This window comes from Streptomyces sp. ISL-98 (assembly GCF_018614055.1).
GTDB lineage: Bacteria > Actinomycetota > Actinomycetes > Streptomycetales > Streptomycetaceae > Streptomyces > Streptomyces spiramyceticus.
In genome coordinates this window covers 1-99056 of the sequence record NZ_JAGGPB010000046.1, presented here as the reverse complement: position 1 = coordinate 99056, position 99056 = coordinate 1, and the positions used below count along the sequence as shown (strand labels likewise).

Genomic DNA, 99056 nt, shown 5'->3' with positions numbered 1-99056 from the left:
ACGGTCAGGAAGTGTGGCTGGCCCACCCGGGACGAGTGATCGAGCCCAGAAGAGTGATCGCCTCCCTGTAACAGAGCCGTCCGTAGCCCCGACTTTTGCCCCGGCCACAGGGACGCCACGACGGAACCCGGCGTAAACGACCGAGGCCGGCTGCCCCGCTCCTGGAAGGTTGGGGCAGCCGGCCTCGGTCGGTCGGGGACGGTGCGGGTCAGCGCCAGACCTGGCTGTTGCCGTAGTGGCAGTCCCACTGGCGGACGGCGGCGCCGTTGGCGGTGCTCCAGTCCGCTATCTCCAGGCACTTACCGCTGTGACGGTTGTAGATGAGGTTGCCCTGCCCGTAGGGCCGGGCGGCCCAGATCTGGTTGGCGTTGGCGGTGCAGTCCCACTGGCCGACGGAGGCGCCGTTGGCGGTGCTCCAGCCCTTGACCTCCAGGCACTTGTTGCTGTTGAGGTTGAGGACCGTGTCCCACCTTTCGTTGATGGTCACGGCGGCGGAGGGCGAGGCCGGGAGGGTCAGGGACAGGAGCAGGCCGGCGGCACCGGCGCCCAGGGCGCGTCCGGACTTGGCGACGTTGAAGCGCATGGAAAAATCCCCCTCATACAGCCGATCACGGCCAGCTTTCGGTGATATCGAAGCGGATCCACTCGTACGCCGGTCTGCTCCATCCAGTCCTGTACGCCGTGGCCGACGCCCAGGACGCCCCGCCCCGGGACAGCCGGTGCAGGGTGGCGCTCCATCGCAGTCAGCGCAACGTTCCACAGCGGGCACCGGCAGCAGGCCGACCCCCGCGCGCGGCTGCCGGGTCCAGGCAGGGGCGGCGGCACTGGCGATGCCGCTCTCAGGAAACAGCCCTCCAGAGCCACAGCTCTTCCAGCCCCGCCTCGCCCGCTGCCCGGGCTAGCCTGTTGATCATGTGGATCGACACGGTGAGCGACATCCTGCACGAAGCGGCGGCGACGGCCATCCTCCCCCGCTACCGCTCGCTGGCGGACGGCGAGGTTATGGAGAAGACCTCCGGCGAGGTGGTCACCGTGGCCGACCGCGAGGCCGAGGAACTGATCACCCGCCGCCTGCGCTCCGTGCTCGACGCCCCGGTCGTGGGCGAGGAGACGACCGCCGCAGACCCCGGCCTGATCACGGCACTTCGTGACGCCCCGGCGGCCTGGCTGGTCGACCCTCTGGACGGCACGGCGAATTTCATCGCCGGTCGGCCCGAATACGCTGTGATGGCTGCGCTGATACGAAACGGACAAGCTGTCGCTTCGTGGATCGTGCAGCCCGCCGAGGGGCGCACGTACGTAGCGGAGAAAGGCTCAGGGGCGTGGCGGGATGGCATACGGATCCACCGGCCGCCGGCACCCGCCGACCCCGCCGACATGCGCGGCGCGGCGCTGACCAGATTCCTCGACCCGGCGGCGAAAGCCCGTGTCCAGGCCGCGACTTCACGGTTCGCGGCCCTAGGCCCGGGCGCCAAGTGCGCCGGCGTGGACTATCCGCGGCTGGCGGACGGCGTACAGGACTTCCTCCTGTACCAGCGGACGCTCCCGTGGGACCACGCGCCGGGCGCGCTGCTCCTCACCGAGGCGGGCGGCGTCGCGCATCGCCCCGACGAAACCGCCTACCGTCCGACCGACGCCGAGCGCGGACTCCTGGCCGCCGCGGACGCGCACAGCTGGCGCACAGTGCACGCGATCCTGATGCAGCGCTAGCCGCCCACCACCACCGTCCGCTGCGCCGAGAAGTCGCCCCACTTCCCGTCCGGCAGCTTCGCGCGGAGCTTGATGCTGAAGCGGGTCCCGGCAGGCTCGCTCACCGTGAAGCGGTACGTCGCCGTGCCCGTCGGCGGAGCTGCGCCCCACACGATGGTCGTGGCCAGTTTCCCGTTGAGGAACAGCTGATACTCACGCACCGCCTCCTCGCCCGTGCGTGGCGGCGTCCACGCAAGGTCGATGCCGCGTACGCCGCCTTCCGTGCGCGGCGTCGCCTTCAGAGCCGTAGGGGCGGTGGACGGGCCGTCCCCGGGGGCCGAAGCCGTCGTCAGGTCAAGGGCGTTGCTGTCCTTCGAGGAATTCTCGGCCGCGTCCCGCGCCCGTACCGTAAAGGTGTAGACGGTCCCGGGCCGCAACCCACTGACCCGCGCCGTCGTGGCGGTGCCGGGCACGGTGTGGATCCGGGAGTCCTCCTGGTAGATGTCGTACGACGTCACACCGACGTCGTCCGCGGCCCGCCCCCAGGTCAGGCTCACCGCGCGTCCCCCGTCGGCCCGCCCCCGTAGTTCCACCGGCGCGGAGGGCGCCTTCCGGTCGTCCGGCGTAGGGGCGGGTGTGGTGACGGGGACAGGACTGCTGGGGGCGGAGAGATTGCCCGCGGCGTCCCGGGCGCGGACGGTGAACCTGTAGGCGGTCGAGGGCGTCAGGCTGTCGATGTTGGTCATGTGCCGCGCGCCCGGCACGGTCTTCACCTTGGCGCCCTTCTGGTAGACCTCGTACCGGGTGACCGCCTTGTTGTCGGAGGCCCGGTCCCACATGACGTGCACGGAAGTGGCGCTGCCCGCCTGCGCCGTCACCCCATCGGGCGTGGAGGGACTCTCGCTGTCCCGGTCGGGTTCGTCCGAGCAGGCGGTCGTCGTTGTGAGCAGAAGAAGCAGGGAGACAGAGCAGGTCAACACGGCGCATACGGTGGGGCGTTGCACGGTTGGACCCTTCATCCGGGGATATTGGTCCAGACCTGTATGTCACGCATGGCCGCGCCCGGCAAGAACTACTGCGATATGAACCGAACGGCCCAGGAGATCGTCTGAGAGTTCAGCTGGAGATCCGCCGGAGATCCGCCGACGATCAGCTGCTGAAGAATTCACTGACCTCTTGGGCGAACGGGCGGGGGCGCTCCTCATGTACGAAATGGCCGGCCGGAATGGTGATCAGGCGGCAGTCCGGGATCAGTGCGGCCATGTCCTGCATCCGGTCCTGCGGCATCGAACTGTCCGGGCCGCCCGTGATGATCAACGTCGGTGCGACGATCTCGCCGAGGCCGTCGTGCCACTCCGGGTCGGGGTCGGAGATCTCGCTGGTGATGGCCGGTACGACGGGCCAGTCGTAGTCCAGCGGTTCCTCGGGGCGCACCACCGGAGGCGGCTCCGTGTCGCCAGGGAACGGCGGCGGGGTCTCCTCCAGTACGAGCCGCTCCACGCGGTCCGCGTTCTCCTGGGCCAGCAGACGGGCGACGACACCGCCGATGCCGTGGCCTACGAGGCCGACCCGGTCGAGCTCCAGCTCGTCGAGGAAGCCGAGGACGTCGTCCCGCATGAGCTCGACGGAGTACTCGTCGGGCCAGTCGCTCTCGCCGTGCCCGCGCAGGTCGATCGCGTAGACCCGCCATTCCTCGCCGAGCGCCTGCCCGGCCTCCTCCCAGCTCGCCGCCGACGAGCCGAGCCCGTGCAGGAGCACGACCGGCGCTCCGTACGAATCGCCCCAGGCCCGATAGGCCAGCCGTACGTCGCCGACATCCACTACGGAGTGATCACTCATGCCCCTGACGCTACAGCCCTGACCGGGGCGCCCCTACCGCACGGGGGCCAGGTCAGTGAAAGGGTCACGGCGTGAAGCCGACCACCCGCCTCCTGCTCGCACTGCTCGCCCTCCTCCTCTGTGCCTGTACGGTCCCCACCGGCGACGGAAAGCCTCGCGCCACGGCCGGCGGGCTGGACGATCCGGCGATGAAGGACATCGCCATGCAGCTGGTCTCCAGCGCCGAGAACTCCTCGCTGGACTGGAAGGCGCAGTACAAGTACATCGAGGACATCGGCGACGGCCGTGGCTACACCGGCGGAATCATGGGCTTCTGCTCGGGCTGCGGCGACATGCTGAAAGTCGTCCAGCGCTATGCGGAGGCCGAGCCCGGCAATCCACTGGAGGCTTTCATTCCGGCCCTGCGCGCGGTGAAGGGCAGCGATTCGCACGAGGGGCTGGGGCGGCCGTTCACCGAGGCGTGGGCGCGAGCCGCCGGGGATCCGGCGTTCCGCACGGCGCAGGACGCGGAGCGGGACCGGGTCTACTTCGATCCGGCGGTCGCCCAGGCCAAGGAGGACGGGCTCGGCGCCTTGGGCCAGTTCATCTACTTCGACGCCTATGTGATGCACGGCCTCGGCGACGCCGAAGGAAACGTCGGCTTCCGTACGATGCGCCGCAAAGCGATGGAGAACGCCGAGCCGCCGTCTCGCGGCGGCGACGAGAAGGTGTATCTGGGGGCGTTCCTCGACGCCCGGGTGGCGGCCATCCGCTGGGAGCCGTCCCACTCGGACACCAGCCGCATCGAAACGGCCCAGCGGGTCTTCCTCCGCGAGGGCAGGCTCGACCTCCGTACGCCGCTGCGCTGGAAGGTGTACGGCGACGAGTACCTCATCGACTGACCGGGATCGGCCGAGCAGAGCCGCCGGGGCCGGCGCACCAGCGGACAATGGGGCCATGAACGAGATCGACCCCCCGGCGGGTTCCCTGGCACTCGACGACCAGCTCTGCTTCGCGCTGTACTCCGCCTCGCGCGCCGTGACCGCCGCCTACCGGCCGGTGCTGGCCGAACTGGGGCTGACCTACCCGCAGTACCTGACGATGCTGGCCGTCTGGCAGCGCGGCGAGCTCCCCATGAAGGAGCTGGGCGCCGCACTGGGGATGGACTACGGAACGCTGTCGCCGCTCGTGAAGCGGCTGGAGACGGCGGGCCTCGTACGGAGGGAACGCCAGGCCGGTGACGAGCGGACGATCACCGTGGCCGCGACGGAGCAGGGCGAGGCACTGCGCACGAGCGCCGCGCAGGTGCCGGGCGCCATGGGCCGGGCGTACGGCATGACCGCCGAAGAGGCGGACGAACTCCGCGACCGACTGCGGGAGTTGACCGACCGGCTGAGCTGAGCCGGGCCACCGGGTTCACTCGAGTGGCAACCATCACGCCCATTTAAATCGTGCGCAATTGAATTGCAGGCTATCTTTCTTTCAGGACAGCGTCCCGCAAGGCAAGGAGAGCCCGGCATGGAATTCGTCAGGTACGAGGCGTACGCCCCGGTGGAACGACCCACCTACCAGGAAGAGCTGGACGAGGTCGTACGCAATGTGGGGCGCCGCACCCGCGAGTCGGTCGAGCGGCAGGGCGTGGGCCGCTCGGTCAGGACCGCGCACGGCAAGACGTACGGGCTCATGAAGGCATCAGTCACCGTCGGTGAAATCCCGAAGCCCTACGCCCAGGGCATCTTCGCCGAGCCCGGCGCGTACGACGCCGTGGTGCGCTACTCCAACGGGCTCGGACATCTGCGCGCGGACTCGCTGCTCGGCGCGGCCTGCGGCATGGGGATCAAGATGTTCGGCGTGCCCGGCGCCTCCCTGCTGACGGACGAGGCCGAGGCGACAACCTTCGATCTGAACCTGATCAACAACAAGGTCTTCTTCGCCAACACCGCATACGACTACATGATCATCGAGGAGCTCTTCGCCGAGCTGCCGGACGCCCTGGTGAACCCCGCGCGGCGAAAGTCGTGGATGGGCGAATTCCTCACCCGGCGCGGGACGTTGGAGACCGCGGACGAGTGGTTGTGGGACGAGCTGCTGGCCATGCTGTCGTTCACGCAGGTCCCGCGGCAGAACCTGCTCTCGTACACGTACAACAGCATGGGAGCCTTCCGCTACGGCGAGCACATCGCCAAGGTGCGAACCGTGCCCACGTCCCCCGTCACGCACCTGACGGTCGACGTGAGCACCGACGGCGAGGCCTTCAGGAACACGCTCGTGGCGGAGGCGGCCGAGCGCGACCATGCCTTCGAGCTGCAGGTGCAGCTCAACACCGACCTGGCGCGGATGCCGGTGGACAACACCTCGGTGGAGTGGCCGGAGCAGCTGTCGCCGTGGGTGACGGTCGCCCGGATCGATATCCCCCGGCAGAACGTCGGCGGCGAGGAGAACCTGACCGCCGCCGACGGTACGTCGATCACTCCCTGGCGCACGCGTGAGGACCACCGGCCCATCGGCGAGATCCAGCGCGTACGCGAGGAGGTCTACCGGCGCTCCTCCATCGAGCGGCACCGGATCAACGGGCAGCCGCGGCGCGAGCCGGCGGGCAGTGCGGAACTGCTCGGCTGAAACGGGCTGTGGCGCGTACGGCACCTTTCAGTGCCGTACGCGCCACATGTCGTCGTATCAGTGAGCGCTTGCCGGGACCTGGTCCGGGATCTCGGGATGAGCCGCGTCCGCGGCCGCGGCCGCGTCATCGTCCCGACTGCCCTTCTTGCCCAGGTGGTTGAAGGCCAGGTTGAGGACGATGGCCACCACGCACCCGGTGCTGATGCCCGAGTCGAGCACCACGAGCAGGTCCTCGGGGAACGCGTGGTAGAACTGCGGCGCGGCGATCGGGATGAGGCCGATGCCCACCGAGGCCGCCACGATCAGCGCGTTCTCGCCCTTCTCCAGCGCGGCCGTGGCCAGCGTCTGGATGCCGCTCGCGGCGACCGATCCGAAGAGCACGATGCCCGCGCCGCCGAGTACCGGCAGCGGGACGAGGGCAATGACGGAGGCGAGCACCGGGCACAGGCCCAGCAGGATCAGGATGCCGCCGCCCGCGGCGACGACGAACCGGCTGCGGACCTTCGTCATCGCGACCAGGCCGATGTTCTGTGCGAAGGCGCTGCACATGAAGCCGTTGAAGAGCGGGCTGATGGCGCTGCCGAGGGTGTCGGCGCGCAGTCCGCCCTCGATGGTCTTCTCGTCCGCCGGGCGGCCGACGATCTTGCCGAGGGCGAGCATGTCGGCCGTCGACTCGGTCATGCAGACCAGCATCACGATGCACATGGAGATGATCGCGGCGATCTCGAACTGCGGGGCGCCGAAGTGGAACGGCGTCGGGAAGCCCACCAGGTCGGCGTTCTTGATGGCGTCGAAGTTCGTGATGCCCACCGGGATGGCGACGAGTGTGCCCGCCACCAGCCCGAGGAGGATCGCGATCTGCTGGAGGAAGCCGCGCAGCAGCTTGCGCAGCGCGAGGACGATCACCAAGGTCAGGGCGGCCATGCCGATATTGGTCATCGAGCCGTAGTCGTCGGCCTGGGGATTGCCGCCCTGGGACCAGTTGAAGGCGACGGGGAGCAGGGAGACACCGATCAGGGTGATGACGGTGCCGGTGACGACGGGCGGGAAGAAGCGGACCAGTTTGCCGAAGTAGGGGGCCGCGATGAAACCGAGCAGGCCGGCGACGATGATCGCTCCGAAGATGATCGGTATCGCGTTGTCGCCCTCGCCCTTGCCGATGGCGATCATCGGGGTCACTCCGGCGAACGAGACGCCGTTGACGAAGGGGAGCTTGGCACCGATCTTCCAGAACCCGAGGGTCTGGAGGAGGGTGGCGATGCCTGCGGTGAAGAGGCTGGCCCCCATGAGGAAGGCCGTTTCCTTGACGTCCAGGCCCACGGCGGGCCCCACGATCATGGGCGGAGCCACCACGCCCGCGTACATCGCGGCCACATGCTGGAGGCCGCTGGTGAACATCTTGCCGGGCGGAAGTTTCTCGTCGACCGGATGGGGATCGGCCCGGTCATCGGTCCGGGGGGCGGATTCGGCGGCTGCATCTTTGCGAAACCTGGGCTTGGCGGCCACAGCGGTTCCTCCGGTCGGTTACACGCCTTGGGGACGTGGGTGTCTTGGAGGTGGTGCGGAGTGGTGCGTGGAGCAGGTGGTGCAGACATACGTGACGCGTGGGGGGTGCGGCGCGTACCAACAGACGTACCAATTTGACGTACCGAGGGACGGTGACCGGGGGGTGATCACCGTCCCCGGGAGCGCGGGCACTTGGGGCGCGCGCTCCCGGGCACAGCTGCCGTGGACCCCGCTCGGGTTCACGGCCGCCGGCTGAGGGCCGTCCCCCTCAGCCGGACTCTTCGGGGGACATCAGCCCTGCGCGACGATCCGCGCGAGTCGCTGCGCCTCGGCCCGCGCGCTGCGGGCGATGGCGTCCTCGTCCACCGTGATCAGGTGGTTGTCCTCGACGACGGGCTTGCCGTTGACGAGCGACAGGGTGACCGGGGCCGCGGCGCCGAAGACGATCGCGGTGACCGGGTCGGCGATGGTGGAGTGGCCGAGTCCGTCGATCTTCCACATCACCAGGTCGGCGAGCTTGCCGGCCTCCAGCGAGCCGATCTGGTCCGCGCGGCCGAGCACCTGGGCGCCACCGTACGTTCCCAGGCGCAGCGCCTGGCGGGCGTTGAGCGCCGCCTCGCGGTGCGCGCCGAGCCGGTTGATCAGCAGCGCGTTGCGCAGCTCGGTGTGCAGCTCGCCCGACTCGTTGGACGCCGTACCGTCGACGCCCAGGCCGACCGGGACGCCGGCGGCGAGCATGTCCGGGACGCGGGCGATGCCTGCGGCGAGGCGGGCGTTGGAGGACGGACAGTGGGCCACGCCCGTGCCCGTACGGGCGAAGGCGGCGATGTCGGAGTCGTTCATGTGGACGCAGTGGGCCATCCACACGTCGCTGCCGAGCCAGCCGGTCGACTCGAAGTAGTCGGTCGGGCCCATGCCGAACAGTTCCTTGCAGAACTGCTCCTCCTCGACCGTCTCGCTGCCGTGCGTGTGCAGGCGTACGCCCTTGCGGCGGGCCAGCTCGGCGCCCTGCTTGAGCAGCTCGGTGGAGACGGAGAAGGGCGAGCAGGGCGCGACCGCGACCTGCGTCATCGCGTCGAACGACGCATCGTGGTGCTGGTCGACGGTCGCCTCGGTGCCGGCGAGCGCGCCTTCGAGGGTCTCGACGGCGAAGTCCGGCGGCAGGCCGCCGTCCTTGACGCTGCGGTCCATGGAGCCGCGGGCGAGCGTGAAGCGTACGCCCATGTCCGAGGCGGCGCCGATGATGGCGCTGGACAGGTCGCCCGAGCCCTGCGGGAAGACGTAGTGGTGGTCCATCGCGGTGGTGACACCGCCGCGGGCCATCATCGCCAGCGAACCCTGCGCGGCTGCCGTGACCATGGGCTCGTCGATGCGCGCCCAGGTCGGGTACAGCGCGACCAGCCAGTTGAAGAGGTTGTGGTCGGTGGCGAGACCGCGGGTGATCCACTGGTAGAAGTGGTGGTGGGTGTTGACCAGGCCGGGCGTGACCAGATGACCCGTGCCGTCGATGCGGCGTACGACGTTGGCCAGGCCCTCCGGGGCCTTGCCCGCGCCGATCGACTCGATGCGGTTTCCGGCGACCACGACGTAGCCCGAGGCGTACTCGGTGTCGTTGGCGTCGACGGTGGCGATGGCACAGTTCTCGATGATGGTGCGCGCGGCTGCCGTTGCTGCCATGGTGCGTCCTACTTCTCTCGGTGGTGTGGGCACGGCAGGACCCTAGGGGGATTTGAGTGCCGCAGCCGCGTGGCTCCGGGTGCCGAGATGGGTGAAGCAAAGGCTGAGCGGGACCGCGACCGGGGCGCCGGCGCCGATGCCGGGGGCGGGCATGGGGGAGCTGCCATGGGATTCCTCCGGTCTGGTGCGCCGCCACCGGGTCAGGGCGGTGGCGGCGCAGCTCAGGCCCGTGTCAGAGGTTGGTCATGTCGACCGGGATCTGCGGCTCGACGCCGTCCCGCAGGATGGTGGCCTCGATCAGGCCGTACGGGCGGTCGGCGGCGAAGTAGACCTCGTTGTCGTTCTTCAGCCCGAAGGGCTCGAGGTCGACCAGGAAGTGGTGGTTGTTCGGCAGCGAGAAGCGGATCTCGTCGATCTCGCTCCGGCTGTTGATGACCCGCGAACCCATCTGGTAGAGGGTCTGCTGCAGCGAGAGGGAGTACGTCTCGGCGAAGGCCTGCAGGATGTGCTTCTTGGCCTGCGCGTACGACTTCTCCCAGTTGGGCATCCGGTCGGCGTCGCTGGTCCAGTTGTAGCGCCAGGCGGCGGAGACATCGGTGCACAGGATGCGGTCGTACGCCTCCTTGAGCGTCGTGTACTTGTCCTTCACGTAGCCCCAGAACTCCGAGTTGGTGGAGTTCATGACCGTGAGGTCCTTGAGGCCGGAGATGATCTGCCACTTCTCACCGTCGAAGGTGATCTGCGTGGTGCGAAGCTCCTGGCCCTTGCGGGCGAAGGAGTGGTTCACCTCGTCGGAGCCGATGAACTTCGAGTTGTTGTCCGAGGTCGCGATGCGCTCCCAGGAGTACTCCTCGATACGGATCCGGGCGCGCTTGATCGGCTCCTGCGACGTCACGAAGTGACGGGCGAGGTGGATGCCGAACTGCTCGGCGGACTCGATGCCGTACTCCTTGGCGAACGCGTACACCGTGTTCTTGGTGGTGTCCGTGGGAAGGACGTTCGCGTTGGAGCCGGAGTAGTGCACGTCGTCCATGTCGCCGGAGAGGGCGACGGAGACGTTCAGGTCCTTGATGTGGTGGGTGTCGCCGTCCCGCGTGATCTTGACGACGCGGTTCTCTGCTTTGCCGTACTGGTTCTGGCCGAGAATCGTGGGCATGTCGGTGCTAGCTCCCTCGGTATACGGAGTAGCCGAACGGGTTGAGCAGCAGCGGTACGTGGAAGTGTTCGCCCGGTACGACGGCGAATGTGATCGCCACCTCCGGGAAGAACGCGCCGCTGTCCCTTACGCGGGGGGCGTCCTGCTGTGCCTCGGCTTGCTTGTTGTCGTTGTGCTTACTCAGGAAGTACGCCTCGGTCTCGAAGTCGAGACGTACGTGGGTGGTGCCCTCCGGCAGAGCCGGCAGGTCTTTGCAGCGCCCGTCCGCGTCGGTCTTCGACCCGCCGAGCGCCACCCACTCGGCCGCACTGCCGCTGCGGGCAGTCAGCGAGATGGCGACACCCTCGGCGGGGCGGCCGATGCTGGTGTCCAGGATGTGCGTGGACACCGAAGCGGTGGTTTCCGTGCTCATGGCGCGGGTCACTCTCCTTCTTCTACGAGGCGTGCGAGCCGGATGCGGTTGATCTTGCCCAGCTCGGTGCGGACGATGGCCCGCTCCTGCTCGGGCGAGTTCCCGATCCGCTCTCGCATCGCGTCGCGCATCTGCTCACCGGTCGCGCCGGTGGCACAGATCAGAAAGATATGTCCGAATTTATCCTGGTACGCCAGGTTCAGTTCGAGCATCTCGACCTTGAGTTCCTCGGACGCTCCGGCCATCCCCTGCTGCTCGCGGGAGGAGGTCGGGTCGCCGGGCTTCGGCCGGCCGATCGGCGGGTGCCCCGCCATCGCGTCGGAGAGATCCTTCGTAGTCAGCTCGGCCGTGGCGGCGTCACTGGCGAGGAAGAGGGCTTCTGCGGTGGCGTACGGGCGCTGGGCGAGCAGCTTGCTTCCCCACGCCGGACTGGCACACACCTCGTGGAGCGTGGCGGAGGCCTCGCTGTCTGCCGAGGCGTTGAACCGGGCTAGGCCCGGCGTCGAACCTGAAGTCACGGGAGCCTCCGTGGCCTTGTGCTGGACGGGCTGCGCATAGCTAACGCCCTGAACAACATCACGTCAACACTTTGTTGAAACTTCGCGAAACAAAAGCCGCCGTCCGGACAGTCCGGACGGCGGCTCCATCGAAATGATCGATCAAAATCCTTGATCAACTACTCGTTCTTGGCGGCGTTTTCCCTGTTCAGGTAGTTGTAGACAGTGAAACGGCTGACCCCGAGGGCCCCGGCCACGGTCTCCACGCCATGCCGCACAGAGAAGGCGCCGCGCGCCTCAAGTATCCGTACGACCGACTGCTTCTCCTTGCGGTCGAGCTCGGCCAGAGGCATGCCGTAACGGCGCCCCATGGCCACCAGGATGTGGTCGAGCGAGTCCGAAAGCTGCGGAAGCCGTACGGCGACGACGTCCCGGCCCTCCCAGGCCAGCACCACGTCGTCGCCGCGCGCCTGCTCCGGCACCATCAGCTCGCCGCCCATGGCGTCGACCAGCGGCTTGACCGCGGTGATGAGGGGGTGGTCGGTGAGGGAGTGGTCGCCCGGCCCGCTGAGATCCGTCACTTCTCGCCCTCCCCGATCACGTTGACCTGCAATGAGACCCGGGTGGCTCCCGCATCGAGCGACTTGCGCAGCAGCGCGTCGACGGCGGTCAGGACCGCGTCCGCGCCGCCTTCCGCGGTGTTCCCGAACGGGCCGACATCCACGGCGTCCAGCTCGGCGGCCTGGATGACCTCGCGGGCGGCCAGGGCATGCGGAGGCGCCTCGTCCAGGTCGAAGGGCTCGGTCGTGAACTCCACTCTCAAACGCACCATGCCGCCAACGTTACTGGCGAGCCCGCGGCTCCTGCCCGGCTCCCTCTTGACAGACCTCGACGCGAGCAGGCAACCTTCCATCAGGCAGAAAATAACTTCCGCGATACGGAAGGAGCGCCGAAACCCTCATGGGCTACACGGACCAGCGCTTCGATGTGAACCTCTCGATCCTCTTCACGGAACTCCCGCTCCTGGAGCGCCCCGCGGCCGCCGCCGCGGCGGGCTTCAACGCGGTCGAGCTGTGGTGGCCCTGGATCGAGACCCCCACCCCCGACCAGGCCGAGCTCGACGCCCTCAAGCGGGCGCTCGACGACGCCGGCACTCAGCTGGTGGGCCTGAACTTCTACGCCGGGCAGCTGCCGGGCCCGGACCGCGGCGCACTCTCCGTCCCCGGCGAGGAGTCCGACCGCTTCCGCGCCAACATCGACGTGGCGGCAGACTTCGCCGCCTCGGTCGGCTGCAAGGCGCTCAACGCGCTCTACGGCAACCGCGTCGACGGCGTGGACCCGGCCGTCCAGGACGAGCTCGCCCTGGAGAACCTGGTCCTGGCCGCCCGCGCGGCCGACCGGGTCGGAGCGATCCTCCTGGTCGAGACCCTGAACAAGCCCGAGTCGCCGCTCTACCCGCTGGTGAGCGCCCCGGCCGCGATCGAGGTCGTCGACAAGGTCAACGCGCTCAGCGGACTCGGCAACGCCAAGTTCCTGCTCGACCTCTACCACCTGTCGATGAACGGCGAGGACCTCCCCGAGGTCATCACGTCGTACGCCGACAAGACCGGCCACGTGCAGATCGCCGACAACCCGGGCCGCGGCGCCCCCGGCACGGGAAACCTGCCGCTCGAGGAGCTGCTCGACCAGCTCAAGAAGGCCGGTTACGACGGCTGGGTGGGCCTGGAGTACAAGCCCGGCGACCGCCCGAGCGCCGAAGCCTTCGGCTGGCTCCCCAACTGACCATCTTTACCTGTGTGTTGAAAGAGGCATACCCATCATGAGCAACCTCCCCAAGATCGGCTTCATCGGCCTCGGCATCATGGGCTCCCCCATGTCCGAGAACCTGCTGAAGGCGGGTTACGACGTCACCGGCTACACCCTGGAGCAGCCCAAGATCGACCGCCTCGTCGCCGCCGGCGGCAAGGGCGCGTCCTCGATCGCCGAGGCCGTCAAGGACGCCGACGTCATCATCACGATGGTGCCCGCCTCCCCGCAGGTCGAGGCGATCGCGTACGGCCCGGACGGCATCCTGGAGAACGCCAGGAAGGGCGCCCTCCTGATCGACATGTCCTCGATCACCCCGCAGACCTCCGTCGACCTGGGCAAGGCCGGTGCCGAGAAGGGCCTGCGCGTCCTGGACGCCCCGGTCTCCGGCGGCGAGGCCGGTGCCATCGAGGCCGTACTGTCGATCATGGTCGGTGGCTCGCAGGCCGACTTCGACGCCGCCAAGCCCGTCCTTGACGCGCTCGGCAAGACCATCGTGCTGTGCGGCCCGCACGGCTCCGGCCAGACGGTGAAGGCCGCGAACCAGCTGATCGTCGCGGTCAACATCCAGGCATGCGCCGAGGCCGTGGTCTTCCTGGAGAAGTCCGGCGTCGACCTCACCGCCGCCCTCGACGTCCTCAACGGCGGACTGGCCGGCTCGACCGTGCTGACCCGCAAGAAGGCCAACTTCCTCAACAGGGACTTCGCCCCCGGCTTCCGGATCGACCTGCACCACAAGGACATGGGCATCGTCACCGACGCCGCCCGCAATGTCGGTGCGGCGCTCCCCGTCGGCGCGGTCGTCGCCCAGCTGGTCGCCTCGCTGCGCGCCCAGGGTGACGGTGGCCTGGACCACTCCGCCCTGCTGCGCGCCGTCGAGCGCCTCTCCGGTCAGCCCGTCCAGAGCTGACCACCCCCTGAACCCCGGGCTGCGGCAGCGCTGACACCTGTCCTGTCGCGCCCAGGCGCTGCCGCCGCCCGGATCTCTCACTTCAATTTCAACAAACTGTTGACGTTACGTTGTGTGCGTACTTACGCTCCTCACGCCGCCAGCAGATCCCGCAGGAAGGTCACCATGTCGAAGCGTGTGCTCACGACCGAGTCAGGCGCCCCGGTCGCCGACAACCAGAATTCCGCCTCCGCCGGTGTCGGCGGCCCGCTCCTCCTCCAGGACCAGCACCTGCTGGAGAAGCTGGCCCGGTTCAACCGTGAGCGCATCCCGGAGCGCGTCGTCCACGCCCGGGGCTCGGGCGCGTACGGCTACTTCGAGGTGACTGACGACGTCACCGGCTACACCCGCGCCGACTTCCTCGGCGAAGTGGGCAAGCGGACCGAAACCTTCATCCGCTTCTCCACCGTCGCGGACAGCCTCGGCGGCGCGGACGCGGTCCGTGACCCGCGCGGTTTCGCGCTGAAGTTCTACACCGAAGAGGGCAACTACGACCTCGTCGGCAACAACACCCCGGTGTTCTTCATCAAGGACCCGATCAAGTTCCCCGACTTCATCCACTCCCAGAAGCGCGACCCCTTCACGGGCAAGCAGGAGCCGGACAACGTCTGGGACTTCTGGGCGCACGCCCCCGAGGCGACGCACCAGATCACGTGGCTGATGGGCGACCGCGGCATCCCCGCGTCGTACCGCCACATGAACGGCTACGGCTCGCACACCTACCAGTGGACGAACGCCCAGGGCGAGGCCTTCTTCGTCAAGTACCACTTCAAGACGAACCAGGGTGTCCGGTCGCTGTCGTCCGAGCAGGCCGCCGAGCTCGTCGGCAAGGACGCCAACTCGCACCAGACGGACCTGGTCCAGGCCATCGAGCGCGGCGTCAACCCGTCCTGGACGCTGTACGTCCAGGTCATGCCGGCCGCCGAGGCCGCGGACTACCGCTTCAACCCGTTCGACCTCACCAAGGTGTGGCCGCACGCCGACTACCCGCTCCAGCGGGTCGGCCGTCTGGTCCTCGACCGGAACCCGGACAACGTCTTCGCCGAGGTCGAGCAGGCCGCGTTCTCCCCGAACAACTTCGTTCCGGGTATCGGCCCCTCGCCCGACAAGATGCTCCAGGGCCGTCTCTTCGCCTACGCGGACGCGCACCGCTACCGCCTCGGTGTGAACCACACCCTGCTGCCGGTGAACGCCCCCAAGGCGACGGAGGCCGTCAACTACGGCCGCGACGGTGCCATGGCGCTGCGCAACGGCTCGCGCCACGACAAGAACTACGAGCCCAACTCGTACGAAGGCCCGGCCCAGACGGACTCGGCGCTCTCCGCGCCGCTGGCACTGACCGGCTGGACCGGCACGCACGCCGCGCCCTCGCACGTCAAGGACGACGACTTCTTCCAGGCTGGTGAGCTCTACCGCCTGATGTCGGACGAGGAGAAGTCCCGCCTGATCGCCAACATCGCCGGCGGCCTCTCGCAGGTCACCCGCGACGACGTGATCGAGAAGAACCTGGCGCACTTCCACGCCGCCGACACGGAGTACGGCAAGCGCGTCGAGGAAGCGGTCCGCGCACTGCGCGAGGACTGAGCGCACAGACCGCGCGGGTGAGCTGACGGGAGGTCAACTCCCCCGCGCAGTCCGTGCCCCGGCTCCGATGAGGGGTGGTCGGGGTCCACGGACAGGAATGGGTACCGCGGCGGCGTGCGAGCCAGTGCGGTGGTCAAGGCTTACGGAACGTTCTCCTCGACCTGAGAGGAGAACGCCCGCAAGCTCATCGCCCCCGCCGCGGAACCCCTTCCCCCATGTCTCTGCTCTGCGTGCGCCCCTCGCGCACCGCTCCGCGGGCTTCGGCCCGCTGCGCCGGACTCCGTCCGGCGGGGCGCTCCTCCCCACAACTCCGCCCGGCGGCACGGACGTCATGTCGCGCCAGTCTCGTGCCGCCGGGCGGCTTCTCCCCCTCTCGGGCTCGTGCCCGGGGGTTCTTTGCACGCCCGACCAGGGCGCGGAGTACGGACGGTCCCGTACTCCGCGCCCTTCGGCGTTCTCAGGCGCCCAGCAGCACCGCCGCCTCCTTCTCCTGGGACAGGCCCACCACAGGGCGGTCCGGGCGCTGGGGGGCCGTCCCGCCCAGCTTCTGGAGCCACGCCCACGTGTCCGCCACCGTCTCCGCGACCGGACGGCAGCGCAGCCCCGCCTCCACCGCCTTGCGCACACCCGTGTCGTGCAGCGCGTCGTACAGCTCGCCCGGCGGCACCCAGACCGGCAGCTCCGACCACGGTTCGATGCCGGCCGCCAGGATCACCCCGGGCTCGGTCCAGCGCAGCTCCGCGTCGGCTCCCGTGACCCGTACGCACGCCTCCAGCAGCTCACCCATCGTCGCGTGGCCCTGCGGGCTGACGAGGTTGTACGGGCCGCCCAGGCCCCGCTCAGCGGCGTCCAGCATTCACCCCGCGAGGTCGCGCGCGTCGATGTACTGCAAGGGCAAGTCCCGCGGCCCGGGCGCCAGCACAGCCCCTCCCCGGGCGATCCGCGTGAGCCACCACGGCAGCCGCCCGATGTTCTCCCCGGGCCCCACGATCAGCCCGGCCCGCGCCAGCAGCGCCCGCTCCCCGAACGCCTCGACCGCGGCCAGCTCACCGCCCCGCTTCGCCTGCGGATAGGCGACGTCCCCGCCCGCATCGGCCGAGCCGTCGACAACGGCACCGTTCTCGTCCTGCCCGGCCGGGGACGGGTAGCGGTACACGGACGCGCTGGACACGTACACATACGACGCGGCCCGGCCCGCCAGCAGCCGCGCGGAGTCCCGTACGACGGACGGCGCACCCGACCACGTATCGACGACGATGTCCCACTCCCCCTGCGCGAGCGCGGCAAGGCCGTCCGGGGCCGTACGGTCACCGTGCAGCGCGACGACACCCGCCGGGGCCGCATGGTGCCCGCGGTGGAACACGGTCACGTCCCAGCCCCGCGCCAGGGCGTCTTCGGTGACAGCCCGGCCGACGAATTCCGTTCCACCCAGTATCAATAGCTTCATGCCCGCAACTCTGCCGAGTGATCACCCCGTTGGGAACGCGCGCACGCTCTCAGCGCAATCGGCCGCGACCGCCCGTACACGGGTACGCCGAAGGCCCGGCCTGCCGAAGCAGACCGGGCCCTGGGGCAGGTACGTCAGACGAGCGGGCGGATCGCCGTCGGGGCGTGGCCCGGCTCGGTCGCGATCTCCTCGAACTCGGTGACGTCGCTCATGTCGACCGTCTTGCTCATCGAGATGTTGGTGACGCGCTCCAGGATGGCCTCGACCACGACCGGGACCTGGAACTCCTGGGCCAGCTTCTTGGCCTGCTCGAAGGCGGCACCCAGCTCGTTCGGGTCGGTGACGCGGATCGCCTTGACCCCCAGGCCCTCGGCGACCTTGATGTGGTCGACGCCGTAGACGCCGATCTCCGGGGTGTTGATGTTCTCGAATTCGAGGTTGACCTCGAAGTTGATGCCCAGGCCGCCCTGCGCCTGACGGATCAGGCCCAGATAGGCGTTGTTCACCAGGACGTGGACGTAGGGGACCTTGTGCTGCGCGGCGACCGCGAGCTCCTCGATCATGAACTGGAAGTCGTAGTCGCCGGAGAGGGCGACGATCGGGGTCTCCGGGTCCGCGGTGGCGGCACCGATCGCGGCCGGGATGGTCCAGCCGAGCGGGCCGGCCTGGCCGCAGTTGATCCAGTTGCGCGGCTTGTAGACGTGCAGCATCTGCGCACCGGCGATCTGGGACAGACCGATGGTGGTGACGTAGCGGGTCTCCGGGCCGAAGGCCTTGTTCATCTCCTCGTAGACGCGCTGCGGCTTCATGGGGATGTTGTCGAAGTGCGTACGGCGCTGCAGGGTGGCCTTGCGCTCCTGGGCGGACTCGGCCCAGGCGGAGAAGTCCGGCAGCTTGCCCTCGGCCTTGAGGTCCTTGGCGACCTCGATGAAGAGCTCCAGTGCGGCCTTGGCGTCGGAGGCGATGCCGAAGTCCGGGGCGAAGATCTTGCCGATCTGGGTGGGCTCGATGTCGACGTGGACGAACTTGCGGCCCTTGGTGTAGGCGTCGAGGTTGTAGCCGGTGTGACGGTTGGCCCAGCGGTTGCCGATGCCGAGGACGAAGTCCGACTCCAGGAAGGTCGCGTTGCCGTAGCGGTGCGAGGTCTGGACACCGACCATGCCGGCGCTCAGCTCGTGGTCGTCCGGGATGGTGCCCCAGCCCATGAGGGTGGAGATGACCGGGATGTTGGTCAGCTCGGCGAACTCGACCAGCAGGTCGGAGGCGTCGGCGTTGATGATGCCGCCACCGGCGACGATCAGCGGGCGCTCGGACTCCAGCAGAAACCGCAGGGCCTTCTCGGCCTGGGCGCGGTTGGCGCGCGGCTTGTAGACCGGCAGCGGCTGGTAGGTCTCCGGGTCGAACTCGATCTCGGTCAGCTGGACGTCGATCGGGAGGTCGATCAGGACCGGGCCCGGCCGGCCGGAGCGCATCAGGTGGAAGGCCTCCTGGAACACGCCCGGGACCTGCGCGGCCTCCAGGACGGTGGTGGCCTTCTTGGTGACCGGCTTGGCGATCGAGGCGATGTCGACGGCCTGGAAGTCCTCCTTGTGGAGCTTCGAGACCGGAGCCTGGCCGGTGATGCACAGGATCGGGATGGAGTCCGCGATCGCGGAGTACAGGCCGGTGATCATGTCGGTGCCGGCCGGGCCCGAGGTACCGATGCAGACACCGATGTTGCCCGCCTTGGCCCGCGTGTAGCCCTCGGCCATGTGCGAAGCACCCTCGACGTGGCGGGCCAGCGTGTGCTTGATGCCGCCCACGTTCTTGAGCTCGCGGTAGAAGGGGTTGATCGCAGCACCGGGAACGCCGAACGCTTGTTCGACACCCTCGAGCTTGAGGATCTCAACTGCGGCAGCGGCAGCGGTCATACGAGCCATGGGGTAACTCCTGCGTCGGCTGGCGGAGTGACCTCACCTGTGTCGACCGGTGAGCGTCATTCCATAATGCGGAAGTGCACTTCTGCTATACGGAAGCAATCTAGGGTGAGCTCTTGCGTGCGTCAAGAGCGGCAATGACGGAAGTCCCTCCCCAAGGCATCGCTGTTGGTGGACCATGGACCACGTACCGCAGTCACAGCACCCGACGGTCCGAGGGGGACGGTCATGGGAGAGAACGTGCCGGTGCGCTGCCCGGCATGCCGTCGCGAGCACGCATTCACGCCACCGGTCTTCCCCTGCGCATGCGGGGAGCCGCTGGCGCCGCCCCTCTTACGGGGCGCGGCCCCGGAGCGGATCACACACCGCACCTGGACCGACGCATGGGTCACCGTCCGCTGCGGCTCCTGCGGCCGCCAGGACCAGTGGCCGCAGCCCGAGCTGGGGTGCGCCTGCGGTGCGGTGCTGCGCATTCCGGTACGGCCCGTGCCGCGCAACCCCCCGCCCCCGTCGGCCGCCGCCCCGGGCAGTCGAAGAGCCGACGGATCCGGCCCCACGGCCGGACATCCCCCACACATCCCACTGCCGCCGACCTCGGCTCCCCCGCGTCCGAAGTTCCGCCCGATGACGATCAGGACCGCACGGGACGCGGTGACCGCGGCCGCGCTCTACCTCAAGTGGCTCGGATTCCGCGACATCATGCAGTCCCCCGAGCGGCCCGCGTCCGGCATAGACCTGCGCGCCCCCGGCCTGGTCGCCCAGGTCGACCCGACGACCCGCCCCGCCAATCTGCGCGACGTCGAGTGCCTGTGGCTCAACGGGCTCAGCGCGTCGGCGGTGAGCGTGTTCTTCTCCCTCGCCGGGTACGCCGACGACGCCCGGGCCCGCGCCGACGACCTCGGCATCCCGCTCTTCGTCATGGACCTCACCGGTACGCCGCAACCGGTCAACCGCCCGGCCGACGAGCTGATCAGCACAGGCGCCTGAGCGATACTCCCCCCATGCATATACGTCCCGCCAGGACCGCAGAGCTCCCCACGCTCCAGGACATCGAGCGTGCCGCAGGCGAGCCCTTCCGAACGCTGGGCATGGCAGAGATCGCCGACGACGCCCCGCCCGCGATCGAAGTGCTGGAGCGCTATCTCGACGCGGGCCGCGCCTGGGTGGCGGCGGACACCGGCGACAAGGCCATTGCCTACCTGATCGCCGATGTCGTCGACGCCGCCGCACACATCGAGCAGGTCTCGGTCCACCCCTGCGCCGCCCGGCGCGGCGTGGGACGCGCCCTGATCAGCCATGTCGCAACCCACGCGGTCGACCAGAACCTGACGGCGCTCACCCTCACCACTTTCGCCGACGTTCCCTGGAACGCCCCGTACTACGCCCGGATAGGCTTCCGCACACTCGCCGATGCCGAACTGACGGACGGACTACGGCAGATCAGGCGCGACGAAGCCGCGCACGGCCTCGACCGCTGGCCGCGGGTGTGCATGCGGCGCGAGCTGTAACGGGTGACAGGTCAGACAGGTCAAGGGGGAAGCAAGTCCTTTGGTGATCGTGTCGGCCCTTGTCGCTGTTGCCTGATCTTCGCTGTCTGTCCAGGTCAGAGGGTATGCCTGTGATTGGCCTTTGTAGATCCTTCGCGGTTGCCGAGTTCCTCGCCGCCGTCGACGGCTGACCACCGCGGGCGGTACGGGCAGGCCCGCCCGTACCGCCCGCGCCGTCCGGACCGTCCCGCGGCGTCCGGCCGGTCGTGGGCCCGGCGCCCGGCCCCGCCGACCCGGGGATCGGGGTGACGCGGCCCGGGGGTGGGCGCCGGGCCCGGTCTCAGAGGCGCCCGGACGAGGGCGCCTTGCCCAGCGCCGTCACCGCGAGGGCCGCGACGGCGAGCCCGCCGCCCAGCCACATCACCGCGGTGACCCCGGCGCCGTCCGCGGCCAGCCCGCCGACCAGCGCGCCCAGGGCGATCGCCCCGTTGAACACGCCCACGAACAGCGAGGAAGCGGCCTCGCGCGCCTCGGGAGCCGAAGCCAGCAGCCAGGTCTGGGTACTGACCGACACACCGCCGTACGACAGTCCCCAGACGGCGAGCAGCACACCGGCGGTCAGGACGGAGCCGCCGAGCACCGGTACCAGCGCGACCGTGGCCGCCAGTACCGCGCTGATCACCAGCAGGGTGGAGCGCGGGGACCGGCCGGCGCCCGCGCCCGCCGCGAAGTTGCCCGCCACGCCGGCGACTCCGTACACCAGCAGCAGCGTGCCGATCATCCCGGCGCTCGCCCCCGAGACCTCCTCGAGTACGGGACGCACGTACGTGTAGGCGGCGAAGTGACCGGTGACCAGCAGTGCCACCACGGCCAGTCCGGTCCGCACCCGCTCCTCGCCGAACAGCCGCATCACACCGCTGAGCCGCACCTCCTGCTCGGCGGGCAGCCGCGGCAGCAGGACCGCCAGGGCGACCAGTACCACCAGCGCGAGCGCGCCCACGGTCCCGAACGCCGTTCTCCAGTCGGCCAGTTCGCCGATGTACGTACCCGCCGGGACGCCGAGCACCGACGCCACCGCGATACCGCTGAAGATCAGCGAGGTCGCGGAGCCGATCGACTTCGGCGGCACCAGACGTACCGCCAGGCCCGCCGCGATCGCCCACACCCCGCCCATGCCGATGCCGACCAGAACGCGGGCGGCCACCATCACCGCGAAGTTCGGCGTCCACGCCGCGAGCAGGTTGCCCACCGTCAGGACCGCCATCAGCGCACAGAGCACCGTCCGCCGGTCGAACCGCCCCAACAGCGGTATCAGCAGCGGCGCGGACACCGCGCCGACCAGGCCGGTGATGGTCAGGGTCAGTCCGGCGGTGCCCTCGGTCACCTTCAGCACGTCCCCGATGGGCGTCAGCAGGCCCACGGGCAGCATCTCGGACGTCACCACCGTGAACGTCGCGCTCGCGACCGCCGCGACGCCCAGCCAGCCGCGGATCGCGGATCGCTCCGGCACTCCGGTGGTGTCTGCAATTTCCTCAGTCTGTGCCATGCGACCAGCCAACCCGCCCCGACCTGCGGGAACAACGGCGGATCCCTCATCCTTCGATAAGCGGGGCTACTGGATCGACCGCGCGGAGCGGCGGTGTGGAAAGGGAACCTTGACATCCTCCCCCAGCTAAAGCAGCGGGATTCCCGCCTGGCTGCCGGTTGTGACCGGCTGGGCCTTCGGGTGGGTTCCCCGTTCGACGGGCCGGGCCTGGCGTGGGATTTCCACGCCAGGGCTTACCGGTCCTCCAGGGGCGTTTAGCCTCTCCGCCTGTCCGGCGGCGAGGATCACACGCGACGCATTGAGGTCACGATCATGCAGGGCTCCGCATCCGCCGCACGTCCACTCACGGACGTGCAGGGGTTTCTTCCCGTCCACGACCCAGCACAGGTGGCAGGTCTGGGACGACGGCAGCCACCGCGACACCACGCCGACGTGGCGGCCGTACCGGGCGGCTTTCTCCTCCAGTACACGGCGGAAGGTGCCCCACGCGGCATCGTGGACGGACTTGGCCATGCGGGTACGTGCGAGACCGGAGACCGCCAGGTCTTCGAGGTAGACCGCTTGGTTATCGCGGATCAGCCTCGAAGCCGTCTGGTGGCACCAGTCCCGCCGCGCGTCAGCCACCCGCGTATGGGCGCGGGCGACCTTGATGCGGGCCTTGGCCCGGTTCTTGCTGCCTTTCGCCTTCCGGCTGAGCGTCTGCTGAGCCTTCCTCAGCTGGCGCTCCGCGCGGCGCAGGAAGCGGGGATTGTCGATCGTCTTCCCGTCGGAGAGCACCGCGTATGTGGTCAGACCCAGGTCGATACCGACCTCGGATTCCACCGGGGCGAGATCCGACGGCTCGACCTCCACAACGAAGCTCGCGAAGTACCGGCCGGCCGCATCCTTGATCACGGTCACCGACGACGGGGCGGACGGCAGGGGCCTAGACCAGCGGACCCGGACATCCCCGATCTTCGCCAGGTTCAGCAGGCCGTTGTCACGGAGCCGGAATCCATTCTTCGAGAACCGGACCGACTGCCGGTTCTCCCGCTTCGACTTGAACACCGGCAGACCCACCCGACGGCCACGCCGTTTCCCGGTCACCGACGCGAAGAAGTTCGCGTACGCGGTATCGAGATCCCGAAGAGAAGACTGCAACGCGTCCACGGACACCTCAGCGAGCCACGACCGCTCCGGTGTCTTCTTCGCCTGGGTGATCACCCGCCGGGCCAGCTCGCCCGTGGGGATACGCGACTTGTCCGCCGCGTACGCGGCCTTCCTAGCTGCAAGCGCATCGTTGTAGACCACCCGGGCACAGCCGAACGTCCGGGCCAGCGTGAGGTGCTGACCCGGACTCGGATCGATCCGGAAGGAGTACCGCAGATGCATGTGATCAACCTACCGGCCGCCACTGACAACGCCGTTCCGCCCTGGAGGCGAAACTGCTTTCCCTGCCCTGCTCCGCAGGAGCTTCGCTTCCTCCCCCGGCTAAAGCCGGGGGTATCCACGAAGGAGAGCCGATGAGCGGTGTCGAGATACGCGAGTTGGAGACGTTCCTCGTACTCGCCCAGGAGTTGCACTTCGGACGGGCGGGCGAGCGGCTGTATGTGTCCCAGAGTCGGGTCAGCCAGCTGCTGCGCTCCCTGGAGAGCCGCATCGGCGCCCCGCTCGTCGAACGCACCAGCCGCCGGGTGCGCCTGACCCCGCTCGGCGAGAGCTTCCTCGCGGGCCTACGCCCAGCGTATGACGCCCTGCGCGCCACGGTCGACGAAGCGCGGGCCGCCGCACAGGGCATGGGCGGGGAGTTGCGCATCGGCTTCCAGGGCACCGTCGACGACTACCTCAGCCGGGCAATCGCCCTGTTCGGGGACCGGCATCCCGACTGCGCGATCAAGATCGTCGAGATCCCGCTCTCCGACCCCTTCGGGCCGCTGCGCCGCCAAGAGGTGGACTGCGCGGTGGTCCTGCTGCCGGTCGCCGAGGACGACCTCGTCCTCGGCCCGGTCTTCTCCCGGCAGCCGCAGACCCTCGCCGTGTCCGTCCGGCACCCCTTCGCCGCCCGGGAATCGCTCTCCGCCGAGGAACTCGCCGACTGCCGACTCATCGGCATCGACGGCGGCGCCCCCGAGTACTGGCGACGGGCCCAGGCCCCCGGCCTGACCCCGGGCGGCCTCCCCGTGCCGACCGGACCCACCGTCAACACGCTCCAGGAAGGGCTGAGTCTGACGGCGGCCAACCGGGGCGCCATGCTGCTGTGCCGGTCCACGGCCGACTACCACGGGCGCCGCGACTCCCTCACCTTCGTCGCGGTGCAGGGCCTGCCGGAATCCGAACTGGGCCTCATCCGTCACCGCACCCGGCCCTCCACGCAGGCGGAGGCCTTCGCGCTGGCGGTCACCGAGACCGCCGGGCCGGCGGCCTGACCGCGAAACCCTCTGCCGTCCTTCCCGAAGCCCGATCTTCACCCCGCGCCCCTCAGGCCCTTCCGGTACCTGCTCCCGTTCCATCTCGATTAACTCGCAGCCTGGGCAGCGGCTCGTCTACGGGATGTACGCGAAGTGGTCGCCCCCAACCTGCGCGTCCCGCTCCGGCACCCGCGTACCGCAGCCCTGGCGTACCGTGCGCGTGTACGCCAGATACGACAGGGCCGTTTCCCGGTCCAAGGCCGTCCAACGGCCGTCGCCCGCCGCGGTGAACTGCGAGTGAGGAATGCCGTACTGGTGGCACAGCTCCATGTCCCCGGAGGTCGCTGCAGGGCGGGGTGCCCCAAAGGGGCCGTGGGACCGTCAACCACGGATCCCACCAAGGTGAGGCCCTAAAGCCCCAGTTCGCGAGGGGATCGGGGCCCGGTGAGGCGCACAGAGACGTCTCCGCCTCACCGATGTGAGGTAAACGCCTCACGCAAAACACCCCTCCAACCCGCGTTTCCACAGGCCAGATCGTTCTGCGCGGGAGGCGAAGTGGGGCGGGTGGGACTCGAACCCACAGCCGACGGATTATGAGTCCGATGGTCGCGAGACGCGTATGCGCGGGACAGTCCTGACCGGGCCGGGGCCGGTCGAGAACCTCCACCTCCGTGAACTGCCGATGCCACAGCCCCCGCCAGGCTGGATCCGTATCGCGGTGCGCGCCTTCTGCCTGAACCGCTCCGAGCTGCACACCCGCCTCGGCCTCGCGGAAGGAGTGACCTTCCCGCGCGTACCGGGCATCGAATGCGTGGGCACGGTCGACGCGGATCCGGACGGCGAGTTCAGGACCGGACAACAGGTCGCGACGATGATCGGCGGCATGGGCCGCACATTCGACGGCGGCTACGCCGAATACACGGTCGTGCCGCGCGGCCAGGTCATCCCGTTCCGGTCGGACCTCCCATGGGAGGTCATCGGCGCGGTGCCCGAAACCTTGCAGACGGCGTACGGCTCGCTCACCACCGGCCTGGATCTGCGCCCCGGCCAGACCCTCCTCGTGCGCGGCGGCAAGTCGTCCGTCGGGCTCGCCGCCACGGCGCTCGCCAAGGACATGGGTGCCATTGTCCTGTCCACGACCCGGCAGGCCGACCGGGCCAAGGCGCTGACCGAGCACGGCGCCGATCATGTCCTGGTCGACACGGGACGCATCTCCGACGATGTACGGGACATCGTGCCAGGCGGGGTCGACGCGGCCGTCGAACTCGTCGGCACCCCCACCCTCCCCGACACTCTCGCCGCCACCCGCGTCCACGGCACGGTCTGCTTCACCGGAATGCTGTCCAACGAATGGACCGTGCCGGACTTCTACCCCATCGGCTACCTGCCCAACGGGGTCCGCCTGACCGGCTACGGCGGCAAGTCCACCGACCTCCCCGCCGCCGTACTGCAGGACTGCCTCGACAAAATCGCCGACGGACGCATCGCACTCGGTCCGCCGCAGGTCTACCGCCTCGAAGACATCCGCGAAGCGCACTCCGACATGGAACACAACCGCTCGGTCGGCAAACTGGTCGTCCGTATCGACAACCCCTGACCGCTGATCGATCGCTAGTCGCTGTAACGCTCCCGCAGCTCCACCTTCCTGACCTTGCCGCTGACCGTCATCGGGAACGAATCCATGATCGCCAGGCGCCGCGGGACCTTGTAATGGGCGAGCTGTTCGCGGCAGTACGCCGTCACCTCGTCCAGCGTCGGCGGGTCGTCCTGCTTGTGGGGGATGACGCAGGCCAGGATCTCCTCGCCGTAACGCTCGTCGGGGAGTCCGACCACCTGGACGTCGGAGATCTTCGGGTGGCCGTACAGGAACTCCTCGATCTCGCGTGGATAGACGTTCTCGCCGCCCCTGATGATCATGTCTTTGATCCGGCCGACGATCTGGACGTAGCCGTCCTCGCGGATCACCGCCAGGTCGCCGGTATGCATCCAGCGGCCCGCGTCGATGACCTCCGCGGTCTTCTCCGGCTCCTCCCAGTACCCGAGCATCACGCTGTAACCGCGCGTGCACAGCTCGCCCGCCTCACCACGCGGCAGCGTCACACCCGTCACCGGGTCGACGACCTTGATCTCCACGTGCGGCATGACCCGCCCGACCGTGCCCGTACGGCGCTCCAGATCGTCGTCGCGGCGGGTCTGGGTGGAGACCGGGGACGTCTCCGTCATGCCGTAACAGATGGACACCTCGGCCATGTGCATCTCGGCGACGACCCGCTTCATCACCTCCACGGGGCAGGGCGAGCCCGCCATGATGCCGGTGCGCAGGGAGGACAGGTCGTACGAGGAGAAGTCCGGGAGGCCGAGCTCCGCGATGAACATCGTGGGGACCCCGTAGAGGGAGGTGCAGCGCTCCTCCTGAACGGCCCGGAGCGTCGCAGCCGGGTCGAAGGACGGCGCCGGGATGACGATGCACGCGCCGCGGGACGTGGCCGCGAGATTTCCCATCACCATGCCGAAGCAGTGGTAGAACGGCACGGGCAGGCAGATACGGTCCTGCTCGGTGTAGCCGACCATCTCGCCCACGAAATAGCCGTTGTTGAGGATGTTGTGGTGGGAGAGCGTCGCTCCCTTGGGGAATCCGGTTGTCCCCGACGTGTACTGGATGTTGATGGGGTCGTCGCACGACAACTCGGCCTCGCGGGCGGTCAGTTGGGACGGGGTGACCCGCTTGGCCGCATCAAGGAGCACGTCCCAGGAACCGTCCTCGATGTAGTGGACGGCCCGCAGCCCGGGACAGTCCGGCCGCACTTGATCCACCAGCGCGCGGTAGTCGCTCGTCTTGTGGGACTGCGAGGCGATCAGGACCGAGATGCCCGCCTGGTTGAGTACGTACGCCAGCTCGTGCGCCCGGTAGGCCGGATTGATGTTCACCATGATCGCGCCGATCCGGGCCGTGGCGTACTGCACCAGCACCCACTCCGAGCAGTTCACCGCCCAGATCCCGACCCGGTCGCCCTTCGCAACCCCCGTGCCGAGCAGTCCGCGCGCCAACTGGTCGACGGCCGCACCGAATTCCGCGTACGTCCAACGGCCGCCCCTCCCCAGATCGACCAGCGCCTCCCGGTCCGGGTACGCCGCGATCGCCCGGTCGAGGTTCCGGCCGATCGTGTCGCCGAGGAGCGGTGCGGAGCCGGTGCCGTGCGTGTACGAGCTCATCGCAGGTCTCCCTCGGCGTACTCGGCGGACGAGCCCTTCGCCGTGCGCTCGCGCAGCTCGATCCGGCGGATCTTGCCCGACACCGTCTTGGGCAGCTCTGCGAACTCGATGCGGCGGATGCGCTGGTACGCCGCGAGCACCGACCGCGAGTGCTCGAAGAGCAGCTTGGCGGTGTCGGTCCCCGGCTCCCACCCCTCTGCCAGTACGACGTACGCCTTCGGCACGGACAGCCGCAGCGCATCGGGCGCGGGTACGACCGCCGCCTCCGCCACCGCCTCGTGCTCCAGCAGCGCGCTCTCCAGCTCGAACGGCGAGATCTTGTAGTCGGAGGCCTTGAACACGTCGCCGCTGTCAGGGGACGGATCTTGGCTTAGGAACAACCGGGGATCAACCCGTCCGTGCACCTCAAGGGGCGGGAGCGTCACCCCGCCTTCTGGGAGCAACTCCCCCGGCACGTCGATCAGCGCGTCCATGAGCTGCTCCCAGAAGCCCGTCTTCAGCCACCGCTGCCAAACACTGGCAAGGTTGCCGCCCGGAAGCGGCAGCTCGCTCCAGGCACAACCGTCAAGCGCCTTGTGCAGCATGGCGTCCAGCATGCCCCGGGGGTCCTTGGGGCGCCTACCCTTGCGCCCCGTGAAGATGGGCTCAACCTTCGCCCAGGCGTCTTCCGTCAGAACGGGAACACGGCGCTCACGCTTACGGAACCACGCGCTGATCCCGTCATCGCACCGGGCCTTCCGCGGAATCTCCCCCAGGATGGTGACCTGAACCTCCAAGAGGTCCAGAGCATCCGCCTGTTGGCGCGAATCCATCCCGCGCAGCCGGTGACGAGCCAGTTGAACCAAGCCCTGAAGATGGCGGCTTCGCTGCACGGCATGTTCGGATTCCTGCTGCCACAGCTTGGCGTCTTCCAGGAGCTCAACGGTTTTCTCCCGCTCCTTGGCCAGTGTGAGGACTGCCTGCTCGATGGCCACCTTGGCGTCACATTGCTTGGCAGCCACGACAACAGCCGCCGAAATGGCGGCGTCATGGGCAGCCACTTGCTTTTCCAGGCCGGCGATCCGAGTGGCATAATCCACGCGGCCCGACTGACCGAAATCGATCCAGTCCTCTGCCATGACCATCAGACGATCGGGGTCCTCCAGTAGCGCACAGACCTCGTCCCAGACCCTCTTCTCCAGCGCATCAGCGTTGATCTGAGCACAGTCGCACCGTGGCGCCCCTGCATATCCCTGCCCCTTGCCCGAGCAGCGGTATGCCCGTCCCCCGTCCCTGCCGATGCGACTGGTACCGGTGTAGTACTTGCCGCACGCCCCCACGATGCGTTGGCTGAGTGGGTGAACGGCAGCCTCCGGGATGGACTCGCGCGCACTGGTGGGCTTACGAGCAGTGCGGGCCAACGCGGCGTTGAGGCGCCTCAGTTCCTCCTTCGTGAACAGCGGCGGCAGCTCGATGATGACTGTTTCGCCATATAGCGGCTTTCCTGCGGAATCCAATCGTGTGCCACGTCGGCCACTGTTGCTGGCGGGATCCCTGTGGACCCGGATTGCTTCTTGAACCGCGCGGCCGGTCAAAATGTGCCGCAGCGATCCACGGGGCCAGTACTCCTTCGTCGGACCAGGGATTCCCTGCCGATTGAATTCGTCTTCTACCGCGTGAGGAGCCATTTCGTCTTCGACAATGTGCTTCCATGCCTGACGAAGCAGGGCCGCCGCATGCTCATTGTCGAGGGCAATCCGGCTCTTGCCGCGCTGCCCCTTGTCCTCGATACGCCAGCCGTACGGGGCAACACCGCCGGGATGGCCCCCCTCTTCGGCCTTCTCTTGAACGCCTCCCTGAGTGCGCTCACGGATGAGTTCGCGCTCTTCTTCGGCATAGTCCGCATCCTTGCGCATCTGGGAACGGCCGACGGCCGTGGTGTTGTCGTAGTCCTTCTTGACGACGGCGACGTAGACGCCGAGATCTTCGAGTTCCCAAACCCACTTCCAGAAGGCGCGACCGGTGCGGCCAATACCACGCCCCTCGTTGACCACCACCATGTCGAAGGGGCGGGGCGTTCTCCTGGCATCCTCCATCAGGCGCCTCAGATCAGGACGCTCGTGGGCCTCCAGACTGCCGCTGACCTCGTCAGAGTATGTATCGACGTGGGTCCAGCCCTTCTTCTCGATATACTTGGCGGTCCTCTTGCCGGTGTAAGCGATGCCGTACCCCTTGGCCTGCTCCTCGGTGGACACCCGGAGGTAGTCGACAGCACGCAATGCGGGCGTGAGAGTGTGGGTCATGTCAGTCCCCTTCGCGACTGGCCAGGCAGCCCATGGCTGCCCGGACCCCGGCGTGTTTGCTGCACCCCGGGGTCATCCATGCAGCGGGCAGCTTAGGGGGACGGACGCCCAGAGCGGGAGCTGAACAGTAGGTTCAGCAAACGGCGGTAGGTATCTCGGTCATGCTCTTCGTTGATCGCCCAGACCACGTGCACAGTGGGTTTTGATAGCCTCCCGAAGTGCATTTCGATCCAAGCAGAGGCTTCTTCCTCCGCTAGTGCATCTCCGCTCTGCGCGGCTCCGTCCTCGACTGCCTTGCCCTGACGCTCGCCCAGCGGTCGGGCATGCCGGGTCCTGCGTGCTGGTGTCCTCGGGAGGCGGGGTCGGCAGCGGTGGTGAGCCTCAAGTTGACGGCCAGGTGTCGCCGGGCTGTCACCCGGCCGTTCCGGCAGTCGCGCAAGGCCGCAGCGTTCATTGTCAGGGGACTGACTACCTTGTCGTCCGTCAAACCCCGAGTCTGCCGGACCCTGCCCAGTGCTCTCCTCCACTCGGCATAGCCCGGCCGAGCGTCTCGACACCCGACCCGCAGCCGACAGTGTGTCAACACGAGTCGGCTCAGGGGAACCTGCCGGGCCGCAAACCTCAGCGGCGGTGTCCTTGCGTGGAGGCGGGCTCATCGTGCGCCCTCCATTGACCTACCGCCCAGCTGTAGCCAGCAGCGCGGCGGACAGCTGTCGGTCAGCAGGAGGTCCAGGGCCAGTGCAGCTTGCTGGGGGACGACGCTATTGCCGAGGAGATGAAGCTGGGCAGCGCGGGTGAGGCCCTCGGTGGCGGTGACCCACCCGGACGGAAGACCCATCATCCACTCAACGAATTCGGCGGACAGCCTGCGCGTGCCGGACTGAGTGGGTATGGGCGCGGCGCGTTCACTCACACGCTCCCATCGGTGGATTGCGGGCAGGTAGTCGCCCCACCAGTGGGCAGGTGAGTGACGGCTGTTCTCAGGTTCATGCCGCCTTGGCGTTTCGGGGTCGTGCCCGCTCCGCCCTTCCCGTCCGATGAGGTCGGGGTGGGCAGCAGCAGGTACTCGATCTCCTCGGTCGGGGTGGGGCCGTGGCCTGCGGCCTTGCGTGTGTCGGAAGGCTGTAGCGGGGCAGGCTGCTGCTTCGCGGCAGCCCCCGTCGGCGTGCTCAGAGCAGCGAGCGTTGCCGCTGTGGAGGCCAAGGTGAGACTCCGGGTGCTGGGAGCCGCCGTTGCTGCCGAGGTTCGCCGTCGGCGTCTTCAGCAGCGGCACCGGGGAGACGGGCTGAGGGCCAGGCCGTGAGGAAGATCCGCGCGCGGCGGTGCGGGGCTCCGACGTTGCTGGCACGTACGCACATCCAGCCCGCGTCATACCCTCGGTCGGCCAGGTCCGCGAGAAGCACTCCGAGTGCCCGCATCCGAGGCGTACCGTCTGCGTCTCCCAGACACCGCGGGCAGGGTTCCAGGTCGCGAAGGGGAGAGGTTCCGGAGCGGGTTGAGAGGAGCCCTCTGACTTTCTCGATCACCACCAGATGCGGGCTGAGGGTTTCGACGGCGGTCACGATGTGGTGCCACAACCCGGAGCGGGTGCCGGGGACGAGGCCGGTACGGGAGCCGGCCACGGACAGATCCTGGCAGGGGAAGCCCGCCGTGAGGACACAGACCGGCTCGACGCGCCCCCAGCCGATCTGCCGGATGTCGCCGTGGTTGGGGACGTCAGGCCAGTGCCGGGAGAGCACCTTGACGGCGCCGGGGTCGGTCTCGGCGTGCCAGACGACGCGCCCGCCCAGGGCGGCCTGGACGCCGAGATCGAGTCCGCCGACGCCGGAGCACAGACTCCCGATACGGAGATCAGCGGCGTTCATGGGCAGCCTTGTTCGAGCAAACTCGGGCGCGGAATGCGGCCTGCGCGCGGGGGTTGCGGGACGAGTAGGGCTGGGTCTTCGTTTCGGTCCGCCCGTACTCGGGTTCGTGGCAACTCACCGGGAACGGGCCCCTGCGAACCACGAGCGTGTCCTCGTGCGCGATCAAGGCGAGGGTCGCCGCCGGTGAGTTCATCGACGATGCGCAGGCCGCGACCGCGCTCCGCCAGCAGCTTCAGCAACGCGTCGATCCCGCCTCCGCGTCCCTCGGGATCAGCCTCGAAGGGGGCGGCCGAGGGGAACGCCGGGATCGCGGGAATGCGCGGATCACCGTCTTCGATCTCGCAGATGTACTCGGCCGCGGTACGCCGGAGCCGCATCTCGTACGGCCCCGGGGCGTGCTCGGTGGCGTTGGCCACGAGCTCGGATACCGCGAGGACAGCATCGCTGATGTCCTCTCCGCTCAAGCCGAGTTGAGCGAGAACGCGGCGCAGCTCGGCTCGGGCGCGCGCGGGGGCATCAGGGGTGCAGCTGGTCCAGCGGCAGACGACCATCGTTCGTGCGGTCGAGCGGCGCGGCAGTTTCGGCGTGCTCATCGTCGGCCTCCCCGTGCGGCGTGGCGTCCCGTGCGGACCCGGCGGTGACGCCCGGTCCCGGGGCGGACGCAGCGCTGCACATCTGCGAGCGCGTACGGACCGGCCTTCGCCAGCGCGGTGAGCATCAGAACGGTGGTGAACACAATGGGTGCCATCAGCGGGCCTCCCTGGTGATCGCGGCTGGGACACGACCACGACACCGCCGCCCTGCGAAGAGCGGACCACCCCATGCACAAGGACTTTGAGGACTTCCCGTGCGCGGACGTGCATCGGCCGCTTCGCCGGGGAGGCCGGGTGCGGCATCCGGGGAGCTGGCGAAGCGGCCGATGCGGATCGGGACCGGTTTGCGGCTATCCGATGTCGCCGGCGAAGGTCGCGTTCTCAGCTACAGCACGGCGGCCGTTGCTCTGGGCGGGGAGGTGAGCGTCCGGACCACGGGAACCACAGCGTCCAGCACTCGTGGCCAGCACCAACAACGAGGTGACGACCCATCAGAACGAGCATCAAATGCGCGTCACGAGCGTCATTTCAGCATCAACATATCGCCTGTAACGCCCACAACGCACATAATGCACACCCGAGAAACCGCAGGTCAGACGCCCTTTGTCGCGGGGCTCAAGGATCGCGACGCACTCCACGTGGTGCGTCATCGAGAACAGATGCAACTGAAACACGTCAAGGGAAGCTGCAGGTCAGATCCCTGAAAACTCGATCCGCCGCATCGAAGCATGTGCAGAGTACGTGCGTAATGTGCGGGCTCAGGCGCTAGCCGTCGGCATCGCACGGCACCTGCCAGGGCAACTTCGCCGGAGCGCTCATCAGCTTGACCAGACCCAGGGGCACCCCACGGCGAAGCCCGCCCGGGAACGCTTCGCCGTCGTGCCGACTGTCGGGTGCTCGTTACGGGGTGCGGAGGTGTCGCGTGAGCTCCTGGAGCACTGTCCATGACTCGGCGTCGGTGCCGTTGCCGAGGGGGTAGTGCAGTCCGGGGCGGCTGTCGGGACCGAGCTGAACGGGGCGGAGGTTCAGGGGAGGGCGCCGGGCGTGGCCGAGGCCGATGTCGCTGACGCTGTCGGGCCCGAGGGTGAAGGCGATGGGAATGGGTGGTGTCTCCAGGCGCGGAGGGACGGTCAGATCGCGGCGCGCAGCGCGCAAGGACGCGATCATGGACGACAGGCCGTGCCGGGTGGCGAGTGTCTCGGCGAGGGGCTGGACCACGTGCAGCGGCGGCTCTTCGTCGGGGCCGTAGCCGGTGACGAGAGTGACCTCTTCCTCGACGCCGTCCTTGGTCCGCGTGACTCGCATGGTGGCGATGGCCGGACGGTCCGGGGAGCCAATGGCGAGGAGCCAGGTGGGCTTAGGGGCACGGTGACGTGCGAAGTCCGTCAACTGGCGAGTGGACCACGGAAGGTTGATCGGCTCGGCTGTGCTCCAGCCGACCGGTGAACATCCGGTGAGCGTCTGCCACGCCGCTTCCAGCGCCCGTCCGAGGACGAGCTGCTCGTCAGGGGCGTGCCGGGTACTGAAGGAGAGGATGAGCTGCCGCTCATCTGTCTCGGCGTCGCGTGCGAAGGACGAAGCTACGGCCGTGGCACCCGCATCGGTGCAGACAGGGGCGAACGTGCCGTCCTGCCACCGCAGTACGGCACCGGAAAGGCCGTCGTAGTAGCCGCACTCCTTGTCCTGGACGACCCAGCGGTTCGGTGCGCCGGTCAGTGCGGTGCGCGTGGCCAGGGTGAGGCGGGCATGTGGCGGCGTGACGATGTGCAGCGCCCTGTCGGTCTCGGTGCACACACTCAGAATGTCGGAGAGCCACGCTGTCATGGCGACGAGCGGCCGCTCGGACAGGACGACAGCCGTGGAACCGGTGAGTACGTCCACGGCAGGAAGGGCGTCGGCGTCCGCAGGCAGGGCCGTGACGTCGGGGCTGAGCGGTACGACGGCGGTGTGTGCGGCCTCCGGCGGCCAGGTGACGCCGCCGAGCACGGTCGTCAGCCGGCCGGCGAACGATCCAGCCAGGCGCTCCGCCTCGGGGACGGCGGTCGAGGCACGAGCCTCGGTCCACCACAGTGGTGCCGTTGGTGCTCCCGCAGCGACGGTGCCCAGCAGCCGTTCGGCCTCTCCTGGGGTGTGAACGAGGATCGGTGCCTCGATGGAGACCAGCGGGCGTCCGCCCGGTCCGCAGAGCTGGATCACGGCTCCGTCCGCGGTGGTGGCCACCCCGAGGTCCGGCCCTCCGGCATGGAGTCCCGCGACGACGGTCCACAGGTCCGGCATCTTCGGGGTGAGCGCGATGACGTCGTTTGTCACAAGGCGGGTCCTGGGTCTTCTGGAGCGAGAGCTGTCTGAATCAGCTGGTGGGGGTGGCCGCGGCGGACCACTGTGCCGCGGCCGGGCGGCTGTGCGGACGCGTACAGGCCGGGAAAGAGTTGCCCCTCGGAGCGGTCGCCGCTCATGACGACGGCAGCGGTGCCGGTCTCGCGCAGCGTGGTCAGGAACGGTTCATAGAGGGCGCGAGAGGAGCCGGCGATGCGTCGGGCGACGACGAAGTGCAGGCCGATGTCCTGTGCGGAGGAGATGTACGGCAGGAACGGGGCCAACGGCTGCTGTCCGCCGGTGGCGAGGATGTCGTAGTCGTCGACGAGGACGACAATGCGAGGGCCTGTGAAGCTGGGAATGTCAGCGAGGGAGTCGTGGTCCGCGGTGTTGTCCGGCAGCCGCTTCTCGAGTTCGGTCGCGATACCCGCCGAGAGGGCGGAGGCCAGCTTCGCGTTATGGGCGTAGCCGCCACGGTACGGCTCGGGGACGACTCCGCGCAGTCCGCGGCGCGGGTCGAAGACCGCGAAGACGAGTTCGTCCTCCGAGTAGCGGTCGATGAGCTGTTGTGAGATGAGCTTGAGGAGGTTGGTCCTGCCGCACTCGGTGTCTCCGAGGATCAGCAGATGCTGATCGTGCCCGAACAAGTCAAGGAGCACGGGCTCCAGTGCCTCCTGACCCAGACCGATGGGAACCAGCTTCGGCTCGGCTACCAGGGGCGGCAGCCCGTCGGCGGCCAGCTTGGTGGGCAGGACTCGTACTGGTGCGGCGAGTTCACCGTGCCAGGTCATGCGAATCGTACGGGCGGCCTCCTCCAGCGCCGGTCCGATTCCGGCAGCGGAAGCGACGGCGTCGATCCGGGGCAGGGCGACGTGCGCGAAGAGTTTGGCGTCGGTGAGTACACGCCCCGGCTCGTCGGGAGCAAGTGTCTCGGAGAGCTTGCGGTCGATACCTGAGTCCGCAGGGTCGTTGAGCCGTAGTTCAGCTCGTGTGCCGAACAGCGATTGGGTGGCGATACGAACGTCATTCCAGCGGAGCATGCCGGCGACGACGTGGATGCCGTAGCCGCTGCCACGGCGCAGCAGTTCGGTCACTGAGTCGTCCAGGTCGTCGAAGTCGTCGCGCAATGCGCCGAAGCCGTCGATGATCAGGACGATGTCGGTGGAGGCCAGTTGGGGCACCTGCCCCGAGGCACGCAAGGCGCGGAGCTGGTCGATGGAGTCGATGCCGAGCTCGCGGAAGAGTTCTTCGCGCGCGCCGAGCATGGCACGGACCTCGGCGACGGTGCGTGCGGCCCGCTCACGGTCCATACGGCCGGCCACCCCGCCGACGTGCGGCAGCCCGGCCAGGGCGGCGAGGCCGCCGCCGACCAGGTCTAGGCCGTAGATCGCGACCTCTTGCGGGGTATGCGTCATGGCCAGCGACAGGGCGAGCGTGCGCAGCAGGGTCGTCTTTCCGGACTGCGGACCACCGATGACAGCGACGTGGCCGCCGGCCACGGTGAGGTCCAGGTTCCAAGGTTCCTGCCACTGCCTGGCGGGGTCGTCCAGCAGCCCCAGCGGCACGCGCATCGGACCTGGGCGCTTGGCGAGGTGCAGGCCGCGCTCGGAGACTTCGACAGGGCCGGCAGTCGTATCGAGGGTGAGTGCGGCGGGGAGCGGGGGCAGCCAGATCCGCCGTACGGGAGCGGCGGCTGCCCGCAACTGGTCGCCCATCACCGACATCACGGTCGGTCCGGTCTCCCGTTCCCGCATCTCGGGTGCCGTCGTGGCCGTTGTATCCGGATCCGTGGATGTGTTGAAGACGCCGTAGGAAAGCACGGTCGGCTTGTCGGTCGCCGCCGGGCGTCGCAGCGCCGGGCCACGGTAAGCCCCGGAGACGTACCCGGCCTTGAAGCGTTCGTACGTCGAGGTGTCGACCTTGAGGTAGCCGAATCCGGGCAGCGGCGGAAGGTGGAAGGCATCGGTGGTGTCGAGCACGGTGCGCGACTCGTCGGCCGAGAATGTTCGCAGGCCCAGTCGGTACGACAGATACGTGTCCAGCCCCCTGAGCTTGCCACCTTCGATGCGCTGGCTGGACAGCAGCAGATGCACTCCGATGGAGCGGCCGATCCGTCCGATCGAGAGGAACAGATCGATGAAGTCCGGTTTGGCGGTCAGCAGTTCACCGAACTCGTCGATCACAACAAAGAGATGCGGCAACGGCTCCAGGTCCGGCTTCTGAGCACGCAGCGCAGCGTAGTGCCCGATGTCCGCGATGTTCCCGGCGTCCTTCAGCACCTGCTGGCGGCGCTTGACCTCACCGGCGAGGCTGGTGTGGACCCGCTCGACGAGCCCGGCCTGGTTCTCCAGGTTGGTGATGACACCGGCCACATGCGGCAGGTCCGCGAAAGGTGCGAAGGTCGCGCCGCCCTTGTAGTCGACCAGAACCAGGGCCAGGTCCTCGGGCGGATGCGTGGCGACCAGGGCGAGGACGAGCGTACGCAGCAGCTCGCTCTTGCCGGAACCGGTGGCGCCCACGCACAGTCCGTGCGGGCCCATTCCGAGTTCCGAGGACTCCTTGAGATCCAACAGCACCGGCTCATGCCGGTCGTTGAGACCGATGGGCACCCGCAGGAAAGCCCGGTCACCGCGCGGCGCCCACAATGCGTCCAGGTCCAGATTCGCCGGATCGTCCACGCCGAGCAGCTGTGCGAAGTCCACGGGGCCGGATACCGGGGTGCCCTCGGAAAGGGATTCGGCCGACAGCCGCAGGGGCGCCAGCATCCGGGCAAGTCCCTCGGCACCGGGCACCGGCAGTGCGTCGAGGGTGCCGTGTATGGGGCGGGTGCCGGGGGTGCGCAGATCCTCGATCGTCACTCGGTCGCCGTCCACCCGGATCCGTACCGTCACCTGGTCCGGCTCGTGCACCTGCTTCTCCAGCAGATGCAGCACGGTGACACCCATGTTGGTGAGAGTGACGGCCTCGTCCGGCCTGGGGAGCTCGGCCGCGACGTTCCCGTACTCGTCGCTGATCACCAGGAGCCGGTCGGTCATGCGCAAGGCATCATGGCTGGACAGGCCTCGCCGTACTTCCGCCGCATAAGCGGCGCGCGCCCTCAGCTCGCCACCGATCAGCTTCGCCAACTGCGTGAGGCTGGGCGCGATCCGCCGGGCGGCCACCGGGGCTTCGCCGTTCTCGGGCGCAAGCACGTGCGGCAGCCACTTCGCCCACGCCCACTCGTCCTCCCGCTCACCGGGGAATCCGAGGGCCAGGGCAACATCGTCCGGTGAGTGCGCCACAGCGGTCTGGAGAAGCAGGTTACGGGCCACCTGCACCACGCTGTCGCGCTCACCGATGATGCTGATGTTGCCGGCGCGGTCCAGCGGGACAGTCAGCGGGAAATCGGTGGCGACCGAGAAGCGAGCTATCAGGGCATTCGCTTCGTTGAGCATGAAGGGGTCGGGAGGTGTCAGCACATTGCTGACACCCTGCTGTGCGACCGTCAGCTCCTGCTGGGGCACCTCACCTGTGCCGAGCCGCGCCCGCAGGAAGTCGGTGTCCGCACGGCGTCGTTCCCACAACCGCGATGGATCACGTACGACGTCGTACAGCGCCTCGGGCGGTGGGTTGAGCAGCCGTGCAGCCTCCCGGCGCTCACGCTCCAGTCGGCCGAACTCCTCGCGAAGCTCCTCCAGATATTCCAGATACCGCTCGCGCTGGGAGCGCCGGGTGCGCTGCGCCTTGCCCCGCTGGGACACGAACAGCGCGACGGCACCCAGCAGCGCGAAGACCAGCACGATCGCGCCGATGGCGGCGAACTGGCTGTTACGGATCACCGTCATCATCACCACGGAGCCCATGACACCTGCCATGGGCAGCAGCGCGGCCGCCGGACTGCCGATCTTGCCCTCGGGCAGGTTCGGGGGAGCTTCAACGGTGACGGGGCCGGGCGGCGCGAGCGGACGCGTGGAGCGGGCCGGCCGGTGGATCAACCGATACGTCACCGCACACCGACCGCTCGCCGCAGAACCTCGGCGGCCAGCCCGGTGACGCTCTCCCGCGCCGCCTGCCCCAGCAGTTCGGTACGTACCGGTCCGCCCGCGGCCAGATGCCGGTCGTACGGGATACCGATCACGGGAACACCGGCCTCCTGCAAATGCCGGGTGGCAGCCTTCAGATCGGTGGTCATGTCAGGAGAGACCGAATTCAGCGCCACCACAGTGCCCGGCAGTGCCGGACGCGGGAGTCCTGCCATCCAGTCCAGCACCGTACGCGCGCCGGCCACGCCCTCCAACGTTGCCGGAGCCACCAGCACCCGGCCATGGGCGGTGTCCAACGCCGTACGGGCTATGTCTCCCGGAAGCGATTCGCAGTCCACCACGGTCACCCCGAAATACCGGCTCAACGCCACTGTCACCAATCGATAAGTACGAACGTCGAGTTGCGCACCGACACGCCCCTGCCCCGCGGGCAGCAGCCAGCCGCCGTTCTCCAGAGGCACCAGATAACCCGTGATATCGGTCAGCAACATCGACGGACGCAGGATCCGCGCCATGTCGGAACACGACCAGCGGACCGACTCGGCACCGAGCCGCACAGGCAAGGTTCCGAGCGCCGTGTCCGCCTCCAGCGTCAGCACCGGATCGTGCCGGTAATGATTGAAGATCCGGCTCAACAGCGCCGACACCGTGCTCTTTCCCGCGCCGCCACGGATGCTGGTAACCGCGATGTGCCGTCCCGTGGTGACCGGCTGCTGCAGCTGCTCTGCGATGCGTGTCGTCTCGGCGACCTCACGGGCAACGGAGTTAACGGCCAGGCGACGGAGGGAGCGTCCGGTGCGGCGCACCGCGGAATCGCCGTGCTGCGAGCGGCCCCTGAGGAGGGCGAGACGCGGATCGAGGACGGGGACGGACTCCGGAGTGGGGCGAGAGTTGACGGCTGGTTTTCCGGCCGACGGGGCGGCCGAGGGCCTACCCGTGGAGGGGTTGGATCCGGGAGCCGCGGGTCCGTCCGTCGAAACGGTTGCTGGTACGGCGGGGGCCTGACGCTGCGGCTCCGAGGGAACCGCGGAAGCGGCCGGCCGCGGTGCCCCGCCCTGCCCCTCCAACGCGCTGGGCTGCCGCAACTCCCGCAGAATGTCCTGCTGCCAGCTGTCCCCAGCCATCACGTACCCCTTACCGGAACGTGTCGAGCAGACGCCCGTACACGCCGTACACACCGATCGCCAGAGGGAACAGAACGACAACGCCGACCGACTCGGCCAAGTCCCCGATCCGCCGCAACCGCACCCGCACATGCTCGGCAGGCTCCACCGCGAGCACCACGAGCCCGGCCACAGCCAGCCCCACCACCAGGACGATCGGTCCGTACGCCGCAGAATGCTCCAGCCACAGCATGGCCAGGCGCACCACGAGGGCCAGTCCCACGGCGAGCAGCACCACAACCTCGGCCACCAGTGGAAACGCCCGTGCACGTAGCAACAGCACCATGGCCACCACGGACGCCAGAGTCACGGTCCACGCCCTCGGCTCGCGAACCACCAGCAGCCCGGCAGCCCCTGCGGAAACCGCCATAACGACGGTCGTCAGCGCCAGCCCTCGGTGGGCGGCCGCCAGCGCCGTAGCCACCTGATGCCGACTCACCGAAGCCCCGCCGGACCGTGTGTCGTCCAGCCTCGTCAGGCCGGCAGCCATCAGAGCAAGGCGCGGCAGTACGCCCAGTACGACTACGGACGCCACTGCCAGCACCGTCCCGAGCCGGGCCTGCTGAACCGCTGTGCCCGCCCCGCTCTGCACGGCCGCCACGACTTCCCAGCCGACGGCCGACACCGCAACCGCGCCGGCACCGATCAGACCGCCGCGGCCCAGAGGCGAGAACCAGCCCAGCAACAGCAGCATCAGCGCGCCTGCCCCGGCGACGCCTGCCAGCCGTCCCGAACCGGACCACCCGTGGGCATCGGCCAGCCACCAGGCACCCAGCACAGCCAGGGCCCCACTGCTCGCGATCAGCGTGGTGGCAAGCCCGCGATTACCCAGGCGGCCGGCCAGAGCGCCACCGACTGCCAACACCAGCGCGGCAAAGGGCAGTACAGCCCCGACAACCGCAGCTGAGAACCCGGCCCGCGCCAGCATCGCCGCCGTGACAACCAGGCCCACTGTGACGATGCCCGCCGTCACTCGCCGCGTTGCGGGACGCCACCGCCAGGCCCGTACGCCAAGATCCTCCGCCACCTCATCGGTGACGTCGTGCACAACCGAGGCCGACGGAATATCCTCCACACGCACCAGCCGCAGCACCGCGCCGTCCGGCACCTCCGCTGCCGCCAGCGTGCTCTCCTGCGCAATCACCGAACCGTCGGTGGTGACCAATTGCCGCAGCATCGGCTGCGCGGCGACCCGGTCACCCAGCAGCCGGATCACCTCTGGCAACAGCCGCCCCACCGGCTCATCCGACGGCAGTACGAGATCGATACGCCGGCGGTCACCCACCAAAGTGACACGGCTCAACTCCGTACGCTGCACCGCCGCCCCCAAAGTCCCCATCCGACCGAACGTATCACCGAGCAGAACTGCTCACAGGACCCGGCACCGCTCCCTGCCCCTGCCCGACCAGCCGGTTCGAGACGAACGACCACCCCACGCACCCGGCACACAACACCGCCGCGATCACAATCCCGGCGAAAACCTTCCCCAACCGCTCATTGGCCGATCGCCGCCCCCGCTGAGCACCGAACAGCAGGGCGTCACACATCCGCCGACGCCGAACCGACACCGACTCCAGCAACTGACTGTCGTAATCCTGTGACATCGAACCGCCCTACCGCTCCACGGCCCTGGTGCCCGCGACCTTGTCATGCAGACACTGCTGGAACGGCTTGTCCCAGCAGCACCACAAAGGGTTCAGGATGCAGAGCACCGGGATCACGATCGAAACGAGCCAGAACAACTCCCGCATGAACGCCCGCCAGAACCCGACGCGTCCCCCTGTCTCACACCGGGCGATGCGTACGCCGCAGATCCGCTTGCCGAGTGTCATCCCGAACTTGCAGACGCTGAACGGGAAGTACAGCGTGAACGAAACGAGGAGCCAGACGATCAACAGCGCCTGAGGCAACCCGGATTCCTCCGGACCTCGCAGGTCAATCCACAGCGACAGCGGCAGGGCAAGCACCCAGTACCCCGCAAACCAGAAGACCACGTCGAGCACCCGCGCCCCCAGCCGCGATCCCACGTTTGCCGTAACGGTCACGCCCGGCGCGGGGCCGTTGACCGGGTAGACCGGCAGCCCAGCCGTGGGGTAAGCGGGGAACTCAGCCGGAGCCGATCCGAACTGGGACGCCGACTGTCCGGGCCCGATAGAGCCCGGCGACGGATAGGGCGCCAATGACACCATGCTCCTTGTATATCGAAATGATGCTCAAGCGAAAGCGCAGCCGCGAACGTCTCATTGGGCCCAGCGTCCGCGGGGTGTCAGAGCAGGTCCGTGAGGTCGGGGCCGCGACCGTCCAGTACTTCCGGTACCTGAATTCCATAGCCCTCGGCACGTCCGAAATATGTGGCCTCCCCGGGCTCCGCGGCCACACCCAGCAATGAATCGAGGGCCTGGAGGGCTGCGGCGAGGCGCGGAGCATTGCGCTTACAGACATCCGGGTGCGGCTGACCACGAAAGTCGAACTCACCCCAGATATCATGGAAGACGGCCACCTCTGCTGACAGGCCGATGGAATCAGGCGAAACAGTCAGCTCAACCAGGCGGTGCTCCCGACGATGCTTCCCTTCCGCGTCGAGCCATGTGCCGACCCCCGACACCAGGATGTCGGAAACCTGGGCATCCGGAAAGCCCGCAGGTCGGCACTGAACGACCCGCTGAGCCTGGCGCGCGTCGTCGATCGCCCCTCCTGCGAGGGAAAGCCGCGTATGCAAGCCAAGTCCGCCGACACCGAAGATGAACCAGTCCCATTCAAGGCCGCTTGGCTCCAGGAGGCCATGGTCACGCAGGACGGCGGACATCCGCGCCGCCGTCATCAGCGCGGATTCCAGACCAGGAGTAGCGAATTCGTCGAGTTCCCAAACCCAAGAAGCACATTCTTGCGGGGCACGCATCAGCGCCCTTGTAGCTGTCGAGGCGACAGTACGTGAACCTGTGCGCCTCGGCTATTCAGCCATGCTTCAAGGTCCACTCCTGAGAGCTCTCGCAGGTCGTCGCCTTCGGCCACTGAAGCTGGGCCGAACACGGTACCGGTAAGGCCCAGCACGGTCGTGTGTTCATCCATGACCACTTGGAACGATGTCCGCTGAACGCTTGCGCCCGACAGGTCCGCACCTTGAAGTCTTACATCGAGCAGCCCGGCCCCATCAAACTTCGCGTTTCGAAAGCTTGCTCCTCGAGCGTCAACTGCCCACATCTCCGAACTTCCGAGATCAGCTAGATCCAAATTCGCGGAGCCCAAGGAGGATTCATCCAATACGGCCTTCACGAGCGAGGCCCCGGAGAGATCTGCCTCATTGAGATCCGCCCCCTCAAGATGAGATCTGTACAGATCGGCCCCAGACAGGTTCACGTTGCGGAGGATGGCCTCAGTGAGCAACCCGTTAGCGAGATCTGCACCCGAGATGTCGGCCCCCCTGAGGTCAAGCCCAGCCACGTCCAACAGAGACTCGCTGTTGGCTGACCACTCCTCCAAGACAGCGGCAGCCTGCACATCAGTTGGGAGCGCCTTGACGCGGCGCCCATCGTCACGGATACCAGACAATGCGATCACTCCAACCGTTCCGCTTCGCAATTTCTCTAAGGTCATCGATCGCGGCCTGGTTTGCGTTGCGCGTGTCGAGGATGACGATGCGTTCCTTGGCTACGATTTGATCCCTCAGCTTCCGGATCCACCCTTGGTTATCTGCCGGATTGTACGCTCCCTTGAACGGCAGCGACTTGTCCCGGACGTTGTTGAGCGGTGGCCAGTCGGAGTGCACGCCCTTAATATCGTAGAACTCGCCCGTGCTGGGTGAATAAAGGTCGCCATGGTTCGCCTCGGGCGGCCGTTGAATGTCGTCCGGTACTTTCCCTTGCTCACGCAGGTCGAGGGCGAGGCGAGCCTCATCCATCTCGGAAGGCTTGACCTTCCCCTTGTGGTCCGGGTCCTGCTTCAGCTGGTCGAAGTCGTCCGCGTGCCGCTGCTCGATCTCTTCCAGGTGCTGGGCATGCGCAGCCTGCTCTTCTGGTGTCAGCGCGCGAGCGGGGCCGCCCGGGGACTCGGAGGCACCTGCGCGGTGGCTTTCCGGATGGCCTCCGTCGTGTCCACCGGCTCCCGTCGGTGCCTCACGCACCGAATCCAGATGGTCTCCGCCCGAGACCGCGCCATGAGCGGCATCTCCGGATCCAGAGGAGGGAAGGCCTCCGTTCCCCGAACCACCCTGGTTTATGTGATGGTTGTCTGGGGGTCCGTGGTTGGCCCGGGGTTCGAGGTTCTCGCCTGCATTGGCCATGGCAGCGGGAACACGGGTCTCTGAGACGGCCGCCGGAACCCGTTCGGGAATGCGAGAAGCATCGTCCAAGGCGGCGCGGTCAGCGGCGGACATCTCACCGGCGCCTTTCCGCGCGACGCTTCCGTCCGGCCGTACGAGTTCCCCGTCCGCGCGAAGGATGTATCCCTCAGGGAGCCGGACGGACCCGTCTGCCGCCTCGGGGAGGTCCGGTACGGCCTTGCGGAGGCCAGCCGTGATCTCCGCGATCTTCGGTGCGGCCGCTCCTGCGGCCTTGATCGTTGCGGAGACGGGGTCGAGCAGCCCGCCGATCTTGGCCGCGGTGCCCGCGGTCTTGGCGCCGAGGCCGGCCTTGGCCGCCGTTCCAGCCTTGAGCGGGCCCACGCCGAGGGTGAGGATGTTGAAAACGACCGTGGCGGAGGCGCGGGCCGGATTCTCGCTCCACATGTCCCACGCGACCAGGCCCTTGGCGAACTCCTTGGCGTCCTTCCTGCTCTCCTGGACGATCGGCAGGTCCCCCAAGCCCCCCGGGCGCTCGTTGCGAGGGTCTTGCACGTAGTCGCCGGCTCCGAGGAAGACGCGGCCCAGCGCGTCCCAGGTGTCGGAGGCGTCCGCGCCGATGCCCACCAGCGCGCCCAGGCCCTGGATGGTCCCCCAGATGTTGTCGACGATCAGGCCGTCCCAGACAAAGCTTTTGATGTGCCGGTCGATATTGCCCGGCAGGAACGTGCGTTCCTCGACGGTGCCCCAGGGAAGCTCCGCATCCTTCAAGGCATCGGCCGAATACCCGTACATGTCCGGCTTGTTGGAACCGTCGTTGGCCTGGTACTTGACGCAACTGAACAAGGCCATGATCTTGTTCGCGGCCGTGCGCTCGGCCTCCCAGAACGCGACAGTCGTGGCAGTGACGTCGTTGACAAGATCCTCGTTCTTGTCGACCTTTTTCTGGTCGCGCTGCCAGCTGTTCAGCAGCCCCTCGTCGCCCTTTGCCTCAGCGACGAACGCGATCGCCTGTTTCCGCAGATCGTCGAGCCGGGCAACCAGCGGCCGTATCTCGTTCGCGTACTCACCGAGCGCGCGGGCCACACTCTCCACATCAGCGCCGAGGTTCTCCCCGGCCGTCTGCACCGCGGCCGTGGTGGCGAACAGCTTCTCTGCCTCAGGAGCCTCGTAGTACGAGGACAGTGACTGGAACCGGCTGTGGATGTCCGTGCCCGTGGAGGTGAACCCGGAGCCGTCGGCGGACAGCGCCCCGACTGCCTTCTCCAGCTCCTCCTGACGTCCGGTGAACCTGGGTATGTCCTCCGGTTTGATCACTTGGCGCTCTCCCCGTCGACCCCAGGCAGATTGAGATCGGGGATGGTGGGCGCCTTGAGGGCCTCCTGCTGCACCGTGTGAGCCATCTCCAGGTTGCCGGCTTCGTACGCCGCCAACGCAGCCCTGGCGCCATTCACTGATTTGACCGCACGCCGCTGCATGAACACCAACTGCTCTCGGCGAGCCAGCGCAAACTGCATGAGCGCAGCCCCGACAAGGCCGGCCGTGCCGTCCCCGTCCGAACCCTCCTGGCTCAGCGTGCCTGCCCACTTGGCGGCGCTTTCCAGGTCTGTGGCGAAAGCTTTCACCTGCCCCGGCAGCGAGTCCACCGAGACGGAGGTCACCGCAAGTGCACCCTTCACCCCGGCAGGCTCCAAATCCCAACCCGTCACGTCATCCCCCTAGTTGTGAGCGGCCGAGTCAGCCGATGGCGTCCACCGCGGCCTTGGCCCGGGCCAAGGTTGCCTGCGCGGTGGCATCGTTCTTCTCCAGCGTCGTGCGCACCAGCTTGATGATGTTGCGCACCTCGTTGGCCGCCACGTTCCAGCGGAGCTCCTTGCCGTGGTACTCGTCCGAGACCCCATCGGCGGTGAATTCCGTCATCGCGGCCTTCACCGCCCGGTCTCGATCTGCGAGGACTCGCTCCAACTGCCCCACGATGCCCTGCAGCCCGCTCTGCACCTCTACCGAGGCGCCTGTGTCGTAGCTGCGCCGGTCCTGACTTGCCATGGAAGTTCCCCCTATCGCCCGGAGAACCGGGCGGCGTCGAAGTTCGCAGAAGCCATGTGCTGAGTGGCGTTGTCCTCGGTCTCCTGGTCACCGGTACCGAAGGCGTTGTCCATCCCGGACTGGCCGCCCAGGATCGCGTTCAGGGATCCGTTGAGCGCCGCGGTGATCTCGTCCGAACGGTTCTTGAACGAGTCGAACGCGACCTTCCCCGATCCGTTGAACTTGCCCTCCAGCGGCTCCGCAGCCGCGATCAGCATCTGAATCAGCGTGCCGAGATCGGTACTCGACCCCACCGTGCTGCTGGTCAGTCCGGACAGCGTCGTACTGCCCATATCGAACTTCACAGATCCCCCATACAGTCCTGAGCGGCAGTCACGTAGTTCACAACCGTTGCAATCTGACACTCTAGTTGTTTGCTCAGGCTAGCCAACTTGGGGTTGCTACCGCGACGTTATTGATCGGTGGTGGCTCGAATCGATCCTTGGCACGCGCGAGCGGCCGCGCCCGCGGATACGGGGAACCGACCCTCTCGGCAAGAGCTGCGTCGGGTGCGCAAGTGGGAACCTCGGGGGGGGGCTTGAGTCCGCGGCTAACGCCAGCCCCGCAGCGGGCTTCATGGCCGACACGGCCTGCGCTGGGGACGCTGTCGTTGAACTACCTAACTACGTGGCGGCGTGACGCGGGCCATGTGAAGACACACCCGTTCCGGGGATTGCGTTGCTACTTGGAACGCGACGAAGCTCCTCGTGCCACATCCGCGCCGTGCGGCACGTCGCCCGCGAGGGACGCGGTCCACAGATCTCTTGGGGTTCTCCAGCCACACCAGGTTCGGCGTGGGATCGGGGAAGGTCAGGATCACGAACGGACCGTAGAGTCCGGGGTGCGCGCCGAGCTCGAACAGCAGCAGCTGCACCGTGATGTTCGGCTGCTCGCTCGCCTCCACCAGCTTGCGCAGCTGGTCGCGCATGATGTCCGCCGAGCCGACGGTGCGTCGCAGCACCGCCTCGTCGAGGATCGCCCAGAGCTTGGCCGGCCGATCACCGTCGAGGCGGCTGTTCTGCCGCTCCATACGCACCTTGACCAGGGCCTCCACCTGCGGCGACGTGAGCTCCATCCGCATCTGGGAGATCACGGTGCGCGCGTAGTCCTCGGTCTGCAGCAGGCCGGGGACGAGCATCGGTTGGTAGTTGGCCAGGGACACCGCTCCGGCCTCCAGCGCGAGATAGCCGTCGTACCGCGTCGCGGTCAGGACCGTGGAGTACTTCCGCCACCGCGGCTTCTGCTGCTCCTTGTCCGCCCGTACGAGATCGAGTACGTCGGCCCGCTGGGCCGGTTCTTCGACGCCGTAGCAGTCGAGCAGCGCACGCACGAGGACCGGTGACGTGCCGCGGTCACCGGTCTCGATACGGCTCAGCGATCCCTGGTTCACCTCGATCCGTGCGGCGACCTCGGCAAGGGTGAGACCCGCCGTGTCCGGCAACTCCTTGAGGCGTGCGGCTAGTTGGCGACGGTAGACGGATTTGGGACCAGGCTCCTCTTCAAGGCCATGCCAGAAGCCTGTCCGGCCGATGGGGGGTGCTACAACCCGTACGAGTCAACTTCACCAGACATATTGCCTAGTTCGCTGTGACACCGGCATTCTGCCTAGGGTCACGACGCGTGTTCTCCGGACGCGCGCCCAAGCCGACCGACGGGTGCACCACCGTCGGCGTGGACGCGCCTCCGAGTCGGCTTGGTTCGCCACACCAGGAGGGTGTGCCATGCCCCGGACGACCTTGTTCCGGCAGTTACTTCAGCAGCGTCATCTGACGACGTACGAGGCGTTCTCGGCCCAGTTCGAGCGCTCGGCCGCCAAGCTCGCGGATCTCGACGGCGACCAGCGTCTCGTCTCGCTTCAGGTCTCCTCCCGGCAGTTCGACCGCTGGCTCGGCGGTGAGCTGCGCGGACTGCCGCGCCCGGATGCCTGCCGAGTGCTGGAGTACATGCTGGGCAGGCCGGTCTCCGAGTTGTTCTCCGTGCCGGGCGGCCGCGATGACGCCCGTACGACACAAACACCGCCCAGCTCCCCTCCCCCAAGGGATCCCGGCGACAGCCCGCTGGAGATCGTCGCCCGCGCCCATCACCTCACCGCCAGCAACGCGGACGACGCCACCCTCGCCCTCCTCGGCTCCTCCCTGGAGACCGTCACCGCCCGGTACGAGCTGGACGGCCCGCACGCGCTGCGCCCCGAGACCCGGAACCTCCGGCAGCTCGCGCACACTCTCCTCGATGGCCGCCAGCCCCCGCGCGTACGCCAGGAGCTGTTCCGCCTCGCCGCCCGCGCCTCCGGGCTGCTGGGCTACATGGCCGTGAACACCGGCGACTTCGAGCTCGCAGAGGCGTACTGCACCGAGGCCCTGGACCTCAGCAGGGCGATCGACGACCGGGACACCGAGTTGTGGGCGAGCGGCACCCTGTCCTTCGGCCTCTATTACGCCGGCCGGTATGGCGAGGCCGACGCGTGCGCCGCCGCGGCCGTGGAGCAGGCGCCGAGCAGCGCCCAGTCCATCCGGCTGCTCGTCAACGGCCGGGCGCGCGCCCTCGCCAAGACCGGCGACCGCCGCGCCTCCGAGCACGCCATCGGCAAGGCCCTCGATCTCTCCGACGGACACGACGTCACGGTCGGGCTCACCTCCTGCATCTCCTTCGAGCCGTACGGGCGGGCCCGGACCCTGGCGAACGCAGTGACCGCGCACCTGGCGCTCCACGACACCGCCTAGGTACTGAGCGACGCCGAGCGCATCGACGATCTCGTCGAGCACTCCGACTCCTCGTGGAGCCGCGCGCTCGTACGCCTCGACGTGTCCACCGCCCTGCTGCGCCAGCGCACACCCGATCTCGACCACGCCATGACGCTCGGCCAGGAAGCCCTTCGGCTGTGCGGGGACTCCCCCATCAGGTCCGTATGGCAACGCGCCAATGAGCTGTACGAGCAGGCCAGGCCGTGGCGGAAGTATCCGGCGGTAGGCCAGTATGGCGACGAGCTCCGCGCCTGGAGCTCACAGCCAGCCGCCCTGGCCATGTCGTCTCGCACCAGAGCGGTGTAATGCCGAAGGAGTACGCCGGGTGCCCCTGCTCAGCGCCGATCCCGCCGCGTTTCCCGCCGAGCCCCCGGCGAATCCGCAGGATCCGGAAGCCGTCGCGGCGCACGACTGGGCGGCCTTCAGCGCACTGGACGAGATGACCGACCACTGGGCCCGCCCCGGATGGGCCGACGGCAGCAGGGCGTACTACTGGATGCTGACCTTCCCCAACGCGCCGGAACTCGCCGCTCTCGCGCTGAAGTGTCAGAAGGCACTCGCCCCGCTCGGCGGCCTCGACCCCGTACCGACGGATGGCCTGCACATCACCCTCACCCGCGTCGGCACCCCGGACACCGTCACCCTGGCGCAGCTGGAGGGCGTCGCTCGATCCGCCGGGCCGGTGCTGCCCGCCGCGTTCTCCCTGCGAGCCATGCCGCTGGCCGGCTCCCGCGGGGCCGTACGCCTCTCCCTCGGCCCGTGGAAGCCGCTACTCCAGCTGCACGCCACCCTGATTGACGTCAGCCGGACCGCGGGCTTGGCACCGAAGAAGCCGACTTCGGTCTTCCGGCCGCACCTCAGCCTGGCGTACAACAACCGTCAGCGCGTCGCCGCCCCGGTCATCGAAGCCGTGGCCGGTCTCCGCACCCTTTCCGCCGTCGAACTCCCGGTCGCGGAAGTTCAGTTGGTGGAGCTGCGTCGCGAAGAGCGGGAGTACCGGTGGGACGTGCAGAAGAGTCTGTCGCTCACGTAGTCCCGCGGTCGTCCAACTCTACGACCGCGACGACCATCTTGCCGATCGCGGTCGGCTGGACGAACCACCTGGCGGTCAGCTCGTCGATGAGCTGCAGCCCACGTCCGCTCTCCAGCAGCTCGTCGTTCGACGTATTCGCTCGCGGCTTGACGCTGTCGGTGTCCGTGCCCGAGTCGTGCACCCACAGAACCGCGGCGTCCCGGTAGACCTCCACGTTCATGCAGTCCGGACCGGGGGTCGTGTGTCGCAGCGCGTTGCCGACCAGCTCGGAGGCGACCAGCACCGCGTCGTTGACGACCGATGCCGACGCGCGGCCGTCGAGCGTCTGGCGAACCTGAGCGCGGGCGAAGGCGAGAGGCTCGGCCTCCTCCGCCAGGTTCACCCACTGGTGACGCACCAGCTCCCGCCGGCCGACGGCGCAGTCCGTATCTGATCCGTACACCGTTCCGTACACGTCGCGTCACGCTCCCGGTCGATGCCTCTGGGATCGACCAGCGTCTCGGCGGACGCGACGCGGCGGTACGCCGTGCCTCCGCCCTTCTACCCACCGCGAGACGGCGGACGAACGGCGGATCGACGGCGTACCGCCGCCATGCCTCCCCCGCGAGGGTCTTCTCAGGGCGGCCCCAACCGCCCGTCCCTCGCGCCAGCCGGGTGCACACCGCAGCAAGGCTCCCCCGCCGGGCCGGCGCGAGGCCCACTTCCGCCGCTTCACAGGAGGCTCTGGTGCTCGCACCGTCCGTCTACCCCGGCTTCGAGCAGGCGTACGTCGACGTGCTCGGCCACATCGTGCGCGATCACGAGTACCGCAATGCCCCGCGCGGCAACGCCAGCCGCGAGTGCCTCGGGCTGAGTTTCAAGCTGACCGGTCCACGCGAGCGCCTGCCCTTTCTGGCCGCGCGCAAGGTCAATCCGGCGTTCCACTTCGCCGAGGCGCTCTGGTACATCGCGGGCCGCAACGACCTCGACATGATCGCGTACTACGCGCCCCGGATGCGGTCGGACTCACGCGACGGGGCGACCGTCAGCGGCTCCGCTTACGGATCCCGGATCTTCAACCCCGTCGGCGACGACACCCTCTCGCCCTTCGACCGCGTCCTGTCGCTCCTGCACGGGGAGCCGGACAGCAAGCGGGGTCTGTTGCCGATCTTCGAGGCGCGTGAGCTGGCCGTCGCCGACAACCCCGACATGTCGTGTGCGGTCGCGCTCCATCTCCTCGTACGCGAAGGCAAGTTGCACATGGTCTGCTCGATGCGGGCCAACGACTGCGACCGCGGACTGCTCGCGGATGTCTTCTCCTTCACGATGATCCAGGAGTACGCCGCAGTCCAACTCGGCCTGGGGCTTGGCACGTACACGCATCACATCGGCTCGGCGCATCTCGGAGACCGGGACTTCGACCGCGTTCAGCGCGTCCTCGCCGAGGCGGCCGACCGCCCGGCCCCGCCCACCTCTCGCTTCCCGTTCCCTCCGATGCCCGCCGACACGACGCCGCAGACCATCGCCACCGTGCTGGGGCACGAGGAGGCGCTGCGTACGAACCAGGTCCAGTACCGGCCCACGGATATCGCCGGACTCGGCCTCCAGCCGTACTGGCAGCAGGTGCTGCTCCTCTTCGAGGCGAAGCGGCAGCTCGTCCACTGCCCCGCCGACCCCGTCGAGAAGGACGTCCTCGCGTCGCTCGACGCGGGCCCGCGCTGGCTGCTCGCCCACCGCTGGCCGTCCCGCATGCCTCGCGGCTTCGGTCCGGTCCGGTGAGCCGCCGCCCCGCCGCGGTCGGCGAGGTTCTGACCAGCGTCGACTGGGGCCGCTGGAGCGTGATCCTCCTCAAGCCCGACTGCGTACGCCGTGGGCTCGTCGACACAGTCCTTGAGCGCATCACCGCCGCCGTGTCCGTGTCCGTACGCGGCCAAATGGACGTGACCGTGACCGACTGGCAGATCCATGTCCACTACTGGGATCTGCTCGTCGGCGCCGACTGGTTCGACTGCTCCGTCCCCGCCTGCCTGCGCAAGATGTACGTCGGCCGGCAAGTGGCCGTCGCCCTCGCCCATGGACCGGCCGGCACACCTCGTCTCGTACGCGACCTGCTTGGCCACTTCGACCCCGCCCGGGCCACGAAGGGCACCCTCCGCGGCGACCTCGGCACCGACAGCCTCGCCGCCGCTCAGGCCGAGGGTCGCCTCGTCGAAAACCTCGTCCACACCTCCGACGACGCGGCCGCCACCTGCCGCGACTTCGGCACCTGGTACGGCGCGAAACGCCACCACCTGCTCACTCCCTGACCCGCACCCGCACCCAGAAGGACCCCGCCATGACGACACCTACTCGCCGCCCGCTTCCCCTGCTCACCACCGAACAGGTCTCCGCCCTCAAGCCCGAGCTGGCCTCGGTCATCGAGTACCGCAAGTCCGGACTCTCCGTGAACCACATCGTGGGCTGCCCACTCGACTGCGGCTACTGCGTACGACACCTCTACGGCAACTTCGAGATGAAAGTGCCGCGCGCCCTGATGACCGATGAGGAAGCCGTCGCCGCGCTCACCGGGCACCGGTACTTCCGCCCGCACCGCACCCCGCTGCAGATCTTCAACCGCGCCACCGACCCAATGCTCCCCGTCGTAAAGCCGCACACCTTCAACGTGCTGCGCCTCCTGGACGAGCAGGACCTGACCAACCATGTACTCGTGATCACAAGTTGGCGAGTCGAACCCGAGGACTGCGCGATCCTCAACAGCTTCAGGAACATCAAGTTAACCGTCCTGGTCACCCATTCCGGCATTGACGACCAGCGGGCGTGTTCCCCCCCGTCGCCCTCACCGGAAAGCTGCTGCCCACGCGGCCCCACAGGCCGGGTGACGGATTCGGGATCCACCCCCACTCCGGGGCCTTCACGTACTCCTCCGACACGTGGTCGCACGCGCCCGGGATGTGCGCGTACTTCGTCTGGGAGACCAGGATCGTGTCCGGCGCGAAGGCGCGCCATTCCTGTCTCTCCGAGGTGGCCCGCCGACGCGCTTGCTCGGCTGTCCTGTCGGGCGGGCAGTCACACACCAGCCCGGGGACGACCTTGCTGCCGCACTCCTCGCAACGCTCTTCCTGCATGCCTCAGTGACCCTAACTCACGTACATCAAGCGGCTTACGTACATCTCGGAGGCCCCTGCTCAGGCCGTACTGGCGATAGCCCTGTAGACGACCTTCCCTTCGTGCTCCTCGAATCCGAGAGCCTGGTAGAAGGCACGCGCGTCCGGATTGACGCGGTCCGTCATCCACTCGACCCGACTGCACCCCGGGCGCGCGTCGGCGATGGCACGCAGCTCGTTCATGAGGCGTACGCCGATGCCCTGACGGCGGAGCGTGTCACGGACGTACAGCTCCTTGAGGAAGAGGGAGTGGGTCGACCCTGCCGAGGGCCACAGGTACGAGTACGCGGCGAGCCCGACGATGTCTCCCGCCTCGTCCTCGACCAGTAGCGCGGAGGCCAGCGGCGGCGACCCGAAGAGCGCTTCCTCCACCTGCGACTGGCGCTCGTCGAAGGGCTGGATGTCGGCATCGGTGGTGCCGTAGAACCGCTCGATCTCCTCGATCAGTTCGGCCACGCCCCGGACGTCGCTCTTCTCGGCGGGGCGGATCGTCACGCTCATCGGCGTACAACTCCTGTCGTTCGTGGTGTGTACGGGGCGGGTTACGGGGACGATGAAGTAGCTGGCCCCAGTGTCCAGCCATGTCGCTGCAAAGAACCCTGGACGTGCCGGATGAGGTACTCCAGGTCTGCGCAGTAGACGGAAGGATTCCGGTACCCGCGGGCCACACTGAAGCGGTGCGGGAGATAGCCACCGCCGCACACCTCCACCACTGGGCAGCTCTGGCACTGCTCGGCGAGGACAGCGTGGCCGCCCTGCCGGTGCAGGAGCTTGGGATGGTGGATGGCGGCGTCGAAGGACTCATTGAAGACGTCGAGCCCGAGCCAGGAGGCGCCCTCCTCGACGGAGCGCAGGGTGTCCACACCCTCGATAGTGCCGTCGGACTCGATCACGACGCTGGAGGGCGGGGCCAGCCCGAGGGTCTCCACCGCACCGCGCGCGCCGGAGCTGAGCGCCACGATGTCCTCCAGCATCCGGACGCTGTGCTGGTACTGGGGCTGGGCGAGCCAGGCGTCGTAGACGCGGCTCATCCACAGCCCGTACTCGGGGACGGTGGGGTCGTGACGTTCCGGCGGGGCCTCGTGGGTCCCGTGCGGCAGCCCGAAGTCGATCACCGGGGGCTCGAACGACGCCAGGTAGTCGTGAACTTCCACCGGATCATTTGCCAGGTCCACCACGGCGAGCAGCCCCGCGAACAGCCGCGGCCTGGACCGCAGCAGCTCGATGCCCCGCACCGCCGAGGCCGCGCTCGACCGGGATGCGTGTGTGAGCCGGTGCCGGTCGTTCGCGGCGGGCGGCCCGTCGAGGCTGACGCCCACGGTGACTGCGTACCGCTCGAAGAGGTCGAGCCACGCCTCCGAGATCAGCGTCCCGTTGGTCTGGAGCTCGAAGAGGACCTCGGTTTCCGCCGGGACGCCGTCCTTCAGCACCCGGAGAAGATGCTCCAGGTGCTGTGGCCCCGCGAGCAGCGGCTCGCCACCATGCAGCACGACGTGGACAGTCCTCAGTCCGTACGTCAATACATGCTCGGCAATCCTCAGGACCGCTGCCCGAGCCACGTCCACACTCATACGCGCCGGCAGACCCTGCCACGCCTGGTCCTGAGAATTGAAGACATAGCAGTAGTCGCAGTTGATATTGCAGCGGTTCGCGACCTTGAGGATGAAGGTATGGAAGGGCGACTGAGGTGACGACGTCATCAAGTGATGGCGGCTACAGCGGCCACGGCCAGATCAGGGAGGCTGCGTGAGCGCCGTCGCCGATCTGGTTCGACGCGGCCTGTTCGGCCGCGAGGCGACGCTGCACACGGGCTGCGACACGGTCCAGGACCTCGGCGCGGGGTCCTGGCTCCGCCGCGTCCGTACGGGAAAACGAAGGAGAGGGAACAGTCGTGCTTGGCGGCATTCAACGCTCCTCGTAATAGGCGCACCGGGCACCAAATATTTATGAACTCGATATGGCACAGAGACAGTTACTGCGGATGACCAGCTGGCAACGTAGCAGTCCCACCGTGCACCACGGCATACCGAAACTGGCCACATGGCCTGGCCCGATGACACGGTCGGAGCACATGTCCACCACATGACCCCACTGGCGGGACCCTGCTCACCCTGCCTGCGCCGCCAGCAACCGTTCGACCTCGCCCACGGCCTCCGCCACCCCCAACTGCCCGTATACGGCGAGGGCTTCCCGCAGTAACTCGTCGGCTCGACCGCGCTCCCCAGCCGCCAGCTCGCAGCGGCCGATCCCCTCCAAGGCACGCGCCTCCTCCAGAGGACACCGAATCTCCCGCGCGAGGCGCAGTGCCTCGCTGAAGTGCACGCGCGCCTCGCCCGACTCCCCCGTGGACCCCAGCAACGTCCCCCAGTGGTTCAACACCTCCGCCTCGCCACACCGATCGCCAAGCTCCCGCAGAATCTCCAAGCTCCGCCCGAGCGCGGCCACGGCGCCCTCTCCGTCCCCGGCGGCTCCACGTGCGGCACCCAGCTCACCCAGCGAGGCTGCCTCTCCGCCTCGGCTACTGAGGTCGCAATAGATGGCCAGCGCCTCCTCCTGCGCGCCCACCGCTTCTGTCGGACGTCCAACCCGCCGCTCCAGTACGCCCAGGTGTCGGATGCTGTTGGCGCGACCGTACTGGTCCCCGAGTTCGGTGTAGTACTCCAGCGCCTGATCGTGAGCCGCGCGTGCGCCCTCGAGGTCACCGGTCAGCCGGTGCACCACGCCCATCTCGTTGAGTGCATAGGCTTGGTGGACCCGATCGTCGAGCTCCCGGTAGATGTCGTACGCCTCACGGTGCCGCCGGGCAGCCAGGCCGTAGTCCCCCATGAGGCAGTGGACGACGCCGAGGTCCCGCAGGGAATTCGCCTCGCCGTAGCGGTCGCTAAGCTCGCGGTAAAGCGTCAGCGCCTCCGTCTGCGTCCCCACCGCCTCGTCGAAGCGGCTGGTTTGCCGGCGCGTCATCGCGAGGTCCGCGAGCGCGTTGGCCTGCCCGAGCCGGTCGCCCAGGTCACGGTGGATGGCCAGGGCTTCTGTCTGCGCAAGGGCGGCTGCTTCGTTGTCGGCCGTCATGTACCAGACGATGCCTACCTGGTTCAGGGCCCTGGCCCTGCCGCGCTGATCACCGACGGCCTCGTACTCCGCCACCGCTTCGTTCAGGTTCTGAGCCGCCTCGGAGTACCTGGCCATGAAGCGGCGTACGACGCCGAGCTCGGCCAGCGCGTCGGCGAGCGCCTGCCGGTCCCCGGTGTGGCGGGCGGCCTCTACGGCGGCACGGTGAAGGCCGGCGGCCTGGTCCCAGGGGCCCGCCTGCCGCAGAAAGGGCGCCATGGCCGCGGCAAGCCGGATGACCATGGAGTGCAGCGCCAGACTGTCTGCCTGCTCAATGCAGGCGAGCACGTTGGCCCGCTCGCTCTCCAGCCACCCCAGAGCATCAGCCCGTGTCCGCAGGGCGGGCACCTCCACGCTCGCCTGGCCGGAGGAGTCGGGCGGAGGCAGAGCGGCCGCGACCGCACCGCCCCGGGCGAGGTGCCTGTTCGCATCGGCGAGAGCGGTCAGGTAGTAAGCGCCCACGCGCTGGACTGCCTGAGCGTGATCCATACCGTCCCCCTCGTCGGCAAGACCGCGGGCGTAGTCACGTAAGAGGTCGTGCAGCCGGTAGCGACTCCCGGGGTTCTCGTCGATCAGATGGTCGTCGTAGAGCGCGTCGAGGTGCTGGCGGGCGTGGGCCACCGAGACCGAGTCAAGCGCGGCACCGACGTACGCATCAATGTCCGCTCCCGGACAGAATCCGAGCCGCCGGAAGAACCGCTGCCGTTCTGGTGGAAGATCCTGATACGAGAGGCCGAACGTCGCGGCCACCGCGCGGTCCCCGGCGCGCATCTCCCCCAGCCGGTCCTGTGCCATCAGCAGCCGCGCCCGCAGATCTTCGGCGCTCCATGCCGGATGATGCCTCAGCCGTGCGGCGAGCAGGGAGACACCCAACGGCAAGTACCCGCAGAGCCGCATCAGTTCTTCCAGTACATCCCCATCGAAACTCTCCGCCGGCCGTCTGCTGAGCTGCGTGAACAGCGAGATCGCGTGATCCGGTGGCAGGGCCTCGACCGCCAGGACCACCTCTTCGTGCACCGCCAACCGCTTGCGACTGGTCACCAGGACGAGACAGCCGATCCCGCCAGGAAGCAGCGGCTCCAGCTGCCGGTAGCTGGCCGCGTTGTCGAGGATGAGCAGCGCCTTCTTGTCGGCCAGCCGGCTCCGCCACATGGCGGCCCGAGCCTGTGTGACCACCCCTGTGTCGTCCCCGACCGGTATTCGCTGCGTGGGCACCCCCGTGGCGGCCAGGAGCGAGGCAAGCGCATCAGTAGCCTGCACCGGGCTCCGCCCTGGGGTGTGCCCGTTCAGGTTCACGAAGAGCTGCCCGTCCGGAAACCGATGCGCCAGCACATGCCCGGCATGCACCGCAAACGTCGTCTTCCCGACTCCCGGCATCCCGTCGATCACGTGCACCGGCAGCGACTCGCCACTCCCCTGGGAGGCTTCCACCGAACTCACCAACCGCGAGAGCTCCTCCGACCGGTTAGTGAACGCCGCGGCGTCCCGCGGCAGCGACCGCAGTACCAGGGCCGCCCCCGGTGGCCCCGTCCCATCGTCCGGCCGGACGAGCGGCTCCGGACCATTCTCCGGCGTGCCGACGTCCGCCAGGGCCGCGAGCAATGCGGACAGACCAACCAGCACCGCTCCCAGCATGGCGAAGGACAGCCAAGGGTGCCGCTGCATCCACCCGAGCCAAGAAGGCCAATGCGACTCCTCCGACACGGCGTTCGTGACGAGCCCCACCAACATCGTCGTCGCCGCACCACCGCCGGCGACAACGGCGATCGCTATGCCCCGCCGCATCCTCATGAGCGCACCGTCTCCGCGCAGATGGAAACGTATGCCGACACCACCCCGGCAAGGTGATCGGCGACCATCACCTCACGGTGGTTGGGCTGGAACCGCACACACAGAACTGCCCTGGACACGTAGACAACCCCCAAGATCGATGCCGCAACCGGTCAAGCGCATCAGCCAGCCCGGCGGCTGGTCAAGGACGCCTCAGGCCAAGCAGCAATACGATCAGCCGACTCCCCGGGTAGCAGATCACTCTGGGCACGCCCATGAGGCATGCCATGTCATCCAGGCCGCGTCCGCCATCCTCCCCCGCCCCAGGCCCGGACGCTCCTCATCGCGCCCCGCGTCTGGGGAGTGCCACAGTCTCGCGCGGCTTGCTTCGCCCTCTCAACGGGCGACGCCGACCTCGGCGACCGCGCCACCGGCCTCGTCGCCAACGACTCCACTGCCCTCTGGGAAACCCTGTCTGCCAACCCGCCCGGCAAGGTCTGCCTGGTGGCCGACAAGCCGGCCCCGAGCTCCTCCCTGACCTTGTCCTCGCCAGCCGACCACCTGCTCCACACATATCGTGCCGCGTCCGTCGTCCTGCACCTCAAGCTGTACCCGTACTACGCCTCCGACGCCACCACCACCACCGACACCCTGGCCTGCCTCCACCGCCTGACCACCGCACCCCCGGCTACGCAGCGGAAATCGGCAAGCGCCTGCGCCAGGCCATCACCACCGGCCGCCTCACTCTGCGCGCCCACCCCTTCTCCTGCGCCCCGCTCCCTACGCGGACATGCCCGCCGACCTCCACGAGGACTTCGCCACCGCCACCCTGACGGTCATGAAGGGCGACCTGAACTACCGCCGCCTCGTCGGCGACCAGGACTGGCCGGCCACAACCCCGTTCGCCGACGTCACGTCGTACTTCCCCGGTCCGGTCGCGGCTCTGCGCACGCTCAAGTCGGACGTCATCACCGGCCTGGCGCCGCAAGCCGTGCAGGAGCTGGAAGTTACCGGGCCCCAGTGGCGTACCAGCGGCACGCACGCCCTGGTCGAGGTCAACTCATAACGCCCGGGGTCGTCCTCAACCGGGCCACGGCCGGAGCCTGTCAGCCCTCAGCCAGCTTGATGCGGGCGAGGATCTCAGCGATCTCCTGAGTGTCCTCGTGGTTCGGCCCGTACACGAGGTTCAGGTCCTCGTGCAGCGGCTGGAGGACGTCGAGAGCATTGGGGACCCGGTTCTCCGCGAGGAGGAGCATGCCGATGCTGCGCCGCAGATCCAGGGCCTCCGGGGAGGCATCGCCGTCGGCTTGGCGGATCTGGTCGAGGACGTCCTGGAACTGACTCAGAGCGGCTGTGGACTGGCCGAGTTCGGCGCGGCAGTAGGCCGCCTGGCGGCGGCATTCCAGGGTGTCCGTGCTGTTCGGACCGGCGGTGCGCGCATACGCCGCGGCCAGGGAATCGAACTCCGACAGGGCTCGGCGGAAGTCGCCGCCGACGATCAGGACTGCAGCGCGGCGCTTGCGGATCCACAGGACGCGCGGATTCTCCGCGCCGAGGCCCGCGGCGGCAGCTCCAGTCACGTCCTGGAGTACTTCCGCCGCCTGTGCGAAGCGGCCCTCGTCCAGGAGCGCGTCGCACTGGGCGATCGCCGCTTTCATCGATTCGAGTACCTGCGCGGCGGCGGGGGCGGGGTGTGCGGACAGGTCGAGGACGGTCGGCGCGGGCGCAGGCGTCTGGGGTTGAGGCTGGGGCCGCGGGGCATAGGGCCGACGGTAGAGCATTGTGGGGTCCGGAGTGTGGGCCGGACCGCCTTCCTCCGCCGGATGCTGCTGCCCGGGAAGCGGGAGGAAGGGAAGCAGCGCTTCGTAGACCTCCTGGGCGTGCGCGGGGCGGTCCTCGGGCTTCTTCTCCAGGAGGGCGAGGGTCAGCCGCTCCAACGGTTCGGGCGCGTCGGGGCGCATCTGCCGCAGGGGCGCGGGGGTGCCGTAGACCTGCTGGTGCATCAGGTCGAATTCGCTGCCGCCCTCGAAGACCGGCAGGCCGCAGAGAAGTTCGTGGAATACGGAGCCGAGTGCGTACAGGTCGCTCTGCGGCGTCGCCTGGGCTGCCTGGACCTGCTCGGGTGCCATGTACTGGCTTGTGCCGACCGGGTTGCCTGTGGAAGTGATGCGCGTGACACCGGTGCGCAGGATGGCGGCGATACCGAAGTCGAGGACTTTCACGGTGCCGTCCTCGGCGACCATGACATTGCCCGGCTTGAGATCGCGGTGGACGACCGGGAGTGCGTGCGCGTGCGACAGCACAGTGCAGATCTGGGCCGCGATCGCGCAGGCCCAGGTGACCGGCAGGGGCTTCTCCGGCTGGATGTACGCCCCCAGGGAGATGCCCTGCACCCACTCCATCACGAGGTACAGCTCCTCGGTGGACTGGTCGAGCACGGCGTCGTAGACCTGGGGGACACCTGGGTGCTTGATCCGGGCGGTGACTCGTGCCTCTCGGCGGAAGCGCCGGGCCAGTTCATCGGATCGCTCGACGGAGGTGATCACATCGGGACGGATGCGCTTCACCGCGACCTCACGGTCCAGGACGATGTCGTAGCCCCGCCAGATCCGGCCCATGCCGCCGCCGGGCACCTCGTGGGTGAGCTCGTACCGACCGGAGATTGGTTGAGGTTGCACACGTCCCCCGTGCTGGTCACCTGCGTCTTGACACGTCTGAAGCTAACCGCTCTGACGCGTTCAGTGTGTCGGGTGTGACAAGTGATCGTCCAGACATGCAGCCAGGCCTGGCCGAAACCGTACGTTTCACGGTCAGCGGGCAGGCCCGGCGGCTGTCCGGAGCCTCGGGTCAGGCCACGTCGTCGAGGCCGACGGACTCCCGGATCATGCGCCACGCGGCGCTGCGCGCACTGCGGTTGAGCGAGCTGCGGAAGTCCGGCTGCGGACTGAAGTACTGGCGGCCCACCTCCGCGGTGAGAGTGATGTGGTCCATCATCTTCTCCTCGAAGACCGGCTCGAAGACGTGCCCGAACTTCTCCTCCGACTCGTTGCCCAGCGCGGCCTGCCGTACGTCCTTGTCGGCTATGGCCTCCTCAAAGGCGGGAAGGACGTCCTTCGTGGTGAGCCCGGTGCCGAACTTGTCGTTGAACCGCTCGATCAGCTCCGAGAGCAGCGACTGCTCCGGCTCCTTGGCACCGCCGGAGCCGTCTCCCATGCCCTTCATCAGGGCGGGCCCTTCAGCGGTCAGGCTCTTGTCGTGCTCACCGGTCTTCTGCACCTTCAGATGGGTGAGGTCGACCTGGCCTATGTCCACCCCGGCGTCCTCGCGGCGCGGCAGCCGGTTGAGCAGGTGGCGGCCGAAGAGGTGGAGGCGCTCCAGTTCCGGGTCGTTGTACGGCACGATCTGCGCGAGGAAGCCGTACATGCGCACGTAGCCGTTGAGGTCGGCCCGGAAGTCCTCGGCTTGCTTCAGTTTGTCCTTGTCGCCCTCGTCTTCCAGTAGTTCGGCGAACCGGTCCCGGGCAGGGTCGGTGAGCCGGTACAGCTCGGCGTGCAGCCTCTCCCACTTGGCGGTGTTGCCGGCCGCCTGATCCTGGGCGGCCAAGTACGCCTCGACGAATGCCTCCATCTCCGCGTCCACGACGATCTCCGCCTTCATAACCTTGCCCTGCGCGGTGTACAGCAGGTTGGGGTCGCTGGGCAGCGTCATGGCCTGTGCGAAGTACGGGATGAAGGCACCCTGTACGTCGTCGGCGTCGTTGACGAAGTCCAGAACGGCGAGGTCACCCTGGGACTTACGCTCGGCCGTCCGGTTGAGCCGGGAGAGCGTCTGCACGGCGGAGACACCGCCCAGCTTCTTGTTGACGTACATCGTCGTCAGCAGCGGCTGGTCGAAGCCGGTCTGGTACTTTTCCGCGACCACAAGGATCCGGTACTCCGGCTTTCCGGGACCGCCACTCTTGATGCTCTTGTCGTCGGCCCGAGTGTAGGCGAACGCCTTCGGCAGCGCGCTCTCGGCCAACCCGCCGTTCTCCTTCGACTCGGTCCGCTCGTCCCCGTCGTAAGTCAGCGTCCCAGAGAACGCCACCAATACACCGATGCCCTGGTAGTCACGGTCCCCGATGTACTTCTTGATCGAGCGCGCCATTTGCACCGCGCTCTGCCGGGAAGCCGTGACGACCATCGCCTTGGCCCGGCCGCCGAGACGGCCGACGGTGTGCTCCTTGAAGTGCTCGACGATCACCTGCGCGTGCTGGGCGACGGTCGAGGCATGGGTCAGCGCGTACCGGGCGAGGAGCGGGTTCGCCTTCGCCCGGTCGACCTCCCGGTCGTCCGGGTTCTTGTTGACCAGTTTCCAGTACGTGTCGTACGTGACGTAGTTCTTCAGCGGGTCGAGGATGAAGCCCTCCTCGATCGCCTGCTTCATCGAGTACGTGTGGAAGGGCCGGTAGGTTTCCTTCCCCTCAACCATGTCGAGCGTCCCGAACAGCTCCAGGGTCTTCGCCTTCGGCGTCGCGGTGAACGCGAAATAGGACAGGTTCGGGCTCTGCCCGCGGTCCGCGGCGTTCTTCTTCAGCCGGGCCTCGGTGCTGCTCGCTTCCTTCCCGTCATCCTCCGCCTCGACCTCTACGGCTCCGGCGTCCTCGGAGTCCGCATCCAGACCGAGGTCGCGCAGAGTCTTGCGGACGGCGGTGGCCGCGTCACCGGACTGCGAGGAGTGCGCCTCGTCGATGACGATCGCGAACCGCCGGCCCTTGATCTCTGTCGGCGTGCGCTGCAGGTAGTCGATGAGTGCCGGGAAGGTCTGCAGCGTCACGATGACGATCTTCCCGGTCTCCTGGGAGAGCGCCGCGGCGAGCTGCTCGGACTTCGACCCGCCCTCCTTCTTCACCTTCACCACCAGGCCGGCGGTCTGCTCAAAGCTACCCACCGTGTCCTGGAGCTGGCGGTCCAGGACGGTGCGGTCGGTGATGATGACGACCTTGTCGAAGACCGGCTTGCCCGGGAACAAACCTGCCGCCACCGCGTCCGGGGCGAGCGTGGAGGCGTCGGTGAGGGTGTGCAGGGACGACAGCCGGTGGGCCAGCCAGGCGATGGTGTTCGACTTGCCCGACCCGGCCGATGCCATCACCAGGTAGTTGTGCCCGGACCCGTGCCGGGCGGCGTGCGCGGTGAGCTCGCGCACCGCGTGCCACTGATGGAAGCGCGGGAAGATCAGCGACCTCTTCGCCTTGCCCTCGCCGTCCTTCTCCTTGTGGAGGTGGACGAACCGCTCCAGCAGCTCCAGCCAGTTGTCCCGCTGCCAGATCTGCTCCCACAGGTACGAGGTCGCGTATGTACCCGGCTCGGTCGCGGATGGGTTCCCTGCACCACCTGGGTGGCCGGGCCCCTCCGAGCCGGTGTTGAACGGGAGGAACCACGTCTTCTCGCCCCGCAGCTGGGTCGCCACGAAGACCAGGTCCGGGTCAACCGCGAAGTTCGCGACCACCCGGCGCGTGAAGATCAGCTCACTGGGGTCGCGCTCGGAGCGATACTGCTTCTTCGCGTCCTCCACGTCCTGCCCGGTGAGCGGGTTCTTCAGCTCGGCGGTGGCGAGCGGGATCCCGTTCAGGAAGAGGGTGAGGTCGAGCCGATGGCCGCGGTCCGCCTGCTTGGTGGCGTACTCCAGCTCCCGGACGACCGTGAGCCGATTGCGGCGGTAGTTGGCGAGGATCGACTCGGACTCGACGAGCGAGGGCTTGAAGTACGCGAGCCGGATCCGGACACCCTGGTCCTTGACTCCATCACGCAGCACTTGGAGCACACCGCCGTCAGCGTCAGCGATCGCCCTGTCGAGCCGCTTCACAAACCCGCGCTGGGCGGCGTTCGGATCTCCGCCGTAGTAACGGAGCAGCTCGTTCCACGCGGTGGGCTGGGTGGCCCCGATGAAGGTGAACAACTGGTTGGTGTCGAACCCGAGCTCGGGCCGGTATCCGGTTGGGCTCGCCTCTTCCCAGCCGTGCTCGCGCATAGCCGCGACTATGGCATCGCCGAAGGCGGACTCGTGATGGACAGGGCTCATGATGCGATCAGTCCTCAATTCCTCGTCCGCTGGCGGTGGATACGTCGAACTGGCCGGTTACGGCTGCGGTGATCAGAGCCTGGCGGCGCTCGACTGCAAGCGCGTTTGAGCGCTCCACCTTGGAGCGAAGAGGTGGGACAGACCTGACCCAGTCTCCGATCTCCGCTTGCTCTCGCAATGCCACATTCGGGATCGGAATCGCTCCGAAGAGATCCCAGCTCCGGAAGTCCACGGCCCGCTCTCGCGTGCTCGTGGCGAAGAGGCCCAGGTATTCAGAGACTGCGAGTACTCGAAGGAGCCTTCCGTAAAAGGCGGGATCACCACCATTGCGTGGGACGCATACGTGGTACACGGGGCTGCAGTTACCGGCAGCCTCGGACATGCCGATCGCGCCGGCGAAGCCGTCGAGCCCATGGATGACGACATCATCCACCTCGACGTGTTGACCCTGGGCATCTGTGCTCGCGCTGAGCGTGTATCCATCAGCGCGCCGAAGCGACCGCGCCGTAACCTGGCCATCCCTGAAGGCGGTGATCACCTCTTCAGTGGGCGCTGCCGGGCGGCTCACCTTCGTCAACAGCCTACGGATGGGGCGCACAGTCAGCCCAGACGCCGAGTTGACGAGCTGGCTGGCGCCAATGTGCCCAAGGATGCGACTGTCGATCCGCTCCTCCAAGAGGGAGAGGATCTCAAGCTTCTTCGCCACCAGGGAGTTGATCTTGCCGACTTCAGCATCAAGGAAGTTGACGATGCGGCACTGCTCCTCCTCAGGGGGCAGCGGAATGGAAAACCGCTTGATGTCCCGCTGAAAGAGATGCGGCACCCCCATACCATCCTTGACCGCGCCAATGTGGCCTTGCATCACATTACTCGCGATGACATACCGCAGGTATGCAGGGTGGATTCCGTATGAACGCAGCACGGCAATAGAGCCGTTGACCGTCGCAGGACGTGGCAGGTCCCGCACGAGATTGACGATGCCTAGTGTGTTGCCGTCCTTGGCGAGGAGAACGTCGCCCTCCCTGAGCTTCAGCTCGGGAGACTCCTCGTACCGAAACTCGGAGATGTAGTTGACGTTGCGGTAATCGATCTGCGGATTCTTGATATTGGGAGTTGCCAGGAAGGCGTACCCTTCCGGCTGATACTCAGCGGCCGTCAGCGCTTTCCAGCCGATACGCGCGTTAACCGTCGCCACCCGATCGAGGCGAGACATGCGCCAGCGGGCCGGGACGGACTCGAATCCGTTCGTCATTCAGTCACCTCGCCCAGAAGCGTCTGAATCTCCGCCTCCAGGGCCTTCAGCTCAGCGTCGATCTCCGCCAATGGCCTCGGCGGCTGGTACGCGTAGAAGTGGCGCGTGAGCGGGATCTCGTAGCCAATCTTGGTCTTGTCGTGGTCGATCCACGCGTCCGGGATGTCGGGGAGGACCTCGCGCTTGAGATATTCCTCGACATCCTCCTCCAGCGGCACGTTCTCGTAGTCCCGCAGCTCCGGATCAGGTTCGTCGGCCCCGCCCTTCAGCGTCTGGGTCTCGCCCTCCGGGTCCTTCACCCCGACCGCGTCCCTCAGCGCCTTGTTGAACGGCGCGCCCGTGGGCCAGGTCAGCCCCGCCGCGACCACGGCGTCCTTCATCGCCACCCACGCTTCCGACTTCGTCTGCCACTGCTGGCCGATCAGCGGCTTCAGGGCCTCGACGAACGCCCCGGCCGCCTCCAACTTCTGGACTGGCTTCGATGCAGCGAGCGCGGCCAGTGCTGTCTCGGTGACCTCGAAGCGGAGCTTGAGGGGGCGTTCGATGGTGATGCGGTGGTAGCCGAAGTCCTCGTTCTTGAAGACCTTGACCTTGTTGTGCAGCGGGTGCTCGGCATTGCTCGCGACATCAAGGGCCTCCCCGTACAGGCGGGTCAGTTCCTCGATCTGCTTGTCGTCGATCTCCTTCCGCTTGTCGCCGAGGGACTTGCGCTTCTTGACGAAGTGTTCGCGTGCGTCGAGAAGGACGACCTTGCCCTGGTGGCCCGGGGTCTTTCGGTTGGTCAGGATCCAGAAGTACGTGGAGATGCCGGTGTTGTAGAAGAGCTGGTCGGGCAGGGCGACGATGCCCTCCAGCCAGTCGTTCTCCAGGATCCACTGGCGGATCTTGGACTCGCCGGACTCTGCGGCGCCGGTGAACAGCGGGGAGCCGTTGAAGACGATGGCGATGCGGCTGCCGCCCTTCCACCGGCCCCGCTCGTCCGGGCCCTTCGGCGGGACCCACTCGGCGGGCTGGCGCTTGGAGAGCATGTGCTGGAGGAAGAGCAGGGAGCCGTCGTTGATGCGCGGCAGGCCGGCGCCGAAGCGGCCGCTCTCGCCAAGGGTCTCGTACTCGTGCTCTACCTCGTCCTTGACCTTCTTCCACTCCACGCCGAAGGGCGGGTTGGCGAGGAGGTAGTCGAACTTGGTGACCTTGTCGGGGTCGTCCCTGTCCTCTTTGTGTCCGTCGTTGCTGAAGGAGTTGCCGTACTTGATGTTGTCGGGGTCCTGGCCCTTGATCATCAGATCGGAGCGGCAGATCGCCCAGGACTCGGGGTTGAGTTCCTGGCCGTAGACCTTGACCGTGGCGTCCTGGTTGAAGGCGCGGATGTGTTCCTCTGCGGCAGTGAGCATGCCCCCGGTGCCGCAGGCCGGGTCGAGTACGGTGCGCACCGCGCCGGGGATGGTGAGGGCGTCCTCGTCCGGGGCGATGAGGAGGTTGACCATCAGCTCGATGACTTCGCGCGGGGTGAAGTGCTCACCGGCGGTCTCGTTGGACTGTTCGGCGAAGCGGCGGATGAGTTCCTCGAAGACGTATCCCATCTGGTGGTTGGAGACCACCAACTTGGGCTGCCCCTTGTCGTCGAGGACGATCTCGCCATTCTCATTACGCTCGACAGGACGCAGGTCCAGGTCGGCGAAGCTGCCCATCACCTTGTAGAGCAGCTTCGCGTCATGGAGCTTGTTGATCTGGCGGGCGAACTCGTACCGCTCCAGGACTTCCCGGGCGTTGGGCGAGAAGGCCCCGACGTACTCGATGAGGTGCTCGGCGGCGTGGCCCGCGTCACCCGCGATCTTCTTCAAGGTGTAGGTGCTGCTGTTGTAGAAGGTGAGGCCCGAGGCACGGCGCAGGAAGCGGTCGGCGTCGATGTCCTCCCGGTCCTTCAGGGCAGCAGCTTGTTCGACGACCTTGTCCTTGGTGGGCTCCAGAACACATTCGAGGCGGCGCAGCACGGTGAACGGCAGGATGACCTTGCCGTATTCGGACTGCTTGTAGTCGCCTCGCAGGAGATCGGCGACGGACCAGATGTGGTTCGCCAGCTCGGTGTGCTTACTGCTGTTCAACGGGTTCCTTCCACGGCGGCCACCGGTGCCGCTTCGGCCGGTGGGGCTATTGATTCTGCGGTATGCCTCGTGTGGCGTCAGTCAGTTCGCGTCATGGTGTTGACGTACGGCCGAGTGGCGGGGGCAGAAGCGCGCCACCGGTGAGTCCACTGCGGAGGTGTCGTGTGCTGGCGTTGGCGAGGTGGGCGACGCGTGCTCCGGCGGCGGTGAGGGCGTGCAGGCGGCGGAAGGCTTCGCCGTACTGCTGCTGCTCGGCCAGCGAGAGCAGGGGTACGCGCAGGCGGCGTGCGTCGATACGCCGGAGGGTGCTGCCGGTGGCGACGCTGTAGACGTTCTCGTCGGCCGAGAGGAATCCCGCCAGGAACCACGGGTCGAGGCGGTCGGGGTCGGGCCGGACGAGCCAGAGGTTCGGACCGAGGAGGCTGCCCGCGTCCGTCGCGTCGGCGACGCGGACGGCGGTGCCGGTGCCGGTGTCGTGCAGCAGCTCGGGCAGGAGGACGTCTCCCGCCAGTACCTCGATCGCTGCGGCTTTCTGGCTCTCCGGGAAGTACCCCGAGGCTGGGTGGCCTGCGGTGACGTCCGCCGCAGTGAGCATGGGGGCCGCATCAGCCACCACCGTGCGGTCCGGGGCAGCCTGCTGCCACGCCTCGCGTTCGGCTCGCGTGGCGAAGCGCCCAGGGACGGTGCCGGCGCGGTGCAGGGCGAGGGCGGCACCACGGGCCAGGTCGGCCACGGTCGCAGTGCGCCAAGTACGGGCCTGCTCTCCGGCCGCAGGCCAGGTGTCTTCGCGGTTCAGGGCGGTCAGCTGCGCCGTGGCCTGAGCGAGTTCGGCGCTCACCTGGCGGATGTGTTCCGCGAGCAGTCTGGGGCTGACGGTGACCGTGGCCGCGCGGGTGTGCCGCGCGGGCGTGAGGTCGGTGGCGTCGTCGAGGAGGTCGATGGCATTGACCGTTCGCGCGATGCCGGGCTCGGTTTCGAAGGTGCCCGGCGCGCCGACGTACGTCCGCCAGCGGCGCATCACGGCCTCGCGAAGACCACTCTCCTCCGTCTTCTTCCTGCCGCGCGGGCTTCGAGGGCGCGGCTCCGGCAGCGCGTCGGGCGCTGCTGCGTCCAGGAACAGGACCGATCGTGTCTCCGGCCCCTCCTGGTCCGGCTTCTGCACCACCCATAGGTGTAGCCCGACGTGGAGGGGCGGGGCCATACCGGCGGGCAGCGCGATCACGGCCTGCACGACACCTCTCCGAACCAGCTCGGCTCGGATACGACGCCCCGATGCGCGTTCCGCCGATCCCGGCGGGAGGACCAGGAGCGCCCAACCGCCGGGCTTGAGGTGGCTCAGGCAGTGCTGGACCCAGGCCAGTTCGGACTCGCCCTTCGGCGGGACCCCGTACTCCCAGCGTGCGTCGTAGGCGAGTTCGTCATGGCCCCAGTCGCGGTCACCGTACGGCGGATTGCACAGCACCGCGTCGGCTTGAAGTTCGGGGAAGGCGTCGTGGCGCAGGCTGTCCCCGTCCCGTACCTGCACCTTGCCGGTGGGGGCGAGCACCCCCAGCCGCACCACGGCTTGTACGGCCTGGACCGTCATCGTGTCCTGCCCGGCCAGTACGGACGCGCCTCGCTCCGCCGCGGCGACGAGGAAGGACCCCGTGCCGCAAGCCGGGTCGAGCACCGTCTCCGGGAAGGCATCCGTGGCCTCGGCCAGGAGATCGGCCATAAGGTCCACCAGCACGCCTGGGGTGGCATAGGCGCCGCGTACTCCCACCTCGTCCCGAGGCAATTCCGCTAGAACGTCGAGGACGGCCACAGCCCCGGACTCCTGCACTCCTCGCACCACGGCACGCAACACCGGCTCGGCCTCCTTTCCGGGCTCGGCGCACGTGGCTGCTCCTGGCACATCGGCCGCATGATGTCTCACAGCCGCGTGGATGGCGCTCAACAGCGCCTCCGTCTGAAGAGCGAGAAGTTCCTCCCGTGCGTTCGCCCCCATGCGCTCCAGAGCGAGCACCACCAGATTCAAGTACGCCTCGGACTCGGCGCCGTCCGGACGTCTGCGCAGCTCACCCCTGAGATCGTCCAGCGGCGATCCGGCCGGCAGCTGCCCACGGCCTGCCAACCAGCTCTCCACGGCTCGCAGGTCGTACAGCGGGCTGGCATCACTGCCGCCGCTCGGAGCCGGAAAGTCCGCGTGTCGCCGCCGCCAGTTGCTCACGGTGGCTCGCGTAACTCCCGCAAGGCGTGAGATCTCTGCCGCGGTCACGAACGAAGTCGGTTCCGGCGTGTCAGACATCAGTGCTTCCCGTCGCTGGCTGAGGCGTCCTGTCGAACTGAAGCCACTGTACACAACCCACGAAACTCGATAAGCCGTTTGACGGAGCTTTCACTACATGGTTCTCTTGAGGTGCTTTCACTGGGGCGGCCAGGACGACTCACTTCCCGCCTGCCCTGCCCGCGCACTCTCTCGTTCCGCCGCTTTCACGCCCCTCCCGCCCAATCCCGAGCGCATGAAGCGCATGAATCGCCCCCTGGAGGTCCCCTTGGCAACCACCACGAAGCGCACCCTGTACAAGCTCGACGGCGTCGCCCCTACCGTCGAGGCCATGTTCGACGCCCTCGACCACGACCAGCTCACCTCCCTGGACGCCGCCATCCGCCTCCCCGAGGACTGGCAGACCGTGCCCTCGCTCGTGGTCACGTCCCCCATGGAGAAGACCGAGGCGTCTTGGTGCTCGGATGCATCCCGCTCCACGGGGGTGGAGATCTCCGAGCCGGTACGGCGCCCGGCCTGCCTGCACCTGCTCGCCGTAGACGGCCAGGTCTATGCGGTCGGCTACGACCAGGGGTACCGGATGATCCCCGAACGCCTGAAGGACAAGCGCTTCGGACTCTCTTTCGCCATTCGCAAGGTGAACCCGATGCAGGTCCAGGACCTGGTCTCCCAGGCCCTCGGAGAGGCCAGGACCGACATCACCCTCGTGCCCGGCGGCACGCCGGTACTCAGGCTCGGTGTCCAGGAGCACGCTCAGATCGTCCGGCGCCTGGGCGGAAAGGTCGACGGTATGACGCTCACCCGCTCCCGCAGCGGTCGCGGCAACCTCGTCAGCGCAGACGGCGGGTGCGGGCTCCGCCTTCCCCTCGGCATCGACCGGGAGGACCTGATCGCCGACATCCGCGAGGTCGCACGCGTCTGCCGCGACACGGCGCCCCAGCCCGCCCTGGAGTTCGTCGAGCACATCGTGCCCGTGAAGGACCAGCCCACCCGCGACCGCCTTGACCAGGCACTCGACGAAGCCCTCGGCAAGCCCGCCGACGGCCGGATCGCCGCCGCGATTCCCCCGGCCCGCTGGGAAGATCACTCCGCCGCCCGCGCCTTCCACATCAAGATCGGCAGCCGTGACGGGCAGCGCTTCGACGCCTTCGACCTCGACTACGTCCTGGACCGGGCCCGGATCCAGCGGGCGGGCCAGCGCCTGGAGGCCCTGCAGCAGGGCACCGTCAAGCTCTACAGCAGCCACAAGGCCACGCCCCAGGATCTGATCGCCACCACCGAGGCTCTGCGGTGGATCGAGGCCAGCCTCTCTCTCGGCTCCCGCCAGTTCTGCCTCCTGGACGGCGAGTGGTACGAGATCGGCGCGGAGTACCTGGACACGATCAGGAGCACCGTGCAGCGTCTCTTCCGCTCCCAGCCGTCGGTCGATCTGCCCCCGTGGGACCTCGACGCCGCCGACGAGCGCAAGTACAACGCCCACGTCCCCGACCAGCGGCGGGGCTACGTCTGCATGGACCGCAAGAACGCAAAGAACCCGCTCAGGACTACCACCGGGATCGAGATCTGCGACCTGATCACCCCCGAGAACACCCTGGTCATGGTCAAGCACGCGCACGGTGGTTCCGACGCCCTCAGCCACCTCTTCAACCAGGGGCTCGTCGCCGTACAGATGCTGCGGCAGTCGGCCGAGGTGAGGGGCCAGTTCGCCCGCCGCGTCCGCGAGGAGAGCAAGGGGCGGCACGAACTGCCGGACGACTTCACCCCCAAGCACGTCGTGTTCGCGATCCTGCTCAAGCGCGGCACGGCACTGACCCCCGAGACGCTCTTCCCCTTCTCCCAGGTCGCCCTCGCACAGGCCGCCAAGGAGCTGGAGCGCCAGGGGGTGACGGTGGAAGTCGTCGGCATCCCCGAGGCAGCACCCGCGGCCGGCGCCAAGCCGCGGTTCCGCGCCGCCGCGTAGCGAGGCGTGGGCCCCGCTGCCCGCCGGCCGGCCCAGCGCATGCCGCCGCCGTCAGCTCCAGGCGAGTTGACCGGTCGGCGTCTGGGTGCGGGGCGCCGGTACGCCGTCGGCCGGGTGAGCGATGCGGTGGGTGAGGGCGGTGTTGCGGCGCTGGGTGCGGTTGTTGGCGATCGCTCGCTCGACGGCCTCGGTCTGACCGATCAGCATGACACCCTGCCGGGCGCGGGTAACGGCGGTGTAGAGCAAGTTGCGCTGGAGGAGCATCATCCCGGCAGCGTTAATCATCGGGACGATGACGTACGGGTACTCGCTGCCCTGGGAGCGGTGGACGGTCACGGCGTAGGCGTGGACCAGCTCGTCGAGGTCGGTGAAGGGGTAGGTGGCTGCCTCGCCGTCGTGGAAGGTGACGGTGAGCTGGTGGGTCTCAGTGTCGACAGCGGTGATGGTGCCGCTGGTTCCGTTGAAGACGCCACTCTCACCTCGGTGAGGGTTGTTTCGGATCTGCTGGACGCGGTCGCCGAGGCGGAAGGCGGTGCCACCGTGGTAGTGCTGGGGCTTGTCGTCGTCCGGCGGGTTGAGGCTGTCCTGGAGGCGGAGGTTGAGGTCGGTCATGCCGGCGATGTTCTTCTTGCCCGGGCAGAGGACCTGGATGTCCTGCGGGCTGGCACCGAAGCGTTTCGGCATACGGTCGGTGACCAGGTCCACCACACGCCGGGCAATGTCCTCGGCGATGGGAACGGGCCAGTTCCAGAAGGCCTTGGGGTCGTCCTTCGGCAGCTCGCCGCGCAGGATGCGGTGGGCGTTGATGACGATCGCGGCGCTGTCGTCGTGCTGGCGGAAGACCTTGGTGAGCCTGATGCGCGGGATGTCTTCGACGTCGAGCAGATCGCGCAGGACCCGGCCGGGGCCGACGCTGGGCAGCTGGTTGATATCGCCGACGAGCAGCAGGTGGCAGCCGTCGCGGACGGCTGCGAAAAGGCGGCGGGCCAGAGCGAGGTCGAGCATAGAGGCTTCGTCGACGACCACGAGGTCGGCGCTCTCCAGAGCGCCGGCGTGGTCGAAGAGGGAGTCCCCGTCGGGCGGCCGGATGAGGCGGTGCACGGTCATCGCCGGCTGGCCGCAAGTCTCCTCCAGCCGCTTGGCGGCCTTCCCAGTGGGCGCGGCCAGCACGACAATCGCGCCGGCCTCGTCGGCGATGTCGACCAGGGTGCGCAGAGCGTGGGTCTTGCCGCAGCCTGGGCCGCCGGTCAGGACGGAGAGGGGGCGGGTCAGGGCAGCGAGGATCGCGTGGTGCTGCTCGTCGGTCAGCCCGGCTGATTCCTGGGTGGTGAGCGCGGCCAGCCGCTCCGCCCACGGCGCGAGGTCGGCCAGCGAGGAGGCCGTGGAGCCGAGTAGGCGCCGTACATGAAAGGCGAGTTGAGTCTCATCGCGGTGCCGGTGCGGCAACATGGCGATCTCGATGTCCGCCACCGCGTCGCTGCCGTCGAGCACAGGAAGCGGAAGCGTCTCAGTGACCACCTCACCCTGGCCGCGCAGCGCCTCCAGGGCATGGCGCAGCACCGCGTCCTCAAGGATCTCCGCGGTGGCCGGGTCGTCGTCGGTGAGCAGCTGGCAGGTGCGGGCGATCAGTACGCGCACCGGCAGGTGGCAGTGGCCGCTCCCGCCAGCCTGATCGAGTTCGTGCAGCAAGGCGGCCTGGAGGCGGGCGTCGCCGTGCTTGGGGATGCCTACGGCGAGGGCGATCTTGTCGGCGTTGACGAAACCGACGCCGTGCACGTCCCGGCACAGCTGGTAGGGGGTGCGGCGGACAATGCGCATCGGGTCGTCGTCGGTGTCGGCGTACGCGGTGTAGATCTTCACCGCGAGTGCCGGGGTGATCTGAAGCCCTTGCAGGAACACCATGATCTCAGCGATGGTCTTCTGTTCCTGCCAGGCCGCGGCGATCCGCCCCAGCCGGACCTGTCCGATTCCGTGTACCTCAAGGAGCCGCTGCGGTTCGGCATCGATGACCTTCAGGGTCTGCTCACCGAAGGTGTCCACGATCGCGGAGGCGAGGACTGGTCCGATGCCGCGGATCAGCCCCGAGGCGAGATAGAAGCGGATCGCCCTCTCGTCGGCCGGCATCGTGCGTTCGCACTGCTCGGCCCTGAACTGCCGCCCGTATTGCGGGTTGTGGGTCCACGAGCCACGCAGCCGCAGACTCTCCCCGGGCTGCGCGCCGAAGAGCGCTGTACCGAGCGCCGTGATGCTCTCCTCGTCGCCTGTCGTGGCGGTCAGCCGCAGCACTGTGCGCTCGTTGTAGCTGATGTGCAGCAGATGATCGACGACGCCCTCGACCACATCAGGGGCGTCCAGCGGGACTTGGTGGGGCACGCGCTCTCTCCAACGGATGCGTACGGCGAGCCGATCACGCCATGCCTGGGATACGACAAGGTCAGCATGAGTCCCAGGACAGCGGCCTGTCGTGCGCTTGAAGGATTCTCCTCACCTGAATGAGCGACATCGGCGAAGGGAGAGGGCCGACGCCCAGCCCAGCGGGCTTCGGCAGGGCCTCACCGACGTATACGGGCCGGGCATGGGCAAACCGCTGACAACGCCGCCCGAATTCACGACGATGCCCCCCCCATGGTCGCCGTCGGCCCATCCACGGGGGCTTCCGCTGCTGATCACTATGGGTCATGTGCGGCATCCGGTCGCACTCGAAACACTCACGAGGTACACCATTGGGTCGTGACGCCGTTCAGGGCTCCCGGACGAGCAACGGTAGGACGCCGGGGTGTCGCTCACCGAGAGCGGCGCCCCTCGGGACAGGTGTGTTTGTTGTGGCCATATGCGCCACAGGCGCTGCATCGGTAATGTTCGTTACGACCGCTCGGCGCCTCCGACATGCCGGGCCTGAGGGTACGTTGGCAGCGAGCGAGTCGCTGGGACATCCTTTCCGCGACGGGTCCCTGGGGCTTGGCGGCGAGCGCCTGTTGGAGGACGTATTCGGCCTCATTGTTCAGGCCGTCCTTGATTAGCGCGATGGTGAGGCGGTCGGCGACCTTTGGGTCTGTGGATCCGGCTGACACAGCCAGACGCCACCAGTTCACGGCTTGCTCCAGATTCCCCTGCTTCTCTTGTCTCAGGCCGAGTTGACCTGTGAGCAAAGCTAGAGTGCGGAGGTCGCCGGCTGTCTGAGCGGTCTCTACGAGAGAGTTACGCAGTCGCGGTCCGTCCTGTGCCGCTAGGCGACCATGCCTGTCCTGTTGCCAACTCACAGCGAGCAACGTGTGTGCGAGCGACAGGCGCACTGTCGGGGTCATGGCGGCAAAGGCGCTTGTCAGGGCCTCGGCGCTCGGGGATAGGCAGAGGTATTCGAGGTACTCGCGCCATGCTTCCTCATTGTCACGCTGGAGACTGAGTGCGGTGAGGAATGCGGTGAGTACCTCGTCCCGACGCCCTTTCTGGTAGCGAAGTGATCTCGCGAGACCCAGCCATGCCCGTCCAGTCCCGGGGTCACCTGAGGCGGACAGCCGTTTAAGGGCGGTGTGGAACATGCTCTCGATCTGCGCGAGCGTGTGGGGATCGCGGTCCCATTCCGTCTCGGCCTTCGCCAAGGCGGTCTCGGCTTTGTGCAGCTGCTGGCGGCCTTTGCGGTCTTCCTGGGCAACCGACCGTGTCGACGCGGGACGCGTGAGGATCTCACGGGTGAGCCGGTCAGCTGTGGACGCAAATTCCGAAGACGGTCCGTGAAGGGTGTCTGCGCTGACTCCGAAATCGGCGAGGTTGAGTCGCAGAAGGATTCGCGGAACTGGAGACAACTCGGGCACGTCCGCCGGGCATGCTACTGGGGTGCCACCGTGGCGTCGGCTCAGGGCGACTATCCTTGGGCTGAGCACCGCTGCGTTCTGCCGCGGCAGGTATCCGGCACGCACACCTTGAAGGTAGACGGCGACGGCGTTCGGATCATGCGGATTCTGCGGCTCCGGAACGAGCTCGGCGACGCATGGCTGGCCTGGTGTCATGTTGGCGACCGCTTGGCGGATGGCTTCGGCGCGAAAGGACTCGCCCACGACCTCGATCTCGGCCTCACCGGCGGGGAAGGCGTAGGGGAGCTCGTTCGTGGCAGACGTCGGCTGAGACGCTTCCGTCGGAGCCGGTGAACGTTCCCGCTTGTGTCTGAACCTCATCGCACGCCTCCTTGAACCATGGATGTCCAGACTCATAGGGCTGCTGCTTTCCGAAGGGCCCGGTACAGGAGTGCGGGATCGCCGAGCCGGCGGCGCAGCTGCCGCTCCAGCCCGCCGATCGGGTAGAGGTTCTGCGGGGCCCGTTTGTCCTTGTATTCGGTCGAGGCGTACCGGCACAGCGTCGTCTGGGACTGGTTGGCGAGTGCGATTGCCAGTGTGGTCGGCAAGTCCGCGCTGCACTCGACGCGTACGATGCCGGCCCACGGCGCTCCGGGGCCGCATGGGAGCCGCAGGTACCAGGCATGACGGTCCCAGCTGGTGCCCATCAGGAAGATTGGGGTGCGCTGCCCAGGCCCCAGCGTGCCGATCATGGCGTGGAGCTCTGGCGGCAAGTACTCGGCCCGGTGCGATTTGATGAATCCGATCGCTCGTGGCAGATGCTGTCGGCCGCGCAGCGGACCGTCGATGACGAGCAGGTCGTCGTCCTCGGGTACGCCCGCGTTCGCGAGGGCCGCGCGGGCCGCGACTGCGGTGGTCACCTCGATCTCGCCGAGCTGGCGTTGCAACGCCAGCGGGAGTGCGTCGCCGTCGTCGGAGGCGGTGAGCTGCACCAGGTAGCGTCCGGCGTGCGTGTGGACGTCCGCGGCGTGCGCGGATGCGGTGAACAGGCTGCGGCGGACCTCTGTTGCGGTGAGACGGGCCGAACTGCCGATGCAGCATATGACGCCGGCGGCATAGGAGGCGCAGATGCCGGGCGCGGCGGACGTCGCGGCCGTGCCGTTCGTGGCGGGCAGTTCGTCGATCCAGAGGCGGGCGTCGACGCGACGGATCCCGTCGACGAAGAGTACTGAGGTCGGGGTAGCGATGGCGGATTCGGCATCGATCGGATGCCACGATGCGGCGGGCAGTTCTACGTCGAATACGACCCGGGCGGTGGACTCGCGGAGGTCGGTGTCGGCGCTGGTTCCGTAGGTCGGGTCCCACGTGTCGACTGAGAAGCGCATTCCGTCTGCGGCGACGAGCTGGGTCACGGGGCTGGTCACGGCCCCTCCCGTTGTACGGAGGAGGTCCGCTGGTCGCGGTGGACGGCGAAGCAGGTCGGTACCCGTTCGGCCAGGGCGCTGACGTGCGTGACTATGCCGACCATCTGGTCCCCATGGGTGGCGAGTTCTTCCAGAGTCGCGGCGACCATCTCGAGTGTCGCCTCGTCTAGCGTGCCGAACCCCTCGTCGAGGAAGATCGACTCCAGTCGGGCTGCGCCGGCCGCGGCCATGGTCGACAGCTGTGCCGAGAGCGCGAGGGCGAGTGCGAGGCTCGCCTGGAACGTCTCACCGCCGGACAGTGTCTTGACCGGTCGGCGGCTGTCCGCGTCGGTGTGGTCGATAACGATGAAGTTCCCGTCGTCGTGGGTTAGCTCGAACTGCCCGCCGGACAGCTCGGCGAGTGTCCGGGAAGCGTCGGCGACGAGCGCGTCGAGGGCCGTCGTGACGAGCCAGCGGGGGAACCCGTCCGAGCGCAGGAGTTGCCCGAGCGTGTTCGCCACCTGGTGCCTCTGCTCTGCGTTCTGCCGCCGCGCGGCGAGCTTTGCGGCCTGTTCTCGCCGATCGATGAGCCGCCGCACTTCCTGCCGAGCTCCTTCCAGCGCTGCCGCGACGGCCGGCTCGGCCGCCTCGATGAGCGGCCGTCGCGGGCCGGGGGCCACGTGATGGGCGGCGAGGACACTGGCGAGCTTGTCCTCGGCGGCGGTGAGCTGGTCTTGGGCCCTTGCCAACGCTTCCTGTGCGCTGGGAAACGCTAGCTCGCGGGTGGCTGCGGCGTTTGCGGCCCAGGAGAGGAGGGTTGCCCACGCTGTGGCTAGATCGTTGCGGGCCAACACCGGTGCCTTGAGCGCGACGAGTGGGTCGCGAACGTGCTCAAGCGTCGACCAAGCCGCCTGCACTTCCCCGCGGACGCTCGCCGCGGCCCTCTCGGCGCTCGCGCTGGTGGTCCGTGCACCCAGCAGGCGTGTGTCCGCCTCGAAGGCGGTTGTTTCCAGCTGCTCTCGATGAGCGAGCGCGGCGGTTATCTGCTGCAGAGTCGGGGTGTCGGTGAGGGTGGAACGCAGGGCGGCGATCCGGCTGGTGAGCGTGTTCAGATCACTCGTGGCCTGCTGCTCGGTCCCGGACGCCTTCGTCGACTCGTCGTGTAGCCGCTCCACCTCGAGCTCGGCCCGGGCGAACGCTTGCTCAGCCGCCTCGAGGTCGGGTGCGGTCAGCGGGAGGGGCAGCGTCATGACCTGCTGCTCGCACACCGGGCACGCCGCACCGACCTGCAGGTTCGGCCGCAGTGCCGCGGCGAGATTGGACCGTGCCGTTGCTTCCTGCGCCTGCCGCGCCTGCCGAGCGGACTTTGTGGCTGCCTCCAGGGCGGCGGTTCCTTCAGCGAGTGCCGCAGCATGGTGCTGCTGCAACGCTTGCGCTGCGGGCAGGCTGCTCTCCGCCTCAAGGAGCTCCGCGTGGTCGCGGCGGGCTTGCTCGAGTGGAGCCCGGGGCGGTTCTGCTGCGAGCTGCTCGCGGGCGGCTCCGTCGGCCGCCTCGGCCGCAGCGAGCGCCTCGCGGGCAGCCTCGACGGCCATCCTGGTGTCGTGTTCTTTCCTGCCGAGATCACCGAGCCCGGCAGGGACGGCAACCGCCTGCAGCTGGTCCCGCTCTCCGGTCAGCTGGGCGCACGCCTTTTGAGCCTCGGCGACCGCTGCGCCATGCTTTCCGAGTTGGGGGAGCGCCGCACCGACCTGATCAGCGACCTTTTCCAGCGCGGTCACTCGGTCCTGGGCTGCCTCTTGGGCGTATTCGGCCGCATCGGCAAACTCCTCAAGCTGCTGGGTGCAGATCTCGGCACGCAGTTCCTGGCTCTTGGCCTCTGCGTTCGCCACCTGCGCGATTCGGGTATAGACCTCCAGCCCAAGCAGCTTGACGAGGATGTCCTGCCGCTTGGCTGGCTTTTCGTGCAAGAACTCGGCAAAGTCACCCTGCGGCAGCACCACGCAGGTGGTGAAGTGCTCGAACGGTAGACCGAGCAGTTCTTCTACTGCATGCGTGACTTCGGAGTCGGCGGCGAGCACCTCTGTGTCGTCGTCAGGCGTACCGAGGGCCTTGGGGTCGGCGAGCCGTTCCAGCCGAGCGTTCTTCACATTGACGCCGCCAGCGGCGGCCCGGCGCAGCTCCCGGGCGGCGACGTAGCGGTGTCCGGCAAGGTCGAAGACGAGCCGGACGGTGCCCCGGTTGGTGGTCGGCGCGAGCGCGTTCGCAACCATACGTCGGTCATCCCAGCGAGGCACCGATCCATACAGCGCAAATGTCATCGCGTCGATGACGGTGGATTTGCCTGATCCGGTGGGGCCGACGAGCGCGAAGTAGTCAGCCTCGCGAAAGTCAACCCTGGCCGGGTCTCGAAACGAGGCGAAGCCGTTCATCTCTAGCAGCACTGGTCTCATCGATGGATACCTCCTGCCGTCAGGCGTCACCGGCCGTGACCTGGGCGTGGAGCCTGGCGAATAGTGCTTCGACCCGCTCGTCGACCAGCTTCCGGGCGACGCAATACTCGTGGAGCAACTCGGCAGGACTGCGTTCCACGCCGTTGGCCGGTGTGGACGGCCGGGCAGTGTTCACCGGTGCGGCGAACTCGGGATCGATGCGCACTTCCAACGCGTTCGGGAGCAACTCCTGCACGTCCTTCCGTAGACCAGCGCGCGTTGATTCCCGTACCAACACCCTCAGGTAGTCGTCGCCGAACGCGTCAGCGCTCTCGGCCAGCTCATCAACGGTGCCGTGCACAGTGCGCAGCCGTCGACCCGAGTTGATCGGCACCTCGGCGGCGATGTGGGCCGGCGTGCCGACCTCAGCCTCAACGACGAGCACCCTGGAGGGGTTGTCCTGCTCGCCGAAGTCGAGGGCGATCGGGCTGCCGCAGTAGTGCACAGGGCACGGCGCAGGCAGCGACTGGCGGCGGTGGAGGTGTCCGAGTGCGACGTAGTGCGCGTCTGGTGGGAAGGCACCGGCGGGTACCCAGTAGTCGAAGATCGACTGGGCTGAACGCTCACCTCCGCCGAGAATTCCCCCAACTACGGTTAGGTGCGCCGTAATCAGGTTGACCGCGTCATCGCGGAAGCCGACCGTGAGCGCGGCGAGCAGGTCGCGCACCAGCTGGTCGTAGCCGGCCGAGCTTTCAGCAGGCGTTTTCGTGACAAGCTCGGCAGCACGTACCGCGTAGCGCTGGGAAAGGAACGGCAGCATGGCGACGGTGACCGGTTCTCCGGTCGAGCGGGCAGTGAACTCGACCAGGCCGCCGTCGGCCGCGGTGCGGGCATTGCCGACCCAGGTGATCCCAGCGCTCGCCATGAGCGGCCGGTAGGCGTCGAAGGTGGAGGCGTGGTCGTGGTTGCCGGCGATCGCAAGGACCTCGGCGCCAGTGCCTCGCAACGCGAGCAGTGTCTGCACGACGAGCTGCTGGGCGTCCGCGGTGGGGGCGGATGACTCGTAGAGGTCTCCGGCGATGATGACAGCGTCGACCTCGTGGTCGCGTGCCACCTGGATGATCTCCCCCAGGGCGGCGCGCTGTTCGTCGAGGCGGCTATGGCCCTTGAGTACCTTGCCGACATGCCAATCCGATGTGTGCAGGAACTTCATGTACTCGCCTCCTTTCCCCATGCCGGCTGCTGACGCAGGCAGGCGCGCGGTCAAAGGCGTGGAACGTCGTCGGTCGGCCGGGGCAGCCGCGCGAACGGGTCCGTTGGCTCAGCGTGGGACTCCTCGCCGGGCAGGGGTGAGGTATGCGGGACCTCGCCACATCCGCTCGGACGGGTCGCCCAGGCAGGGAACGGAAACTCGACCGCGAGCGGCACTGGGACCTCCGGCTGGCTGACGAACATGGTGCCGGGCTTGGCAAGCGTCGCGCGGGCGCGCTGGCTCGCCGGGAGGAACCTGTACTCGGGGCGGGCCGCCTCGGCCGAGTCGAGCCGGCCGACAACCCTGATGGAGCTATTGGCGATGACCCGTCGCTCAACCTCGCTCGCCGTCTGCTGGGCGCCAATGAGGATGATGCCCAGGGAACGGCCCCGCTCGGCGATGTCGAGCACCGCTTCCTTGATCGGGCTCGTCCCCTCCCTCGGCGCGTACTTGTTGAGTTCGTCGATCATCGTGAACAGCAGCCCACCCGGCCCGGCCTGCTCCTTGCGTTCGGTCTCGTGCGCAAGCACGACACCGACGACGAACCGCTGCGCCCGCTCCGGCAGATTGTGCAGGTCAACCACGGTGACTTGCTGGTCCTCCGTGGAGATCCGTCGCCCCATCGCCTGCGGGATGTCGGCCCGGATGATCGGGCGCAGCGCCCGGAGCGAGGAACGCAGCCGACGGACAAACGCATTAACCGTGCCCAGGCCGGTGGCCTGCCCAGCCCACGCGACTCGGGTTTGGTCGTCGCTGACCTTGGCCACCACGAGGTCGACCAGATCGTCGTAGGTGCGCACCGTCATCCCGTCAATGCCCACGGCACCGTCCGCGCCGACCAGCGCGGCGTCCAGGCGCAGCCGGGTTGCCACCTGGTGGACGACCATCGTGTACTGGTGGCGTTCGTCCTCCGCGTCGGCGAACACATATGGAAGCAGCTCCTCGCGACAGAACTCGACCGGTGTCCACCAGAACGCCGTGACCCCGCTGGTGCGGCTCACCACGTTCGGCCGACCGGTCGTGTCCTCTGGAGTCGGCGGCGCGTAGAAGCCGACCGACGAGAATGGCTCGGCACGAAGCCCGAGCCGGCCGTAACGGTCGCGGACCTCGTCGTCGAGCCGGTTGTTCGCATGGTCCAGGAACAGCAGGTCCTCACCCTTGACGGAGAACACCAGCGCCTTCGCATTCAGCGCGCGCCGATCCAGCACACCAGAGCGGAAGATCGAATAGAGCAGGAACAGCGCGAAACTGGTCTTCGTTGCCACGCCTGACACCCCGGAGATCGACACATGCGCGCCCCGGGTGCCGTCGATGAACTCAAGATCAACATAGATCGGGCTACCGTCCCGGCCGAGCCCGATGGGCACCCTGTGGTCCATCTGGTCGAAGTACAGTGCCTGCGCGCGCTGGGCACCGGTCGCCCTCTGCGCCACGGCACCCGGCTTCGGCGGCACGTAGCACTCCGGTTCGACCCGGGTCGTGGTGATCTCCGCAGTCTCCTGCACCTCCCCAGGCAGCACCCCCTCCTCGATGAGGAACACATCCGAGGGAAATTGCGCGCCCTCGTGCCGGGCGTGGACTGCAGTGACCACTCCAGCCGTCGTCACCGAGCCCACACCGGGCACCTGCCGTGCAGTCACGACGACGTCGTCCAGCTGCAGGTACGACGCCGGCTCGAGCGCTACCCAGAACTGAAGCGGGGTCGCAGCCTCGGTTCCCAGCACGCGGCCAACAGCCTGTTCGGCAGCGCCCGGCTCCTTCAGCCCATCCCGCTGCCGCGCTGCGGTGACCTCGTCTTTCGGTGCGCCCACTGGATCACATCCGTCCATGGCCATCTCCGAGCAACCGTGTAGCCGATGTGAGAGCTCCCGGACTCCCCAAGGCCGCCCACGGTCACTGTTCAGAGAAATCGGACCATGCTGGCACTGTCGATCAGCATCACTACCTGACTGCCATTCCACCTAGCCCGGGTCCGACTCGTCCTAAATTAACGATAATGTTCCCTCACCCTTGGTGCACGGCAGCCATGACCCGTCTTCGCGATCGTTGTCACTGTCCGCAGAACATTGCTACCCCCAGTGAAGGGTGCTTGGGGGACGGGTGTCAGCGACAGGCGAGGAAGAGGCCGCCGCAGGGGGGACAGACCTCCACGGTGGGGCGCGGCTGCGCCGCGACCCCAGGGGACAGGAAACTGCGCGGCAATCGGTCGAGTCCATCGCTCCAGCAGCGAGCGCCCGTAGTGCGACGCTACTGAACTTGAATGCGTGATGTCGGCCTGATCGTGGTCAGGTTTCCATGGTCAGGCCGGTGCCCATGAGGCAGCCGTTGATCAGGTGTGGACGGTACTGGACCTTCTTGAGGCTGCGTTTCACAGAGGTGGCCAGCTGGTCGAGGTTCGCGGCGGCGAGGTTGCCGATGGTGCGTTTCACCAGCGACCAGATGCCTTCCTGCGGGTTGAGGTCCGGCGCGTAGGCGGGGAAGTGGAACACCGTCAGCCAGTCGTCGTTCTCGGCGATGAAAGCCTTCATTTGTGGCATCAGATGAGTCCGCAGGTTGTCCCAGACCAGGACGATCGGGCCACTGAGCTGGTTATGTGCCCGCACGATCAGGTCGCGGTAGTCCTGCCAGGTGAAGCCCTTGGGCTCGCCCTTGCGTCCCCGATGGACGCGGAAGCTGTAGATGAGCCGTGAACGCTCTCCGTTCTTGAAGCAGGTCATTCCGGCCATGGAGACGCGTCCGGAACCCCGGCCCCGTACCCGGACCACTGGCGTCTGGCCGACCCGGCCCCAGGTCCTGGCCCGTGGCGGCCTCAGCGACTGACTGGCCTCGTCCTCGCAGACGATCCAGGCCCCGCGGACCGCCGCGGTGCTTTTACCCGCGGCCACACCTCCTTCTTCCACAACTCGACCGCCTCATCGTCCCGCTCGATCGCCCTACGGGCCGGCTGCTGCCACGACCAGCCATGACGCTTCAGCAGCCGCCATGTGCCCTCCACCGTGTAACTGACATGGAACATCCGCCCGATCAACGTCTTCACACGAGCGAGCGTCCAACGCTGGTCCGCCCATCCATGAGCGAGCGGACCACGCTCCAACTCCCGTTCAAGCCTTGCTATTTGAGCCTCGCTCAGTCTCGGACGCCCGGGTGAACCCTTCGAGCGGACACCGCCTTGACCACGCTCCCGCCACTGACGGCGCCAGCGCTCCACCGACCGCTCACTCACCCGCAGCGCGGCAGCGATCTCCCTGTTCTTCTCCCCGCCCTCGAAGCGGCCGACCGCCTCCAGCCGAATCCGCTCCCGCCCGGCCCTCTCAGCGTCGGTCAACCCACCGCCCTACGCGTATCTCACAGCCCACAACTACCGACCCGACCCGCACGCCGTCAGGCGAACAGCCCGACATCACCCAATCAAGTTCAGTAGCGCACTGCCCGGCAGCAGCAGCCGAAGGGACCGGCCGAGTGTCCCCTCGGCCGATCCCGAGGCGATCTGACGAAATGCAACTCGCCTGCGACGGCCGTGGCTGGCCCCTTGGACTGCCAGTCGACTTGCACAACTCATCCGCTACCGGCCGACAGCGAGGGGCACCAGCCGCGTCCGCCCCTCCACCCGCAGCCGGGCCCTGAATAACCAGATCAGCCGTGCGGTCGCGACCAGCCATGTTTTGTGGCTCCTGCCCAGGACTCGAACCTACGGCTCGCTGGCGAACGCCGGATGCTGCTGGCGCTCGCTCGCATCCGGCCTCGCGTACAGGGTCGCCGATCAGTTGATCTCTCGGTCCAGGCCGGTCCAGTACGGCTCGCGAAGCTTGAACTTCTGGATCTTGCCGGTGGCCGTGCGCGGGATGGCGTCGCGGAACTCGACGGTCGTCGGCGCCTTGTAGCCGGCCATCCGCTGCTTGCAGTGGGCGATGATGTCGGACTCCTGCGCCGTCGCTCCTTCGGCGAGGACCACGAGTGCTTTGATCGTCTCGCCCCACTTCTCGTGCGGCACACCGATGACGGCGACCTCGGCGACCGCCGGGTGGCTGAAGATCATGTCCTCCACCTCGATCGACGACACGTTCTCGCCACCGGTGATGATCACGTCCTTCTTCCGGTCGGAGATCGTCAGGTGCCCGTCCGTCTCGTCGATCGTGCCGCCGTCGCCGGTGTGGAACCAACCGCCCTCAAGTGCTGCTGAGGTCTCCTCGGTCTTGTCCCAGTAGCCGTCGAGCACGACGTTCGACCGGGCCAGGACCTCGCCGGAATCGGAGACCTTCAGCTTCACCCCGAGCGCCGGCAGCCCCGCGCGGGACAACTTTCGCGCCCGCTCCTCGGCCGGCAGTTCGGCGTCGGCGGGCCGGGTCCGGTTGAAGGTGAGCAGCGGTGACGGCTCGGTCAGACCGTAGATCTGGGTGAACTCCCAGCCCAGTTCCTCGCCCATCCGCTGGATCATCTTGGTCGGCGGGGGTGCCCCGGCGCAGACGATCCGTACGCGGTCGCGGCCCGGGATCTCGCCCTGCCAGGTCGCTGCCGCATCCAGCACCGCGTTCCACACCGCGGGCGCGCCGCACATGAGCGTGACGCCGTGTTCGGCGACCCGGCGCAGGATTTCGACGCCGTCGACCTTGCGCAGCACCACCTGTTTGACGCCGAGTCCGGCCATCACGTACGGCATTCCCCAGCCGTTGCAGTGGAACATCGGCAGCGTGTGCAAGTAAACATCGCGTTCCCACACACGGGTGTGCAGCCCGAAGGTAAGCCCGTTGACCCAGATGTTGCGGTGGGTCAGCTGCACGCCCTTGGGCCGGGCGGTGGTGCCCGACGTGTAGTTGATCGTCGCGGTGGCATCCTCGTCCGGGTTCGACCACGGGCGCGGCTCGACGCCGAACCGCATCAGCTCGCTTTCGGTCTGCTCACCGAGAACGAACCGGTGGCGCGCCTTGATGCCCGGGAGCGCGTCGTCCAGCTCTGGGTCGATGAGCAGGACCGAGGACCCGCTCTGCCGTACCACGTAGTCAATCTCTTCGGGCTTGAGGCGGAAGTTGACCGGCACACAGATCCGACCGCTCATCGGCACCGCGAACAACAGCTCAAGCATCCGCGCCGAGTTGTGGCTGACCACCGCGACCCGCTCGCCCTCGCCGACGCCGAGCGCGTCGAGCCCCGCCTGCCAGGCCCGAACCCGCTCGCCAAGCCGCCCATACGTCGACTCGGGCACTGGCGGGCCGGGCTGATTCGGCTCGTCGACGACACCGGTACTGGAGAAGAACCCCAGCTCTGCCCGGTCGAGGAAGTCCGCGACCGTCATCGGAATCCGCATAACTCTCTCTGCTGTGTCCGAAACAACTACTTCAGGTGGGGAGTCCGGCACTTGCCACTTCCGCCACCTGGAACAGCGGCTTGACGGGCTTGCGGCCACCCTTGGCCGCCGCGTCGATCTGCGCAACATAGACCTTGCGGGTCGGCGGGGCGCCCTCCACCCGTGCCCAGTAGCCCGTCAAGCGTGACGGCGCCACCGAAACGGCGACGGTCAAGCACCCAGCCGCATTTGAAAAGGAATGCCCCCTGATCTTGACGCCTTGAACACGTCGTCCGCGCGCCCGATGTAGGTGATGTACCCGTCGGCGTCGCGCGAACCGATGTCGCCGGTGCGGTAGTAGCCGCCCGCCATCGCCTCCGCCGTACGCTCCGGGTCGCCGTGGTACCCGGTCATCAGGCCGACCGGGTCGCCGGCCAGGTCGAGGCAGATCTCGCCCTCGCTCACACCCGCCTCCCCCGTGACCGGGTCGAGCAGTTCGACGGCGAAGCCGGGGCTCGGCCGCCCCATGGAGCCCGCGAGGAGCCGCTGCCCGGGGGTGTTGGCGACCTGGACGGCGGTCTCGGTCTGCCCGAAGCCGTCCCTGATCGTCACCCCCCACTCGCGCCGTACAGTCTCGATCACTTCGGGGTTGAGCGGTTCTCCTGCGGCCAGGGCCTCGCGCGGCGGCGTACGCAACTGCCCGAGGTCGGCCTGGATCAGCATCCGCCACACGGTGGGCGGGGCGCAGAAGCTGGTCACGCCCGCGCGGTCCATCTCGGACATCAGCCTGGCCGGGTCGAAGCGGGTGTAGTTGTGAATGAAGACGGTCGCCTCGGCGTTCCAGGGGGCGAAGAGATTGGACCAGGCGTGCTTGGCCCAGCCGGGCGAGGAAATGTTGAGATGCACGTCGCCGGGCTTGAGCCCGATCCAGTACATCGTCGCCAAGTGGCCGATGGGATACGACACATGGGTGTGCTCGACAAGTTTGGGCCTGGCGGTCGTGCCGGACGTGAAGTAGAGCATCAGCGGATCGTCGGCGCGTGTGACTCCGTCCGGCTCGAAGGCCTCCGGGCTCCCGTCCGCGTCGCCGTACGCCAGCCAGCCGGCGCGGCCGCCGCCCCCGACGACGATACGGGTGTACTCCCCCGGTACGTCGTCGAACTTGGCGGCGTCGTCGGCCCGCACGATCACATGCCGGGCTCTGCCCCGCTCGATCCGGTCCCGCAGGTCGGCGGGCCCGAGCAGCGGTGTCGCGGGGATGACCACGGCGCGCAGCTTCATCGCGGCGAGCGCGGTCTCCCACAGCTCGACCTGGTTGCCGAGCATGACGAGGATGCGGTCACCGGGGCTGACGCCTTGTGCGCGCAGCCAGTTGGCGACCCGGTCGGAGCGGGCAGAGAGGGCCGCGAACGAGAACTCCGCCCGTCGGCCGTCCTCCTCCACGATGTGCAGGGCGGTCCTGTCATTGCCTTCGGCGATCCGGTCGAACCAGTCGAGCGCCCAGTTGAACCGCTCGGGACGCGGCCAGGCAAAGCCTTCGTACGCCGCCGCGTAGTCCTCACGGTGCTGGAGCAGAAAGTCCCGGGCCGCCCGGAACTTCTCCGTCGCGCCTAGTGCGCTCATGTGTCCTCCTCGACGCCCGGGCGTTGCCGGGCCATTGCCGGACCACTCACTGCCATCGTGTAATCACTGACCTGATCTCACTACCCCTTGGTCGCCTGCCCGTGACGGCGGCCGTCGCGTGGGCCTTCCAGACTTCCACCGGCACCGGACTTGGTTGCGCAGCCACCTCAGGCTTCACCGTCGGCTATGTCATCTATGACACGTTGCACTACTACCTGCACCACCACCGGCCCACCTCCCGCATCGGCCGATCCCTCAGACGCCGACACATGCAGCACCACTTCCGCGACAACAGAACCGGCTTCGGTGTCAGCTGCCCGTACTGGGACTACGTCTTCGGCACTGCACCCCTCCGCCGCAACACCTCAGCTTGAATCACAGGAAGCGGCGATCCGCCACACGTAAGAACGTCCGCCCACGCGTGAGCGATGCGTGAGCGGACGGCGTGAGACGAGCCGTCACACGCCGGCCCTTCCCCCATGCCGCGAGGCGCTGATCAGGAAGAACAGCACCACGCGGCACGGTGAGGCACCGCCCGGCAAGGACTCGATCCCACTCCTGAAGCGGGTGTCGCAGGTTCGAATCCTGCCGAGGGCACAGCGCAGTAAGCCGCTGAGCAGGGTCTCGACGGGCCCGGGTTGGGCCGACCGGCGGGATGCGTCGGCCGACCCCGCTGCCCGGGGCCTCGGCGGGGTCTCTCAGGCCCGGTCCAGCACGAAGTAGAAGTGCCGTCCGTCGTCCAGGACGTTCTTGCCGTTCATGATGCCCATGAGCGTGCCGTCGTCGACCTTCTTGAAGTGGTCGAAGATCGGCTGCCCGTCATAGACCATGGTCGCCGTGGTCTCGCCGCGGAACTCCACGTCCCACAGACTCGCCTCGCCCTTGCCGAGCTCGACGTTGGAGTAGAGCTCGCCCGCCTCGTCGCGGCACACCAAGGGCTTTGCGTCGAGGAGCGCGTCGAAGGTCTTCCCGTACCACCTCACCGCGCCCAGCTGGCCGTTCATCCGGTGTCCGGTGTCGAACTCGCTGCCCTGCCAGCTGCCGAGGATCTCCCCGGGGCGCACGGTCTCCAGTGCGACCCAGATCGCGTCGAGCTCGTCGGGGTCCACCTTTCCGCTACCGGCTCCGTCACCGGCCCTCAGGGCCCTGAAACGTGCGCGTGCCTCGTCGATGTTCACTGGGTGTTCCTCTCGGTGTCCCATTGCGGAGCTCCGGCCGGGATGGGCGGGAGCGGCTGATAGGCGGAGCCGACCGGTGGCCGGGGGTCGGGACGGCCCTGGTTGGGCCAGTGGGCCATGGCGCGTTCCGCGAGAGCGGTGATGGTCAGTGCGGGGTTGACTCCGGGGTTCGCGGGGACCACGGAACCGTCCACGACGTGGAGCCCCGGGTGGCCGTAGAGACGCTGCCAGGGGTCGACGACACCGGTCCGCTCGGTCGCGCCGATGACACAACCCCCGATCAGATGCGCCGTGATGGGGATGTTGAAGAGGTTCGTCACGGTCATGCTCGGCTGGGCGTGGGCGACCTCCGCGGCGATCTCCGCGGTGCGCAGGGCGACCGGGATGGTGTCCGGGTTGGGGTTGGGCCCCTGCGTACTGGCCAGGCGCGCGCCGAACAGGCCCCGCTTGCGGACCAGGGTCAGCGAGTTGTCCAGGGACTGCATCACCAGGAAGGCCAGGCCCCGTTCGGCCCACCGGCGCATGCCCGTCCCGGCCAGGAGTTTGCGCGGTGTGCGCCACTGGGCCAGGATCCGGCGGAGCGGCGGCCCCGCCGGTACCTGGAGCGTGGCCAGCGCGCCCATCAGATTGCTGCCGCGGCCGAAGCGGATGGCCTGCACACAGGTGTCCGCGTCGGGTCTCATCCCCATGGTGATGGCCGTCCCCTCGGTGAAGTCGGCCGGTCGGCGGGAGTTCTGGATGAAGTGGATGGCCTCGGAGTTGGTCCGGGTCAGCACGCCCAGGCGGCCCGAGACCGACGGCAGTGCGCCGGTGTCCCGCAGCCGGTGCAGCAGCGTCTGCGTACCGATCGAGCCCGCCGAGAACACCACATGGGTGGCAGTGATCCGCTTGCGGCGGCGCCGCACCCAGGCCCCCGAGCGTTCGGTGCCGACGGTGTAGCCCCCGCCGGGCAGCGGTTTGACCGTACGGACCGTGGTCATCGGACGGATCTCCGCGCCCGCCCGCTGGGCGAGGTGGAGGTAGTTCATCGGCAGGGTGTTCTTCGCGCCGTACTGGCAGCCGGTGATGCAGGCTCCGCACTGGGTGCAGCCCGTGCGGTCCGGGCCGATGCCGCCGAAGTACGGGTCGGGGACGGTCGTTCCCGGCTCGCCGATGAAGACGCCGATCGGCGCCTGATGGAACGTGTCCGCGCAGCCCATTCGCTCGGCGGTCTCGCGCAGCACCTCGTCCGCCGGTGTGCCTGGCGGTGCGGTGGTGACGCCCAGCATCCGCTCGGCGCGGGCGAGATGGGGGGCGAGTTCGGTGCGCCAGTCGGTCACGTCGGCCCACTGCGGTGCGTCGTAGAACGCCTCGGGCGGGCGGTACAGCGCGTTGGCGTAGGTCAGCGAACCGCCGCCGACCCCGGCACCGGACACCGCGAGGACATGGCGCAGCAACGTCATCCGCTGGATCCCCCTGCAGCCCAGGCGCGGCAGCCAAAGGGTGCGGCGCAGCCGCAGGTTGGTGGCCGGCAGGTCCTCCGGTTCATAGCGGGCGCCGGCTTCCAGCACGACCACCCGGTACCCCTTCTCCGCGAGGCGGAGCGCGGCCACACTGCCCCCGAATCCCGAGCCGATGACTACGACGTCGTAGTCGCGGGCGTCGTCCGCGGCGTTCACAGCAGATCTCCCAGGGCGTTGAGTACGAAGATGTTGGCCAGGTTGGGAAAGTCGTACGGGATGGGTCGCGGCGCCACTTGGTCGGGTTTTGAGCTGAAGCCCCCGTCGGGGCGCTGGTGCCGCAGCAGGTAGTCCGTTCCGCGGCGGCACCAGGGCGGTGTGCCGAGCGCGGCGCCCGCGCCGAGCGAGTGGGCGGTGCTGATCGGGTCGCTCTCGTCGCCCGCCTGCTGCCCCCATCCCCCGTCCGGGTTCTGGCTGTCCGACAGATAGGCCTCGGCCAGGGCGGCCGCCCGGTCCAGCTCACCGCCCAACTCCCCGCCCAGCTCACCGTCCGACCCGCCGCGGGCCCGCTCGGGGACGCAGCGCAGTGCGTGCATGACGCGCCGGATCGCGTGCGCCTCGCTCAGGCTCCAGCTGCGCTCGAAGGTCCCGTCGGGCTTCTGGGCGCGGATCAGGCAGCGCACCGCGGGCAGCAGGACGGGGGCGTAGCGGTCCCAATCGGGGGCAAGCGCGAGCACCGCGTTCGCGGTCATCACCACCTCCGTGGGGTGGCCGCGCAGATAGGTGGGGAATCCGCCGTCAGGGTTCGCCATCGCCGCGATGTAGCGCCGGCCGCGGTCGATCGGCTCGCCGTAGCGCTCGGGGTCGACCGCTGCCAGGAACTCGACCACGGCTCCCGTGCCCTCGACATCGGTCTGCTGGACGCGCTCGGTGAAGGGCCAGCCGTCGTCGTCGTTCTGCTGGAGGCACAGATAGTCGCCGATCCGCGTCAGCAGCAGCCGCTCGGCCCCGCTCTTCGCGAGAGCCAGCGCCGCCACCGAACCGAGGAACGCGGTGTAGTCCGGGATGAAGGGCACCCCCGCGTCCGGATTGCGGGCCGCCAGCACCGCGTCGATGCCGTCCCCGATCAACTGGCTGTCGGGGGCGAAGGCGTGCACGGCGAGCAGCGCCAGCAGATGGGCGCCGATGTTTCCCTCCCAGATGTCGCGCCTGGCCGACCGGAGCCGGTCCAGCAGGTACGCGCGGTCCTCGTCCGTGATCAGGTCGGGCCGCCCGCGCCCGTGCGCGTTGAGGACCTTCACCGAGCACAGGGCGAGCTCCACCCAGGAGGCGTGCCCCCGGTGGTCGATGGAGGAGATGTCCAGTTCGGGGTACGGAGCGGCGCCGAGCACCGCTAGATATGTACCGAGCATCATCTGCTTGCGCCCGGAGGTGAAGTGGTCGAACCCGCCCAGCAGACCGTCGGACGCGGTGTCGGGCCCCGTGAGATCGAGACTCGCCTCGGCGACCCGGCGCTCCAGGGTGCTCAGTCCCGGATCTGCCTGACGCACCGTCAGAAAGCCGACCAGGCCGCTCTGTACGGCGGGGTAGCGCCGGGTCCGCCGCAGCAGGGTCAGTATCATCGTCGACTCCAGGACTCGGCTGGCACAGACGTCCTCGAAGGCCCCCCGGTCGTCGAAGCACCCCGCCACCTGCGCCCGCAGCCGGAGCATCCGCTCCTTGACCGGGAACTCGCACACCCCGTGGGCCGGGCCCCCGATCGCGGGGGCCAGCAGCCCCAGCGCGTCGAACCGCGGCGGCGACACGGGGGCGGCATCCGGCGCCGGATCCGCCGGGCGGCGCCCGAGGAGTGCGGCCGACGTCCCCATGCCGGTCGGCCCCGGAGCACCGAACGCCCCGGACGACATCGCGGCCGAAGGGCCCGCGGTCGGAGCAGCGGCGTCCTCAGCGGCGTGCGGCACCCCGTCCGCGTACCGGCCGGTGCTGTTGTGCCAGGCGAAGTCACCGGCCATGAAGTCCCGCAGCCCCCCGACATGGCGCTCCACGGTCTCCCGCTCGGCCGGTCCGAGACCGTGCAGGGCCACGGCGGCGGGTAACTCCACGTCGGCGATGTGCCGGAACTGCTCCAGGCGCAGCGTGAGCACCTGGTTCACCAGCTCAGCGGCCTCCTGGGGTGTGCAGCCCGCCGAGTGCTCCACGACCAGGACGCCGTTGTTGACCTCGTTCTCCGACTGCGTCTCCCGGTTGTAGGACACGATGTCGTTGTGCAGGCGCAGCACGTCGCTGAAGCAGTCGTTCAGATCGCGCATCGGCAGCGCGTGCGCAATCGCGGGCGCCAGCGGGGTGCCGTGAGCGAGCTCGACGAGCTCGGCCGACCACTTTCCCGCGCATCCGATGCGACGCATCGCTGCGTACTCCAGCGGCCCCGGCACCTGCTGTGCGGCTGAGTTGGCCAGCTCATAGCGGTGTTCGTCGATCGCGCTGACGGTGCTCTGCGCGAAGCGCCGGGACCAGTCGGGGGTCATCAGCGGATACGTCTGTGACCACAGGTCGGCCAGAGCGCGGTCGGCGGGGCCGCCCGGGGCGGCCGGAGCGGCGGCGTAGAAGTCGTCGAGGAAAAACAGCCAGCTGTACCAGCAGGTCACCAGCGCGAGCCGGCTGGCCTCCGCGTCCGGGTGGGTCGACGCGCACAACCGCGCGAAGTCCATATCCGCGAACTGCTGCTCGGTCCACACACCGGGACCGACGAACCCCTGCTCCCGCGCCCACCGAAGGGAGCGGGCACGGACCTCGTCGGTGTACGGGCTCTCGCGGGCCCGGTACGGCATAGCGAAACGCGGCAGGTCCACCGGCCCCTGGGGCCGCTGCTGAGGAGTCGCTTGCGTAACGGATGCCATCCAGTGCCCTTCGACGAGTGATCATCTCCCGGCACCAGACTGTCCGACGGTGCAGGTCTGGGCTATTCCCTAAAAGAGTGCGCTTATCCGATAGATCAGGGGGTATGGGTCGCCATCCCCGGGCGAAGCCCAAGCTGACCATCCATCCCACGCTGTGCGGCACGCCCGATGGCGTGCCGCTGCAGGGCGCCTACATCCGGTCCCACGAGGGCATCCACCGCATCCAGGTTCGCCCGGCGGCAGTGCGTCTCCGACTCCCCTGTCCACCCCTCCTGCCCGGGTCCAGCCGAGAGGCGAAGAACAGGTAGTCGCCGGCCGAGAGCGGCTGCTGGGGCCCGAGCACCTCGACACTCTCGCCGCCCGTTACAACTTGGCCGCCTCCTACCACCGGGAGGCGGGGCGCGATGAAGAAGCCATCACCCTTTGATGGGTTGGTAACGCCCAGCATCGCGCGTAGTTCTCGACCGTATGGGGCGGGGCGACTTATCGGATGCGGCGTGGGCTCGACTGGAACTGCACCTGCCGGGCGGGGCGGGCGGATCGTCAGCCATCGCTCCGGCTGGGAGGTACAGCGGGTGGAAGCCAGGGATACGGGATGGGACCTTCGTGAGCTGACTACGGCGGCCTGGAAAGCCGAACTGAAGGTGCGGGCATAGAAGTTGAGCCAGCAGCTTCGGGAGGTACGTGCCAAGCTGGAGGTGCTCGCTGTTGCCGAGCGTTCGCGCGCCGGCTGCCGGGCAGCTGGCCGTGGAAGCGGAGCGGGAGGGGACGCTACGGCGGGCTGCCGGGCAGTTCGCGGGCCTTACGGCTGTGCGTGCCGGTCTTGGACGGATCGCAGGCGGCGCGAAGACAGCTGTAGGGTCTCGCCGCCCGTGGCATAGAGCGGTGCCGTGACCTGCGGCTTCTGCGGCTGTCTCACAGCTTGGCTGGGGAGTTCTGTCTCACGGACGCGTCATTTCCTACGGAGGGGACGGCGCACCCTCCCCATCCGCAAGTCTCGCGCTGTTCCCGGTGCGGCTTCCGGACGGTCCTGGACCAGCCGCGGCCGTGACACCACCGGCCCCACGGCCGCCGGAGCAGGAACCACGCGTGAGAAGGACGGATGACCCCCGTCGGAGCGGGGTCATCCGTCCTTCTCACCAGGATTCAGCAGACGGCCGCCTTGGCCGAGTTCCTCGAGGCGGCGGACGAGGTGACCGCCGGGGCCGGGTCCTGCATCCGCCACAGCGTGCTGCGCAGATCGGAACCGCGGACGAGTTGTATGCGCCATGGATCGATCCGCAGCACGTGGTAGCCGGGATCGCCGGGACCGCCATGCCAGTAGTGGACCGGGTCGTAGCCCACACCCGGCGGACCGCCCCGCTTGTACAGGTCCCACGCATGAAGCTTGGATTCCTCGTCGTCGGCCCAGGTGGAGACGCTGTCCACGAAGACCGCGTTCTGACGGGGATTCCAGTACGCGTACGTCGTGTGGGGGTTGCCTGCGAGGTGCGCGCTCTTGACGGGGGTCCGGTACGCGGCGAGCCAGCCGACCGGCTCGCCGTCGACGATCTCCCATACGGGCAGCAGCACACGAGCGCGCGGGCGGTGCTGACGGTCGACAGTGACCATGGTCGCGTACTTGATGTCGCGGATGTAGTCGAGGAAGGAGTCCTGGATCTCGGAGAACTCGCTGACGGTATCGGCCATGAGTCTGTCCTTTCGAGGATCAGCGGGAGACGGGGACGTCGATTCGCTCACCGGCAGCGTCCACCGCGGCGGACGGCTCGCCGCCCCGCCGGGTGCGCAGGCCGAAGGCGCTGAGGACAGCAGCGACGACCGCCGCCGCGAACGGGACGAGCAGACCGGCCCGGTAACCGTCCAGCAGTGCGGCAGGAGTCTCCGCGTGCGTGGCGGCCACGCTGACGGCGGTGACTGCGGAGAGCCCGAGGGCGGCACCGAACTGGAAGGCGGTGTAGAGAAGACCGCCCGCGAGCCCCTGCTCCTCCTCCGCGATTCCTTCCGTGGCCACGATGGTGAGCGGGCCGTACGCCAGGGAGAACGCGAGGCCGAGGATGATCAGGCTCGGGAACATCGCCGCGTAGCTCCAGTCCGCACCCAGCGGGAGGAACAGCCCGTAGGAGAGCACCGCGAGCAGGAGCCCCCCGAAGATCACCTTGGCGGTGCCGAAGCGGTTGACCAGCCGTGGGGTGAGGGTCGGCGAGAGAATCGCGTCGACCCCGATGACCAGCATCGCGAAGCTCGTCTGCAGCGTCGACCAGTCGCGCAGTTCCTGGAGATACAGCACGACCAGGAACTGGAAGCCGAAGAACCCGGCGGCGAACAGCATCGCCGAAAGGTTCGCCCGCACCAGGGAGCCGTTGCGGAAGATACCCATGCGTACCAGGGGCTCGGCGGAGCGCCGTTCAATGACGAGGAAGGCCGCGAAGAACGCCAGCCCGGCCAGCAACGTTCCGGCGCTGGCAGTGATCCCGGCGTTGGCCGCACGCTCGACGGCCAGCACGATCAGCACGAGGGCAGCGGTGACGGTGAGCGCGCCGGCGGCGTCGACGTGCTTACCGGATCTGTCCGGGCGTGCCGACTTGGGGACGAACGCGAGGGCCGCGACGAGGATGAGGAAGGAGAGCACGACCGGGGCGAAGAAGACCCACCGCCAGCCGACGGCGGTGAGCAGCCCACCGGCGACCAGACCGATCGTGAAGCCTCCCGCGGCGGTGCCCGAGTAGATGAGCAGGGCCTTGTTCCGCTCCGGACCCTCGGCGAAGCCCGTGGTGATGATGGACAGACCCGCCGGGGTCATGAAGGCTGCGGCGACGCCCGTGATGAACCGCGCGACGATCAGCATCCACCCCTCGGTGGCGAATCCGCCGAGCCCGGAGAACAGCAGGAAGACGGTGAGCCAGAAGACGAACATCTGACGGCGTCCGAACAGGTCGGCCGCCCGTCCGCCGAGGAGCATGAAGCCGCCGTAACCGAGCACGTAGGCGCTCATGACCCACTGCAGCTCACCGGTGGAGAGTCCGAGGTCGGCGCGGATCGACGGCAGCGCCACATTGAGCATGGCGACATCGATGCCTTCGAGGAAGATCGCGCCGCACAGCACGAGCAGGATGCCCCACTTGCGTGTGCTCAGTCCGCCCGAAGCGCTCAAGGCACTCATGATGATGAACTCCTTCCGGAGTGTGAGGTGTTGTCGGTGCCTCAAGCCTTCGCCACAACCCACCTGGGAACAACAGCGGTGATCGCAACGTTCGGACAGCCAGGCTTACCGATCCATGTCCGCACCTATCCCGGAGACGTACGTGGACCAGAACGAGCTCGACTGCTTTCTCGTACTCGCCGAAGAACTGCACTTCGGCCGTACCGCGACCCGCCTGCATCTCTCCCGCGCCCGGGTGAGTCAGCTCATCCAGAAGCTGGAGCGCCGCGTCGGAGCGCCTCTGTTCACGCGCACGAGCCGACGTGTGGCCCTCACCAGCCTGGGCAGCCGCCTCCGTGACGACCTCAAACCGCACTACCGCGGCATCGAGAACGCCCTGGCGCGTGCCGTCGCCTCGGCACGCGGCATCGAAGGAGTCCTACACGTCGGCTTCTCCACGCCCTTGGCCGGAGAGATGGTGATGAAGACGATCGAGAAGCTGCGCACCACCCATCCCGAACTCGCCGTCGAGGTATGCGAGGTGCCGCTCTCTGATCCGTACGGAATGCTACGAAAGGGCGATTTCGACCTCCAGTTGGCGGACTTCCCCGTGCACGAGGACGACTTGACCCGCGGCCCCACACTCCTCGTCGAGGACAGGGTGCTGGCTGTCGCGGCCGGGCATCCCCTGGCCGGGCGGAACACGGTGACACTTGAGGACCTGGCCCGTGTGCCGTTGCTGACGATCGAGGGAGACATCCCGGAGTACTGGCTGGAGCATCAACTGCCGACGCGCACACCCAGCGGCAGGCCGATCGAGCAGGGGCCGTCCGTCACCAACTTCCAAGAGGCACTGACACTCGTCGCCGGCGGCAAGGGAGCCTTGCTGTCAGGGGCCCACATCGCCCTCTACCACGGCCGTCCCGGTATCTCCTACATCCCGGTGGAGGGAGAGAATCCCCTCGGATACGGCCTGATGTGGCGGTCCGACGGCGGCAACCGGGCGATGGAACTCTTCGGTCGCATAGCACGCGAGATCGCACGGGACATGGCTCCGGCCGATCCCAGGAGAGCGATACCCGGCTGATCGGCCACCCCGGGGCGTCGGCCCCGGGTGATGAAGTCCTCCCCCGAACCGGCCTCCCCGTCGACCGGCTGACGAGGCAGTGGGAGGAGACAGGACAAGCTGCAGGTGACCGGTACTTCTGGTGCCTGAACGGTCTGAAGTCCCCGGAATACGGGCGCCTGTCGGCGTTCGCATGAAAGTACCCAGCCCGGTACAGGGCATTGAGGTCAGCAGCCGCGGCCGCATCCCGGCTGACCTGCTGGAGAAGGCAAGCGGCGTACCGGGGGCTTCAGTCCTCGGGGCAATGCGCGGCCCGACCCTCAGCCGAAGCTGAGGGCCGGGCGGGTGCGCCGCGCCGGAAGGTCTGCCGGAGCGAGCGGGCCGCCGACTCTCCGCACTAGCGCCGCGCGGCGAGGGCAACGCCCAGCATGCGGGCAAAGACCTCGACCATCGTGACGTCGTCCTGGTGCAGGTCACCCGGATTGAGGCAGTCGACCGTCAGGAGCCCGAATGACATGTCTCCTGCTGTGACCGCGCAGGTGATGTACGTCTTGTAGGTGTCGCTGTCGGGCTTCAGCTCTGGTGGCAGCTGGTCAACGTCGTGAACGAACTGGCTCGTTCCCTCGTCGAGCAGCTTCAGCACCTCTCTGCCCCGCCTGTCGCACTCCCTGAAGGTTGTGACCGGCGCGACATTCCTGCCAGACCATAAGTTGCTCTGGCATTTAACTTCCCGCATCCCCGGCGACGGGTTGGGGGTCTCTTCCAGGAAGCACGCTCGCGTGTCTGGCGGACCGATCAAGTTGGCCGTGAGGGCGACGATCGCCAACTTGGTTTGCTGTTTGAGTGCCCGTCGTTCGACCCTGACGGTGCTGGAGACGATGAGGCCGAGGTTGAGCGTCAGAGGCACCAGGACGTCCTCGAACGCTCTGCGCTGGTTCTTGGTCGCGGCCTCAGCGGCCTGATGCGCTGTGGCGACGCGCCGATTAGCCAGCCAGACGGTCGTCAGGGTTGCTATCGCGCCGATGCTGGTGATCGTCCAGAACAACCAGTCAGCCATGTCGAGACCGATGACCATCTGAGCGACATATGCCAATACCGCCAGAACGCCAGCAGCGATCGCGCTCTTGCCCACTTGCAACCTCCCGGCCCCGAGCGAACCGCCGGGAAGCACAGTCACGAACGATAAACGGAGAGTAGCCCAAGTGAGCGAAATTCGTTTCATCCGCGGTCTGTTGGGGTATTTCTCGGCTAGTGTGTCGAGCCGGTACACGTTGGCGTAGCCAGCTTCTCGACAGGCGTCCATCGTCGCTTCGAACCGTTTGCCGCCGCAAGGCAGGCGGGGGCTTGTGACACCGACGCAGTGGGCAGGTTTCGTTGACCGATGATGACGAGAGCTCACCTCGGGGTCAGGGACGGGGTCCCAGGCCCAGCCACGGCGACGAGGAAGCTGAGTCCTGGGGGGATTCGATCATGGCTACACCTGCGGGTGTGTGGAACGGCATCGCCTTAGAAGGCGACCCTCGGATGAGGGAGTTTCGAGCTGATCCTGCTGCCTATATGGAACAGCGGGCCAGCACCTTGCGGTCAGGCGACCTGAACGAGGAAGAAGCGCGCCTTCTCAAGCAGAAGAACCGGCGCCTCCGGGCGACACTGGCCAATCTGCTGCACAGCTTCCGCACCAAGTGACACCTGCGCCCGTGGTGTGAGGGCGCACTTAAAGCCGAGAAGGCCAATCAGCTGTTGACTCTGGCTCCGCCCATGGGCGGAGCCAGAGTCGTTTGTGCCTTAGCCTCAATACCAGTGACTTAAGGG

Annotated in this window: 79 protein-coding genes, 1 tRNA gene and 3 pseudogenes; 21 read left to right on the top strand and 62 right to left on the bottom strand. The window is 68.0% G+C overall.

Translation table 11 applies throughout. From position 1 onward, the window contains the following. Positions 1–208: 208 nt before the first annotated feature. Both J7I98_RS29215 and J7I98_RS41435 read right to left on the bottom strand, forming a co-directional pair. Entirely contained in the window at positions 209–583 is a 375-nt protein-coding gene (locus tag J7I98_RS29215; RefSeq protein ID WP_214928027.1) for an RICIN domain-containing protein, read from the bottom strand. Positions 584–639: 56 nt separating this feature from the next. Then, a pseudogene (locus J7I98_RS41435) lies at positions 640–938 on the bottom strand (LLM class flavin-dependent oxidoreductase); the annotation flags it as partial. Between J7I98_RS41435 and J7I98_RS29210 the strand changes: the two are divergent. Beyond that, on the top strand, positions 913–1710 hold the full coding sequence (locus J7I98_RS29210) for an inositol monophosphatase family protein (protein ID WP_214928026.1): 798 nt from the start codon (positions 913–915) through the stop codon (positions 1708–1710). The pseudogene J7I98_RS41435 and the gene J7I98_RS29210 sit on opposite strands and share 26 nt — an antisense overlap. On the opposite strand, the gene J7I98_RS29205 is transcribed toward J7I98_RS29210, so the two are convergent. Next, positions 1707–2708 carry a fibronectin type III domain-containing protein gene (locus tag J7I98_RS29205; RefSeq protein ID WP_214928025.1) on the bottom strand — a complete coding sequence of 334 codons (1002 nt, stop codon included), beginning with the start codon at positions 2706–2708 and terminating at the stop codon, positions 1707–1709. The genes J7I98_RS29210 and J7I98_RS29205 overlap by 4 nt on opposite strands. A 130-nt stretch (positions 2709–2838) precedes the next feature. Next, positions 2839–3528 (bottom strand): alpha/beta fold hydrolase, encoded by a 690-nt coding sequence (locus J7I98_RS29200; protein WP_214928024.1) that lies wholly within the window; start codon positions 3526–3528, stop codon positions 2839–2841. A 71-nt stretch (positions 3529–3599) separates the two neighbouring features. Between J7I98_RS29200 and J7I98_RS29195 the strand changes: the two genes are divergently transcribed. The 3 genes from J7I98_RS29195 to J7I98_RS29185 all read left to right on the top strand — a co-directional run bounded on the left by J7I98_RS29195 (position 3600) and on the right by J7I98_RS29185 (position 6126). Next, positions 3600–4409, top strand: a complete 810-nt coding sequence (locus J7I98_RS29195; RefSeq protein ID WP_308377988.1) for a chitosanase — start codon at positions 3600–3602, stop codon at positions 4407–4409. 55 nt (positions 4410–4464) lie between these two features. Continuing rightward, complete coding sequence (locus J7I98_RS29190) at positions 4465–4908, top strand: MarR family winged helix-turn-helix transcriptional regulator (protein WP_214928023.1); 444 nt, start codon at positions 4465–4467, stop codon at positions 4906–4908. Between the two features lie 117 nt (positions 4909–5025). Further along, positions 5026–6126 carry a catalase family protein gene (locus J7I98_RS29185; protein WP_214928022.1) on the top strand — a complete coding sequence of 367 codons (1101 nt, stop codon included), beginning with the start codon at positions 5026–5028 and terminating at the stop codon, positions 6124–6126. Positions 6127–6183: 57 nt separating this feature from the next. On the opposite strand, the gene J7I98_RS29180 is transcribed toward J7I98_RS29185, so the two are convergent. The 7 genes from J7I98_RS29180 to J7I98_RS29150 all read right to left on the bottom strand — a co-directional run bounded on the left by J7I98_RS29180 (position 6184) and on the right by J7I98_RS29150 (position 12203). Beyond that, complete coding sequence (locus tag J7I98_RS29180) at positions 6184–7632, bottom strand: nucleobase:cation symporter-2 family protein (RefSeq protein ID WP_214928021.1); 1449 nt, start codon at positions 7630–7632, stop codon at positions 6184–6186. 291 nt (positions 7633–7923) lie between these two features. After that, positions 7924–9309 (bottom strand): 8-oxoguanine deaminase, encoded by a 1386-nt coding sequence (locus tag J7I98_RS29175; RefSeq protein ID WP_214928020.1) that lies wholly within the window; start codon positions 9307–9309, stop codon positions 7924–7926. A gap of 232 nt (positions 9310–9541) precedes the next feature. After that, on the bottom strand, positions 9542–10465 hold the full coding sequence (gene pucL / locus J7I98_RS29170; protein ID WP_214928019.1) for a factor-independent urate hydroxylase: 924 nt from the start codon (positions 10463–10465) through the stop codon (positions 9542–9544). A gap of 7 nt (positions 10466–10472) precedes the next feature. Next, the gene (uraH, locus tag J7I98_RS29165; RefSeq protein WP_214928018.1) at positions 10473–10877 is read right to left on the bottom strand and encodes a hydroxyisourate hydrolase; all 405 of its coding nucleotides are present in this window, start codon (positions 10875–10877) and stop codon (positions 10473–10475) included. Between the two features lie 8 nt (positions 10878–10885). Beyond that, entirely contained in the window at positions 10886–11395 is a 510-nt protein-coding gene (gene uraD / locus J7I98_RS29160; protein ID WP_214928017.1) for a 2-oxo-4-hydroxy-4-carboxy-5-ureidoimidazoline decarboxylase, read from the bottom strand. Between the two features lie 158 nt (positions 11396–11553). Continuing rightward, complete coding sequence (locus tag J7I98_RS29155; protein WP_214928038.1) at positions 11554–11874, bottom strand: helix-turn-helix domain-containing protein; 321 nt, start codon at positions 11872–11874, stop codon at positions 11554–11556. A 77-nt stretch (positions 11875–11951) separates the two neighbouring features. Further along, on the bottom strand, positions 11952–12203 hold the full coding sequence (locus tag J7I98_RS29150) for a hypothetical protein (RefSeq protein WP_214928037.1): 252 nt from the start codon (positions 12201–12203) through the stop codon (positions 11952–11954). A gap of 131 nt (positions 12204–12334) precedes the next feature. On the opposite strand from J7I98_RS29150, the gene J7I98_RS29145 reads away from it, so the two are divergent. The 3 genes from J7I98_RS29145 to J7I98_RS29135 all read left to right on the top strand — a co-directional run bounded on the left by J7I98_RS29145 (position 12335) and on the right by J7I98_RS29135 (position 15713). Further along, a complete protein-coding gene (locus tag J7I98_RS29145; RefSeq protein WP_214928016.1) occupies positions 12335–13156 on the top strand; it encodes a TIM barrel protein in 822 nt (273 codons plus the stop codon). A 34-nt stretch (positions 13157–13190) separates the two neighbouring features. After that, positions 13191–14090 carry a 2-hydroxy-3-oxopropionate reductase gene (locus tag J7I98_RS29140; RefSeq protein WP_214928036.1) on the top strand — a complete coding sequence of 300 codons (900 nt, stop codon included), beginning with the start codon at positions 13191–13193 and terminating at the stop codon, positions 14088–14090. 165 nt (positions 14091–14255) lie between these two features. Beyond that, positions 14256–15713 (top strand): catalase, encoded by a 1458-nt coding sequence (locus J7I98_RS29135; RefSeq protein WP_214928015.1) that lies wholly within the window; start codon positions 14256–14258, stop codon positions 15711–15713. Positions 15714–16170: 457 nt separating this feature from the next. Here the strand turns inward: J7I98_RS29135 and J7I98_RS29130 are convergent. Both J7I98_RS29130 and gcl read right to left on the bottom strand, forming a co-directional pair. Next, positions 16171–17160: pseudogene (locus tag J7I98_RS29130) on the bottom strand (reductase). A 134-nt stretch (positions 17161–17294) separates the two neighbouring features. Continuing rightward, complete coding sequence (gcl, locus tag J7I98_RS29125) at positions 17295–19079, bottom strand: glyoxylate carboligase (protein WP_214928014.1); 1785 nt, start codon at positions 19077–19079, stop codon at positions 17295–17297. A 225-nt stretch (positions 19080–19304) separates the two neighbouring features. Between gcl and J7I98_RS29120 the strand changes: the two genes are divergently transcribed. Continuing rightward, a complete protein-coding gene (locus tag J7I98_RS29120; protein WP_214928013.1) occupies positions 19305–20063 on the top strand; it encodes a hypothetical protein in 759 nt (252 codons plus the stop codon). A gap of 14 nt (positions 20064–20077) precedes the next feature. Then, positions 20078–20584: a GNAT family N-acetyltransferase gene (locus J7I98_RS29115; RefSeq protein WP_214928012.1), complete on the top strand. Its 507-nt coding sequence runs from the start codon at positions 20078–20080 to the stop codon at positions 20582–20584. Between the two features lie 319 nt (positions 20585–20903). Here J7I98_RS29115 and J7I98_RS29110 read toward each other — a convergent pair whose 3' ends face one another. Continuing rightward, positions 20904–22109 carry an MFS transporter gene (locus tag J7I98_RS29110; RefSeq protein WP_214928011.1) on the bottom strand — a complete coding sequence of 402 codons (1206 nt, stop codon included), beginning with the start codon at positions 22107–22109 and terminating at the stop codon, positions 20904–20906. Between the two features lie 126 nt (positions 22110–22235). Further along, a complete protein-coding gene (locus tag J7I98_RS29105) occupies positions 22236–23480 on the bottom strand; it encodes an RNA-guided endonuclease TnpB family protein (protein ID WP_214928010.1) in 1245 nt (414 codons plus the stop codon). Between the two features lie 131 nt (positions 23481–23611). On the opposite strand from J7I98_RS29105, the gene J7I98_RS29100 reads away from it, so the two are divergent. Then, the gene (locus J7I98_RS29100) at positions 23612–24514 is read left to right on the top strand and encodes a LysR family transcriptional regulator (RefSeq protein ID WP_214928009.1); all 903 of its coding nucleotides are present in this window, start codon (positions 23612–23614) and stop codon (positions 24512–24514) included. Positions 24515–24631: 117 nt separating this feature from the next. Here the strand turns inward: J7I98_RS29100 and J7I98_RS29095 are convergent, their stop codons facing one another. Together J7I98_RS29095 and J7I98_RS29090 are read right to left on the bottom strand one after the other, a co-directional pair. Beyond that, positions 24632–24826 carry a hypothetical protein gene (locus tag J7I98_RS29095; RefSeq protein WP_214928008.1) on the bottom strand — a complete coding sequence of 65 codons (195 nt, stop codon included), beginning with the start codon at positions 24824–24826 and terminating at the stop codon, positions 24632–24634. A 226-nt stretch (positions 24827–25052) separates the two neighbouring features. Beyond that, a tRNA-Met gene (locus J7I98_RS29090) sits at positions 25053–25191 on the bottom strand. Between J7I98_RS29090 and J7I98_RS29085 the strand changes: the two genes are divergently transcribed. Next, on the top strand, positions 25179–26093 hold the full coding sequence (locus J7I98_RS29085; RefSeq protein WP_214928007.1) for a zinc-binding dehydrogenase: 915 nt from the start codon (positions 25179–25181) through the stop codon (positions 26091–26093). The genes J7I98_RS29090 and J7I98_RS29085 overlap by 13 nt on opposite strands. A gap of 14 nt (positions 26094–26107) precedes the next feature. Here the strand turns inward: J7I98_RS29085 and J7I98_RS29080 are convergent, their stop codons facing one another. The 18 genes from J7I98_RS29080 to J7I98_RS29000 form a co-directional block, all read right to left on the bottom strand. Next, positions 26108–27709, bottom strand: coding sequence for an AMP-binding protein (locus J7I98_RS29080; protein ID WP_214928006.1), 1602 nt, complete (start codon positions 27707–27709; stop codon positions 26108–26110). Then, positions 27706–29991, bottom strand: coding sequence for a recombinase family protein (locus tag J7I98_RS29075; RefSeq protein ID WP_214928005.1), 2286 nt, complete (start codon positions 29989–29991; stop codon positions 27706–27708). Before J7I98_RS29075 ends, J7I98_RS29080 begins: the two co-directional genes overlap by 4 nt. 1169 nt (positions 29992–31160) lie before the next feature. Continuing rightward, on the bottom strand, positions 31161–31856 hold the full coding sequence (locus J7I98_RS29070; RefSeq protein ID WP_214928004.1) for a DNA cytosine methyltransferase: 696 nt from the start codon (positions 31854–31856) through the stop codon (positions 31161–31163). After that, on the bottom strand, positions 31853–32449 hold the full coding sequence (locus J7I98_RS29065) for an ATP-binding protein (RefSeq protein WP_251021362.1): 597 nt from the start codon (positions 32447–32449) through the stop codon (positions 31853–31855). Before J7I98_RS29065 ends, J7I98_RS29070 begins: the two co-directional genes overlap by 4 nt. Continuing rightward, a complete protein-coding gene (locus tag J7I98_RS29060; RefSeq protein ID WP_214928003.1) occupies positions 32446–32604 on the bottom strand; it encodes a hypothetical protein in 159 nt (52 codons plus the stop codon). The genes J7I98_RS29065 and J7I98_RS29060 overlap by 4 nt, the downstream gene beginning before the upstream one ends. A 745-nt stretch (positions 32605–33349) precedes the next feature. Beyond that, positions 33350–34759 carry a DUF6177 family protein gene (locus tag J7I98_RS29055; protein WP_214928002.1) on the bottom strand — a complete coding sequence of 470 codons (1410 nt, stop codon included), beginning with the start codon at positions 34757–34759 and terminating at the stop codon, positions 33350–33352. Then, positions 34756–38751 (bottom strand): type VII secretion protein EccCa, encoded by a 3996-nt coding sequence (gene eccCa, locus J7I98_RS29050; RefSeq protein ID WP_214928001.1) that lies wholly within the window; start codon positions 38749–38751, stop codon positions 34756–34758. The genes J7I98_RS29055 and eccCa overlap by 4 nt, the downstream gene beginning before the upstream one ends. Beyond that, on the bottom strand, positions 38748–39911 hold the full coding sequence (locus J7I98_RS29045; RefSeq protein ID WP_214928000.1) for a hypothetical protein: 1164 nt from the start codon (positions 39909–39911) through the stop codon (positions 38748–38750). The genes eccCa and J7I98_RS29045 overlap by 4 nt, the downstream gene beginning before the upstream one ends. 10 nt (positions 39912–39921) lie before the next feature. Continuing rightward, on the bottom strand, positions 39922–41289 hold the full coding sequence (gene eccD / locus J7I98_RS29040; RefSeq protein WP_214927999.1) for a type VII secretion integral membrane protein EccD: 1368 nt from the start codon (positions 41287–41289) through the stop codon (positions 39922–39924). Positions 41290–41302: 13 nt separating this feature from the next. Further along, positions 41303–41554: a hypothetical protein gene (locus tag J7I98_RS41425; RefSeq protein WP_251021361.1), complete on the bottom strand. Its 252-nt coding sequence runs from the start codon at positions 41552–41554 to the stop codon at positions 41303–41305. A gap of 9 nt (positions 41555–41563) precedes the next feature. Further along, entirely contained in the window at positions 41564–42130 is a 567-nt protein-coding gene (locus J7I98_RS29035) for an RDD family protein (RefSeq protein WP_214927998.1), read from the bottom strand. 86 nt (positions 42131–42216) lie between these two features. Next, positions 42217–42849 carry a hypothetical protein gene (locus tag J7I98_RS29030; protein WP_214927997.1) on the bottom strand — a complete coding sequence of 211 codons (633 nt, stop codon included), beginning with the start codon at positions 42847–42849 and terminating at the stop codon, positions 42217–42219. Continuing rightward, a complete protein-coding gene (locus J7I98_RS29025; RefSeq protein WP_214927996.1) occupies positions 42849–43508 on the bottom strand; it encodes a pentapeptide repeat-containing protein in 660 nt (219 codons plus the stop codon). Before J7I98_RS29025 ends, J7I98_RS29030 begins: the two co-directional genes overlap by 1 nt. After that, a complete protein-coding gene (locus tag J7I98_RS29020; protein WP_214927995.1) occupies positions 43483–45543 on the bottom strand; it encodes a hypothetical protein in 2061 nt (686 codons plus the stop codon). The genes J7I98_RS29025 and J7I98_RS29020 overlap by 26 nt, the downstream gene beginning before the upstream one ends. Further along, a complete protein-coding gene (locus J7I98_RS29015; RefSeq protein ID WP_214927994.1) occupies positions 45540–45935 on the bottom strand; it encodes a DUF6507 family protein in 396 nt (131 codons plus the stop codon). Before J7I98_RS29015 ends, J7I98_RS29020 begins: the two co-directional genes overlap by 4 nt. 28 nt (positions 45936–45963) lie before the next feature. Further along, a complete protein-coding gene (locus J7I98_RS29010; RefSeq protein ID WP_214927993.1) occupies positions 45964–46272 on the bottom strand; it encodes a pore-forming ESAT-6 family protein in 309 nt (102 codons plus the stop codon). A gap of 11 nt (positions 46273–46283) precedes the next feature. Beyond that, positions 46284–46616 carry a hypothetical protein gene (locus J7I98_RS29005; protein WP_214927992.1) on the bottom strand — a complete coding sequence of 111 codons (333 nt, stop codon included), beginning with the start codon at positions 46614–46616 and terminating at the stop codon, positions 46284–46286. Between the two features lie 314 nt (positions 46617–46930). Then, positions 46931–47752 (bottom strand): helix-turn-helix transcriptional regulator, encoded by an 822-nt coding sequence (locus J7I98_RS29000; protein WP_251021360.1) that lies wholly within the window; start codon positions 47750–47752, stop codon positions 46931–46933. 280 nt (positions 47753–48032) lie between these two features. Between J7I98_RS29000 and J7I98_RS28995 the strand changes: the two genes are divergently transcribed. The 3 genes from J7I98_RS28995 (at position 48033) to J7I98_RS28990 (ending at position 50085) form a co-directional block, all read left to right on the top strand. Then, the gene (locus J7I98_RS28995; protein WP_251021359.1) at positions 48033–49031 is read left to right on the top strand and encodes a hypothetical protein; all 999 of its coding nucleotides are present in this window, start codon (positions 48033–48035) and stop codon (positions 49029–49031) included. A gap of 81 nt (positions 49032–49112) precedes the next feature. Beyond that, the gene (locus tag J7I98_RS41420) at positions 49113–49358 is read left to right on the top strand and encodes a hypothetical protein (RefSeq protein WP_251021358.1); all 246 of its coding nucleotides are present in this window, start codon (positions 49113–49115) and stop codon (positions 49356–49358) included. Between the two features lie 19 nt (positions 49359–49377). Beyond that, positions 49378–50085, top strand: a complete 708-nt coding sequence (locus J7I98_RS28990; RefSeq protein ID WP_308377987.1) for a 2'-5' RNA ligase family protein — start codon at positions 49378–49380, stop codon at positions 50083–50085. On the opposite strand, the gene J7I98_RS28985 is transcribed toward J7I98_RS28990, so the two are convergent. Further along, positions 50078–50539: an ATP-binding protein gene (locus J7I98_RS28985; RefSeq protein WP_308377986.1), complete on the bottom strand. Its 462-nt coding sequence runs from the start codon at positions 50537–50539 to the stop codon at positions 50078–50080. The genes J7I98_RS28990 and J7I98_RS28985 overlap by 8 nt on opposite strands. Positions 50540–50811: 272 nt before the next feature. Between J7I98_RS28985 and J7I98_RS28980 the strand changes: the two genes are divergently transcribed. Together J7I98_RS28980 and J7I98_RS28975 are read left to right on the top strand one after the other, a co-directional pair. Continuing rightward, positions 50812–51843, top strand: a complete 1032-nt coding sequence (locus tag J7I98_RS28980; RefSeq protein WP_308377985.1) for a thymidylate synthase — start codon at positions 50812–50814, stop codon at positions 51841–51843. Further along, positions 51840–52370, top strand: coding sequence for a nucleoside-diphosphate kinase (locus J7I98_RS28975; RefSeq protein WP_308377984.1), 531 nt, complete (start codon positions 51840–51842; stop codon positions 52368–52370). Before J7I98_RS28980 ends, J7I98_RS28975 begins: the two co-directional genes overlap by 4 nt. An 879-nt stretch (positions 52371–53249) precedes the next feature. On the opposite strand, the gene haaN is transcribed toward J7I98_RS28975, so the two are convergent. From haaN to haaT, 4 genes are all read right to left on the bottom strand, one after another. Beyond that, on the bottom strand, positions 53250–53729 hold the full coding sequence (gene haaN, locus J7I98_RS28970; RefSeq protein ID WP_214927989.1) for a cyclophane-containing RiPP N-acetyltransferase HaaN: 480 nt from the start codon (positions 53727–53729) through the stop codon (positions 53250–53252). Between the two features lie 41 nt (positions 53730–53770). Continuing rightward, complete coding sequence (locus J7I98_RS28965; protein ID WP_214927988.1) at positions 53771–54928, bottom strand: FxsB family cyclophane-forming radical SAM/SPASM peptide maturase; 1158 nt, start codon at positions 54926–54928, stop codon at positions 53771–53773. A 13-nt stretch (positions 54929–54941) separates the two neighbouring features. After that, positions 54942–55133 carry a HaaA family cyclophane-containing RiPP peptide gene (gene haaA, locus J7I98_RS28960; protein ID WP_214927987.1) on the bottom strand — a complete coding sequence of 64 codons (192 nt, stop codon included), beginning with the start codon at positions 55131–55133 and terminating at the stop codon, positions 54942–54944. A 201-nt stretch (positions 55134–55334) separates the two neighbouring features. Next, positions 55335–58127, bottom strand: a complete 2793-nt coding sequence (gene haaT / locus J7I98_RS28955) for a cyclophane-containing RiPP biosynthesis TPR protein HaaT (RefSeq protein WP_214927986.1) — start codon at positions 58125–58127, stop codon at positions 55335–55337. Positions 58128–58896: 769 nt separating this feature from the next. Here haaT and J7I98_RS41410 point away from each other — a divergent pair. Next, positions 58897–59172, top strand: a complete 276-nt coding sequence (locus J7I98_RS41410; RefSeq protein ID WP_251021357.1) for an ARMT1-like domain-containing protein — start codon at positions 58897–58899, stop codon at positions 59170–59172. A gap of 40 nt (positions 59173–59212) precedes the next feature. Here the strand turns inward: J7I98_RS41410 and J7I98_RS28945 are convergent, their stop codons facing one another. From J7I98_RS28945 to J7I98_RS28925, 5 genes are all read right to left on the bottom strand, one after another. Continuing rightward, positions 59213–60784: a serine/threonine-protein kinase gene (locus tag J7I98_RS28945; protein ID WP_214927985.1), complete on the bottom strand. Its 1572-nt coding sequence runs from the start codon at positions 60782–60784 to the stop codon at positions 59213–59215. Positions 60785–60953: 169 nt separating this feature from the next. After that, the gene (locus tag J7I98_RS28940) at positions 60954–64166 is read right to left on the bottom strand and encodes a type I restriction endonuclease subunit R (RefSeq protein WP_214927984.1); all 3213 of its coding nucleotides are present in this window, start codon (positions 64164–64166) and stop codon (positions 60954–60956) included. A 7-nt stretch (positions 64167–64173) separates the two neighbouring features. Then, positions 64174–65418, bottom strand: a complete 1245-nt coding sequence (locus J7I98_RS28935; RefSeq protein WP_251021356.1) for a restriction endonuclease subunit S — start codon at positions 65416–65418, stop codon at positions 64174–64176. Beyond that, the gene (locus J7I98_RS28930) at positions 65415–67520 is read right to left on the bottom strand and encodes a class I SAM-dependent DNA methyltransferase (RefSeq protein WP_214927983.1); all 2106 of its coding nucleotides are present in this window, start codon (positions 67518–67520) and stop codon (positions 65415–65417) included. The genes J7I98_RS28935 and J7I98_RS28930 overlap by 4 nt, the downstream gene beginning before the upstream one ends. Positions 67521–67611: 91 nt before the next feature. Next, complete coding sequence (locus J7I98_RS28925) at positions 67612–69729, bottom strand: N-6 DNA methylase (RefSeq protein WP_308377983.1); 2118 nt, start codon at positions 69727–69729, stop codon at positions 67612–67614. 325 nt (positions 69730–70054) lie between these two features. Between J7I98_RS28925 and J7I98_RS28920 the strand changes: the two genes are divergently transcribed. Next, a complete protein-coding gene (locus tag J7I98_RS28920; protein ID WP_251021354.1) occupies positions 70055–71746 on the top strand; it encodes a DUF6119 family protein in 1692 nt (563 codons plus the stop codon). Between the two features lie 51 nt (positions 71747–71797). Here the strand turns inward: J7I98_RS28920 and J7I98_RS28915 are convergent, their stop codons facing one another. From J7I98_RS28915 to J7I98_RS28865, 11 genes and pseudogenes are all read right to left on the bottom strand, one after another. Beyond that, positions 71798–74119, bottom strand: a complete 2322-nt coding sequence (locus J7I98_RS28915; protein ID WP_214927982.1) for an ATP-dependent RecD-like DNA helicase — start codon at positions 74117–74119, stop codon at positions 71798–71800. 410 nt (positions 74120–74529) lie between these two features. After that, positions 74530–75918, bottom strand: coding sequence for an HIRAN domain-containing protein (locus J7I98_RS28910; protein ID WP_214927981.1), 1389 nt, complete (start codon positions 75916–75918; stop codon positions 74530–74532). A 32-nt stretch (positions 75919–75950) separates the two neighbouring features. Then, positions 75951–76961, bottom strand: coding sequence for a hypothetical protein (locus J7I98_RS28905; protein ID WP_308377982.1), 1011 nt, complete (start codon positions 76959–76961; stop codon positions 75951–75953). After that, positions 76958–79390, bottom strand: a complete 2433-nt coding sequence (locus J7I98_RS28900; protein WP_214927980.1) for an AAA family ATPase — start codon at positions 79388–79390, stop codon at positions 76958–76960. Before J7I98_RS28900 ends, J7I98_RS28905 begins: the two co-directional genes overlap by 4 nt. Positions 79391–79409: 19 nt before the next feature. Then, the gene (locus J7I98_RS28895; protein WP_214927979.1) at positions 79410–80582 is read right to left on the bottom strand and encodes an exonuclease SbcCD subunit D; all 1173 of its coding nucleotides are present in this window, start codon (positions 80580–80582) and stop codon (positions 79410–79412) included. 50 nt (positions 80583–80632) lie between these two features. After that, positions 80633–82432: an ATP-binding protein gene (locus tag J7I98_RS28890; protein ID WP_214927978.1), complete on the bottom strand. Its 1800-nt coding sequence runs from the start codon at positions 82430–82432 to the stop codon at positions 80633–80635. A gap of 474 nt (positions 82433–82906) precedes the next feature. Beyond that, the gene (locus tag J7I98_RS28885; protein WP_308377981.1) at positions 82907–83506 is read right to left on the bottom strand and encodes a transposase; all 600 of its coding nucleotides are present in this window, start codon (positions 83504–83506) and stop codon (positions 82907–82909) included. Further along, positions 83431–83913: a winged helix-turn-helix domain-containing protein gene (locus J7I98_RS28880; protein WP_374225186.1), complete on the bottom strand. Its 483-nt coding sequence runs from the start codon at positions 83911–83913 to the stop codon at positions 83431–83433. The genes J7I98_RS28885 and J7I98_RS28880 overlap by 76 nt, the downstream gene beginning before the upstream one ends. A gap of 468 nt (positions 83914–84381) precedes the next feature. After that, positions 84382–85923 carry an AMP-binding protein gene (locus tag J7I98_RS28875; RefSeq protein WP_214927975.1) on the bottom strand — a complete coding sequence of 514 codons (1542 nt, stop codon included), beginning with the start codon at positions 85921–85923 and terminating at the stop codon, positions 84382–84384. Between the two features lie 31 nt (positions 85924–85954). Beyond that, entirely contained in the window at positions 85955–86119 is a 165-nt protein-coding gene (locus tag J7I98_RS28870) for a hypothetical protein (RefSeq protein ID WP_214927974.1), read from the bottom strand. 29 nt (positions 86120–86148) lie between these two features. Next, positions 86149–87525: pseudogene (locus J7I98_RS28865) on the bottom strand (AMP-binding protein); the annotation flags it as partial. A 101-nt stretch (positions 87526–87626) separates the two neighbouring features. Here J7I98_RS28865 and J7I98_RS28860 point away from each other — a divergent pair. Further along, entirely contained in the window at positions 87627–87899 is a 273-nt protein-coding gene (locus J7I98_RS28860; RefSeq protein ID WP_214927973.1) for a sterol desaturase family protein, read from the top strand. Positions 87900–88223: 324 nt separating this feature from the next. On the opposite strand, the gene J7I98_RS28855 is transcribed toward J7I98_RS28860, so the two are convergent. The 5 genes from J7I98_RS28855 to J7I98_RS28835 form a co-directional block, all read right to left on the bottom strand. Then, the gene (locus J7I98_RS28855; RefSeq protein ID WP_214927972.1) at positions 88224–88703 is read right to left on the bottom strand and encodes a DUF4334 domain-containing protein; all 480 of its coding nucleotides are present in this window, start codon (positions 88701–88703) and stop codon (positions 88224–88226) included. Further along, on the bottom strand, positions 88700–90361 hold the full coding sequence (locus tag J7I98_RS42670) for a GMC oxidoreductase (RefSeq protein WP_214927971.1): 1662 nt from the start codon (positions 90359–90361) through the stop codon (positions 88700–88702). Before J7I98_RS42670 ends, J7I98_RS28855 begins: the two co-directional genes overlap by 4 nt. Continuing rightward, positions 90358–93039, bottom strand: coding sequence for a prenyltransferase/squalene oxidase repeat-containing protein (locus J7I98_RS28845; protein ID WP_214927970.1), 2682 nt, complete (start codon positions 93037–93039; stop codon positions 90358–90360). Before J7I98_RS28845 ends, J7I98_RS42670 begins: the two co-directional genes overlap by 4 nt. Before the next feature lie 1146 nt (positions 93040–94185). After that, on the bottom strand, positions 94186–94728 hold the full coding sequence (locus J7I98_RS28840; protein ID WP_251021352.1) for a pyridoxamine 5'-phosphate oxidase family protein: 543 nt from the start codon (positions 94726–94728) through the stop codon (positions 94186–94188). 19 nt (positions 94729–94747) lie between these two features. After that, positions 94748–96199, bottom strand: a complete 1452-nt coding sequence (locus J7I98_RS28835) for an MFS transporter (protein ID WP_214927969.1) — start codon at positions 96197–96199, stop codon at positions 94748–94750. A gap of 115 nt (positions 96200–96314) precedes the next feature. Here J7I98_RS28835 and J7I98_RS28830 point away from each other — a divergent pair, with 115 nt between their 5' ends. Next, a complete protein-coding gene (locus J7I98_RS28830) occupies positions 96315–97265 on the top strand; it encodes a LysR family transcriptional regulator (protein ID WP_214927968.1) in 951 nt (316 codons plus the stop codon). Between the two features lie 376 nt (positions 97266–97641). On the opposite strand, the gene J7I98_RS28825 is transcribed toward J7I98_RS28830, so the two are convergent. Beyond that, positions 97642–98376, bottom strand: a complete 735-nt coding sequence (locus tag J7I98_RS28825) for a hypothetical protein (protein WP_308377980.1) — start codon at positions 98374–98376, stop codon at positions 97642–97644. A gap of 338 nt (positions 98377–98714) precedes the next feature. On the opposite strand from J7I98_RS28825, the gene J7I98_RS28820 reads away from it, so the two are divergent. Beyond that, positions 98715–98930, top strand: coding sequence for a hypothetical protein (locus J7I98_RS28820; protein ID WP_214927967.1), 216 nt, complete (start codon positions 98715–98717; stop codon positions 98928–98930). Positions 98931–99056 lie beyond the last annotated feature (126 nt).

Bases quoted from the DNA above. Each gene is read 5' to 3' on its own strand.
- J7I98_RS41410 (WP_251021357.1), top strand. From the start codon at position 58,897: ATGCCCGCCGACCTCCACGAGGACTTCGCCACCGCCACCCTGACGGTC.
- J7I98_RS29190 (WP_214928023.1), top strand. From the start codon at position 4,465: ATGAACGAGATCGACCCCCCGGCGGGTTCCCTGGCACTCGACGACCAG.
- J7I98_RS41425 (WP_251021361.1), bottom strand. From the start codon at position 41,554: ATGTCACAGGATTACGACAGTCAGTTGCTGGAGTCGGTGTCGGTTCGG.
- J7I98_RS28895 (WP_214927979.1), bottom strand. From the start codon at position 80,582: ATGAAGTTCCTGCACACATCGGATTGGCATGTCGGCAAGGTACTCAAG.
- J7I98_RS29110 (WP_214928011.1), bottom strand. From the start codon at position 22,109: ATGGCACAGACTGAGGAAATTGCAGACACCACCGGAGTGCCGGAGCGA.
- J7I98_RS28910 (WP_214927981.1), bottom strand. From the start codon at position 75,918: ATGAGGTTCAGACACAAGCGGGAACGTTCACCGGCTCCGACGGAAGCG.
- J7I98_RS29100 (WP_214928009.1), top strand. From the start codon at position 23,612: ATGAGCGGTGTCGAGATACGCGAGTTGGAGACGTTCCTCGTACTCGCC.
- J7I98_RS29205 (WP_214928025.1), bottom strand. From the start codon at position 2,708: ATGAAGGGTCCAACCGTGCAACGCCCCACCGTATGCGCCGTGTTGACC.
- J7I98_RS28840 (WP_251021352.1), bottom strand. From the start codon at position 94,728: ATGGCCGATACCGTCAGCGAGTTCTCCGAGATCCAGGACTCCTTCCTC.
- J7I98_RS29095 (WP_214928008.1), bottom strand. From the start codon at position 24,826: ATGGAGCTGTGCCACCAGTACGGCATTCCTCACTCGCAGTTCACCGCG.
- J7I98_RS29115 (WP_214928012.1), top strand. From the start codon at position 20,078: ATGCATATACGTCCCGCCAGGACCGCAGAGCTCCCCACGCTCCAGGAC.
- J7I98_RS28830 (WP_214927968.1), top strand. From the start codon at position 96,315: ATGTCCGCACCTATCCCGGAGACGTACGTGGACCAGAACGAGCTCGAC.
- J7I98_RS29030 (WP_214927997.1), bottom strand. From the start codon at position 42,849: ATGCGTGCCCCGCAAGAATGTGCTTCTTGGGTTTGGGAACTCGACGAA.
- J7I98_RS29075 (WP_214928005.1), bottom strand. From the start codon at position 29,991: ATGACCCACACTCTCACGCCCGCATTGCGTGCTGTCGACTACCTCCGG.
- J7I98_RS29065 (WP_251021362.1), bottom strand. From the start codon at position 32,449: ATGAGCACGCCGAAACTGCCGCGCCGCTCGACCGCACGAACGATGGTC.
- J7I98_RS29175 (WP_214928020.1), bottom strand. From the start codon at position 9,309: ATGGCAGCAACGGCAGCCGCGCGCACCATCATCGAGAACTGTGCCATC.
- J7I98_RS28835 (WP_214927969.1), bottom strand. From the start codon at position 96,199: ATGAGTGCCTTGAGCGCTTCGGGCGGACTGAGCACACGCAAGTGGGGC.
- pucL (WP_214928019.1), bottom strand. From the start codon at position 10,465: ATGCCCACGATTCTCGGCCAGAACCAGTACGGCAAAGCAGAGAACCGC.
- haaN (WP_214927989.1), bottom strand. From the start codon at position 53,729: ATGAGCGTGACGATCCGCCCCGCCGAGAAGAGCGACGTCCGGGGCGTG.
- J7I98_RS29080 (WP_214928006.1), bottom strand. From the start codon at position 27,709: ATGAGCTCGTACACGCACGGCACCGGCTCCGCACCGCTCCTCGGCGAC.
- J7I98_RS29060 (WP_214928003.1), bottom strand. From the start codon at position 32,604: ATGGCACCCATTGTGTTCACCACCGTTCTGATGCTCACCGCGCTGGCG.
- J7I98_RS28965 (WP_214927988.1), bottom strand. From the start codon at position 54,928: ATGACGTCGTCACCTCAGTCGCCCTTCCATACCTTCATCCTCAAGGTC.
- eccD (WP_214927999.1), bottom strand. From the start codon at position 41,289: ATGGGGACTTTGGGGGCGGCGGTGCAGCGTACGGAGTTGAGCCGTGTC.
- J7I98_RS29185 (WP_214928022.1), top strand. From the start codon at position 5,026: ATGGAATTCGTCAGGTACGAGGCGTACGCCCCGGTGGAACGACCCACC.
- J7I98_RS29010 (WP_214927993.1), bottom strand. From the start codon at position 46,272: ATGGCAAGTCAGGACCGGCGCAGCTACGACACAGGCGCCTCGGTAGAG.
- J7I98_RS29045 (WP_214928000.1), bottom strand. From the start codon at position 39,911: ATGGCTGGGGACAGCTGGCAGCAGGACATTCTGCGGGAGTTGCGGCAG.
- haaA (WP_214927987.1), bottom strand. From the start codon at position 55,133: ATGCCGCCAAGCACGACTGTTCCCTCTCCTTCGTTTTCCCGTACGGAC.
- J7I98_RS28940 (WP_214927984.1), bottom strand. From the start codon at position 64,166: ATGAGCCCTGTCCATCACGAGTCCGCCTTCGGCGATGCCATAGTCGCG.
- J7I98_RS28935 (WP_251021356.1), bottom strand. From the start codon at position 65,418: ATGACGAACGGATTCGAGTCCGTCCCGGCCCGCTGGCGCATGTCTCGC.
- J7I98_RS29145 (WP_214928016.1), top strand. From the start codon at position 12,335: ATGGGCTACACGGACCAGCGCTTCGATGTGAACCTCTCGATCCTCTTC.
- gcl (WP_214928014.1), bottom strand. From the start codon at position 19,079: ATGGCTCGTATGACCGCTGCCGCTGCCGCAGTTGAGATCCTCAAGCTC.
- J7I98_RS28995 (WP_251021359.1), top strand. From the start codon at position 48,033: ATGCCCCGGACGACCTTGTTCCGGCAGTTACTTCAGCAGCGTCATCTG.
- J7I98_RS28820 (WP_214927967.1), top strand. From the start codon at position 98,715: ATGGCTACACCTGCGGGTGTGTGGAACGGCATCGCCTTAGAAGGCGAC.
- J7I98_RS29200 (WP_214928024.1), bottom strand. From the start codon at position 3,528: ATGAGTGATCACTCCGTAGTGGATGTCGGCGACGTACGGCTGGCCTAT.
- J7I98_RS28875 (WP_214927975.1), bottom strand. From the start codon at position 85,923: ATGCGGATTCCGATGACGGTCGCGGACTTCCTCGACCGGGCAGAGCTG.
- J7I98_RS29085 (WP_214928007.1), top strand. From the start codon at position 25,179: ATGCCACAGCCCCCGCCAGGCTGGATCCGTATCGCGGTGCGCGCCTTC.
- J7I98_RS29120 (WP_214928013.1), top strand. From the start codon at position 19,305: ATGGGAGAGAACGTGCCGGTGCGCTGCCCGGCATGCCGTCGCGAGCAC.
- J7I98_RS29070 (WP_214928004.1), bottom strand. From the start codon at position 31,856: ATGAACGCCGCTGATCTCCGTATCGGGAGTCTGTGCTCCGGCGTCGGC.
- J7I98_RS28845 (WP_214927970.1), bottom strand. From the start codon at position 93,039: ATGGCATCCGTTACGCAAGCGACTCCTCAGCAGCGGCCCCAGGGGCCG.
- J7I98_RS29210 (WP_214928026.1), top strand. From the start codon at position 913: ATGTGGATCGACACGGTGAGCGACATCCTGCACGAAGCGGCGGCGACG.
- J7I98_RS28900 (WP_214927980.1), bottom strand. From the start codon at position 79,390: ATGAGACCAGTGCTGCTAGAGATGAACGGCTTCGCCTCGTTTCGAGAC.
- J7I98_RS29135 (WP_214928015.1), top strand. From the start codon at position 14,256: ATGTCGAAGCGTGTGCTCACGACCGAGTCAGGCGCCCCGGTCGCCGAC.
- uraH (WP_214928018.1), bottom strand. From the start codon at position 10,877: ATGAGCACGGAAACCACCGCTTCGGTGTCCACGCACATCCTGGACACC.
- haaT (WP_214927986.1), bottom strand. From the start codon at position 58,127: ATGAGGATGCGGCGGGGCATAGCGATCGCCGTTGTCGCCGGCGGTGGT.
- J7I98_RS29155 (WP_214928038.1), bottom strand. From the start codon at position 11,874: ATGGGCGGCGAGCTGATGGTGCCGGAGCAGGCGCGCGGCGACGACGTG.
- J7I98_RS29215 (WP_214928027.1), bottom strand. From the start codon at position 583: ATGCGCTTCAACGTCGCCAAGTCCGGACGCGCCCTGGGCGCCGGTGCC.
- J7I98_RS29105 (WP_214928010.1), bottom strand. From the start codon at position 23,480: ATGCATCTGCGGTACTCCTTCCGGATCGATCCGAGTCCGGGTCAGCAC.